This window comes from bacterium, assembly GCA_041649255.1.
GTDB lineage: Bacteria > Hydrothermota > UBA3073 > JACQXS01 > JAQTXJ01 > JAQTXJ01.
In genome coordinates this window covers 1-115,343 of record JBAZNK010000008.1, presented here as the reverse complement: position 1 = coordinate 115,343, position 115,343 = coordinate 1, and the positions used below count along the sequence as shown (strand labels likewise).

Here is a 115,343-nt window from a genome sequence, read left to right as displayed (position 1 = left end):
ATTGGAACTTCATTTACTTGAATAACTGAATAATTATATGATTCAATTCTTTTCTTATATTCTTCTAATTTATGGTGGTATTTCTGTGGATATCCTGCTAACGAAGTTAAACCACCATAAAGCAGTTCTCTTAACTTGATTATTTGGCTTTTCTCCTTATCATCAATTTCCGTAGTAACAATTTTTTCGTCTTCTTTTGCTTCCAAATCAATATAAAATTCAGAGAAATCCTCTTCTTTCCCATCCCCACGAACTACTTTTTCTCCTTTTAATGCAGTAAACAAGCTTGTTATTCTCTGTTGTCCGTCAAGAATGAAATTTACAAAATCTCCTTTTGGTGGTTCTGGCAAATCTAAATTGCCAATATTTTTTACAGTACGTAATCTTTCTTTAGTTTTCCAGAAAATAAATGTCCCAACCGGATAACCTTTGACAATACTATCTAATAAACTAGCACATTTTTTAATTTCCCAAATAAATTCTCTTTGAAATTGAGGTATTTTTAATCTACCTGAAGATATATCTTCTATTAAACTTGAAAATTGTTTAGATGATGGTTCAGGCAAGTTCATGTTTGTTATTATTTTTTATCGGTTTTTTGTTTACTCCTTTAATTTGCTAAACATTGAGAAATTTATCCCCGTTAAAATGAATCATATGGTCAGGATTGTCTGCCAGCCACACCTCGGTTTCCCAAGCGATGTTATCAATGTACTTCTTAAATTCATGGAAATCCGGAAATGCGCTTATATATATTTTCTTTGCTTTGCACTCTTTCAGCACTTCTTCCAATTCCATTTGGCGTTTAGGTGAAACAGGACCATGTGCCGTAACGGCCTCTATTAAGAAAAGCTGGTTTTTCTGGGAATCATAGAGAATTACGTCTGGCAGTTTATCGTGTTTTGTCATTGGAATTTTCAACTCTTCCAATAGGGCTTTTTCCACACGTAATTCCTTTATTGCGGTATCGCCAAGATAAACTAACTTAGCTCCTTTACAAAATCTTGTCTGAAATTGATTGATTATTTGAACTTGTAGTTCATTGTGTTTTCCCGGCGAAAGTTTGACGGAAGTTCCATCCGGTAACTCTAAAGGGATAAAAAGTTCCTTTCTTCTCTTCTCGTATTTTTCAGATAATTTGCCTTTGTTTTTCACGAATTTCTGTAAAGCACTTTGCCAATTAGATGTCCCATATTTGCCGATAGCTTCTAAAGCTTCGTCAGTAATAGTATATACTGTATTAGGGCTATTTGTAGGTCTGGATGAATCATCGGTGTTTCTTGCCACTATTCCCGCTTGCTCAAACTGGTGAAGTGTCTGGCGTCTTATTGTTTCTCTTGTATTTTCAGCATATTTTTTCCCATAGTTTTCTTGAATGAAAACTAAAATATCATGAATTCTTATAATTCGCTTTTTAGACTCCGACCAAGACACATTTTCCTTTAAATTTAACAAAGCCAATAATGTTAAAGAGGAACGCTCATTTTGTTGTGCTTTCGGGAGCCCTATTTCTTTTAAGATATCAATGGCGTCTTTTATTTTAGGCATTTTAAATTTTTCCTCCCATTCTTATTTTTTATAATTTTGGGACTAATATTCAATACTTCACCAACAATTCTGTCTAAATCGTGCTCATTTTGAGGTTTAATTTTACAAACCATTTTTCCAATTTTTATAATATCTTCAATGCTTGGCAAAGGCAAACTCCTAATGTCCGTGGCATTTACCTGAGTATTGCCGTTAAAAGTCCTAAAGAAACTATCAACAATATTTGTATTTAATATTGCTGCAATACCAAGAACCTCATAAACAGATAAAGTTCCGTTAGGTTTATGTATGTAGTTTACATGATTCTCAAGCCCGATAGTCTTGTAAGGGAATTCTGATTCTAACAATACAGCAGCATATAGCCGTTTTTTCTGCTCTTTCGAACTAAACCGTTTTAACAAGACATAATTCTTTAAGGGCAATAAAAGGGATTTTGTTTCATCACATATTCTAATTGCCTCTTGCTTGCCACTCTTCTTTAACGGGTATACGACCTTCGTATTCTGGAGATTATGCATCCATATAAGGGGAGCTTCCTGTTTTTCCGTAAGTTTGGATATCAGATGTTTTTCTGCACGAAAAGGAACAACCGGGCCTGTAGAGATTTCCAATCCTAATTCTTTTAATGTTTTAGGCCATGTATCAATAGTATGCAATATCTCTAAATCTAAAAGGGTAGTGGGTATTCTTATAAATGTATCTCCATTTTTATGGTATATTGCATTGTCATAAGGCACTGTAATTTTTTTTGTATTATCAAAAGATTTAGTTTCACTGCTTGTTACAGTTATCCTGTCATTTTTATCTGTTTTTTTTAGTTTTATTATTACGTTCTCCTGAAGCACATTATCCTTGTCAAACACATCCTTTCTGGATTCAAAGATGTGTATGTTTGTTACCTTGACGTTTTTTAAAATCCATTCTCTGAATTTCTTGTAATATAGTCCGGAACAAAAACTTCTTGGTGTGATGAAAACCATCTCTCCGCCGGTATCTAACATATGCGCAGATAATGCCATAAAAAGGGCATAAATATTAGGTTGTCCTGAAACTATTTCTGACATTGCGATAGATTGGGATGAACTCTTGTTTAATTTGTAATAAGGGGGATTACATATTACAAAATCGTATAAAACGTTATTATTCTTGCTATTTGCCCAGAATAAATTAGGTTTTTCTAAATATCTTTCATTATACAAAATAAAGTCTTCTTGATAAATATTGTATTGAAATTCATTCCCTGCATTTATTAACCTTTTCTTGCAGTCTTCCAAAACATCTTTTAACACAGATAAAACACCAGAGTCGTTTTCATAGGCATCTACAGTTAAATATATATTTTTAACCCCAAGGTTTAATAGATTCTCACAAAAAGCAGCTATTAGCATTCCTGTCCCTGCACCAGGGTCCAAAAGCCGGATGGTGTCCTGTTTAATCTCAAATAAGTTTGCCATAAATCTGCTGACTTTATCAGGAGTGAAAAACTGGCCTTTTATTTTTCTAAGGTTAATATCACAAATAGTAGTATATTGCTCTGATAATTGTCCTGTATGTTCTAGTACACCTCCTGCTTTTACATTCTCTAAGACATTAATCTGACTGTTTGCCATCGTAATCCTCTTTTAATTAATAGTATAAATATTTTATCAATTCTATTCTTTTTAAATTTTCTTATTCCTAATTTTATTACGTTTTATTCCATAACCCGACAATGTCAATGTTTTTTCAATAAACTTGTTAATCTGTCAAATACAAGCCTGTCCTACAGGAAGGACATTGTAATGTTTTAATAAAAGTATTCGTAAAAAGATTAAAAACAATTCCACAGTTAGCGCATTTTAATTGATAGGGAGCTTTTAATTGCTCTGAAGAAGGAGAAGAAGAAACTAATGAGCCAAATATTCCTCCCAAAATAGAACCAATTAATGCTCCCGCAAGTTTATCTTTTTTTGATACTAATGCTCCCGCAGTAGCTCCTATCAGTAAACCAACCAATGGCGCATTGGATTTCAAACTTTCCTTGATTTTATTAGCAAGTTTTTGTAACAGCTTCCAATCCTCCACTTTTGTCGGGTCATACAAGATATAATTACTAAGTTTCGGTATCGGAAAATGAACAAGATTATTAACATCTTCGATAACAAATGTCGGTTTTTGTAAATCATGAGCTTTTGTTATTTCATAATTAATCCAGTTTTGAGTATAATCAGTGATTTTTGCATTTTGTGTCAAAAACACAAAAACGGCTGAAGAGCTTGCAATATCTCTATCAATCTTCTCGTATGGCGGAGAACTTTCAGGACTATATTCCTCTAAGATTGGGGTAACGTCTATTTGCCTGAAATTATAACCTATAACGCCAATTAACTCTTGATCTCTTTTACTATGAGATATAAAAATTGTTGTTGTAGCCATAAAACTAAAATGTTTTACCAATATATATAATTTTCTACGAAAGTCAACCTAAAAAATCCCAAAAGTATGTAAGAATTTCAATCTATCTCAAATCTTCTCCCGCAGGAACTGAAAAACAGCATAATTCCACATATAACTAAAATAGGCAGCAAAACCATTATAATGGCAAAAGAGACGATAAGACACCCGATAAGAATCAATATATCTCTCATCTTTTTGTGGTTTTTCTATTCCTGTTTATAGTGAGTTTTTTTGTCAGTTTTGTCAATAGGAGAATCACTGTATATGTGAAAAAGCCCTCCTCAACTACGAGAAGGGCTTTTTATGTTCAAGTCTTATTGAAGAACAATTGCTTTTTTTGTAACTGTCTTGCCTTTAACCTTGAGTGCATAAAAATAATTGCCTGATGGTGCCTTTTTGCCTTCAATAGTTTTTCCATCCCAAATAGTCGTATGGTTACCTTCTTTAACTTCTCCATTGTAAAGTGTTTTTACTAATTGACCTGTTTCATTATAAATTTCTAAACATACGTAGCTTTTCTTAGGAATGTTGTATTCGATAGAGGTAGTTGAAAGAACAGGATTTGGTTTGTTTTGTTGTAATGAAACACTCTTTGAAACCTCTGCTTTCTCTTCTTCTTTCCCGTAGGTACCTTGCGGGCCCAACCATACCTGCTCCACTACGGCATCTTTGGTCAAGTTATTGTTGATAAAGGCTATATAGTATTGATCAGAGGGATTCGAAGAAATCCAGCTCTCGATATCGAAAGAAACTAACTCGCCTGCTCCATCCACTACTGCTTGCCCTACATAATGGTCAAAATTAGCATTGTCTCCATTCCACCAGTGTGAGTGATGGTAAGGTGAGTTTTGCACATCAATAACCATTTGTTGGCTAGTGCTGATATAAATACCTACCGTAACAGTACCACTGTTTTGACTATAATGAATGTTGGCGTTCAGGTATGTCGGGTGAGTCAGGGATTGTGTGTAGATAGTCACCACTCGGGTTTCTGCATATTCTTTTTCTTTATGAGTGCCTGGTTGCCATGTATCGCTTCCCCAAGCAAAATACCCGCCGGAAGTAGAAGAATTTTCAAGGTATTTTGGTGTATCTGCGGCAATATTGACAATGGAACATTCCAATAGAATGCATGCTAACCCTACCACTCCTACCATTTTTATTGTTTTCATATCTTCTCCTTTCCAGCCATTAAAGGCTCGATTCTGAATTGTTTAACATTATACGATTTTAATTTTTTCACCTCCCGTGGTAAAAATAATGCAAATAAAGGGAATAGCAAAGGTCTTTGCGAAAAGACCTTTGCTTATAATTTGTGGTATTCTTTCATATATTTCTTGTAATAATCAGGATGGTTTTTTCGCCATAGCTTGTCATAGGCAATCTTGTATCTTTTTCTGCGTTCAAGCTGGCAACCTTGAGTACTGCATATCTTTTGATGAGGATGAAATTTATCCGGAACAAAATATTGACTACAGATTTTACACTTTTTTTGCATTTAATCATTTTTGCCCCGCAAATAAAAAGGGGCAGTCTAATTGCTCAGCCACGACCGAAGTCGTGACTACCTGACACGGACTAGGAGCAACAGACCACCCCCAATATAGCTTTCGCCATTGGGGTAACTTACTCGGCCGTGTCAGGCTTCTAAAACAAGCAAGTTACGAATTAGGTATCAAAGAACTATGTTTATATTTTAAGATAAATAAATTTTAATGGATGTCAACAGTTTTTGCACAATGTAGCAAATCTATACAATTCTTATTGTTAAAGTTTTTAACTAATCTTTCTTTTCAATAGCATCTTTTAGAGTTTCGTTTAATTTTTTTATCAGTTCATTAGAAAGCGGTAACTCTATTTCTGTAATAGTTTCTTCTTCCTCAAACTCAGTTTTAATCATACGACATTGGACAATTTTTAACCTTCCAATTCGCTTGTGTTTTTCATTTTGAATAGCTTTTACAAGATTAATTATCAAATTAATAGCTCCTATCCCAAGTCCGAGGTAACTAATGATTTCCGGGCCGCTTTCATGACATTCTAAAACAAATTTTTCATCATTTTTCTCTATTAACACATCTCCTTCGTCTTCTAAATGCATAGGATATATCTGTTCATTTATAGTATCCCAAGCATCTGGCAAACAATGAAAACAGCAACATTGGTGGGGAACGGGAATTATTTTTATAGATATGTATTTGTCGTATTCACAAGGAGTATTAAGTAAAATAACGGCTCTATCTATACTACTTTTTATGTTTTTCATAATCTTCTCCTATTTTTTTAGTTAAATCCAGTGCCTTCTTAATTTTCTGTAAATCCTTTTCTTTCAACTTCGTATCCGCATTGCAAGAAGAACATTTATGCAAGGGACAATCCTGCGGATTCTTTATATGGTCTTTTATCCAATCTATGTGATTGCCGATTTTCTGGTCTTCGCAATTTTTGCATTGGATTATGACTATTCTGTTCTCTTCGTGCATCCCTTTCTTTACGTCTATTAGGGTGATGTGGTTGATGAGCATAAGAGAATATTAATTTTAAGTTTATTGCTTTGCAAGAGAATTTTTTAAAACCCCGAAAAACATTGTTAAGAATTTTCGAAGAAGTGTGCTCTGAATTGTTCTTTTGTCCATATAAAATCTTCTGGCTTCTCGCCTTCTTTATATTCTGCTTCATCGGGACCACTTCCCTTACCACAGATGAATAGCTTCTTACATTGGGGACAAACAGAGGGAACTCCTTCAAACATCTCGTAACCGGCATACGCGGATTTCATTTGTGCACCACAAGAAGGACAAGACTCGTCCGACAATCTTTTATATCCATGTTCAACAATTGCATCATATATCACTGAAGGTGTGTCCCCTTTATCCATCTCTTTAATATCCCAGAAAAGTTTTGGCAAATTAGAAATCGTTTCCATTTTTTCTTGGTTTGTAACTAATTCTTTCAGCAATTTTATGTCCTTTTTCTCAACAGCATTTGAAAATTCTTGCCATACCTTTTTCATTTTTTCAAAGTAATCTTCCATTGATTGCCTCCTATTGCTACTTAAAAATCACTGTAGTTTGTTAAAAGGCTTTGTCAATATTTTTCACTACGGTCCACACACCTCGCACGGTTCTTTTAATCATACCTCAAATAACTTATATCTATTTGTAGTTTTGTCATAGAGTTTTTAGTTACAGTCGAAGACAATATGTTACCTGCACTATCAATTCCATTGGCATAAAATAGAGAATCCTCTTTTACAAAGAAACTGTATTTCCCGGGAGGCAACTCTATTTGGAAAAAACCTGTACTATCTGATTTTGTCTTTGCAATTAATTTTGTATAGATTTTTGAATAGAATGCTCCATAACCAACTTGACGTACAAAATTGCTATTATGTGGTGTAAGACTGTATACATAAATTTCTCTTACAACTGGGGTAACTGTTCCACTCCTGCTGGATTTTTGACCAGGAGTAATTATTTCTGGCATAAAATCACCTTTATAGAATAACACATACCCCAAAACACCTTGGTTAATACTTCGCTTTGCTCCTTCCCATCTATTAATGTCAGCGTGTGATTCTACCACTCTTTCCACCGAATCCGGCAACGCAGCAAAGAAATCAATCCCAGTCAAGTGTTCTACGGAATCAATCGTAACCGCATATTGCGTTAATGGCTTAGTTGACGATTTATTTGGTAAAACAAATCCGATGCCTTTGAACTCAGGCTCTTCATAATCAAGGATGACTTTGTAGTAGTATTTTGGCACAGCAATTTTATCTTTCCCTATTGTTGCAAGATTGCCTGATAAAATTGGTCCTGTAACAACATAAATTACATCATCTTCTACTGCCCACTCTCTTACTTGCTCTTCTAATTTTTTCCATATTCCCCTGTTGAATCCCGGCTTCTGTGGACTCATGTTTGACATATAAAAAGATTCTGACATTGCAGTTGAATCACACGCCATATCTCCCGCAGGGCACAGATGTCCTTTGTCATATCCTGATTTTGCGTAATCTGACGGTTTTGCAGAGCCTGTTCTTACTGCTGGGTCTGGTCTAAACTTATTAGTTCTCTTGTATTTACTCTCCTGAACCATTCCAGCAGTTAATTTGTATGCTACCCAATCTGCCTGTTCGTATTTTTCGTCGTATTTGAGGGTATATGCGGTGTGGGAGACGATTTCGGCGGTGTGGTCGTGGGAGGGGAGGTAGTTGAAATTACTAGAAGCAGAGGTAGTTAATACTATGAACAGTAATGTATTCGTTGCTATTTATTCTTTAATAATATCTTGCAATATTTTTGATTCTATTCCTTTAATAACAAGTCCTAATTCTTCATTAATTTTTTTAATATCTTTTGCATGGGATATTAACGATTCTCCTTTAGTAGTTCTACGATGCTCTAAGGCTACGTATTCCCGATGTGTTTCACATTTTTCCAAAAATTCTTCCTGTTTTGGAATTTTATTTTCTCTTATAGCCAAATATCTAGTAACAGAAATATCATCTGAATGACTATTTTCTAAATGGATATCCTTTAAGTAATTTTTTATATTATTTAGCAAAGTTTGTGTTTTTTTTATTTGCAAATTTAATTTTTTATATGTATCTGTTGAAATTTTTTTCGTCCTTTGTTCAAGAAATACTAATAATTCATTCATTATTTTAATTAGAGTTTCTTGCCCAATAAAAGAATAACCTGTTTCGCTAGTTTTATGCAAATTAAAATGTATGTTAATCCTAGAATCATTTTCTCCAAGGTAACTATTAAACCCGATTTGAATTTTCTCAATAAATATTTTTTTCAGTAGAGAAAAAAACTTCGTGTAGTATCCCTGCCAACCTTCTTTTTGTAAAATAAGAGAAATTAAGTACATCTTAAAAAATAAACTAATGCTAAGTTCTTCACTCCTTTCAAAATCTGCCGAGCTGATTTTTTCTTTTAAAATAAGGTCTGCTTGTTCTATATACTCTGCACTGAGAGAAGAATCAAGGCAATGTATCCAACTAATGTTTTTATCATTCTCTTTTTCTCCTTTTTGACAAAAAGACATATAGTTCACCGCATTTTTTAGGTCTTTTAAGCAATAATTTCTTAAATGTGGTAATATTTCTTCAAATATATAAGGTAGACATATTACTCTCCCTTTTAGAGAAGAGTCTATCAAATTATCATAACTCTTTAATTTTTCTAAATAAATACTATAAGCATTAGGAGCAACAAGAATAACTTTTAGATTCTTATTTTTCGCGGCTACATCCCATAACATTTGCCTTATGGGGTTATCCCTAAAGGAATATCCGGCAACAACAAGAAATTCTAATGTTTCTGATTCAAGTAAATGTTTTACTCTTGTTAGCAACTCAAAAAAAGGCTCTTCAATAAATTCCCATTTCTGTGCAGGGTAAAGCATTAAGTTTTCTATTGTTTCCCCTGTCATAAGTTGACTTTTAATATCCTTTTCCATAACAGATGATTTAACATAACCACCTTTATCGCTTTTGTACCACATTACAGAACCATGTAGTTTATATAACCTGATATCTGTGTTTTCATCAAAAACTTTTGGGTTCCAATGAGTATCGAAACCATCTTGGTATTTCACGTTATAGGAATTGCATAGCAGTTCTATGCAAGTATCATAATTAACAGAAATAATATCTAAAGGGAAATCGAAATCTAAAAGAGTTTGCAAATATTTAACTTTTTCTTCGGACGAAACTATTGTTTTTAACTTTATGAACTTTTTTAAGTCCCATATTATAGGTCTTTTATCTGAATAATTTTCAAGGAGAAATTTGCCATTTTCGTAAAACTTAGTTAATAATTCATGGTCTTTCGTGGCTAGTTTCGTTAGAAGTTCTAAAAGTAATTCGATGTCTATTTCTGAATCTTTTCTATATTTTTTTACAATTTCAATTATTTTCTCGAGGGTTTCCCATTTTTGTACATCTTCTGCTCTTAACCAATCCCGAAATTGTTTTGTAAAAGTATAAGTGTCCGGGACACCCGCTTTAACAGATGCACCTGCACCTAAAAAGAACATAATAGAATTGTTTTTATTACTATCCATTTATTTCCCACTTAAATTGTTTCTGCCTAGTCATCCAAACAATTTAATAATCTTGAATATTTTGTCAAGTTTTTTACTATGTCTTTTAGAATCCGAGTTTGGGTGTCCCAAATCCGAAATTTGTTTCTACAGTGGCGATTAATGTCCCCTTACCAGTTTTATCCATATCGTAATTTCTGCCAAAAGAAGTAGTGAGATACAAGTTTTCAGTAAGGCAATACTCAAATGTCCCTACTAAACGATAAAAAATATCATTTTGACCTAAAGTATTTTCTCCCAGTCGTCCTACAAGTTCTGCAGATAATTCAAAACGATTAGATTGCCACAAGATACGGCTACCCAAATCAAAAACATTCTTATTTTCTTTTTCCCGATCAAAGATATATCGAGCAACGAAAATAGCATCTATAGTGGGTTTTTCCCAATTATAAGCCCATGTAATCCACGTACCTAGTTTAGTAATTTCTTCCTTGTCAAAATTATTTTCAGGGAAGTCGGCTACAAGAGCTCCTGCAAGTTCTACAGTATTTCCAACACGATTTTTATTTTCCTTTTGGATTTCTAAGGCAATCCGTTGAGCTTCTTTCCCAAGGCTTTTCTCCTCGTTTTCAATATCAGTATTTACAATATTTTCTTGTATTTTCTTAAGTGAATCAACATATGAAGATAATCTTTTGCTAGCTTTCCCCGCCAAGATGTCAGTTCGGAAGCCAAAACCTAAGCTTGTTCCAATAGAATCATCCATTTCAACTCTCAATTTTGATGTTGCCAGAGAAAGAGATGTCGTTTGGAGTATTCTTTGCTTTAAGTTGGCGTTGTAGTAATCTTCAAAAGTTAAAGTCGGATGAGAACTCAACCAGTAAGGTGCTACTTCAACAGCGTAACTCTGTGGTATAAAACCCGCATCCATAGATGAAGATATGAGATTCAATGCGAAAGTTTTTAGATTATTAGGAGATTCAACGGAAGTTGGTTCAACGCCAAGTAGGACAAATGCTGGAGAAGAAGGGGCTTTTAGATTGTTTAAATCAATACTTTCTGCCATCACACATAAGGGAATGAAAGCAACAATACCCCACATAAAAAATGTCAATTTGAGAAAATTTCTAAATATTTTAATCATAGTCCCTCCCTATTATTTTTAGGCTTCTAAATTAAATTTCGCACGATAGATAACTGATGCTCCATCTTCCAAAGCAAGTTCTTCCAGATTGTATTTTTTATCTACTTTCCCACCCTTTAATTCATAGTAAACGTTGGTAAGATTTGTTTTGTCGTTTACATCAGTTACAACTGTTTTAATTGACAGTATTTTTCCTGAGATTTCTGGTCCCTTTCCGATTAGTAACCCGGAAATGTCACCAGTATGTAATAATGTGTCATTTAACTTTACAGAAGAAGTCCCAATTTGTGCGTTGCCAATAATTATTGTCAACCTTACTTCTCCCTCGCTTACTTCGTAACTGTCTTCGAGATTTTTTGCCATTTTACACCTCCTAATTTATTTTAATTATTTTTTATCCAATATAGAACTGACGATTTTACCATCTGACGCAAGAACTACTTTATAATTGTTTTTGCTATCACTAAATTCTACTAAAAATCGGGCTTCTATATATCTATATTCTTCATATAAGAAATCGCAAATTTCAACTGCTCGAGCGATTTCTACATTTTCTGCAATAGTTTTATCTAGAGTTGCTCTCGCTAATAAAACAGCAGTGTCTAAATCAATATCTACCCGTTCTTTTTTATCAACAAGTTTTTTGAGAGTATTGATTAACATTTTACCTATTTCCCACAATGCTATAGATGCAAGGTTCCCTGTAATAGGAATGAGATATGTATGCCACAGCCCTGCTAAGTTGCCGACTACAGCTGGGACATAACGTTGATAGCACTCTATACTGCATATTTCTCCAGAACTATATCCATCTGTTAGAAAACTGTCCCATATTTCATGTACATTTTCCAAATCTTCAACCTTTAGAATGGTTATGCTACAATTGTTTTTCCCTCCATTTTCTACTATCCTTTTCGCATATTCTATCCTTTTTTGCATTTCAGAGCTTTTGGGTAATGGCAATTTAGATATAATTTCTCTCAGTTTCTTAGGATTTGTTTTAAGAAGGGCAGAAATAGCAACTCCGGCAATTTGTTCATCTTTGTGTTCAATATAAGGATATATGATACTAGCCACCTTTGAATTATGGGTTTCACCAAGTGCCCAAATAACACGTTTAACTAAGTCAAAGTCAACAGAATCCCATTTTTGAAGCCAAAGAATAGCTTGCTCAGGGGTAATAACAGTCCTAAGTAAATTTGCATAGTAAGTTCTATCCTTTTCTTCAGAAGTCTTTTCTAACGCAAGAAAAACTTCTTCTTCTTTTAATTGTAAAAAATCTTTTATTTTTAGTTCCATATATTTCTCCTTAACATAACAATTTAATCCTACTGTCATTTATTACAAGGTAAGTAGAAATGTCATCTTCGGTTAATGGATACCATTTACTTCAAGACACATACCTCCCTTTTTAAAAAATCAGAAATCAACTTCTGATAATATAAGTTATCCAAACTTGTTATTTTATCAAAATTAATTTTTGAGTTTCTTTATGAGTGCCTGCTGATAGATTTACAAAATAGATACCATTGGTTTTTATATGTGAGGTAAAGGTATACGTGCCTTCATTAAGAATTCCTGCATAAACAACCTCTTTCATCCTCCCACATAAATCATATAGTTTTATATTTGCTTCCATCGTATTCGGAACATCCAGATAAATCTTATTTTTTCTTATTTCCATATTTGATATTTGATTTTTAATATTTAATTTTTCTTCTACCTTCATACATCCACAGTTAGTGGAATTACTTATATCATCGAGTGCCCAAACAGCATTGCCTCCGTAAGTTCCGACTACCAACTCCACACATCCATCGTTATCAATATCTGCAATTGTTATGTCATGAATGTCGTCATATAAACTTTTTTGCCATAAGACTGCCCCGTTCAGTCCGCTAAGACAAACTACCTTAAAATTAGCCATATCCGGTATAACAACTTCCAGCGTATTATCCATATTCAAATCTGCCACTGATATTCCCCTATGAATTTCTCCTGCTGTCGGCTTTTGGTAATACCATTTTACTCTTCCTGTTATTCCATTAAAACATAAAACCTTTCCTTTCTGGTTTCCGAACAAGACCTCAAGCGTATCATCCCCATCCAGATCCGCTATCGCAGGCGATGACTTTACTGCATCCCCGGTTTGATAACTCCATTTTATTGCTCCCGTTGCCCCGTTAAAGCAGCAAGCATAAAAACCGATTCCCACTGCCACTTCCACAGTATCATCTTTGTTAAGATCTGCTATTGCGGGTGATGATGATACGTATGACGCCGGATAGCTCCATCTTAACCTGCCGTTTGTCCCGTTCAGGCAGTAAAGATTATTACTCCCGATAAAGACTAATATCGTATCGTTTCCCTTAACGTCTATTTCCACTGCCGGGGATGATTCAATGGATGCGCACCCCGTAGCATAGCTCCATTTCACCTGTCCGGTCAAAGCGTTCAGAGAATAAATTTTGCCGCCATAACTTCCGATTATAACTTCCATAGTATCATCTTTATCAATATCAGATACCAACGGTGAGCTCCTTATTTCACCACTTGTTGCATATATCCATTCAGGTTTCCCGGTTGCTCCGTTCACGCAATAAACCGAGGAATCCCGGCTTGCAAATACTACTTCCATAGTATCGTCTTTATCCACATCCGCTAACGCTGACGAAGAATATATCTCCTTTCTTGTTTTGTAACTCCATTTAATTCTCTTTGTTGTTCCGTTTATGCAATAGAACGAACTGTCACAGCTTCCTATAAATACTTCCATTGAGTCATCTTTATCAACATCCGCAACTGTTGCGCCGAAAGATTCTATCCCGTTTCTTGTCGTATCACACCATTTTACATCCGGTGCGCTGAACATAGCGCCTCTCATAGCCTGCAAATGGGTATTTCCAAGGGTTGCACCATACTGAGTCCAAATTCCTGCAGCATAAGTCTGCTGGAAAAGAAATAAAGTTAATATTGATATCATATAATTCTATGCTTTTAATTTCATTTTAACAATACCAATTTCTTTGCTTCCTTATACCCGCCGGATATCAGTTTTACAAAATAAATTCCCGTTCTTAATTCTTTTTCGTTAATAGTTGCTGTATAATTTCCTGCGGACTTTTGTTCATTTACAAGGGTTTTTACTATCCTTCCCGTAATATCGCAAATTATTAATGAAACATGGTTTTTCTTAGATAGCTGGTATTTAATAACTGCTTTTTGAAAGAACGGGTTCGGAGATATTTTAATTTGTGGAAAAGCAAAATCTTTACCCCCAGTCTCTTCAATAGGAACTTCCGCACCAGTTTTCATCAATAAAACATCAGATACTCCATTAGGATTAGTATATCCACAAAGAATATATCCATTATCTTTAGTTTGTTGTACCGCCATCCATTCGCTTTCAGCCGTATCGTTGAAAGCCTTTGCCCATTGCATAATACCTGCACTATCGGTTTTTACTAAATACGCATCAAAACCATTGACACCACAGGTTATATACCCTCCATCTTTAGTTTGTTGAACTGAATTAGCATAGCTGCCAGCTAAAGTATCAGACCATTGCTCATTTCCAGAACTATCTATTTTTATAAGCCCGATATTATTATTCAAACCTCCACAAATTATGTACCCGCCGTCTGTGGTTTTTTGCATATTATAACCTGTTCCAGAAAAAATTCTTGTCCATAACGTATCTCCTGAAACATTTGTTCTTACAATCCAAATATTATTAGCAGTTCCGCTACAAACTATATACCCATTATTCATAGTTTGAAATACTGAGTAACCATAATTAGTCCCAGCGTTAACATAAGTTCTTGTCCATAACGTATCTCCGTTAGAATCTGTTTTTATAAGAACTACATCTGAATTAGCCGTATTAGTGTTACTACAAATTATATATCCCCCGTCCATTGTTTGCTTAGCATCTCCAATAGTTCCCCCACCGCTTAAGTATGTCTTATTCCATTGTTCATTCCCGGAAGAATCTGTTTTTATCAATCCTATGGAAGATGAGTTATAATAACAGAGTATATATCCGTTGTCCATAGTAGGTTTTACAGAATAACCAGTTTCGTGAGAAGTTGCCCCATAAGTTTTTATCCACAATGTATCTCCGATAGAATCCGTTTTTATAAGCAAGACATCCTTGTACCCTGAGACATTAAAAGAGCAACTGTATCCACAAATTATGTACCCGCCGTCTGCAATCTGCAAAACTGCTCTTCCCTTATCTCTATATTGCCCGCCATAAGTTTTTGTCCATAATACATCTGGTGTATTTGTCGCAAATATATTCTGAGCTCCTAAAATCATAAAAACAGCCAAAAAACTTTTCATACTATCCTCCTCTATTATTTATTCAAAGAATATATACTTTGAATGCTCTTTAATGTCAACTATAAAAACAAAAGCCCTCCCCATTACTGAGAAGGGCTCTGTTCTTAATCGTCTATTCTTAGTGTATTAATATCAATTTCTTTGTAGACTTAAATCCTTCAGTCTCGAACCTCACAAGATATATTCCTGTTTTTAATCCCTTTGAATTAAGAGTTACGCTGTAAGTGCCTGCTTTTACTTTCTCATTGCATATTCTTTTCGCTACTCTTCCGCTTACTTCATACAGGGTAAGCTTCACATAACTCTCCGCAGGAATAGAGTATTTAAGAACCGTCTGATTAGTCAGTGGATTCTTGCCTTTTATCTCAAAAACATACTCTTTATTCCCCAAAATAGTTTTTTTATTTCCCATTGAATAGCTTAGAAGAGATGAATACGTAAACTCATATATATGTGGTAATAGTTCAGGTGATGCAGTCCAATCGCAAGCTCCGTAAACTTCATTCCCCGTGAAATTGGGGTCTGCATTTCCTAATGCAATTGAAAAATACCCACGATTCGTTGACGGACTTACTTCTACCTTATCCCATGAACTGCCATTCCATTTAAACTGGAAAACATATCCTACTTCGTCCGTTCCTATTGCTCTTGATACTCCAAAAACTTCATTGTCGGCATCGTTGTTGCCATCGCCAACTACTACCTGAAACATATTAGCCGCAGTTCCAGTTTGTCCTGTTCCGATGTCCGTTTTTACCCACGAACCGTTTGTTTTTCTAAATTGGTAAATATGCACGTCTTCACAGGCAACATATACTTCACCCGTACCGTCATTATTCCCATCTCCAACCGAAATCCAATTTATATGGCTACCCAAATCTGCGATTGTAGTTTTTGTCCAGGTTCCACTAGTATATGTAATTTCATACAGTCTGCCATCGGTAGAAGTTCCATCTTTAGTTCCTGCATACACTTCATTCCCCGTGAAAGTAGAATCTGCATCTCCGACTGCTACTGCATACATATCGTCACCACAGTCACCGGTTAAATCGGTAGTCGTCCAGGAACTTCCGTTTTTCTTTAACTGGTATGCGTGATTATTAAGGGACGCACAATAAACTTCACTTATTCCGTCATTATTTCCGTCGCCAATACTAACCTGTTTTATGTTGTCTCCAAGAGTTGTGACAACAGTTGTGCTCCAACTTGAGCCAGTCCATTTAATTTGTTGTAATCTGGCATCATCTCCACCAACGTATATTTCATTCCCTGCGAATGAAGTATCAACATCGCCTACTGCAATTCCGTTCATATCGTCACCGATATCGCCGGTAAGGTCTGTCGTCACCCATGTGCCATTCGTTTTTTTGCTCTGGTAAACTCTATCTATACCTCCAGCCCCGTATAGTTCGTTAACTCCATCATTATTCCCGTCACCGATTGCAAGAGCTCGGCAATAATCGCTAAGCGTAGTACCGGTATAGACATTGGCATGTTCCCATTCATAAGCAGATTTGTAAACAAGCTCAAGATGTTTATAGTTGCATTCGTTTCTAATTACAACTATATTATAATTATCTATGTGGTTAACTGTATAATCGTATTTTTCTTGTAGAGAAATCGTATCAGAATCCGTATATGCAGTAAGGGTATTTACCATCAGATTACAAGGCAAAACAAAATAGCAATGCCAATCACAAAGTTCAGAAGTTGATATATCTACTGACATTGAGGAATTATATGTGGAATGTGTAAAATTCTGGTAAGAGTTTTGCCCTCTGTAGATTTCACTCCCTATAGCAAAAGAGAAAGGAGTTAAGTCAGATTTCTTTGAAAGGCATAGACTAAACACCACAGAATGTAGTTCATTTAATTCAACAAGTAAAGGATAAGAGAGGAAAGGATATTCACTATCTCCTTCTGCTATTTTCAAAACATAACTCCCAGGAACAACTGCGAATTGCGGATATAAGAATTCCGGGGTACAAGATGTACCATTTTCAGATTCTAATGTATAAGAAAATGGAAGTAAAACAAACTCTTTTTCCCTGACATCCCTAACTCCTAAAGGAAATTTATTCGTGTCTAACTTTGCAAACGTACACTGAACAGTATTGCCGTCTTTTCCAAAAAAGAAATGAACTCCACCGCTTATCTTACCATTATGATCACAACATGAAACTACATGATCGTTCCACCATCTCTTGAGATTTATAGAGTAGGTATGAAAACTATTGGTGTCTATCACTGTATCATTATATACTACTTGCCGTATAGCATAATCAGGTAAAATAGAAAAAGCACTATCAAATCTTATCTCCACCAATGCCCCGCCAGATGATGTTTCTTGTGCACTCAATACTTTTGTTACGCTATCATATGTCCATACAGATGATACATTACTTCCTGTTTCTTTTCCTGTAAACTCAAATCTGTTTTCCTTTAATGTTTCAGGAGGCAGGGCAAAAAAGTCCCATTCTTTATAAGAACCTGGCTCAAAGATAAAATTTCTTTGTATCACGGAGTAGTGTGAAGCATTTTCATACCATGCACTAAAGGTAAAGTAAGTAGGAATTTCTCTAAGGAAGTAAGTCACACTATCAAGCTCTTGTACCCAATTTCCGTCAGACATAGTAACATCAAATGGCCAAGGAATTGAATCCAAAGTCATAAAGTGAGCCTTAAATATTGGTCTTGGTGCAAATACGTATAAATATCCAGTTAATCCTGTTCCACCATAAATTAAGTTATCTTTTCCTACTGTTAAGGAATGTGAACTTGTTTCTCCCGATATTATATTTCCATAACTTCTTGGATTATTTGTATCAGAAGTTCCATAATTCCAAGTAACTCGTGGATCATAAGAATAAAAATTATTAATTCCACTGATATATAACCTTCCATTATTACCAGCCGTTATTTTTTCCGAATTATACGTAAATGATTCATCTTTTTTATAGGGATTGTTAGTTGGTGTAGCCCCTGGAATCCAACTACTATCGGGGTTATACTTAAATAAAAAGTCCTCTGTAATTCCATAAACCTGTCTATCTATTCCCATCACCATATCTGTGACCCCAGATTCTACCCCCATAGATTCAAGAATAATTATTGAATCTACTACAGGATCATACACAAAGAAACTTGCTGCACTCGGGGATCCTCTATATAATCCGCCACATATCTTACCGGTATATGTAGCTGCTAAACAGGAAATTTCATATCTGTCGGACGGAATTTGGCAAATATGGGTTACTACTTGTGTAAAAGGATTATATTTATACAAACGAGGATGATAGTAATATGCTGTTGCTATTATTCCTGTCCCAATATATATCATACTATCTTTCCCGCAAGTTAACGATTGAACTGCATTAATGCTGTCCAGCAAAGGAACTTTAATCCTTAAAGGATTTGTTCCCGGGTTCCAACTGTTATTTGGATTATATACGAATATATAGGGTGAATCGTTTTTTGCCCCTCCACCATAAATCAAACTGTCATTTCCCGTTATTATGGCATTTACATTCATTCCTACATATCCTAACTCCTGAATTCCCGAAGCAGAATCATAAACAAAAATGTTCCCTGACTCAGTAGAACCATAAATTCTACCGTTCAGTGCCGTTGTAAGCGCAGAAATAGTCCCGCCGCTGTCCAACTGCCCAATATTCGTAATGGCATCTTGCTGCCAAGCATTTACTGTGGCTCCCATCAAAAAAAGGCTCACCACCCCAATAATTTTCCTAAACATCCGCACCTCCTTTTAAAAATTTATACTTTATAAAAAATAATATATTTCATCTATAATATTACCTTATCTACTTTGCAAGAAAAAAGGCTTTGCAAATATCTATATTTATGGACATTTATCTATGTTTTTGGACAAATATCTATGTGGAGAATTTTTGAGCGTGGAAATTTCTGTATTTAAGTGGAGAGATTCCCATTTTTGCTTTGAAAACCCGATTGAAATTGTGGAAGTCAAATCCTACGCTATGAGCTATTTGAGATGTGTAAGTTGTTGTTTCTAAAAGCAGTTTTTTTGCGTTTGTTGTTCTAATGTCATTTATAAAATCGGGTAAGCTAACTTTTGTTGTCGTGTTCCATAAAAAAGAAAAACGTTTAGGATTTAGATTTACCGAAAAAGCAATTTCTTTTAAACCTAAGTCCGGATTTGCATAATTCTTTTTTATGTATTTAACTGCTTTCCTAACCTTGAGGGGTAAGTTTTGGGGAAGCGCAATCTCCTGTGTATTTGATTCTCCTGTATTCAACGAAGTTTTATTTTGTTCTTCAATTAGTTCATGAGTTTTTATCAGTAGTTCTTCTATTTTGAAAGGCTTTTCAAAATAATAGGATGCCCCATTGTTTAAGGCATGGAGAATATTCTCTTTAGTAGAGTACCCTGTCATCATTACTATTTTTATATCAGGATGTATTTTCTTAAAAACAGGAATCAACGTTGTCCCTTTGATGTCTGGCAATTTAATATCAAGCAAAGCAACGTTGAATTTTTTCCACTCAAGTTTTTCTATCGCTTCTTTTCCTGTCAGCACATAACTTACTTCATACCGTTCTTTTTCGAAGAGCATTTTTAGTGTTTTACAAGTTCCTGGGTCATCATCCACCACAAGAACGCTATTTTTTCTCGTTTCCATATTAGTCAATTGCAACTCCTGAATACTGCTCCAAAAATCATCAAGGCAGGTATAGAAAACATAAACAGTCCTGATATTATCTCTCCAATTGCGTCTCTCATTTTTTCACCTAACTAAACTAAACATTTTGTAAAATTCAATATTTTATTATAGATAGCAATTTTCGTGCCAAAATAACCCCATCCTACAGTAATTCTATGTAAACAAATAGATTGTAGGAATTTTTCGGAAAGACAAAAATTAAACACGATTTTTAAAATGGGAATTTCTCTTCCCATTTTCCTGTTTGGAAATTCACCGAACTCCTTTAATGGAAACAGAAATGCGAATAATGGGAACTTTAGTTCCCGTTCTTGAGAATCGCTTTTCCCATTAATACGTTAGTTCAAACTAAGATTTATGCTTTTTTATATTCACTGGAGATTATATTTTATTCTTTCTCTGAGTGGCGGGATATGCATTTCCAAATCTCGCTAAATGCCAACATATATACTTTAATATATTTTTGTCAACTTTGTTGGCGCATTCTTTGTGGCGCGTCATTAAACAACGAATTGTAGGCAATGTCAACTTTATTGACAAGACAACTTTGTTGACTTGTTTTATGTATTTCAGTCTTCTTTGAAATTCAAAGTCGGAGTGTTAGTGGTCAGGGACAATTAAAAAAATAGGGAGGATGTTGATTTTTTTAATCTCTGTCTAAATCTCGGGGCAAAAGTTAGATTGTTGTAAATTAGCAACTGAACGGAACCCATGCGTTTTTCAATTTCTGATAAGTATATTATGTTTGAAGATAATCTTAATCTTTTATGCTAATTAATCAAAAATAATAAGTTTTTTCATATAACCTTTATTTAAACCCGAAAACTTCCCCAACAATAATGGTAATATAATTTCCCCTTCCTGTATAAGTCGTCCATCTCGGATACTGTGCATTTAGTGTTTCCACAATAAAAAGACAAACATTATTAGCTTTAGTCTGTTCATTTTTCTCCCTTTTACTTTTTATCTCTTCAAATCTCTTTAATCCCTGTCAATTTCAAATTCTTGTAAGGGGTCTTATTCCCGCTTAAATACTTCACTCTTCCCAATAATCACCCTATCTCCTAAACCTGCAATATCCTTAGCTTGCTCTAATAAATGTAAGAAAAGATTTGAGTTCTCTTTCTTCTTTACTTGTTCTATCTCTCCTCGTGTATAGCTCACTATATCATTTAAGTTTTCAGTCAGTACAGGTTTCAGCATAGTTTTTACTACAACATAATAAGTTTTGCTATTATTCAATACTTTAACCGGGCAAATACTTATATCATTCTGGATACATACTTTATTCAAAACAGCCTCAAAGTCATTGACACTCGTAACCTCTCCGTAAATATCCCTTACTTTGTATTCCCTGGTCCACAAATCATAACTTATATAAAAACCGAACTTTTTTCTTTGGACTAACTGTTTAAGCCATAAAACTTTATCACACCATATATCTACACTATACTCCACATACGAAGTGAACCCCCTATTTATACCTTCAATAATATCATTCGTAAATAATCCATTTACTCTTGTATTAACAAGAACTTCTTTTTCGTTGCGGGTAACACTAACAGCTGTAGATAACTTTTGGGTATCACTAACAGAAAGATTTATTTGCAGGAAAACAAAACTATAAATAATTGTATACCACACTTTTTATCCCTTTAAAAAACTTGTGACTAAAAACTTTTACCGAGCGTCAAATATGTTATCCAAGGAGCATTGTTCATATCCAGTCTTCTATGGATACTGAGTTTTAATCCCCCGCCAAAAGTCTGAGTTCCTAGGCCAATGCTTGGTTTCAATTCTGTTAGGTTAAAGCCTTTTCTATCTTCCCAGCAATTACCTGCATCAAATAGAATGTCCAGCTGAGGAGTCTTGCTTCCCAATCTATATACCAGATTACTGAGCATCATAATATTACCTGAAAATTCCTTGTACCCGTAGCCCATCAAACTGCCTAGTCCTCCGAGACGGAATCGCTCCTGTGCCGGCAGTGTTTCACCGGAATAACCTCCCCTAATTCGGAAGTCAAAAAAATGTGAAGGCGAAAGTTCATTATTGCTTGTTACATTTATTAAATATCTGTTGAATTCAAAGTCTCCGCCTAATCCTGCTTTTTCAATTTCTATACTGGAGTTTAGTTCACAAGCTTTATTATGCAACTTAGATATATACCCTATTGTAATACTATTCATCTGTCCATTGTTAATAGGAGGATTTTTACGCCATGGCTCGTTGTTATTGAAAAGAGACCATACATTTTTTTCTTCAATACTTCCATACTTATCTGCATTATATTCAATTTTTACTGTATTACCCGGAGTAATGACTTGCGATACCCATCCTCCGAAACCCTTCCGTGTATAGTAATCTATGTAACCTCTATGTAATAAAAAAGAGGAGATACTTTCTTCAGTTCCAATATTAATCCATCCATCTTGCGTATCTACTATATTCTTCCATTCACCTCCAATAGTAAAGCTATGCGGATAGAAAAAACCTTTCTCTGCATTTGCCTTGTATTCCAACAATTTTGCAGAAAAATCGTATTTGCCTAAGATTTGAGCCTTTAAATCATTCGGCATAAGAGCCTTTCTTGTCAATGTGCCCGTTAATGCCAGCCCTTGTACCCGGTTGTATCCCTCGGAACCTATACAAAAGTCCCCAATTGCCTGTTCTTTAACAGAAATTTTCAGGACGTTTTTATCATTTTCTTTAATAGGTAAAAATGATGTGTATTCTTCTTTAGTCTCTGTTTTCTGCAATGTTCCCCAACCAATTGCAAGAGCTTTATTTGTTTTTATTTCCTTTTTGGGGTTCCCCATTACGTCCGCTTTCAATGGTAGTTTGTCCTCTAACCTTTTCAAGCCTTCTTTTATTTTATTTTTATTGTATAAGTCCCCTTCTTTTATACCAAGTGTGTCCAAAATTATTTTAGTAGGTATGTGGTTGTTCCCTGTTACCTTTATACTATCAATCCGTCCTTCATCAATCTTAAAAGTAAGCGTACTATCCTGATAAATTGGCGTCACATGGACTAAAACATATCCCATATTATAATACATTTCCTCCACAATATCCTTTTTCCCTTCAGTAGTCCCCTCTAATACTTTTCCGGAAATTATAGATAATTCTTTAATAATCCTATCCGTAGAGAAAATTGTATTTCCTTCTATTTTTACTTTTTGAACAAGTGGATTCTCTTTGACCTCAACTGTTACAATAGCTTTCCCTTCTCCTGACCGCCCTAAAGTAATTTCCACCTCTTCAAAACACTTCAGACTTTCTATATTCTTTTTATCTTTCATAATAGTGAGAAGTTGTAATTTCTGTCCTGTCTTTGTTTGCATAGTGTCAAGAATCAGACGCTCCGGGACATTTACAGTACCGGTTACTTTTATATTCACTATTTCTTCACCCTCACTATCTATATTAATCCCATTTATTATTTTCTCCATCTCCTTCTTTGTAGTATCTCCTTTCACAGTATCGTCTTTTTCCCCTATCCCTTTAACTGCCTGACAATATACATTAGCAGAAACAAAAACAAAGATTATTGTACTTATTATCCCTAAAGCTTTGCTTAACTTTTTCATCCTGGTTACCCTCCTTGAGTATAAAGTATTACTTTATCAACCCGTCTAATATTAAAACTTAAATAACTATCAAAAGGGAGCAGTAAAGAAACTGTTTCTTCAAAAATTCTCACTCTTTCAAAAATTTTTCTCATTTCCCTCACCTTCTTGGATTATGATAAAAGCAATATGTATGACAATTTGAAAAGAAAGCTCGGAATCCCTTGTATAATTGCAGTTTTATATGATTTGTTTAATTTACGGCAACCTCTAATTAGTGTCAATTTGACACAGACAGTGTTATAATTTGACACTATTCTTCTAACAATCCATACTTTCTGATTTTACGATAGAGGTTTGGGCGGTCAGTCTTAAGTAATTCCGCCGCCTTTGTAACATTCCAGTTTGCTTTTATAAGCGACTGCTCTATCAATGTTTTCTCGAAATCATCCATTTTTTGCTGGAATGAGAGATTTTTACCCGTCTTCTGAACCGATATTGGCAAAAACGACTCTACATTTTTTACGGTAATTGTATTTGAAGGAACCATAATAACAAGTCTCTCTATATAATTCTTTAATTCCCTTACATTTCCGGGCCAGGTATATTCCTTAAGTCTTTTAACGGCATCCTGTTCTATAATTTTTACCTTCTTCCCATTTTCTTCACAAAATACTTTTAGAAAATGTTCTGCAAGGATATCTATATCCTCAGTCCGTTTCCTGAGGGGTGGAACGAAAATAGGGATTACATTTATTCTAAATAAAAGGTCTTGTCTGAAATTTCCTTTGTCTACCTCATTTCTAAGATTTTTATTAGTAGCGGATATAACTCTTACATCCACTTTTGTAGGATTTTTTCCTCCTAATGGTTCTATTTCTCCCTCTTCCAATGCTCGGAGTAACTTCGCCTGAGTTTCCAAACTCATATCACCAATTTCATCCAAAAACAATGTTCCATTATTTGCCAGAAGAAATTTGCCTTCTTTCCTTGATACAGCTCCCGTAAATGCTCCTTTTTCATATCCGAAAAGTTCGCTTTCTATAAGTTCCTTTGGCAGAGCAGCACAATTTACGGCAATGAAAGGATGCAAATTTCTTGAGCTGTGCTGATGGATGGAATGCGCTACAAGTTCTTTCCCCACCCCGCTTTCCCCTTGGATAAGAATCCGTGCATTTGATGGGGCAGATTTTTCAATCTCCTCGCAAAGATTTTCCATCGCAGGGCTTTTGCCAATCATAATATATCGTCTGGCAGATTGCCTTTTAAATTCTTCATTCTCAATAAGATGTGCTATAAGAAGAAGTAATTTGTCTCCCATTATTGGCTTCTCTATGAAATCATAAGCGCCAAGTTTTGTAGCCTGGATAGCATTATCAATTGTAGCTTGTCCCGAGACTATAATTACGGGAACTCGTGGCTTGTCCTGCCTGATTTTTTCGAGTGCTTGCAGTCCATCCATCCCCGGCAGCACAATATCAAGCAGTATAATATCAAAATCGCTTTTTTTCACCAAAGAAATCGCTTCTTCACCGGTAGAAACCGTTTCTACAAAATACCCTTTGTCTTCAAGAAATCCTTTTATAGACTTCCTTATATTATTGTCATCATCTACAACTAAAATACGTGTTTCCATATTATAATGATAATGGTAATTTAATTACTGCTGCTGTACCTTTACTTTCTTCTGAACTTATTTCTATTTGACCTTTGTGGTCAAGAATTATCTTTTTTGCTATAGGCAATCCCAATCCCGTACCTTTGCTTTTTGTAGTTATATAAGGTTCAAATATTTTAGGTAATATATTATCGGGAATTCCCTTACCTGTGTCACAGACTTTTACAACCGCCCACTCTTTATCCATTGATGTGCTGATTTTTATTTCTCCGCCCGCTTCTATGCTGTTATTTATCAGGTTTATTAGTACCTGCCTTATGCTATTTTTATCCATAAGAATCTCAGGTAACTTCTCATAATAATCTGTTTTTATTTTTTCTTCATTGCTGTGAAGCTCTGCCACACTTTTTACAACTTCATTTAAATTACAAGGTGCAAACTTCAGTTCCGGTAAACGAGCAAACTCCGCAAACTCACTTGCAAGATGCTTCAAGTTGCCTATCTCCTCTTTTATTATGCTCAGGCATTCTTTATCTCTTTCTTCTTTTATATTTTGGCTTAATCTATCTATGGAAATCCCGATAGAAGTCAAAGGATTTTTTATTTCGTGTGATACTCTCCTTGCTATTTCTTGATACGCTTTTAATCGTTCTATATCTTTGAGAGTTTCTCTCTGGGTGCTAAGTTCCTTGCTCATTTTGTTAAAGGATTTGATTAGAGTTCCTATTTCATCTTCGCCCTCCCCAATGATTTGATGTCCAAAGTCTCCCTGTGTAATTTTGTTTGTTCCTTGAACTAAATTGTAAATAGGACGCTCAATTTTTTTACTTAATGTTCTGGCAATCGAAGTTCCTGTGATAGCTAAAACAAATATTCCGCCTAAAAATAAAATCCAGATAGCTGTTTTGATAGGCTTTTTTAACATCTGTAGTTGCTTTATATATTGAAGAACAGAAGTTATATTTTGTGTTCTGGTTGTAGCTGTAGAATCCATTTCTCTCTTAATGCTCTGTGATAGGGTAAATGAATCTTCCAACGCTTTCTCTATTCTTTTGTTTGACCACATATCAATATTATTTGTAAGTAAATTTATAGTGATAAAAGCAAGTGGTATACTCGGAACCAATAAAAAACCAATAAAAAGAAGTGCTAACTTCTCTCTGAATTTCAGAGTATATTTTCGTAGAATAAAGGCAAATATAAGTGCAATCAATACAGCAATCCCAACTCCTAAAATAATATATACCATATCTTTATGAAAATAGTGTACTCCCCCTTTTTTTAGGCGGGATATAGGTTTTCCTGCTTGTCATGAATCCACTCTTTACTTTAATCAAAGGCTGGGAAAATGTCAATAAATTAAAACCTGTTAGGCAATTTCTTACTTAAAAATTCAATATTAGTCAATCAAAAGAACTGGGATTATTCTAAAAAAGGTTGAGCAGAATCAAATATTTTTTTGTAGAAAAAGGCAAGGGAAATTACTAAAGAGCAAACCCTCAAAATTTCTTTCTCAGTCTAAATCTCAAAGCAAAAGTTAGGTTGTTGTAAAGTATGACCCTCACAAGCATTTATGCGTTGTGAATTTTACCCCATTTTTTCCAATTGTTGCTGACTTTCAACACTAAGTTAAAATATCCCTACATTTATATAATCTCCTGATTATACAATGTGAATTAAAACTTTCAAATTAAAGTATTTTATTGATTTTCACACAAAAGCCGTTTTCCCCGGAAGCAAAAAGAATATTGTTTAATTTAAAAATATCTTTTATAATTACATTTTTATCTTCGAATTCAAATTTATTCCATTGAACCCCACCATCAACAGAGTAGAAAAATTTCCCTTTTTTATTGAGAATGTAGCCATTGTGCGAATCAAGGAAAATAATTTTATTGGCTCCAATTACTTCCTGATTTTCAATAGTTTCCCAGTTTTGTCTATTATATTTCAATATTTTTCTGGATTGAGTAATTATCCAAATTGTTCCATCCTGTAACATATCAAGTGAAATAACAATTTCTTTTCCCTGTATATCAATAACTTTACAGTTTTTTGCTTTTGTATCAAAAATATCAAAAAGTATAATTTCTCCTTTTGTGCCCTTAAGTTCATCTGTTTTACCTGTTATCATAACTGTTCTATCTGTCCCATAGGCAACAACTTGATTTTTATCAATACTTTCTCTTATTCCTGTCAATCCTCTATACACACCCAAAAGCATCGCTTGAAGAGTATCCTCTCTTACAAGCCAAATATCTCCATCCTCGTGGCTTTTACTTGCGAATGACGATATAAGATAATTGTTGTTGACACAAGCAATGTCTGTAAGTTCAAAATTAGTTTTAATATCAAAAACGCTCCACTTATTTCCACCGTCTGTAGTAATGGCAGCTTTTGAATTATATTCTGTTTTTCCAAGGAAAACATGCTGACCATAATTAAAAGACAATTCTTCTTTCGTAATTGAATTTCTATGCCAGATGCAATACGCCATTAATACAACTAAAGGAATAGTAGCATAAAGTATTTTCCATCGCCATTTTGTAAAAGATTTATAAACACCAAAAATTATACCCCCAAATATGATTATAATGATTCCAAATATGATTACAGATGTTGTCAAATCTTCATGTTGTTCACTCCTTTGAGATGCAGTTAATTCGTTCACAATTGATTTTGGAATTCCAACCACAATCCCCTCTTTTTCATTTTTAAAAAAGAATTTTTTTATTTGAATTTCATCCGGAGTATTTATTAATTGGTTGTTACCTTGATAAACTCTATAAAATTTGGCTTCATTGGTCAAAACGAATCCAATGTCTTTATCAGGGAATTGACATTTTATAATGTTCTTATCCTCAGGAAAATTAAGTTTTTGGACTTGGTAATTGTTCCCAAACATTTTAAAAGGATACACGCCATAAAACAGGAATATAAAGATAAAAAGATTTTTTAACATTTTTGCCTTTCTCATTATTTCTAATACTAATTTCTTACAAAAAAATAAAAGAGTCAAGGTAAATCTCCCAATAAGAAAATTACTAAAGAGTAAACCCTCAAAATTCCTTTCTCTGTCTAAATCTCGGGGCAAAAGTTAGGTTGTTGTAAATTAGCAACTGAACGGACATTCATACGGGGGCAAACTTACAATGGTATAAATCTTACTCTGAAACGCACAACAGTTCTTGTAAATTGTTTTTTTGCTTATGGGAAAATAGTTGTTGCCCCAAATTTGTCAAAAGGAGGAAAAAATACTACATTAAAATCAATTAACTTGTTCTCCCAATTTTCTTACCGCCCGCTCTATCTCTTTTTTAAGATCACTGTTAGTACAATCCTTTAATACCTTTCTTAGCTCCGGAATTACTGACTTATTTCCTATTTGCTCTAATGCTAAAACTACGTTCCGTTTAACTCCTACGTCACTATCTGTTAATCTCTCTATTAGCACTGGAATTACTGACTTGCCATTTCCTATTCCTCCTAATATCCAAATTATCGTACGTCTAACTTCTGCATCGGTATCTTTTAATGCCTCTGTTAGTTCCGAAATTATTGACTCAGCTCCTATTTGCCCTAATGCCAAAACTACCATATGTCTAATTACCGGGTCAGTATCTGTTTTTAATGTTTCTATTAGTTCCGGAATTGCTAACTTGTCTTCTATTTGCCCTAATGCCGAAACTGCATTCCGTTTTACTCCTACGTCACTATCTTTTAATGCCTTTTTTAACAATTGAATTACTGAGTCATCTCCTCTTTGCCCTAATCGCCCTAATGTCCAAACTACCGTACTTTTAACTTCTACATTGGGATCTTGGAATACCTTTACTAGTTCCGGAATTACTGACCTATTTCTCATCTTCTCTAACGCGACAACTATATTCTTTCTAACTACTGCATCTGGATCTTTTAATGCCTCTATTAATTCCGGAATTACTGACGCATCTCTCATAGAGCCCAATGACTGGGCAGCCTTACGTCTATCATGGACATCGCCATCCTTTAATACTTTTTTTAATTCTCTTATTTCCTCAATATTTCTGACTATTTCATTCTTCAATTCCTCTGGGTATAAAACTTCAAGATATTTGCCTATTTCTTTTGGATTCTCAAAATATAAGTTATTAGGTGATTTAGTTAGAGACGGATATTCTAAAATTTTTTTTATTCTATCCCACTGTTCTTGCGTAATGTCTTTATATTTTTCTTTTAATGTATTCAATGAAGTTTGGGTTTCCTGCAGCATTTCCCCTTTTTTTCTTAATTCGCCGGTATTGACTTTTTTGGGGGAGTATTTAGCATTTTTGTATCCTTTTTGTAATTCAAATAAGTCTTTTTTAGAAAGACTTAAGTTTTCATTAATGAAGTAAATAAGTCCCAGTTTTATTGCCTTAGCAATCTTAAAATCATTGAAACTACCTTTTGATTCATTTTCTAATGCTTCTGCAATATTTTTTTGTAATATTATACTACTTACAAATCTTTTTACTGTTCGCGGTATAGGGTCTATACCTATTTTTATGATCTCTATGCATTCTTTTTTTTCATCGGTACTAAATAATTTTACCTTTTCACAAATTTCCTCCAAAAGTGTTTCTACTCCGTTTTCTCCCATATCAGGTAAATTATAAGGGAGTTGAATAAGCTTATCCAGGTAATCTTTTCCCGAAAAACTTCCCTCTTTTAGCGCTCTATAATGATAAAGAATTGCATTTTGAATCATTCCCTTTTCCACACCTAAAACAAAAACGCAACTTTTTACACTAAGATATATTTTTATTGCTTCCAAAATCTTTAAAGCATATTCAGGCAAACATCGGTCAAGGTCGTCAATAAATATAACTATTTTCTTTTCGTCATTATCTTGTTGACACCCTGCTAACTCGTTAATTGCCGATTCAAAAAGTCTTTTTATCGTCTCTTCTCCTGTAAGATAGGATAAATTTTCTGTATTTTCCTTTTCTTTTAAATCGTCATAATCCCTAAGTGCAGTTACCAAACTACTTGATTTAACAAGTCCTATCTTTTCTGACACCACATATGATGCCATAAAAAGAACTTTTTCAAATTTCCTCAAAAAAGAAGATATTTTCCCTTTATCCCATTGAGAGTCAAGAATTTTTCCTCTTATAGTATGTAATAATGGGACAATAGGGCGCTCATCAAATTGATATTCCCACGGGTCATAAAAAACCGTTATTATATTATTTTTGACATCTTTTTCTAAATTTTCTGCTATAAGTCTCATTGTAGATGTTTTTCCTTTTCCCCATGGTCCATGTAATCCTATTGTAAAAGGAGTCTCGCATTCAAGAATCGTTTTTGTTAGGGCATTTATATAAGGAGTATAATGTATGGTATCTCTTATAGCTCTTTCATCTGATAGAGCTGGAAGTTTAAACTTTTTACCCATAATTATATTAGACTAGAAGAGACAATAATATAATCAATATTCTCAAAATTTACCTTTGTCAACCTTTAATGCTAACTTTTTTCATTCCAAAAAATTGAGGGTAGGAATCCTATGTCAACTTTGGAAAAAAACTACCAAATAGGGGAGACTACACTCTTACTATCTCTTTCTCCATCTCAAACTCAATAAATGGTGAATTGCGTCTCCAACTTCAAAATGTCTCCATTAATTTTTACCTTCTTTTTTCCAATTGTTGCTGTCTGCTGACACCATAACCTAAACTCTTTTTTAGAGCATCTAGTTTCTCAAGTGCTCTATCTTTTTCGTTAGTGTCCCGTATATTGGTGCAAACGGACTCAAGTCTTATCAGATATTTCTGACTCTCTTCCCTTCGTGCTGTTTCTACAAGACTACAGAGTACATTACATTGATCATCTATTTTCCCAAGTCTTACATAAATAGCATATGCTTCCTTGTATTTTTCAGCAGCCTCATCTAACATAGTATTTTTCATCCCCTCATTGAACTGAGATAGAACGCGTAATTTACCTGCTTCTATTCGCAGTCTTTTTGCGTATTCTTCATTTTTTTTACTGAATGGCCACATAAATTACCCTCCATTTTAATTGTTTATATTTGTTTAGTGTTTATTCCTATTATATATTGTCATGGTTCTAATATGTGATGTGGTTACAAAATCACATGTCAAACCCTCTTCTTTTATAAATCATATTTCTCAAATAATACGGTTCCTTATTTCTGTCAACTCTTTTTTGCTGAGGTAGATACAAGGTACTATCCATTTCTCTATGTAACGCTACTTAAACAAAATGGTCGGATGTAAAAATCCTGTACCAGCTTAAAAACAAAATCGAAAAAAACGAGCAAAAAGTGCTGGAAAGCTAAAAACAAAAGGTAATTCCGCTGAATTACCACTTTTATCTGAATCCCCGAAATTTGCTCAAAAGAAATTTCCTAAAATAGTTGTCTGTTGTTGGGTTTCGGGGCAAAAGTTAGGTTGTTGTAAATTAGCAACTGCACGGACACGGGTTCATAGCAGCGACCATCATAAAACGAGCCGGAAAGGTTAAAGTAGTCGCTACTCTCGATATCGTTACTTCTCCATCTTCCATCGGCTGCCTCATTACTTCTAATCCTTTTTTGTTAAATTCCGGAAGCTCATCAAGAAATAATATTCCATTGTGAGATAAGGATATTTCCCCCGGTTTCGGATAAGTCCCTCCGCCAATTAACCCTGCATCCGACACCGTATGATGCGGTAATCGAAATGGCCGTGTTCCTATAATCCCTTTGCCTGTCGGGATAAGCCCGGCTACCGAATGAATTTTTGTCGTCTCAAGCGCTTCTTCTAATGTAAGTTCGGGAAGTATCGTTACCATTCTTCTCGAAAGCATCGTTTTTCCTGCTCCCGGTGGTCCAATCATCAAAACATTGTGCGAACCAGCGGCAGCTATTTCAAGCGCTCTTTTGGCGCTTTCCTGCCCGTTTACTTCGGAAAAATCCACATCATATACGGATTCATTTCTAAATAAGTTTTCCATATCTACTTTATATGGCTGGATTTCGCATTTTCCGTTTAAGAATTCTACCGTTTGGAGAAGCGTGCTGACAGGATATACTTCAATGTTTTGCATAACTCCGGCTTCATTTTTATTATCTTCAGGAATTATTATTTTTTTGAATCCAAGTTTGTGACAATTAAGAGCTATCGGAAGCACTCCTTTTACTCCTCTGATGTTACCATCCAATGAGAGCTCGCCAAGAATAAGATACTCTTTTAGACTCTCTACCGGAATAACATTTTCTTGAGCGGCTAATACGCCGATAGCGATTGGCAAATCAAAATTGGAGCCTTCTTTTTTTATGTCTGCGGGAGCTAAGTTGACTATGATTCTTTTTGCAGGAAAATCAAACCCCGAATTTTTAATCGCCGCTTCGACTCTTTCTTTGGATTCTTTAACGGCAGAATCCGGTAGTCCGACAGTTGCGGAATATCGTGGCAATCCAAGCGCAAGGTTAACTTCTACTTCCAGCCGGTAAGCTTCAACTCCGAGCACCGCTGCCGAATGAACTTTCGCTACCATATAAATCTATCTTACAGTATTTTTTAAAACTGTCAAACTTTTTTATGGGATGATAAGCTACAACTATTTAAATAAACACACTAAAAATCGTGGGTGTTTTTGAATCCTTGCTGAAAGCTAACAATGAGAATAATCACTAATATAAATGCTTAACGAATCCTAGAAAATATCCTTCTCCCTTTTCTACTATTTTCTTGTTGCCAATTTTTACGGTATGGGTTATCTCAACCTTTATAATTTTTCCATTGTAATCTTTCTCTCGTACACAAAGAATATATCCTGGACGAGTTAGTTTTTTTCCATTAGATTTAGAGAGGAAATTGGGATATTCATTAAACATTAAAATAGAAGCCTTTTTCATTCCAATAAATACCTTTACATTAGACTCTTCTATGTGAGGAAATGTATCTCCTATCACAGACATTGGGACAAAGTGAATATAAATATCAGGGAAAGAATTTCCTTTATATGATAGCCATGCACCAAGTTCATATACTTCTAATTTGTCAATCTTAACATTTAATTTTGTGTCCTTTTTAATGTCAACATCATAAAGCCAACATTCCAATGTTGTTTTGGAATAATTCTTCTCGAAAATTGGTATCTGGTCCTTTTTTCCACATAAGAAATATTCAAAATTTCCTTTCTCGTCGCCTACGGTAAACATCCAGTCTCCAACAATAGGATACGATACAGGAGTCCCGTCAAAATATGTAACTGTCCCATAGATGCGTTTCAATTCCACGGGAATTTTTTTGTGAAAATAGTCACCTACTTTTATCTCTATTTCTTTTGGATTTTGAAGAGGAGAAGCTAATTCTATTGTATTTACAAATTTACCTTTTATAATATCAATTTCTTTTTTTTCAATGAGATGCCCTCTAAATATAATGGTAATCGTATCTTTCCTGGTAGTACCAAAATTTGTCCCATTCACTGTAATGGAAGGGGTATTAGTTTGATCCCATTTTTCTCCATTTGCAATGTTCTCCAGTTCAGCACTACAATTAGGGTTATTATTCAAATAGATTCCTATTTGTGGACTCGAGGTGGTTAATTTTTCTTTTGCTTTATTTTTAGTTTGCATAAGTTACGATAATAACCCGGCAATATACCCTGTGCTCCAGGCGAATTGAAGATTATATCCCCCGGAAACACCATCAATATCGAGTATTTCACCTGCGAAATAAAGTCCTTTAACTTTCAACGATTCCATTGTCCTGGAATTGACTTCGTCCATCGCTATTCCACCGGCAGTTACCATTGATTCCGCAAAAGGACGGGTTTGTTTTATGTCTATATACCAGTGAATAAGCCTGTCGGCAATGGCGCATAATTCTTTTTTGGATAACTGATGAATATGTTTATCCTCTGTTACTCCTAATTCCCGCATTAATACATAACATAATTTCTTAGGCAAAACTCCGAACAAAGAGTTTAAAAAAGTCTTTTGTGGATATGCTTGCCCTCTTGAGATGAAAAATTGTGTTAATTTGTCAACAGTGAAATCAGGGAAAAAATTAATAAAAACTTTAGTTTCGGGTTTGGGTAAATAATCCGTTATCAGACGACTCATATCCATTACTATAGGTCCGGAAATGCCGTAATGCGTGAAAAGCAATTCTCCTTTTTCCGTTGCAATCGCTTTGTTCTTAGAGATAAGCGTTAACTCAACATCCGATTTTACTCCCTGTAATTTGTGAAACCAGTTGCCCGATAATTCAATAGGAACTAATGCCGGTTTTGGTTCAACGATTCTATGACCTAATTTACGCACAAATTCAAGTCCTTCACCGCTTGAACCCAACTGTGGATAACTCTTTCCACCCGTAGTAAGTATAATATATTTTGATTGGTAAGAGTCTTTGCTTGTGGTAATTTTCCATCCATGATTTATTGGTGTTATTTCATTAACCCGTTCAGTTGTTTTTATGTTTATTCTAAAATGAGTAATTTCCTCTATAAGCAAATCCAGAACGGTTATTGCCTGATTGGTAATCGGGAATACCCGGCCTTTGTCTTCCGTTTTTAGGATAATGCCAATTGATTCAAAAAACTCAACAGTATCTTTATGGGAAAAACGCCCGAAAATATTATTTAAGCATTTGGTATTTTCTCCGTAATACTTATCAAGTGTAATATTGGTATTGGTTAGATTGCATCTCCCGTTACCTGTAACGGTGATTTTACGTCCAAGAGTCGGGTTTTTCTCAATAATTAGAATGTTTTTTGGGTTTTTGCCGTGCCGTGCCGCAGAAATACCTGCTATTAGTCCGGAAGCCCCTCCGCCGATAATAATTACTTCATATTGTTCCATTTATTTAAGTATTAATAAAGTATTTACAAAAATCAAGAAAATTTAACGAAACTCTTTTTGTTTGAAAAATATAAGTATTAAGATTGTAGAGATTAAATATAAAGCGCCTGTGGTTAAAAATGGTATTGCATAAGAATATTTTTCTATTAATAGTCCTCCTATAGTTGCGCTTAATCCTCTTCCTATAGACCATGCAATTACAAGAAGCGCATTTGTTAGTGGCTGTTCCTCTTTTTTCACGCTTTCCATTGCAAAATTTGTGAATAAAGGTTGCGCCATATTCATCATAGCTGCCCTTATTAAAAAAGATACTACGGCCAAAGCAACATTATTTGTAATACCCAGAATGATTAAAAATGGTATGGAAAAAAGCTGGGAAAATATTACCGTTTTTATTTTCCCGATTTTTTCCGCTAAAAGCGGTGCAATTAGTAATCCGATAATCGTCATAACCTGAGAAAGACTGTAATAAACTCCTATAACTTTGGTCGACATTGAGAATATGTTTTTGAAATATAAGTTTATAAAAGGGATGCTTAATCCTGCTCCAAGCCCAACAAAAAAATTTGGTAAGAAAAGTTTTACGATAATTGAACGGTCAGGCTTAATTTGTGCAGATTCCGTCTCTTTTTGATAGGCGTTTTCTTTTATCATTAAATAAGGGATTAGAGCGATAATAATAAATATTCCGAATATGTATAGCGTATGCCTGTAAGCAAGATAATCTACAACGCCATATTTCTCCATAATTTCAGGGATAAATCCACCCATAATACTTCCTATGACACTTGCCACAAGCGTAAATGCAAAATTCATACTGAACAAATACGGCCTTTCTTTTGGAGCGCTATTCCTCATAAAGAAAGGTGCTGCGGTAATTTGGAAAAACACGGAAGAAATCCCGGAAAATAACCCGCCTATCATTATGATATAATAATTTGATATTGTTACCTGGATGAAATAAGACAATAATGCAATCGGTAAAGAAATGATAAGGATTTTCTTTATGGAAAAACGTTTAAGCGCAATTGAAGCCGGGATTGCCATAATTAATGTTCCGAGTGTTGTTACCGTGATGACGTTCCCGATTCTTCCTTCAAGCAGTCCGATTGATTTCAAGTAGAGATTGAACAGAAGCATAATACCGGAAAAACTTATTCCGATAAAGAATGTTCCAAGTAAAAAAAGCCATGCATTTCTTGAAAACAAATGCAGATTCTTTGTGTAAATATTTATTATCTTGCTTGTTTTTTGATATAGAAAGAATATAAAATCCATAATTATTTGTATACAATAGGATGTTTTTCTAAAAGGTCAATTTAAAACTGTAGGGACATAGCGTGCTATGTCCCTATTTCTGTTTTCTGTGCCTTTTTTGTCATTCTGAGCCGAAGGCGAAGAATCTCTTTGTTAATTACCTAATAACGACTTTTCCTCTGTGTCCTCTCTGTTTTTATCTCCACTCTGTCGTCTGTTCTCTGTGAACTCTGTGGTTGCATTTTTATTCGTGTCTATTCGCGGATAAAATTCTGTTTGCTGTTCTCTATGGTTAATCTTTTTGTTCTCTGCGTGCTCTGCGACTCTGCGGTGAAAATTCTTATTCGTTTTACTTTACCAGTATCAGCTTCTTCGTTTCCTTATAATTCCCTGCTATGAGTTTTATGAAATATATACCCGACGGGTATGCTTTGGCTGTCCAATTTGCGGTATAACATCCTTGTTTTTCATTTTTATTGACCAATGTTTTTACGAGTTTCCCGGTTATGTCATAAACTTCCAATAGAACTTTACTGTTAACCGGCAACGCATAAGTTATATTAGTTTCGGAAGCAAAGGGATTCCTGGAAATATTCAGGCTGTAATTTTTTAATTCTCTCTTTGGAGACTCTTCTACGTTAACTTGTAATTTTTCGGCAAGTATGCGGTAATCTTTATCAAATGTAATATTCAAAGGAGTTGAAGTTGTCTTAAGTACAAAATCCTGGCTTATAAGACTATCCCATACCGTATAAACCTCCGTACCACCTGTCGTTTCAACCGTCAATTCTATAGGCATTTTAAAAATAGGAGCATTAATTTGAATTTGTTCTGTGCGAAGATTAATATAGGTAGTGTCATTTGGGGTGTTGTATGACCAGCTCCAAGTATATTTTGGATGTCCCTGCCCGTAAATCCATTCATTAAAAAACCAATCAAGTTCCATGCCGGATGTAGATTCCGATATGTTTTTGAAATCTTCGGTGTTTGCATTCCCATACTTAAAAGCGGTATAATAGTTTTGTAATATGTTGTAGAAGACGGAATCTCCCGTTAAATATCTTAACATATGTAATACCCAGGAAGCTTTACGATAAACAATCCCGCCGTCAAAGAGATATTTGGGGTTGTATATGGGAAATCTTTCCGTTGAGTCGCGGTGAAAATAATAATACGCATTTAACGCCATTTCATCTTTGAAATCTTGTTCCCCGTATTTGTATTCCGTATATAATGCTTCGGAATAAGTAGCAAACCCTTCGTTTATCCATATATTCTTCCAGTCGGAACAGGTTATCATATCTCCCCACCACATATGTGCAAGCTCGTGAGCAATGCCTTGTTCTTCAACATCAGTAACCCAACTTCTGGCAATAGTAGTCATTGTTTGATGTTCCATCCCCCCGCCGAAATGGCTGACTGCTACCATTCCATATTTTGAAAAAGGATAGTCGCCAAATTTGCTTGAAAAAAATGTCATCATATCAACTACATTTTCAAAAGCAATATGTGCCTGAGCCGAATCTACCCTGTAAATATAATATTTTGATTCTATGCTGTCGCTTGACGGATGATACCAATCTGAAAAAGTAGCAAATTTTGAAGCAGTAGCTGCCATAAGGTATGTGGAAATAGGATGTGTTTCTTTCCAGTGGTAAGTAACTCTGTTGCCTGAGGTATCAACTCCAAGTAATAATCCATTAGAAGCTGCGACAAATCTTTTGGGCACGGTAATATTTATTTCGCAGCCATTATCTGCTTTATCCCACGGCTCATCAAAACAGGGAAACCAGTATCTTGACCCCCACGGTTCGGTTATGGTATAAGCTGTTGTTTCCGGGTAGTCGGAATAATAATAATAACCGTAAGTCGGAGAGCCTTTATAAAATACGTCTACGCCAAAAGAATCCCCGGTGTTAAAAGTCTGTCCGCATTTTATCCGGAGTTCTTCAGAGTCCGGTATTATCGAAAAGTTTACGGAAGAGTTATTTACTTTTACACTATCAATGATTAAGTTGTTGACGTCTAAACTCAGGCTATCAAGCCCATTTATCATACTTTTAGCGTCTATATGGCATAATCCTTCGAGGGTTCTGCTATTCATAGGAAAATATACGTCTAATTTATAAAGTAAAACATCAAACGTGTGTGTTGAGTCTGACTTGAAATTTGCATATTTGGTATTGAATTCCGATTTTGTATCTACATAAGATGGGGACGATGGTTTTAAAAAAGCGCATATTACAAAAAGTATATAATTCATAAATTCCTCCTGTTATTTATAATAGTATGTATTTCAACTTTATTTTTTGCAAGTTATTTTTACTCTTTCTTTGAGGCATTTATGACTCATTAGAAAGAGTTATCCTGAGGAGGGTACCGACGAAGGGCTACTGTATAGACACTTATGAATCATTAGAAATGGGGATATTTCTTGACAATAATAATTGTCTTATATACCATCTCGCATATTAATTTTTACCGAACAGTTAAAGGAAATTTCCGTGAGATTCGGAATACTGCCCCGCAACGGTAATTTTTGTATTTTGTGAATACAAAAGAGTCCGGTCTATTAACTGTTTTGGATAGTACTTTCGGGGGAGGGGAAAATGTTTTATTTAATTGCTTCTTTTATATTAACTTCAGATACAACACTTGTAGAAAAGTATCCTCTTTACAAGATGGAAGAAGTTGTCGTTACTGCTACAAGAATACGAAACTCTCTTTATAACTTACCCACAAATGTAACGCTTATTACCAGAGATATGATTGTTCACAGTAATGCGCGTACAGTTGCGGAAGCCATAGAATATGCTTTTGGTGTAACTGAAGTAGGTAATCAGGGAACTCGTGGGGCGGTGCGTAATGTTCGTATAAGGGGAGGTGCTACCAACCAGGTTTTGGTTATGATTGATGGACAATCATTAAATGATGTGGCTTTAGGAGTAGCTGACTTAGATGAAATCCCGACAGATTATGTAGAAAGAATTGAAATTATTCGGGGTCCCACTTCTGTTTTATACGGGGCTAATGCGTTGGGTGGAGTAGTAAATATTATTACTAAAAATACTGAATCTGCTGCCGATTTTCAAATCTCCGGCGGAAGTTTCTTTACACAAAAATATAGCGCAAATATTAGTATGAAGCAAAATAAACGACGTGCTCTATTTATTATAAGCAGAGATGTTTCTGATGGCTGGCGTAAAAACAGTGATTATGGGGGCAATGACTTTTTCGGAAAATTTGGAAATGACTTTGAACAATTTGGAAAATTAGGTTTCCGTTTTATATATCATAATAGTGAATTTGGTGTGCCTGGTCAAAATACCACTCCTATTTACGAATATGATGGTTCTCAAGAAAAAGAAGCACAATCACCCGATGCCCGCCAGACAAGACAAAATGAACAGGGGCAATTAGAATATGAGAATAATATTGGCAATACTGTTCTACAAGTCAAAACTTATAGTAATATCACTAACAAAAGATATGAATATCCTACAGGTTTTACGGATGCCCTTACTAAAACCCATATTTACGGAACGGAAGTCCAGATAAATACAGTTTATGATGTTATTTTGGGGGCTGGTGTGCACAGAGATGAATGTGCAAGAAAGGATTTAACTGTCTCGCCTGCTAAAATTGATATAGATGAAAGCACTACAAATCGTTCAGTGTTTCTGCAAAAGATTTCTTCAATAGGCAAAATAAGTACTATACTAGGTGTTCATTATGATAAACATTCAGTTTTTGGGGAAGAGACTAATCCTCATGCCTCTATTGTTTGTCATCTATTAGATAATTTAAAGTTTTCAGCTAATGTCGGCAGTGCTTTTAGATCCCCTACTTTTGAAGACCTTTACTCGCCTTATTCAAGTTGGTCTGCAGGTCCCACATGGATGGCAGGCGATACAAAAGGCAATACTGACCTTAAACCTGAAAAATCTTGGGGATATGACATAGGTCTTGAATTCAGAATCAGGAATATTATGTTAAGTCAGATTACACTTTTTAAAAATGATATAACTAATTTAATTCAATGGGCTGAAGTTGATCCTGCCCCCAATTATGAAAAATGGCGTCCTTCCAATGTAGGCAAAGCATATAATCAGGGAGTAGAACTTAAAATCACTCAATGGATTCTTCCTAATTTAGAGCATTCATTACAATACAATTGTCTGGAAAACAAGGGGAAGAAAGAAGGGCAGGATGATTACAAAACTTTGCCATATACTATACCTTTTAAGCTAAATTATATGGTTAATTATGCTAATAATGCGGGACTTGGCGTTAATATCAATACTAATTTCACTGAACAGGTAATATGGGAAGATGATTTTGGAGCAAAAGATACATTGAGGAGCTATACTCTGGTAGATACTCGTATTGGTCAGAAAGTACATATTAAAAATCAAAAATCTGACAACCGAATGCCGGAGTTCTTCTTTATAGTTAAAAATATTTTTGACATAAGGTATCAGACCAGAAAAGGTTATCCTCTCGCCGGTAGAAACTTTAGCATAGGAGCAACGGTTACTTTATAATATTACAGAGAAACAGGCGCTCCGCCAAGTTCAAGTGATTTTTGAGCCGATTCCAGTATTTTTACCACATTAAGCCCGTTTATTCCATCCGTAATGGGAGTAGTCCTATTTTGAATGCAGGATATAAAGTGTTCGCATTCAGCTTTAAGGCACTCTTTTGATGGAACATTAGGTATTGTAGTAGTCCCAACTCTGATAGGGAATGCTTCGCTAAAGGATTTAGTCGAAGACTCGTAATTTATACCCTTATCATACAATTTTATCCTGTCATTTGCCTCGGCATCATTAAAAGTCGCCATTTTCTTGTCGCCGATAACCGTAATTGTTCTGTTTTTGCTGGGGTCTAACCATGATAGGTGGATATGAGCAATGGTATTGTCCGCAAAATATAAATTGAGAAACACTACATCCGGAATACCAGGTTGTAAGTATGTCCCGGCAAAAGCTACGACTTTATTTGGCGTTTTATTCAATAGATATAATACTATGGAAATATCATGCGGCCCTAAACTCCATAACACATCTTCTGTTTGTCTAACTTTCCCAAGATTCAATCTTTGAGTGTATATATAATATATTTTTCCAAGCTCATTTGTGTCTACGTATTCTTTTAATTTCCTGACTTCAGGCTGGTAAAGAAGGATATGCCCTACCATAATAATACAATTTTTTTTCTTTGCTAATTCAACAAGTTCTTCTGCATCAGTTGTTTTTAACGTAAAAGGTTTTTCTACAAACACATCTTTGCCGGCATTAAGAGCTTTCTTTGCCAGTTCATAATGTGAAGCTACGTGTGTGGCAATGACTACCCCATCAGCTATAGCAATCGCTTCATCTGAATCTTTTGTTGTTACGACTCCTGAAAACTTATTTTTAATCATAGATAATCTTTTTTCATCTTTGTCGCAAACTGCGGCTAAACAACCGAGTTCATAAAAGTTTCGTATAATATTGGGTCCCCAATATCCTGCACCGATAACAGAAATTTTAGGCATCTTTTCCTCCCCTTATTTTTTCGTTAAAACTTTTTATTGTTTCTTGTAATCCGTTTGCTAAACTAGTTTTTGGTTCCCACCCAAGTAGTCTCTTTGCTTTGGCGTAATTTAGAAAACTTATTTCAATTTCTCCAGTTCTTTTAGGCATATAAACGGGAGATGTGGAATAATTACTGAATTTACCCATTAATTCAAATAATTCGTTTACTGATGTGGGAATGCCGGTTCCGATGTTTAAAGTCTCGTTTGCTTTCAATTTAACGGCCAATATATTTGCTTCTATAACATCTTTTACGTAGACATAGTCTCTCTTGAGCTTGCCTGATCCAAAAAGTGTGCAAGTTTTATTTTTAATCATATTCTGGGTAAAAATGGCGACTACTCCTGCTTCACCTTTTGGATCCTGGCGGGGACCATAAACATTAGCATATCTTAATATACAGTATTTCAAATCGAATTCATTGCCGAAGAATTTTATATATTGCTCACCTGTAAATTTCGATATTCCATAAGGAGAAGCGGGAGAGGGATAAACTTCTTCAGTTGCAGCAATAGCTGTATTCCCGTACAATGCACCGCCTGTTGTAGAAAAAACAATCTTTTTTACTTTATGTTTTATGCAGAGTTTTAATAAGTTTATTGTCCCAATTATATTTGCTTTTGCATCTAAATCAGGGTTGTTGGTAGAATTTACTACACTTGCTTGAGCTGCAAGATGGAATATAACTTCCGGGGATAGTTTTCTAAATACCTTTTCTATTTTGGTGCTTTCTATTTTTAATTTATAGAATTCTGCGGATTTGTTTATGTTTTTTGCTTTCCCGGAAGATAAGTCGTCAATTATTGCTACTTTATCCCCTTGTTGTATAAGCCTGTCAACTAAATGCGAACCAATAAATCCTGCCCCACCGGTAACTATGCAATTCATTTTAGTTAATACGCATTATCTCCTTTCATACTTGCGACAAACGTTTTTAATAGAATTTTTATGTCAAAATTAAAAGACCAATTTTCTATATAATATAAGTCGTATTTCACTCGTTCTTTTATAGATGTATTTCCTCTTAATCCATTTATTTGCGCCCAACCTGTAAGACCTGGTCTTAGTTTGTGACGTTCAAAATACCTGTTTATTTCCTCGCTAAATTTTTCTACAAACTCCGGGCGTTCGGGCCTTGGTCCTACAAGGCTCATATTACCTATAAACACATTTATAAATTGAGGCAACTCATCCAGACTCCATCTGCGGATATTCCGCCCTACTTTGGTTACTCGTGAATCCGTAGTTCCTGTCGCAAATATCGGACCGGTATTCTTTTCAGCATTTTGAACCATACTCCTGAATTTTATTATATCAAACAATTGTCCATCTTTCCCTACCCTTTTTTGTCTGTAAAATACGGGCCCCGGAGAGGATAGTTTTATTAATATGGCTATTATAAGACCTGGAGGCAAAAAAGCAAGGATAAAAAGACTGGATGCGATTATATCAAATACTCTTTTTAATAATATATCCCAGTAGTTTAACGGGAACTCTCTTATTCCAAGTAAAGCAAATCCATTCAAATCGTAATATCTGATTCGAGATGTCAATAATTCATACGGGTCAGGAACAAACCTTAATTCTACGGGGATGCCGCTACATCTCAGGATTATTTTTGCCGTTTCTTTATAATGAGATAATGGGAAAGTAATGAGTAACATATCTATTTTATTTTCCTGGATTATTGTTTGAACGTCAATGATGTTTCCAAGCATAGGTAATCCGGGGATCTCATCTTCCCCCTTTTTTATAATTTGTCCTACGAGTTTATATCTTATTACGGGATTCTTTTTGAATTTCTCTATAACCTCCATAGCTCTTTCCCCGCTTCCAACTATACATGTTTTCTTTATTCCTATTCCTTTACGAGCCAGGTGTATTTTAAGGCTGCGAATAAAAATCTTTCCGGTTATAATTAAGATTCCGCTAAATAAACACGCAAATAATATCGCTATACGGGAAAAAGTAAATCCTCTATAAAAGAAAATAGGCGCTAGTACAATCAAGGTGCCAAGAATTATGTCTTTTAATACTTCATAAATTTCATCAAAAATTGATGTAACTTGTTTTGTATTATAAATACCGGAGAGATAAAAGATAATTATCCACACACTGAGGGTAAATAAAGCGATTAAGAAGTATGGAGTAATTGATGGGATTCCTTTTTCAATAGGAAACAATGTAGAGTAAAATCTTAACCAATAAGATAAACAAAAGCTTATAAAAATGAATATTCCATCTGCAACAACCGGCAACAAAAAAAATATTATTTCGCTTTTTCTATACATTCCGTTCTAATTTATCCCATGCCGGATTTTTACCTCCCGAGTATCTTACAAATCCTATAAGCTGAGCCCAGCTTGTCAGGCAAAAGTAATAAGGAATATAAAAAACATTAGGCATAGTTTTTTTGTCTTGTCCTTTATACTCTAATATAAATCCTATGAATGTCAACCCATAAAATATTATTTGGAATATTAAGAGTGTGCGATAAAAAATTTCGGTAATAAAAATATTTGATATAAATAATGTAATCATAAATATTCCACTTATCCATCTTAGTATTTTATGTGAAAATAACTGAAATATAATTTTTTTTATCGGATAAACTTTTATTGATGTTAGGGCACCTCTTAATATACGAATTTTTCGTCTAAATTCTTCAAAACTTCCTTTTGATACCCCTTCATAAGAAATTGCTTCCGATTCAAAAACAACACGATAATTCTTGTTTATTACTCCAAGAGAAACTGCAAAATCGTCCATAATTATACGATCTGATGCCGGGAAAGGGTATATTTCTTTCTTTATAGCGTATATAGAGCCATCCACAAAAGTAGATCCCAATATGCTCTCTTTTTGTTTTATAAAATTTTCAAATTTCCAGTAAAGTCCTTCATTTATGCCAATGTTATCAGTGTTTGTCATTTGGTCTTTTGTTATTATACTTTTTGTTCCCCCTACGCAACCTATATTAGGATTTTTAAAATTACGAATAAGTTTTCTTATAGCATCAGACTTAAAAAAAGAATTTGCATCCGTAAGTATTATAAAATTGTTTTTTGCATAAGGTATAACGGAATTCAAAACTCCCATTTTCCCCTGTCTTTTAGAAAAACTTTTTAATATTATGTTGCGATTAGGGTAGGCTTTATTATCAAAATTGGCAACTATATCTTTTGTATGGTCTGATGAACAGTCGTCGGCAACTATTATTTCAATAGGTGCGGGATAATCAAGAGATAAAGTGTTTTTTAGCTTATCAGTAATTACTTTTTCTTCGTTATATGTCGGGATAATAAATGATACCGGTGGTGAAAAATTATCATCTGCTTTGTCCCATAATTTAGGGAACAATTTTGAAATTATTGCAAGTAGAAAAGGATATATAAAATATACATAAGATAAGGAAAAAACAGAAATCCAAAAAATTATTTTCATTTTATTAGATGGCGAATAAAAGTTTTAAGTGATTTAAATATTCTTTTCCCTTCAGTCGGATTCTTAATGCTTTGCAATAATTTAGTAGTAATGTAAGAACTTCTTAAATAGAAATTCTTACGGGCATAATTGCAGAATTTCACCATATCTTGATGAGAGAGATTTGGGAGATCAACAACACAGTTATGTAAGCCTTCGTCAGTCAGCCATTCCGAGTAATTTGACACTCTAAGATATCCGGAGCTTTTTACCCATTCATAAGCTTCTGTGCCGGGATATACCATTATGGGGAAAAACTGGGCGGTATCGGGGTTTAACTTTTTAGCGAAATTAAGCGTATTTTGGATTGTTAGTCTTGAATCTCCGGGATTACCTATCATAAAACATCCGTGAACGAGTATTTTGGCTTTACGTGCAGACTGCATAAAATCAAACATTTTTTCAAGTTTTACGCCTTTTTTCATATTTTTTAAGATTTGTTCATTCCCTGATTCAAAACCTACACACATAAGTCTGCAACCTGCAAGTTTCATAAGTTTTAACGTAGCATAATCTACATCAGCCCGAGAATTGCAAGACCATACAATTTTAAGATTACGGGATAATATTTCTTTGCAAAATTCTCTGCAACGAACGCGATTTACGGTAAGCGTATCGTCTTCAAACATTACCTCTTTTAAGTTTTTGAACTCTTTTACTATATACTCAAGTTCGTCCACTATGTTTTTTATACTCCTGTATCGTAATATTCTACCACTAAATGTCTGTGGATAAACGCAATATACACATCTATGAGGACAACCCCGTCCACCAATTATTGTTACTATTGGGTATTGAGAATGAGCATAAAAATATTGAGTATAGTCAAGATGTTTTTTATATACGGAAGAAACGAAAGGTAAGTTATCTAAATCTTCAATAAATGGTCTATGTGGGGTATGTGTAATATTGCCATTTTTTTGAAAACTTATTCCCGCTATCTCGTTAAAGGCTTCGTAAAGCTTTTTATGTGTATTATTTTGAATGGCGTCTGCGATATCTTTTAGTGTGTAATCATATTCTCCGTGACATATAATGTCTATTTTAGTGCTTAATTTGAGTGTCTCTTCGGCAGTAGCGGATACGTGAGGACCTACTAAAACTATGCTAGAATCAGGAAAGGCTTCTTTTAATGTTTCTCCTATTTTTACATCGTTGTAGATACTTGGCGTGCTTGTATCAAGGACTATTAGAGAAGGCTTAAAGGATTGGGCTATTTTTAGTACGTCATTTATTCCTAAAAGGTTTGCAGGCGCATCTATTAATTTAACATTATAACCGTTTTGTTCCAATATGCCGGTTGCGTAGGCAATCCACATAGGGTAATAAAAAGTCCCGGACTTAGTAATAGCAGGTGACCGTTGTTCCCTTGAAAACTTCCCCTTAAAAGGAGGGTTTAATATTAAGATATTCATAATTTTAACAGTTGATAACTGTATCTAAAACCAGGTTTATATTTTTTAAAAATGTCCGGATATCAAATTTTTCTATAGCAATTTTTTTACATTTTTTTTTCATATCACTATGTAACGGATAGTTATTAATAATTTGTAATATTTTTTCAGCTAAATCTTGTGAGTCATTTGACTTACAAATAAATCCTGTCTTCCCTTCTTCTATTAATTCGGGTATGCCTCCTAAGTTTGTGCCTATTACCGGCACTTCTGCACTATAAGCTTCAAGAATTGCCATCGGGCACCCTTCAAATAAAGTAGTAGAAGGAACGAGTAATATATCCAGGACATTAAAAACGTCGCTAACGTCTTCTTGATAAGGCAGGAATTCTACTCTCTCTATTTTTTCTTTCTTTATCATTTCTATCAATCTTTTTTTATATTCTTCTTCTTCAGGAGGAGTTTCTCCTGCTATTAAAAGTTTAATTTTAAGAGGAGTTGTATTTAAATGCTTCATTGCGCCTATACCAATATGTATTCCCTTATGAGGGATAATTCGAGCAAGTATCCCCAATATTTTTTCGTCTTCTTTTATTCCAAATCTTTTTTTTATGTTAAGTTTATTATCTTTATTGGAAGAGAATAGAGATGTATCTACTCCATTGTATACTACTGTTATTTTATTGCTAATAGATGGAAATTGTTTTTTAGTAGCTTCTGAGACAGCTATAAATTTCTTAAAGATAGATCTCTTTCCTATAATTTCAATTATTTTTATTGCCTTTTTGTCTTCAAGTATATGATGAATGTGTCCTATTAGCGGAGTTCTTGTAATTTTTCCTATTAAGAAAGCAAATGGTAACGATTTTACTCCATTAACGTATAAAAGAGAAGGTTTTTCAGTCCTTATTTTTTTAGTTCCTATAGCTAAGACATAAAAGGTATAAAAAAGATATTTACACAAGTCTTTTATGTTTTTATTGCCTTTTGTGTATGCGCCTGTTGGAAGTAGGATTATAGGAATTCCTCTCTTTGTAATTTCCTTTTCCAAAGGTCCCTTTGTAGGTACGATTACTTTAATTTGATACTTATCTCTTAAACTATCAATCAGAATTAAAAGAACCTTCTCGCTTCCTCCGATTAATGAGAATGCATTCCAGAAAATAATTTTAGGTTTTCTGTTATTCATTTTATTTTTATGAGCCGAACCCTGTTAAAATGTTCTAAATCCATATGGCAAAAACTATTGATTATCCCCATCATAGATTTCAACTTTATTGATGGAGTTCCCATTAATATTGCTTTAAATAAATTTTTTCTTGCTTGATTCCATTCTTTATTGATAAGGTTTATTCTTCCTTTGACCCAATATTTTCTAGATTCAATGGATTTATCTTTTATTCCCATAGATTTTTTAAAATCGGAGGGAAGTTTTGTACAAAACTCAAGGGCTATCTGAGTATGACTATCCCATTGTTCTTTATAGAGTTTTATAGTTGATTGGCAGGGATGGTATCGCCAATAACCCAATACTTCGTTAACAAAACTAAATTTCCCCTTTAAAGCTATTTCTAACCAGGTTGGGTAATCCGTATAAGGTACATAAGGGGGTTGTTTAAAGCCTCCAATTTCCAATAAAAATTTTTTTCTTACCAAGATTGTAGCAGTAGGAATCAAAAAATTTTCAAACAACAATTTATTAAGTGCTATTCCTACCGGGTCATTTAAGTAAGTCTTTTTATAACGGTAAAAATCTTTCGGCATTATATTGCTTATAATTTTACCCTCTTCATTAACTATTTCACCTTTTCCCCAGCATATGGCAACATTGTTATCGTAACAATAAGGCAATTGTATTTCTAATTTATTCTTGGGCCAAAAATCATCTCCTTCTAATATAGCAATAAACTCTCCTTTAGAATTATTAATTGCTTTATTGTAAGTTTTAGCCAAACCCCATATCCCCAAATGTTGTTGTTTAATATATTGAATTCGAGAATTTTTATATGATTTGATAATTTCTTCTGTTTTATCATTTGAACCATCATCTACGATAATTTGCTCCCAATTAGTATACGTTTGATATAGAACGCTTTCAATACAAGTTTTTATATATTTTTCGTGGTTATAAGAAGGCGTTATAATGGATACAAAAGGATTGTTTTTCATTGTAACTTTTTACTCTCTAAATATTCAGCGATAGTTTGTAACATTGTATCTATTCTTGATTCCCATGAATTAAGTTCCGCATATTTTTGTCGTTTAATTACTAAATCCTCTTTTTTTTCTTTTAAAGCTTTTTCAACACAATTAACAAAATCAGTATCGTTTTTAGCTATATAAATAAGGTTGTCTAATTTCCTAAGTTCTTCAATAGCACTAGCTATAACAGGTTTCCCGAGTGCAAGATATTCGTAAACTTTTAAGGGGTCAACAGCATGCCCTATATCGTTTATTTTAAAGGGTGCTATACATATATCAAATGAGTTTATATAAACAGGGATTTCGTTATAAGGTTTAGGTCCTAAAAAATAGATATTATTTAATTTTCTTACTTTTTGAGAAACTGGACCCACAAAAACGAAAGAACAATTATGTAGTTTTGTGGCTACATCGTAAATAAGTTCCATATCTATCCACCACCATATTAATCCAACAAATCCTATAATTGGCTTTGGTATTTTCTTTAATTCTTCAGGTATTTCCGAATTTTTTGCTCTTTGTATAAACCATTTATTGTCTACGGCATTGGGAAGGTAAACAAGATTTTTTGCTTTTTGAGGGTTTATAGAAATAATATCTTTTTTTATTTTTAAAGCACTAACAAAAATAATATTTGCTCGTTTAATCAAATCTATATGCCATTTATTATAAAGTTTAACTTTAGAAACACCTGAAAAAACACGAACGTCATCTATACAATCATAGCAAATAATTCCTTTTAGGCATTCAATTACAGAGTACCAGTATGGATTAGTAATTATAAAAATTGTATCTGTATTTTGATTTGTTATTTTATCCCCAAGACAACGAAGTAGTTTTCTTCTCATAATAGACGTATTTATTTTATGCGCTAAGTTAAGTCTACCAAATGGTAGAATAAGAGGAAATGATATAATATAAAGTTTTTGTTTGCGTGTGACGTTAGTAAAAAAGCGACTCAGAAGATTGCCAATATTAGTAACTGCTTTATCTTTAAAATACCCTACAATAGAAATAGGTGGTTCTACAAATGTGACAGGAATGTTCTTTTTAAGCAATTCTTCTACTATAGCCTTTGTCCGGCCTGAATGAATACTATTATAAGTAACGGATGATAGAATAATTATGTTCATATTGTATCTATTAAGACTTGAAAAGTATTTTATTGTAAGCGGCAAGCGTTTGAATAGCTGCCTGTTGCCATGTATATTCCCTCTTTATTAAATCTATAAGTTCGTGAGATGGGGTTGAATTCCATCCTTTAATTAATGCATCTCTGATTGACTCTATACTATCCGGGATACAGTAGAATACCGTGTCTTTAAAATACTCTTCTGTTGAACCGTATTTGGTGCTTACTATTACACATCCTGCGAGTGCAGCTTCAAGAGATGCCAATCCTGGGGTCTCTAACCAACTTGGTAATATGTGGACTTTTGCTGCTTTGTAGGCATTAGCAAGTTCTTTGCTATTAAGGGGGCCTATAAAAGTTACATTTGAGTCTGCCGATTTTTTACACAGAGTAAAATACGGTTCTTCTCCACGCCCAACAAGCACTAATGGTATATTGGTATTTTTTACAGCTTGTATAAGTTTGAGTTGATTTTTCCGTTGTTCTATACGTGCAACACACAAAGCAAACTCTTTGTCTATTTTATATTTAGACTTGAATGAATCTGGGTTTCCTGTTTGAAAATCAGAATTTACTCCATTTACAATTTTCATAAAATCTTTTTTTATGTTAAAATTCTTAAAAAGCAGTTCTATTTCTGTATAAGAATTTGGCAAAAGTATATCCGCATTTAACAATGCCATTTTTTTTAATGTTTTTATTCCTAATTTACTCGCGAGTCTAAAAAATTCCGGACATTTATATCTTTTGTCATTTTTGATTTTTGCATAAACACTTAACATATAAGGTAGGAACACTATATAATGCGCATTATTTTTTGCCCATTTTGTTAATTCCGAATATTTTTTTGGTTGTACGCTGGACATCATCTGTTTTTGTTTTTGTTCGTTTAATTCCCAATATATAACGGAGAAAGCAACAGGTTTATTATATTTTTTAGCATTTAATATTTGAAAATAAGAATATTCTATAGTCTCAAGATTAAAAACATGAATTATATCGTATTTACTAATATCGGGCATAAAGCTTGTGGATATATCTACATAGACGCCTAATTTTTTCAATTCTTTTGCAGTGTTCAGCATCTGAATTGTATCACCCCCTATCTTTGTAAAAGCATCATGCCTTATTTGCATTAACACTTTCATTCCTTGTTGTATTTTTGTCATTAAACGTGTATTAACATATTATATTGTTTTTTCATCTTTCTTAAATATGCATGCCAAAAGGTATGCTCCGAATAGTCGAACCCATAGACTTTTTGGAATCCATCCAAGTAGGTATCGAACAACTCTACTGGTACCTTTCATGATATATTGACTGAGAAAATTTATTTGTTCTTTGGCACAAATTGGATATTCATTAACCAGAGTTAACCCTGCTGATACTCCTTTTTTGTGTAACGATGTTACAGGTACTTCTATCCCGAACTCCCACTTGCCGGTTTTTTCAGCCCACCATTTCCCGATTCGGTAAAAAACTCCCTTGGAAAAGGGGACATAAACAATTATATATCCTCCCGGCTTTGTAACCATAGCCATCTCCTTGAGAGCTAAAATTTGGTCGTATCCTTGAAAATGCTCCAAAACTCCTGCATTCCAAGTCACGTCAAAAACTCCATCAGCAAATGGCATTTGAAATAAATCTCCACGAATAAGTAATTTTTCTGCTCCATACTTTAAAAGCGATTTTTTTGAAATTATCAATGCCTCTAATGAGATATCCAAGAGGGTTGTTTTTGTGTGTCTATCCTTTGCCAAAAGAGCGGATATAATACCAGTTCCACACCCTGCTTCTAACACCATTTTATGACCAGCGCAGGATTCTATCCATTTTGTCAAATCCTTTTTTAATTCGAGAACTATCGGACTATCTTCCGGTATAGTGTCCGGATACTGCTTCCAAATTTTATCCCATGTATCCTTTATTTGTGGTTTTTTTATGTTTTTTCCTATTTTTGTAGTTTCCAGATTGTGCATAGAAGCAAATCCTGTATATCCAAAAGTATTTTTATCTTTCATGTTTTTTACCTCTTAAAAAATAATGATATGCAAATCCAAAACTCCAAAGTCCATGAACGAAATAAGATATTACATATGCACCTGCCAATCCTTTTGCCCCATAATTTAAAAGTAACCATGTAGAAGATATAAGAGCTATTGCCCATCCTAAATTCATCAAGAATCCAATCCACATTTTTCCTGAAGCAGCTATTAAGTCACCCGTAGAAGTTTCTATTCCGAGCAAAAAAGCAACCACTAATAAAAAAATTAAGACAGCCCGACCTTCTATGAAACCATCTCCATATGCTTTCATTATCTGGGAGCTAAAAATAGCTATAGCAAAAATACCAATTAACAAAGCTACTGCATTTAGATAGGTAGTAGTTAAAAATACTTTTTTTGTAGCATAACTTTCATTTTTTCCAAGAGTATCGGACATTATTGAAATATTTACTCCACTCATAAGGCTGGGTAAAAAAAGTAAAGCATTTCGCCATTGATTTGCCGCATTAAATATTCCCATTTCTGCATATCCATTAGGCTGATTTACAAGCATTGCGTTACATATCCAAATAACGGGTCCACTCATGATACTTGATAGAAAAGCTGGAACAGTGAATTTCCATAATATAGGCAACTCATAATGATAGCCACTGAAATTTATGACAACACCTTTTTTTTTACATTCATTCTTCAAAAACGCATGATTTATGAGAAAATTGACGAATAGAGAGATAACAAGTCCAGTTATTACGCCTATCAATCCCCAATGCCAGACACCAATTATCGTTAATGGAACGGAAATTATCCCCCCAAGAAAATTTGTCCAGGCAATGGTCTTAAAAGCTCCAAATCCAGCTATTGCCCCAGTCTGGACACCATTCAAAGCACCGAAGAAAAGAAGACCAGCACTAATGCGTAAAAGGCTTGTTAAATGAGGAGCGGCAATCATATGGATTGCAAGGTAGGGCGCAATAATTATTAAAATAATAGCAGTTATGCCGCTAGTTGCAAAAGATACAATATAAGACAGTCCAATAATTCTTCCCGTTTTCTGTGGGTCTTTTTCCATGAATTCTGCTACATATTTTATTGCGGTCATTCCAAGCCCAAGTCCAGCGAAAGCACCAAACATCCCAAAAGTGCTTTGAATCATTCCAAGTTCACCAAATCCAATCTTTCCAAGAAAACGGGCAATGATAATTGAGGAAAAAAGAGTAAGTACACGAGCAATTACAGCTCCAGCAAGGCACCAGAAGGCACCTTTGGCAAAGCGAGTACGTAGAGAACCGGTAGGAAGATAGAATTGGTGAAGTTTTTTTAAAGTATTAATCATCTTAATCTTTTTTTACTATCTTAATCAGATCGTTGCGGTTTGTCATTGAACTTGTGGTTATATGTTGCTGGTTTGTACCCTTTTTTCTATTCTTTGTGCTTGTAACTCTATTATCCCCATCAATGCAGCCCATGCGAAATTGAACCTATATCCTACGAGAATTGCTGATAATACCCCAGTGAATAATAATCCAATAATTCCAGTTAAAATTCCTAAAGAACTCCATTTCTCAAAACCATATTTAGAGTTTTTGAAAACAAACCAGCATCTTTTTACAAATACAACATATAACCCCAAGAATGCGAGTAATCCAATTATTCCCATTTTCCATAGAACATTAAGGTAAGATACATCAAGCCATGCTACAACAGTTCTTGATTTAGGAATTCGAGTAACAAAGGGGGTGTTTTTACCGGATGAAGAATAAATCACGGCAGCACCTGCGGTTATAAGTTTGTAAAATACAGTGTCGCCTAAACCTGTTCCGATAATTGGGTTTTTTTTAATTCTTGGAAAGACATAAGAAGCAAGTTCCAGTCTGCCTAAAAAAGAAGGATCTATTGCTAAATGTTTTAGAGTAGCAGATCTTTCTTTTACCATATGAGGGAGAGAAATTTTGCCGGTTAACATATCCTTTACAGGCAATACCGTAAAACATAATATAACGCCAATAACCGTACACCCATATAAGAATTTTTTAGTGGAAAGTCCTTCCCGCAATAAATGTAAAAAATACAGAAGTAATACAGACCCCGGGATAATAACCCATAACATTCTTGTTAATGTTATGATTACTGCGAATCCCATAGGAATTAACAGTAGGGATAGAAATAACTTTGTAAGCTTATTTTTTTCATAAAGTAGCCAACTAACGATAAGTGGAATCCCTATATTTAGAAAATGTTGCTGGTCTGAAACGCAGCGTTGTTTTCCACCAGAACCAATATACATCCAGACATACTCGAGTGTTATTATAAAGGTTATTCCAATAATTGCATAAATAAATCTTTTAATCCACTTCTCTGATAAATCGCTTCTTATTACGAAGAAGAATAATGAATAAAATAAATACATAAACAAATCATTCCCTACAGAAATAAAAGATTGTCCGCGATATAGTCCTACAAATGCACTAGATACACAGATAGTAAGAAATACGGTAAGCCATAAACCAATTTTCCCAATTTTTGCGGTAGATTTATAACCTAATAAATTGTTTAGTGTAAATATTCCTATTACAAATAGGAATGGTATCTCTTCTATTCTAAATAACATTTTACGTGATGTTTGTAGCAAAATGCTGGAAATAATGATTGTCAAAAACATAGCTTTCGGTAATTGCTCATTTCCTCCGAATATATAAATTAGATAAGCGAATAATAGAATGAAAGCAAAGCCATATAGAGGAGATGAAAACATACAAAGTTGTAAAAGAAATAATTCTATAATTAAAAAAATTATCCAGGATATAATTAGGTAGTTATTAGTTGAAAAATTATATTTAATTGTTTTTTGCATGGAGGTTTACCTGCCTACTGGCAGGCAGGTAAAACTTCTTGAGGAACACATTCTCTTTTAAGAAGAGATCGTTCTCTATATATAGTCCAACTTATGTACTTTTGCCGTTTCACTAACAACCAAGTTTTATTATATTATCCCCTTTCAAACCTTTTGTAGCATTTCTTGTATCTACTATAAGTTTTGCATTGTTTACAAGACACTTATAGTCATAGTTACTATGATCGGTAACTATAAGGATACAATCTACTTTTTTTATTAACTGGATAGTGAGTGGAACAGAAGCATATTTGATATTGTTTACAGTAATATTCTTTATATAAGGGTCATTGTATAGCAACTTATTTACTTTTTGGGATAGTATTTCAATTACTTTCATTGCCGGTGAATCTCTTGTGTCATCAATATCTTTTTTAAATGCAACACCAAGAACAAGAACTGTTGCCTTCGAAGGGCACATTTTCTTTTCGCTTATAGATTCTATTGCCTTATTTACAACGAAATAAGGCATATCTTCGTTTATTTTGGCGGACAATTCTATAAATGATGTATGAAAATCATATTCTTTTGCTTTCCATGAAAGATAATACGGATCAATGGGAATACAATGTCCGCCTACTCCGGGACCGGGGTAAAAAGGCATAAACCCATAAGGTTTTGTAGATGCCGCATCTATTACTTCCCATATATCTATTTTCATTCGTTCACACAGTTGAGCAAGTTCATTTACAAGAGCGATATTTACATTTCTAAAAGTGTTTTCTAATAGTTTTGTCATTTCTGCAACGCGTGCGGAAGAAACGGCTACAACCTTACTCAATATGCTTTTATAAAATAGGTATGCAAGTTTTGTGCATTCGGGAGTAATTCCACCTACAACTGTGGGAGTATTTCCAACTGTAAATTGTGTATTGCCCGGGTCTATTCTTTCGGGAGAAAAAGCTAAGAAGAAATCTTTTCCAAGTTTAAGTCCGGATTTTTCAAGTATAGGTAAAACTACTTTTTCTGTAGTTTCAGGGAAAGTCGTACTTTTAAGTATTACTAATTGTCCTTTTCTTAAACGAGGCATAATTTCATTTGAAGTTGCAAGAATATAAGAAATATCAGGATCTTTGTTTAAATTAACGGGAGTTGGAACGCAGGTTTGTATTATATCACATTCAGTTAATCTATTATAATCAAGGGTAGCGCTTAATTTTTTTGATTTTACGACTTTTTGAAGTTCCGATTCAGGAGCATCTTTTATATAACTCTTACCTTGATTTACGAGATTTACTCGTTTTGATTGAATATCAAAGCCTAAGGTCTTAAATCCTTTTTGTGATGAAGATAAAGCAAGGGGTAATCCTACATAACCAAGCCCAATAATCCCTATTTTTGCTTCTTTAGAACGTATTTTTTTTTCTAAATCCATTTTAACTCCTTCTTTTTTGAATGTTTTTATTAAATACTTTTTTCCATTCGGTTTGTTCTGTTGCCGAAAGATTATTTATCCAATTTAAACAAAATGCAAAGAAAATAGCAGTGAAAAGGCTTAACATGAAAGCAATAATTATTATAACCGAGCGTTTTGGGTAACTCTTCCTTTCCGGTATTGTGGGGCGTTCAAGAATATTAATTGTCGGACTGTCCTTTATTTCTTGAGATTTTGCTAGTTCATATTGTTCTGTGAGTAAACCTAATACTTTTTCCTGTATTTTAATGTCTCTTGTTAATCTTAATAATTCTAATGATACTGTCGGTAAATTGTTAAGTGGAATAGAAAATCCTATACCAAAATGTGAATCATCTTTTTCGTATTCCATTTTATGTAATTTAACATTTAATTCTTTTAATTCCGAATTTATTCTAACAACTTCAGGATTTTCTTCTGTAGCATAATCACGAAGCATAGCTAGCGTTATTTCATCTGAAATAATCTTTGCTTTGATATCGGCAATTGCGATAAGTAGTGGTTGAAGTTCATCCTGCAGAGAGATTGTCTTATTTATTCCCTGAAATTCACACAAAGAATCCTCTGTTAATTTTAATTTATTTTTAACTTCTTCCAATCTTTTTTCAATAAAAATGCGGTTTCTTTTTCCAATACTCATTAATAAGTTTTTATTGATTAGATCAAGATTTTTTATATATGAATCAGTCATTAATTTTGCTAATTCCGGAGTATTTCCTGTAACAGATAATAGAATTATTCCTTCCGGAGTTACACTTACTATGGTAGATTTGCTAAGGATAGAGTATGTTCCTTTCATTGTTCTTGTTTTATAAACTTTCATTAATTGGCCATCTTTAATTACCCCATCCATTACAGGCTTAGATTTTAATATGGCGGCAAATAAATCTGAAGGTGTGTTTCCTGTTAAGCCGGATATACTACCAAGTCCTAACATACTTGTTCCAATATTTCCTAACATTTCTGTCCCGGATAATGGGGGTAACAAAGATGCTGAAGAAGTATATTTTTCCGGCATGATAAAAGATATAATTAATGCAAAAGCAGTAACAATAAATGTATTCCAAAAGATAAACTTACTATACTCTACCAGCACTCTTATATAATCTAACAGACCTATCTTTTTATCCATTTTATTACTGTTATTGTTTAAAGGATAGCCATACTAATACGGTTGTGTAAGCTATTGTAGTAAATGCAGATACTATACTAACGTAATCTTGCCACCATTTTAATGTTAAAAGACTGACTACAATAATATCATTTCTTTCTATTTTTGTATTGTTATTAAGAGGGATTTTAATATTGTTTTTAACTATATAACTTTTTTTGATATCTGCTCTTTCATTAAATCCACCTGCCAGTCCGATATATTCCATAGCGGGTTTATCGGGAAAAAATGGGTATGCTCCTGGAATTGCTACTGCGCCGTTTACATATACAACATCGTGAAAATTTACTATTGTCAGTGTTACATTAATGTTTTTAAAATATTTCTTAAATTCTTCCTGAGTTTGGGTCATTGCTTCTTGTAGTGTTAAATTAAACACCTTCAGAGTTCCTAATACCGTCCCTCCTGCAGGAACAATTGGCGTTTCTGTTTTTTCAGGAGTCTGAACCGGTCTTCCTCCGGATTGGATGAAGATAGTTCCTTGAGGAGAAATAATTTGTGTGTAAGTGAAGTTTATATGACCGGATATAGTTACTGCTATTTCATCACCTATTTGTAATTTATAATCGCTAGGAATGGGTGGTAATACTAATAAAGCAAATAATATTCCTATCATTTTACTCCTTTAACTTTCGAATTTTGTTTATTTTTTCGTAATTGTCCATACCATAGCGTTTCAAATTCTTTATATTCAGGTTTAGTTCTAATTTTTTGCCACCAGTCTTTATTTTTGACATACCAATTTATTGTTTGCTCCAACCCTTTATCAAATGGCATTTTGGGTTCCCAATTTAGTAAAGACTTTGCTTTTTTACGATTTGCAAAAAGTCTTGTTACATGTCCTGGTCTATCACCAATGAATTCTAAAAGCTTGTCAGGTTTTTTTAGAGTATTGAGAATGATTTTCGCAATATCAATTACGTTTACTTCCATTTGGGAACCGACATTTATCACTTCGCCATCTATATTTTTCTTTTCCAAGGAATTCCATATTCCTCTTACAGTATCTGTAACATAAGTCCAATCGCGAGTGTTTTTGCCGTCCCCATATATTAAAAGATTCTTATTTTCAAGAGCGTTTGTTATGAAAAATGGAATTAACTTTTCAGGATATTGATTTGGTCCATAAACATTGAAAGGTCTTATTATTGTAACCGGCAATTTGTAAGTTGCCCAATAAGAATATGCAAGTCTATCTGAACCTGCTTTAGCTCCTGCATAAGGCGATTGTGGAGCAATTGGATGGCTTTCATCCATAGGAACTTTTTGTGCACTGCCATATACCTCTGAAGTTGATATATGTATAAATTTTTCCACAGGATGTTTTTTTATTGCCTCAAGCAATACTTGAGTGCCTTTAAAATCTGTATCCATAAATGGGTCAGATAATGTAATTGAACGGTCTATATGAGTCCATGCTGCAAAGTGTACTACTTTATCTTGTTTTTTGATGAGGTTAAATACAAGTTTTTCATCAAGTATATTCCCATGACAGAACGAAAAATTTTTGTTTCTTAATATTTCCGGTGTAAAATTATCTATATTGCCACAATAAGTAAGGGCATCAAGAACGGTAATTTTTACATCGGGATGTTTTTCTGAAACGAATTTTACAAAATTGCTTCCTATGAAGCCGGCGCCACCTGTTATTAAAAGTTTCATTTTATTTATCCATCCTTACGGTTCCAATCATAAGGTATTTCTTTGCTATGAGGAGGAACCCTAAACTCATCAGGATTGTCGTAATTATAAGGCTCAGTTGGTATATTTATTACAATTGCTTCTGTTTCTGAAATACACTTAAATCCGTGATATACATAAGGAGGTATGTGTAACAAGATAGGATTATATTCACCTATGAAGAACTCGTTTATTTCGCCAAATGTTTTAGATTCTTTTCGTCCATCATATAATACAAACTTCATCATTCCCTTTATACAAGTCATATTGTCGTATTGTATTTTGTGAAAATGCCATCCTTTTACAACGCCCGGGTATGCTGTAGTCATATATGTTTGCCCAAATTTCTGAAAGAAATTATCATCGGCTCTTAGTATCTCACTAAGACGTCCCCTTTCATCAGGGATGACTTTTAGCTTTTTTGTTTTAACGCCTTCTATCATAAAAAAAATAGAGGTTCCGTTTTTATCTAAACGAACCTCTTGTAGTTAACATTTTAACTGATATTTTTTACTCACAAACCTTAAAAAACCATCTTGCCCTATACAGTTCAGAGCCAATACCTCCTTTTATACGCGTAACATTTATCAAAGAATAATTTATAAATGTAATTTTTTTTTATTATTTTGTCAACAAAAATTATAAGATATTAAACAAAACGGTTAACCATAGAAAAAATGTTATGAATGATATATTACGATATCAAAATGTGTTAATTAATAATATTTCTTTCTTGTCTATTTTGTAAAGAACTTAGAAAGTACAATAGTCTTTGTTTTAAAATCTATTATATTTACGCCTAACATTCCCTTTTCAAAATTAAGCATTGCGAAACTTGGAGCAGCGCCTCTTTTATCTTCAGGTTTTAAATGTCCGGGGTTAACATAAATTATACCTTTTACTCTTCCAATGTATGGAATATGAGTGTGTCCGTATAAAACAACATTTACATCTCCTGATTTTGTTGCTTCTTTAGGATTAATATCTCCTGACAAATCTTCTTTATTAGACTCCTTTGTATGAGTAATAAGGACGTTCCAATCACTAAATTCTAATATGAGACGGTTGGGAATATCAGGATTTTTGTAATGTTCTGTGTTTATTCCTGGAACCCTTATTATATCAGGCCATTTAACTACATCTTCCCATTCATCTCCCAGATGAATGATTTTTTCTACCTTTGTGGTTTGAAACCATTTAACTACTTCTTCTACCCACTCAATATTATTATGTGAATCGCTCATTAATCCTATTTTCATTGTGCCCCCCCTTTAGTTAAAAAATTATCAGCAAAATATTAAAAACAGAATGTATTATATTTATGATTATTTATTTTTGTCAACTTTTCATTTTTAATTTGCGGAATGGATATAGATATTGAATCTATGTTTATAGCAATTATGTATGGAAAGTGGAAAGTCAAATATGGAGTTGTTAAAATAAAACATTTAAAATCAGAGTATAGATTGTGTTTATTGAAAAATGTCTTGACTTTTAAAGTTTGTTAGGTTAAAGAAACTCACAGATATTATTTAAATTTGGGAAACAGGGATTTTTAGAATTGTCTGTTTTTATAAAAAATAGCAGAGTAATAAAAGAGTAAGGAATTATGAGTAAAATATTAATAATAGATAAAGACGAAAGTTTATGTAGTGAGTTTAGTAATTTTTTAACTCAAAAAGGCTATGAGGTGTCACTAGCGCATGACGGTAAAATTGGTTTTTCCCTGTTTAAGACATTTGTTCCTGATGTAGTGCTTTTAGCAATAGATTTACCCGGTATAGAGGGATTGCATCTTCTTGATTGGATGATAGCTGTCAATAATAACGCAAAAGTTATTATAATATCTGCGTTTGGAACATATACGAACGTTAAGCTTGCTTTTAAGAAGGGGGCGATAGATTTCTTTGTAAAGCCTCTTGATATGAAAAACATAGAATCAAAAATAAAAAATATTCTTTTAGGGTAGGCATAAATTGTGGCAACTTGGTAAATTTACTTGTATGTGTACAAAAAGAAAAAAGGAAAGATAGTTTTTTGTTTTTATAAAAGTTTGTTTTTTTATACTTCTTCATTTTAATCTTGACAAAAGAGTTATAAATGATATTTTGCAAAGAATGAAAGTAATAAAATCTGCCGTAAAAGCTGCAAGGCAAAGTCGTAAAAGGGAAAAGAGGAATAATGCAGTAAAGGCAAGCATTCGGGACGAGATAAGAAAACTTAGAAAAGTTCCAGATGCAAAAGCGCTGGAAAAGGTCTATTCTGCTATTGATAAAGCTGTAAAACATGGTGTTTTGCATAGAAATACAGCGGCAAGAAAAAAATCCAGATTTGCCAGATTAATCCCTAAGGCAAAGCCTTCTGCTAAAAAGAAATAAGTCCTCAATACAGTAGGCTTCCGGATAAATGGTAATATCGAAATTTCTAACTGCAAGCAAGGTGCTTGTTCTACATTAGAAAAATTGAAAAATCAAGCTTATAAAGTTTCGATAAACAGAAGAATCACAAAAGAAGTTAAGATAGGCGAAACTTTAATTGGTGGTCCAAACCCCATTTTAGTTCAATCGATGACAAAATCAAGCTCTATATCTGCTATTATAAAAGAAATAAACATTCTTGAATCAATAAAATGTGAAATAATAAGAATAGCCGTGCCGGATTTTAAGACTGCGAGAGCGATTAAAAAAATAAAAAAAGAAACTTCCATTCCTGTTGTAGCAGATATACATTTTAATTACAGGCTTGCAATTGAATCAATAGAAAATGGTGCGGATAAGATTCGCATAAATCCCGGAAATATTGGAGGAAAAGAGAAAGTAAAAGCGGTTATTAATTGCGCAAATGAACATAACATTCCAATAAGGGTAGGTATCAATTCCGGTTCACTCGAGAAACATTTGCTGACAAAATATGGGAGCCCTGTTGCAGATGCTCTTGTCGAGAGTGCAGAAATCTGGGTTAAAACAATTGAAGATATGGGGTTTGATAAAATAGTGCTTTCAATAAAATCCTCGGATACATTGGAAACAATTATGGCTTATCGTAAAATATCAAGCAAAATAGATTATCCACTTCACTTAGGTATTACCGCTGCTTCAGGAGGAGATATAGGTATTGTTCGTTCTTCGGTCGGAATTGGCACACTTTTAGCAGAAGGGATTGGAGACACAATAAGAGTGTCTTTAACGGGGACATCCGTTGAGGAAGTAAAAATAGGATATGAGATATTAAAAACGCTTAGTCTAAGAGAAAATAATATTCAGATTGTTGCATGTCCAACATGTGGAAGGTGTCAAATAGACGTATTGAAGTTAGTAAATAAGATAGAAAAGGAATTAAATAAGATAGGTTATAAACCTAAATCAGCTACAAAAATTGCAGTGATGGGATGTGTTGTAAATGGCCCAGGTGAGGCGAAAGATGCGGATTTTGGTATAACAGGGGGAAAAGGAGAGGGGATTATATTTAAAAAAGGTAAAATAATAAAAAAAGTCTTAGAAAAAAATATAGTTTCTGTACTTATGGAGGAAATATGCAAAGAATAATGTGCAAATCAAAAATATCCGGTTTAAAAATCACTCATAAGGGACTACAATACCAAGGTTCCATTGAATTGCCACCTGAAGTTCTTGAAGCTGCGGATATATATCCGGGGGAAATTATACTTGTAATAAATGAATATAACGGGGCAAGGTTTGAAACTTATGCAATAAAGGGAAAACCGGGACGTTGTGGATTGTTGGGCGGAGCAGCAAGACTTGGAGAGGTGGGGGACAGGTTGCTTGTTATATCATCGGCAATTATGGATTCAAAGGATGCAAGGTCAAACTCTATAAAAATCGTATTTGTGAACGAAGACAACAAAATCGTAAGCACTAAAAAGCATTAACACAATTTGCTCGTAAACATAAAGTTTCGATAATTTCTATTCTTTCTTTAAATGAAAAAAAATACACCCGAAAAAGAAGAAATTCTAAATAAAATAAAAGAAATTTATAAGGACAAGGGGAAATGTATACAAAATAGATTAAACGAGTTTAAAGAAATCTATAACAAGGGAAATAATAAAAAAATATTTACGGAACTTGCATTTTGTTTATTAACTCCGCAGTCAAAAGCTAAAAGCTGCTGGAAGGGGATAGAAAATCTTCTACAAAAAAAACATTTATTTGAGGGGAATGAAGAACAAGTTCTTGGCGAACTAAATAATGTGAGGTTTAAGTTTAAAAAAGCAAAATATATTATCAGGGCAAGAGAACAACTATCCGATGAAATAAAGTCAAAAATAGATGAATTCAAGGATTCATATGATACGCGTGAATGGTTAGTTCAAAATGTGAAAGGGATGGGGTACAAGGAAGCGAGTCACTTTTTGAGAAACATAGGATTGGGAGAAAAACTGGCAATCCTTGACAGGCATATATTAAAAAATTTGAAGTTATTGGGAGTAATAAAAGAAATACCCGTTTCTCTATCTAAAAAGGAATACCTTACGATAGAAAAAAAGTTGACAGAGTTTGCAAAAAAGGTAAACATAAGGATGGATTATTTGGATTTAATCTTGTGGTGTAAAGAAACGGGAGAAGTTTTCAAGTAGAGAGGTGGAAGAGTTTGGATTTTGGAGTTCGGATTGCGGAATTTAATAGGACAAGATTAGGGTTTACAGGATAAAAAGAAATGCTGAATTGCGGAAAGAAAAGGTAGTATATCAAGGAGTCAGATTAAAAAAGGGAGAAGAAAATGGATTTAAATGCTTTGTATAATATAGGTTATGGAATGTATATCGTTAGTTCTAAAAGCGGGGAAAAGTTTAATGGACAGATTGCAAATACCGTATTTCAGATTACTGCAGAACCGCCTACAATAGCTATTAGCATAAATAAACAAAACCTTACTCATAAGTTTATTGAAGAAAGCAAAATTTTTACTATTTCAATATTGTCAAAAGAGACTCCGATTAAGTTCGTAGGGGATTTTGGATTTAAGTCAGGTAAAGAAACAGATAAGTTTAAAAATGTAGAACATAAAATTAGTTCAAACGGAATGCCTATAGTGACGGAAAATACAATAGGTTATGTGGAAGCGAAAGTAGTAAACAGTCTTGATATGGGAACGCATACTATATTTGTCGGCATAATCGTAGATGCGGAGACAATAAAGAAAGAAGAACCTATGACGTATGCATATTACCATACGGTGAAACGAGGGACATCACCCAAAACAGCGCCTACCTATCAGCCTGTCGGCAAGGCAGGTATTAAACCTGAGATAGTTTCACAGACAAAAGAAATGGTTCAACTACGTTCACCACAAGTGGAGAAATATAAATGTAAAATTTGTGGGTATATATACGACCCGCAAAAAGGAGATGCCGAGTCAAATATTAAACCCGGGACTTCTTTTGATGAATTGCCAAAAGATTGGTTATGCCCGATATGTGGAGCAGACAAATCAGAGTTTGTAAAAGAGGAGGAAAAATGAATAAGGGATTAAAAGGAACGAAAACGGAGAAGAATTTGTTGAAAGCGTTTGCAGGGGAATCACAGGCAAGGAATCGTTATACGTATTTTTCATCAAAGGCAAAGAAAGAAGGATTTGAACAGATATCAGCTATTTTTACGGATACTGCGGACAACGAAAAGGAACATGCAAAAAGATTGTTTAAGTTTTTAGAAGGTGGGGATTTAGAGATTAGTGCGGCATTTCCTGCAGGAAAAATTGGAGAGACTACAGAGAACTTAAAAGCATCTGCCGAAGGTGAGAATCATGAATATACGACTATGTATCCTGAATTTGCGCAGATAGCAAAAGAAGAAGGGTTTAATGAAATCGCACAGGCATTTAGAGCAATAGGAGAGGCAGAAAAAGGACACGAAAAAAGATACCTAGATTTACTTGATAACATTAAGAAAAATAGAGTTTTTAAAAGGGAACAGACTGTTAAATGGAGATGCAGGAATTGCGGATATATTCATGAATGTGATGAAGCTCCTGAGAAATGTCCGGCATGTACACATCCAAAAGCATATTTTGAATTATTGAATGAGAATTATTAAAATAATAGTATGAAAAACACTATCAGCATTAATGCGGAACGTTCTATAGGAGTTATTATTCTTGCGGCAGGAGAAGGCAAGAGGATGCATTCGGATTTACCGAAAGTTTTACATCCTATATGTGGAAAGCCACTTTTATGGTATGTAAAAGAGACTGCAAAGAATATAAAATCTGCAAAAGTTGTCGCAGTGGTGAGTAAAAACAGAGAGAAGATAGAAAGTTGTATAGAAGATAAAACAATAGAGTTTGTCATACAATTTCCGCCTCGCGGAACAGGGGATGCAGTGCTTAAGGCAGAAGAAGCGCTTAAGGATTTTGATGGGTTGGTAATCGTACTTTGCGGCGACGTACCTTTGATAAAAGAAGAAACATTGAGAAAACTTATTGATTATCACTTATCTAAAAAGGCATCTGCTACGATACTTACTACAATTTTGCCTGATGCGGGAGCTTATGGAAGGATAGTTCGGAAAGGGGAAAGGGTAGTAAAAATAGTGGAGTCTGTGGATGCTAACGAAAAAGAGAAGAAAATAAACGAGATAAATAGCGGGATATATGTTTTTGATAAAGAAGAGTTATTTTCTGCGTTACATAAAATTAACCCGTCAAATGCCCAGAAAGAATATTATCTTACGGACACCATAGAAATTATACAAAAGAAAGGATTAGCAGTGTATGGTTTTGCCGCAAGTGACTGGCAGGAAGTGATGGGAATAAATAATAGAAAAGAACTTACGGAAAGGGAATTAATTCTTCAAAAGAGAATAATCGAAAAAATGCAGTTAAAAGGGGTAACGATTAAAAATCCATCTAATACTCGAATAGATTGGGATGTAGAGATAGGGGAGAACACAATAATTGAAACGGGAGTTGAGTTACTTGGACAAACTTTTATAGGCAAAAATTGTATACTCGGTCGTAATGCAAAAATTATAGATTCAAAAATTTCGGATGGCAGTGAAATAGGGGAAGACTCAAACATAGAAGATGCGGAACTTTTATAAAGTAGGAATATTTTTTTTAGTTTTATTAGGAATATTTTCTATATTTTATATTGTTTCTACTATAGAGAATTTTGTAAAATCCAACCGAATGGCAACAAGAGAAGAAGCAAGTAAAATCAGGGTAGAAGTATTGAACGGTAGTTCCAAAAGTGGTCTTGCGGAAAGAGTAGCGGAAAAGTTACGAGATAAAGGTTTTGATGTTTTAGAATTTGGAACGGCGAAAGATAAAGTCCCTGCAACGGTTATACTTGACAGGTCGGATGTAAATTTAGGAAATGCAAAGTTTGTAAGCAGGATTTTCAAGCAGGGAAAAATAACCTTTGAACCGCATCCATTTCAATTAGTGGACGTAACGGTTGTATTGGGAGAAGATTTCAAGGAGCAAAAAGAAAAAAACAAGTGAAACCAAAAACAATTGCTGCAAGGATAGCGGATGTTGCAAAAGATAAAAAAGCGGATGATGTTGTAATTATGAATATACAGAAAGTATCGGATATTGCGTATTATTTTGTAATTTGCACTGCGAATTCGGTTCCTCATGCAAAGGCTTTAGCGGAAGAAATAGAAAAGAAAGCAGGAAGCCCCGGGCATATAGAAGGATATTCTTATGCTAACTGGATTTTGCTGGATTATATAAATGTTGTGGTTCATATTTTTTTGAAGCCGGTAAGAGAGTATTATAAACTGGAAAATATATTTGGGGATGTGCCGATAGAAAAAGTAGAGTAAAATCTCAAGAAATTGAATTTATTGGATAAAATTATAAAATAGCATTTAATATTGACAACAGTATTGATTTATGTCATATATATAGTTCTTGCATGATAAATAATTTTTGGAGGGAAAATGAAAAATTTTAGTTTGTGTAAAATAATAGTTTCATTATCATTCTTTATTTGTTCTTCAAACGTTTACTCTAAATATTTACCCTGGCCGATGCTTATGAGCGATGCTCAAAGGACAGGAGAATTTCATCCTACAATCGGAGAACGAGGGACTATGGATACGGTAAGTATTAAATGGACAAGAGCCGTGTCTACGCTTGCATCTGCAACAATAGGTAACATAGATACTGATAATGGAGTAGAGGTAGTTGTGGGTGGAACGGATAGTAGATTATATGCACTTAGGGGAGCGGATGGGACTATAAAATGGAATCGTACGCTAAATGCATCTCTGTATAGCTCTACGCCAACATTAGGCGATATAGATGGGGATAGCGCAATAGAGATTGTAGTGGGAACATTAAGTGGGACAGTTTATGCGGTTAGCGGTAATTTAGGGACAATCAAATGGTCAAATACGGTAGCAAGCGAATTAGCTGCTTCTCCGGTTATCGGAGACGTTGATGGGAACGCAAGTACCGTGGAAATTGTAATATGTTCAAAAACTTCTACTTTCTGTCTTAACGGTGCAACTGGAAGTACGATATGGACAGCGACAACAGGGACTGCAGGTTGCAGTAACGAATATTGTTCACCGGCCATTGGTGATATAGATAACACCCCTGCAACTACGGAAGTTATTGTATCCTCAAATAATATGAATGTTTATGCATTAAATGGAGCTAATGGAAGTATAAAATGGACGTGCAGAACGGATAGCGGTGGTGCAATGGGTGGGACGCCTCCGTATGTACTTTTTATTCCAAGTATAAGAGATATTGACGGAGATGGGATAACAGAAGTTATGTCATATAAATATTTTGGCGTGTTTGTTATTAACGGATTAACCGGAGTAATTAAGTGGGGGTATGTTAATCCGGGGTGTCCCTCAAGTTTGGGAGCAAATGCGGGAGTAGCAACGGGAGATATAGATAATGACGGAAGATATGAAGTTTTGTTTCATTATCATGGAATAAATGCATTAGATGAAAATACCGGAGCTTCATTATGGTCGTATGCGTTTCCATCAGACCAAACCGTTCATTCCAATCCTATTTTAGTAGATTTAGATGGGGATGCCAGTCTTGAAGTTGTTGGCGCAAATCATAAGGGATATGTAGCTTGTTTAGAAGGAGATGGTTCATTGAAATGGGATTTAGTGGCATCAAGTAATGACATTCATCCCACACATGCCGTAGGTGATATAGATGGGGATGGTTGTTTGGAAATAGTAGGGTGTGTTAATAATGGTCCGGTATATGCAATTGAGTCGAACTGTCCGACACCTGTAGAGGAATCTCAATTAAGCGCTAAAGGAAATAAATTAACAGTTTTACAGAATAAAAATAATATATCAGTTTTATTGAGCACAGATAAGACTTGCGATGTGTCTATTTCTATTTTTGACATTAGTGGTAAAAAAGTAAGCAGTATGGATATGGGAAGGTTATTGAAAGCAGGGAGTTATTCGGCAAACCTTAATACAAATAAATTTAATAGTGGTATATATTTTGTTAGGGCAAACCTGGGTGAAAAATCATTAAGTCAAAAGATAGTAATTATAAAGTAAAGACGAATTCTAATCAATAGTAATTGGGTAATTAAGACATTAGATTATTTATAAATCAAGTCATCCCTGCCAGCAGGCCGGAAGCTTGAATTACAATCTTTCTGCTTTTAGTTTAAGTTTGTCTTTTTCCATAAGTTCTAATTGGAGAATTCCTTTCTCTGGATTAAAGACGCAATGAGTTGTATATTTGGGGGATGCGCGTTTTCCGAATAAAACACTGATTGTACTTTCTATGTGTATATCTCCATTTGCTTCGTGAGTAGTCGTATACTTGCCGATAAGTTCAGGCGGTGGAATTATAAAACTGAAAAAGTTTATAAATGATTTTTGGAAACGAGAAAATAGTAAGTTTATAGGAAGTTTTTTGCTCCAGTTAATTGCTTTTTCTTCAACGTACGGGAATCTTGAAAAAGCTAAGTTTAATATATAAAGCGCCGTATTGCGTGTCCCTCTGAAATTCAATAGGTTAAAAACGCCATTATAGATTGTGAAATTCGAGATGTTTTCTTTGTTTGAGGTGATAGAAAAATTTCCCCATAAATCTACTTTTATAGCCCATTTTTCATCAAAAGTTTTCCCATCTTTTCCCGAATAATCCGTCACTTTAAACATATAAGTATTATTTAAATTAAATTTTAGCATATCCTGTAATTTCAATTGTGGTTTCAGAGATACCACAGTGTTATCTTTCCCGGGTATTCCCGAGTGCATAAAATCGGAAGTATTTTTAATTATGAAATTAACGATATTTGCTTTAATCGTAGGAGAGCCCGGTTCAGAAGTAGTTTGTAGTTGCAGGTGCAAATGAGGGATAGCTGAACGTCCCGAATTTCCGCAGTGCGCTATTATTTCGCCTGTTTTTACGTATTGTCCGATTACTACTTTAGCACTTCCTTTTTTTAAGTGACACAGCAATACAAATATGTTTGGGGCATATTGAAGGACAATTAAGTTCCCCCAGTTGTCTTTAGTGTTTATGTGATTTATCGGGTTATCCTCTATAGTGTTTATTATTTTAACTACAGTGCCGTTTATGGGTGCAATAACAGGTTTATCAAAACAATAGAAGTCTTTTTGTTCCCCGCCTGAATTTTTGAATTTTGATTTATTTTCGTCCAGCACTTCAAAATCCCAGGCATAAGCCCACTGCAATTTGTGAGTCGGTTCATCGTTGTATCCCTGTGTAACCGTCCATTCTCCATTAAAGGGGAGATAAACCGGGTATAATCCTTCTTCAGATATTTTCGTGATTTTTGAATAATAATACTCAAGGCTTTCTTCAGGGGTATTGGAGAAAAAATCAATAAGATAAGGGTGTAAATTTTTAGTTCGCAGTCTGAATGCATAGATTATGGTAAGGACGATAAAATTGAAAGGAATAGCTAAAACCGGGATGCTAAAAACATCAAATGCATTCTCAAGGGAAAGTCCTATAAATGCGCCTGCGCAGCTTGTAATAGTGGCGATTAGAAAGGATGAAACAGAAGGGACAAAAAATACTCCGCCTATGGCTATTGCGGTCAAAATGAAATTGAATCCTGCCAGTATAATTGATAATTCGTTGAAAGAAGTATTAAGCAGAAATAAGTAACCAAATGCAAATCCTATTAAAGAAAGGAGAAAAGAGATTCTTGAGTGTAACAGAATTGCCAGTGCAACAAGTATTCCCCCTATAATATTCGGCTGGAAAAAGATGCCGCCTATACTTTTGAGATATATGGAAAACCAGTTTTGTAAAGCCGGGTTCCAGTCAATTAGAACACGATGTGTGTGATGTAATAGTGACCCTTGAATTTCATTGTAAAACAGGCAGGTTAAAACAGCCATAATGACAAAAGGAACACTTAAAGAAGGTAAAGCCAATTGTGAACGAAAGAACTGAGATAGAGATATGGATAACATAGTTGTGATAATTGAACTTAAGATAATAAAAAACAATAAAAACAGCCAACTTTCACTTGCTATGCCCGGGTAGAAATAGCCTATTCCTAAAGATACGAGCAAACTGTTGAAGCTATTGAACCCTGAATTATCATTCGGGGTAGTAAAATTCAATAATCTTGTGATAAGAATGGCTGTAATTGTACCTATTGCTCCGCAAAGGCCTACAATAGGAGTATTCAAAGTCGCCAGCAATAATATGAGTCCAATCCAGCGGTTATTTGAGAACAGGATAATAGAATAAGAATGCAGGAAAGAATTAGTAATAGGTAGTAATAAATGAAGTTTTAAACTATTATCATTTTTATCCATAGCTAATGTGATGTGATTTATTATAAATTCGGATACTATGACAGATTCAGGTGTTTAGGCAATTTTTCTTTATGGAGTATGTCTTTCAAGGTTTCTTTTTCGCGTATTATTTCAACATCGCCGTTTACGGTAATAAGTACAACATTCGGACGATAAGTGATAAACTGCATCCACTGGGTCACATTGTATGCGCCTACAGGTGATATGATAACTGCATCTCCTATTTTTAAGTCAGGGAATCTTATTCCCTGTCTCATAACGTCAATATTCATACATAAGGGTCCATAGATTACCGTATTTTCTATTGTTCCCGTGATTGGTTGTGCAGGAGTAAATTTATGTTTATACCAGTTAGATGTGTAAAGTATATTAACGCCTGCATCCAGTATTAGCGCTTTTTGCCCATCAACAAGAGTTTTTTTACCTATAACGGAAGATACTAAATAACCTGCTTCGTCTATTAATGCTCTTCCTGTTTCAAGGAATAGAGTCGGCTGGTTTTTTCTGCAGAAAGGTGATTCGTTGAAAGCTTTTCCAACGGCTTCAGCATATTGTTCTATGTTGGGTGAAGCTATGTCTCCGGGTAAATATTGTTCACATAAGGTATTATTTGAAGCGATTCCGCCTCCGAGGTCTATGAATTGTACGGTAATTCCGAAATCAGTTTCAATATAACCGGCTAAATTAAGTAGTTTTGCAGCGGCTATGTAATAAGCGTTTGGTTCTAATATAAAAGTTCCTATATGTGTGTGTAACCCTATGAGTTCAAGTTTGTTTCCGGTTACGATTCTCTGAACTGCCCTGTATGCTTCTCTGTTTTCGTAATTGAAGCCAAATCTGCTCCATTGCGGGTAAATTCCGGTATCCATATTTACGCGGACTCCGACACGAGGTTTTTTGCCAAGTTCTACGGATATTTCTTCAAGTAAGAATAATTCATCCAGATGGTCAATATTTATAGTTGCCTCTTCAGAAACTGCTTTTAGTAAGTCATTTTTAGTTTTACTTGGTCCGTTGAATATAATTTTTTTCCCGGGGATTCCGAGTAATCGTGCTCTTTCGTATTCCATCCCGCTAACTACTTCTGCCCATGCGCCTTCCTGATGGAACGTTGCACAAATTGCCTGAAGATAATTTGTTTTGTATGACCATCCGAATTTGACATTAGGATAATGAAGGCTAAATGCTCTTTGTGCTTCTTTAAATTTCCATCGGATAGATTTTTCCGAGAATACAAATAAAGGAGACCCGTAGTTTTCAATTAGCGCTTTTATTGGGATTTCATCTATATTATCCTGGTAGGAAGGGACGCTGGTTGCGAATTTCCCTGGCGCGCCTGCAACTTTTCTCTCAATAGTCGGTGCGTAATAAGATTTTTTAGCCATAATTAGCCTCCTTAATTATCCATAAATTTACTTTTTCTTTTAGTTACAGGTTTTGTTCTTAAATCGTGTAGTTCTCCAATAGAGGTTAGTTCCCCCATTGTAGCAATGTCCAATATTATATCCTCACTATGCCTGACAAATATTTTGCCTACAGTATATTTTTTTAGAGGGGTAATTTTTTCTCCAAGTGCAAGTTTTACAAGTATTTCAGGAATATTTTGGCCTGCTCCTATAGCGAGACCTATCCATGCAGGAAGACGTGGATTTATTTCCAGCAAGTAATATTGTTTATCTTTATTGGATTTTAATATTTCGAGTTCCAAAGGACCACGCCATTTAAGGCTTTTCATTATATTTTTTGTAAATTTGTCCAATGTGGCATCTTTAATAACAACGGCAGCAAATCCTTTGCCTTTTTCGGTTACAACGGTTTTTTTGATAGGAATACTGCATACAATGTTTCCTTTTCCGTCTCCGATTGCGGATACGTTATATTCTTCGCCTGCAAGAAATTCCTGGATTATAATGGGTAATCCCCATTTGGCTCTCAGGGAGTTAAAATATTTTGTGATTTCTTCCGTATTATGGGCTTTATAAGCTTCGTAGAATCGCCCTTTTACCATAACGGGCAGTGTCATTTTTTCCGGAATTTTATAAGCTTGTGCGGTGTCATTTATGAGCAATACTTTAGGAGTTAATATGGCGAATTTTTCGTTTAATTTGCCGAGTTCGGTTTTATCCCGCATCATAAATTGTTCTCTTGTGGGGAGGTACATTTTTATACCATAGGATTTCAGTTTATTTTCGATGCTGATATAAGGCAATAATTCGGAGTCAAGTGTTGGGACAAGAACATCTATTTTTGTATGTACGGTCATTATGTATTCAAGCCTTGCCATTATTGCATCAGCGCCTTCCGAAGGGTAAGGCATTTCATAGACTTCATCCGCCATATCCGGTGCATAAATTCCGGATTCAAAAGAATCATAAACGAGACCTATTATTTTGCCCGTAAATCCTGCTTTCCTGAGAGACCTGATAACAGGGACTCCGGGTTGAGGGTTTTCGCCTGCATTCAAACCGGTTACTGCAATTACAAGTTCTTTTGGGATAGTCATTTTATTTTTTAAATTTTTTGACTAATTCTTTATCGGTTTCTTCATATAAACTGTATTGTTTTAATTTAACGATAAAAGAGTTATAATCTCTTTTTATCTGGTCTTCTACGACATCATAATTATCCATAATATGTTTAATTATTCCCGGTTCATCCATTCCTTTTTTTAAACAGCTCAGGATTTCCATACTAACTTCATTAACTGTGTAGCTGTGTCCGGTTTGCGGGTCAAATAAAAACCCATTTTCGCTCATAGCGAGTCTTTTGAAATTGTCATTAGTGCCCATAAACCCTCCTTACATCATATCAAAAATTAAAAATCCCCCGCTGAAGCGGGATAACAAACTCTAATGGTTAATCACCAAAGAGCTTGTAAAAATATTAAATATTTTTGTGCGATTTTTTTATCATTTGGATTTAGTTTCTGTATTTTTAATAGTATTAAAATATCCTGTCTGGTAGAAAGTAGCATCTTCGAGATGGTACCCTCTTTGTTGACACCAGTAGCAATCTTGTATTGTGCAGTCTTTTTTCTCTACTTTTTTACCCCATAGCGCTATTTCGTAAGATGAGCCGTATTGGGATGCGAGCTTGTTGTCAATCGCAAAAGCTTCTATGAAATTACCCTTTTTGATTTCTCTTGTTATATGGTGGCCTTCTTTTGTTGCATCTGTGACTGTTGCTGGGTATAAAGAAACTCCCAACCATTCGTTTTTATCAACAACGCCTGATACTAATATGCTGGCAGGAATGCCTTCTTTGTATTCAATAGTTACTTTTACAGAATTCTGGGCATAGGTTACAAATGAAGTAAAAAGCAAACAGCAAACAGCAATAGATTTTCTTAACATATTTTCCCCCTTTTTCTAATTAGATAGATATTTTGTATAAAAAGTTCCATAAATATTAAATGTTAATTTTTAATCCTATTGAACAGTAGATTATATCGTATATTTCGAAAACATCTTTTCCGCCAATAGCTATTAATTGGATTCTTTTATTGAAGTCATATTTAATTTTTCCTGAGATTTTCATCTTTTCTATATCGGGGCGGTTATTAATTATTAAGAGCCTATCATCTACGTTGTAAAACCCTTTTCCATAAGCTGCGTTTATTTCCATATTGAATTTTGTCCAGAAACTTCCATCATATAGTATATTTGAAGATACGGTAAGAGGGAAAGAAAAATACTTTTCTTTTTCTGCAATCGTGTAAGAAATTCCCGGCATAATCCATATTTTTTTATGGAGTAAGAATCTGAGTTCAGGATTGATCCGGTGTACGGCATAAGATATTTTACCGTCCCAATATTGTCTTGCATAGCAGGAGAATGCATATCCAAGTGTGTAAATTGGATTATAACCGTAAAGCAGACGGGTGCTGAGAGTCGTAGAGGTATTTTCGTATGAGTCAAATATATGGAATCCGACAACTCTTATTCCCGTTAAATGTAGTATTTCTCTGCTGTACCCCAGGGAGAACATATCTTGCCTGAAAACTTCTGGTTGCCAGTTTTCCGAGTAATTATCATAAGCGAATGAGAAATAGTTTTTTTTATAATCCATTGTCCAGTAAGTAGAAATTGAGTTGCCCGAGATATTCATTGATGTGTCCGTGAGCGCGCGAATATTACTGTGAGTAAAATAAAACTGTGGAGAGAGTAAGGTTATTAAAAAGTGGATAAACATTAATGCAGAACTCTTACGGTAACCATTGAGTTTGCCCAATTGTTACTTTGGTCATAAGCTTTTGCCAGTATGGTGTAGGAGTTGTTGGGTAGAGGCATAGTATCCCATAAATATGTAAAAGGCTTGGTTGTGGATGTGGACACAGAATCTCCGTTGACATAAAATACAACTTTTGATACATCTTTATTGTCCGACGTCTCGGTTTTAACTTCGACCGTACCGGTTACGGTAGCTCCGGATGCGGGTGTGGTTATCGCAATCATAGGTGATTCGGTATCTGTGGTATCCAAAAGATAGACGGTAACTACATCGGAAAGTCCGTAGTTGTCTTCATTGTCGTAAGCTTTGGCGAAGATAGTATGGGAATTTGTATTGCTGCTTACAGAGCAGAGAGAGGAATAGGGGGTAGTTGTGTCCGTTGAGAAAAGTTCACCGTCTATATAAAATTCAACTTTTTTAATTTTTATATTATCAATCGCTTCTGCTTTTATTACGAGAGTGTCTTCTATATATGTATTATTGGGTGGATAGGTTATGATTACTTCAGGAGATTCAGTATCTCTGCTTTTACAGCCTGTTAATAATACGACAAAGAAAACAACGGGCGAAAGAAAATAATGTTTAAACATTAAAGTGTAAAATATAAGAAAAATGGTTGTTTGTCAAGAGGGGAATTTTTTCAGAAGATGTATGCATTAGTTAGTCTAAAATAATCATTTTCTTAGTAAGGGTAATATCGTCAACTTTTAACTTATAGAAATATATACCCGAGGGGACTCTTTTATTCTGCGTATTCATTCTGTTCCATATAGCTGTGTAACTGCCGGGAGTTAAACTCCCATTAACTACTGTTTTCACTAAAATTCCGGTTTTATCATAAATATACAGTGAGACATAACTTTCCTTCGGTATCGTATACTCAATAGAAACTCCATATTTTGTTGGGTTTGGGTAACTTTGTTGTAATACTATACTTTTCGACGTTTCGATTTTTCGTTCCTCTACGGCGGCTAGTACAAAAAAGGAATCGGTGTTCCCGATAGAAGGCATACTTGTGGAATCAGAGTACAAAAAAGCCACATTTGATGGAGGCGGTAAATAGCCAAGGGAATCAGCGATAGCTTTTATTTCCTGCTTCTGCGTGCTGTCCAGAGTTTCCCACACTTTAGTAAAATAAGTTGCATAATAATAACAAAGTGCTCCATCCAGCTCCCCATACTTTTCAGATAAGTTCAACACCGTATCACTGTCAGCTTTTCCTCCTGTCATAAATTTTCTTAATTCTATAGATATGTCACGTCTTCTATCAACAATATGGTACAAAAATGAATCAACTTTCTGGGTATCTACCAGTCCTGTTACCAGAGGAGCTTGCGAACCATTAAGAACTTCCAGGAAAGCCTGTCCTGCAGTTGCCGTCAATTGTTCGTTTATACTGTAATTAGGATTACCCATAGCAGGCCAGTCTTTTAAGTAGAATCCCCCAAAGCAATCTCCCTGTCGTTCCGGACAAAAATAAACGTCCGCATCAACAGAACCTGCGTACCAACTGTACATTTCAGTCGCATAGGTCATTAAGCCTTGACCCACTTCACGAGGAAGATGTAAAGTGTCTACAGGATTTATAAGAGTGCTATCCCAATTACCTATCCCGCCCAAAGTTTTTAAATTATCCAGTGCTGCTTTTTGTCCGATTGTCATAGAATTTAAGATTTCTCCAAACAATTTTTCACGGTTATAACTGATTTGTCCGTCAATGCGGTATAATTGCCCCGAATACTTCATAACCACACTTTTATTCAATCCTTTACTGCCCACAGGCACGTCTCCATCTAAAAGACGACGGAAAGCCTTCATCATAGGAAATCTGAAATATGCATAGTCATTAATAAGACTTGCCTGGTTCTGGGCGCTTGCTATCAGAGTATTAATCTGTTCTGCGGTTAGAATATGGAGAACATTATTGGAAATGATTGTTACAAATGCCGTGTTGTGCCCCATACTTGTAGGGTCGTTGTCGCGCAGGGACTGGAATCCGGAGAAATCCGCTACTTTCCCCGGAGGAAGAAAAGACTGCGAACCTAAGCTTCCGGTAAGAAAAGCCAAACCATCAAAAGCGATTGTGTTTCTCTGGGCTCCATCCGAGAGAGTTTTGTCCATATTATACCCGGAATCTTTTGGTGCTTTCGCTTTCCGCTGAGCCGATAATCGGTATTGGTTCCCTAAACCTATACTTGTCTTTGGATATGATAGCGCATCAGAAACCGACGGTAATATAGCAACAAGTATATTTATGATACAAAGGAGTATTGAAAAATTATGATATGTTTTATATTTCATGCTTTCCCCTTTTATATTTTAGATACGAACAATGTCAAAAAAGTTCCAAGTTTTTGTTTTTATGCGATATTGAGGTATATAGATTGAAAGTTTGGATGTTGAAAAATAGAAAACACAAAAAAATATCACAAAATGACATAGCCACTTGACAAATTGTTAAAAAAGTATCATAAGTATAATATATTATTAAAAAATAATGATGAATCCAGCTATGCTGGATAAGTTGGGCTTCCGATAGCGGGATAGGAATCCCTAATCCCGCCATGGCGGGAAAGAGATTGACTATAATGCTTCCGCCTCAGGCGGATTGTAAAGTCCAACTAAAAAACAGGGGGTATAATGCGTAAAATAATGTCTATTGCGTTTTTATTAGTGATTTGTCCTATATTAGTAAATGCAGGAAAGACTACGATACTTACTCCTGCGAGTGCATATAAGCCTATGAAATTTGGCGGTACCAAGGGTGCTATTGACACTTTGCATCCTCAATGGGATGCTTTTAAGGTAGGCTGGTCGTATAAATATAGAGTAGAGTATGAGGCAACACAACTTACACCTGCGGCGGCATGTTCTGTTTTTGCGATATGCCACGGTGTATCTTCAAGGTATACGAATTCGTCAAAACAGTGCAGTGTTTTTATTTGGAGTAATGTAGTGGAAGCTCCCGGAGCAGTACTTTACAAAGCAAGAGTTACGGCTACATCTACTACAGCACAGCAGGTAAGTTATAATTGGTATAGTATAAATCCCCCAATATATGTAACAGGACCATTCTGGGTGGGAAATTACGAAATGGATACGCTTTATCCTACATCATCAGTAGATAGTATTCTTACCGTTGCAGGAACGAGTGGGTACAGGTCTAAAGACAGCGTAAACTGGTATGGTGAGAATGCAGATTATTATCATGCGGCAGCCGTGAATTATCTATCAGGAGGAGAAATTAGTGTGTCTCCTATTTCTCTGGCGTTTCAAATAGATAGTAGCTCAGCGAAAGGAACAACTTTATTAACCTCGACCGTTTGCAAAGCAAACATAGAAGATGAGGCTTATTGGAAAGACATAGTGCCCGGTGAAGTAATAATTGGATATAAGAATACTGTTGATGTAAAGAAAGCAACCTTAAGTCAGCTTGGAATTGCAGAAAAGTGCATAACCGTAAAGAATAAAGAGATGGGTGATAATTTTATCCTTGTTAAGGTAAACGGCAGCATAGAAGATGAAAAAACTTTTATAAAGAGTATGTTAGCGAGACCGAATGTAATTAGTGCAGAACCGAATGGTAGAACCAAGTCTTTCAAGAATCCTAACGACCCGTATTTTGCTTCATATCAATGGGACAAACGGAGTTTGAAGGCACCTGAAGCTTGGGAATATGGATGGGGAAGCGATGCCATTTCTTTAGCAATAGTTGACCAGGGGTCGCAGTACACTCTTTCCGATTTAAGTCCCAGGTATGGTACCGTTAAAGGACGCGATACATGGAATGATGACAGTGACCCTAAACCGAATGACCTAACAAATGAATATCACGGGACACATTGTTCGGGTATTGCGATGGCTACAATTAATAATAGTATAGGTATTGCCGGGATGTCAAATTCAAGACTTTATGCTGTCAGGGTTCAGGAAGCAGGTGGCGGAGACATTGCTGCAGAAGGTGACGGGATACAGTGGTGTATAGATAATGGGATTAAGATACTATCTATGAGTATGGGGTCGACTACTCCATATACGTATATTCAAACGAAATGTATCAATGCATGGAATGCGGGATGTTTGCTTTTTGGAGCAAGTGGAAATGACGGACATGAACCTGTTTCGTATCCCGCAGGTTTTAATGGAGTGCAGGCTGTAGGCGAAATAAACTCCTCCGACCAGCTTGATGCGTTGAGTAACTATGGGACTGCTATGAAGTTTGTTGCTCCCGGAATAGGTATTGCGTCTTATTTTCCTGACGGAAGCATTAACCAATTATCCGGGACCTCTATGGCATGTCCACAGGTTGCGGGTGGGGCAGCGCTTGTGTGGTCGGCGAATCCATCGTTAACAAATGCGGAAGTAAGAGATATACTGATTGCTACGGCGACAGATCTTGGAACTACTGGATGGGATAAGTATTATGGGCACGGAAAGCCAAATCTTCAAAAAGCAGTTGAATTGGCAATGAGTGGTGGCAGTCCCGCAGATACAGGAATATTAACCGTTTACAATTCATCTTCTGCAACCGGGGCTTTATATGTTACGGATATTACATATAAAGCAAGCTGGATTAAGTCAGTGTCTCCGAAGATTTTTAATGTCGCGATTGGTAGTTCCAATGGAGTTACTGTTATAGTTCAGGCATCACTTCCCAAGGGAACATATTATGATACCTTATTTATAAGATCAACGGATGCGGATAAAGATCCGTTAGCCGTACCGGTTACTCTTACTGTTGCTAACCCTGGGATTGAAGAAACAAAAGCCTCTGAATTTAATTTCAGGGTTTTGAGCAATCCGACTACGAAGTTTGTAGGTATTAGTTTTAATATTCCTGATGCCAAGAATGTTACATTAAAAATGTATGATGCAACCGGAAGAGAGGTAAAGACTCTTATTAATGATTCTAAGATGAGTGGCAGTTATAATTCAAAAATTGACATTAGGGCTCTGAGTTCAGGGATATATTTTGCCGTGTTACAGGTTGGGGATAGTCGGATAAGTAAGAAGGTTACGTTGGTAAGGTGAGAGGATAAATTAAAAATCAAAAATTAAATATCAAATATACATATAAACAAGTAAACAAGATATACCAAACAGACCTGCAAAAAAAATCGGTAGTCGAGCGGGTAGACAGTCCGGATTGACAGGATTAGACAGAGACTCCAGAGAAGAGAAAAAGATAAAGATTAATATAGTAAGATAGTCTAGATGGTTTAGAAAGTGTAGAAAGTAAAAGAAAGAATGATATCCTTCACTACGTTCAGGATAGCCAGTGCTAAAGTCTAAGGTCTGGCAAATTTTTGGTTGACAATAGGGATATAATATATTAGACTACAAAATAATGGAACCACAGCAACCAATTGGGCAACAAATTCAAGTAGAGCTTAGTGAAGAGTCGGGTCAGGGGACATATTCAAATTTAGCAATTGTCTCACATTCTCCTTCGGAATTTATTATTGATTTTACGAGAATTTTACCGGGACTTAAAAAAGCTAAAGTTTATTCAAGGATTATACTCACTCCTTCGCATGCAAAAGCTCTTATGCATACCTTAAAGGATAACATAGAAAAGTATGAAAAACAGTTTGGCGAAATAAAAATTAATATAGATGAACATAAAGAAGTAGGATTCAGGGGATAAAATATGCAACTAAACGAACTTAAGAAACTTATAAAAATGCTTGAGGAAAGTAATGTAGAGGAAATCGAAATAAAAGGCTTTTTAGGGAGAACTGTTCGCGTTACAAAGAAAAGAGCAGATACCAAAGTTGTCCAGGGAAGAGTAGAGAAAGAAGCCAAAGTCCCGGAAATACCTCAAATTAGTGCGGTAATCCCTGAGCCATTAGAAAAGGTAGAGATAGAACCAGTTATGACTCCTACGGCGCAGCCTGCACCTCAAGCGTCCAAAACTGCGGAACCGCAAAAAAACCTAGTTTCCATAAATGCACCTATTATAGGTACATTTTACCGTGCTTCTTCGCCCGGAGCGAAACCTTATATAGAGGTCGGAGATAGAGTTACCACCGGCAAGGTAGTGTGTATTCTTGAAGCAATGAAAGTAATGAATGAAATAGAGGCTGAAGTGTCCGGTGTAGTACGTGAAATACTCGTAGAAAATGGAAAGCCAGTTGAATATGGACAACCTTTATTTATGTTAGAATGCTGAAAAAAATACTTATTGCCAACCGTGGTGAAATTGCTATCAGAATTATCCGGGCCTGTAAGGAATTGGGTATAAAAACTGTAGCGATTTACTCGGAGCGTGATTCAAATTCTCTTCATACAAAATTTGCAGATGAATCGGTATGTGTAGGTCCTTCTTCGTCTGCATTATCCTATTTATCCATTCCGAATATAATCAGTGTATGTGAGCTAACGGGTGTAGATGGAGTGCATCCCGGGTATGGATTTTTAGCTGAAAGTGCTCGATTTGCGGAAATTTGTGAAGAAAATGGGTTTAAGTTCATAGGCCCTTCGCCGGATGCGATTATGGCATCGGGGGATAAAGTCAACGCTAAGAGAGTTGCGAAGGAACTCGGTATACCTGTTATTCCCGGGACTGCTGATCCTGTAAAATCCATAGAAGAAGCTTTTGAAATCGCAAACAATACGGGTTATCCCATTATAATAAAAGCGGCACTTGGTGGCGGTGGCAGGGGAATGAGAGTTGTAACCAATAGTGATGACTTACAAAAATTATTTTTAATGGCGAAACAAGAAGCCAAATTAGCATTTGGAGATGACAAAATATATATTGAAAAATATCTTGAAAATCCAAGACACATTGAAGTGCAGATTCTTGCGGCGGATGGAGAAGCTATATGGCTTGGTGAAAGGGAATGTTCTATCCAGAGAAGACATCAAAAATTAATAGAGGAAGCGCCTTCGCCTGTAGTCAATGATGCAGATCGCGTAAAGTTGGGCGCATATGCCGTTAAATTAGCTAAAGCAATTAATTACAGTTCAGCCGGGACTCTTGAGTTTTTGCGTGATAAACAGGGGAATTTTTATTTTATGGAAATAAATGCAAGAATCCAGGTTGAGCATCCCGTTACCGAGATGGTAACCGGGATTGATATTGTGAAAGAGCAATTAAAAATTGCAATGGAAAATAAATTAACTCTTAAACAATCGGACGTTAAAATTAAAGGGCATGCCATAGAATGTAGAATTAACGCAGAAGACCCGTTAAACGGATTCAGACCTTGTCCCGGTAAAATTAAAGCGCTTTATATACCCGGTGGACCCGGTATTCGTATAGAAACCCACATATACAGTGGGTATGACATACCTCCGGATTATGATTCTTTAATTGCCAAGCTTATTGCTTATGATGAAACTCGTTTTCAGTGTATAAAGAGATTGGAACGAGCGTTAAGCGAGTTTTTAGTCGAAGGTATTTATACTACTGTTGCATTTCACCAGAATATAATAAAAGAAAAAGATTTCATTGATGGTAACTTTGATGTTAATTTCATAGAGGAGCATAAAGCTAACTGGGATACTGTAAAAACTTAGAGATGATCTATACATCGAAGAAAAATCCCTACGAGTCTTACATAACCGAACTACAAAAAGAGATAAAACCCGCTTACCTGATTACAGGGGACGACGGTTTTTCAAAAACAAAATTTGTAGAATATATAGAAAAGCAGCTTGTAAAACCTGATTTTCGTTCTATAGACAGACTTCTTACTTACGGGGACGAAATTAATGAGGATATGCTTTCGTGGTTATGGCTTATGCCTTTCGGTTCTAAAAAACGTTTACTAATAGTTAGGGGAGCCGAAGTAATGCTTGAAAAAGAATATGCAGGAATTACATCTAAGATTCAATCTTATCTTGATAAACCATCATTTTCCGGGGTTCTGGTAATAGTTGCCGAGCCGCTGCCTAAGAATAAATTAAAGTACAAACCTAAAAAAGAATTATCATTTAGTAACATTACAACTTGTGAATTTAAAAAATTAGGTGGAAGTGATATAGGGGATACGATTAAAAGGAAACTTAGAAACGAAAAAGTTACAATGGAAAAAGAAGGGATAGGGCTTCTACAGGAGATTTTTGGGAATGATTTGAATATGTTAAGAACGGAAATAGATAAAATTATTAGTTTTGTTGCGCCTTCAAAAGAGATAAAGCTAAATGATGTAGAAGCGATGCAATCGTATAGTCTAGAAGGCTCGATATATAACTTAACTCGTTTAATAGGCAAAAGAGAACGAACCAAAGCAATAGAGACATTGGAATTATTGCTTAATTTAAGGGAAAAATCAGGTGGGGAGAAAGCGAATGGCGTTTTATGGGAAATTTATAAATATTTTGAGAACCTGTTAAAACTAAAGATTCATCCTGAAGAATGTAAGGGTGGTAAATTCTATTATATAAAAGGGGAAGCTAGTTTATGGGAAGAAGAGAGTTTAGTTAATGCACTTGCAAAGATATTTGATGCTGAATTTGCAATTAAAACAGGTAAAGGAGATCCTGATCTTGTAGTAACAAAATTAATATATAATTTATGCTCATAATATATTTTGTCGTTCAGTTAATGGGGTATTTTAAGCAAACTGACTGGAGTGGGGATTCCGGGCAAACTCAATGGGGAGATACTTCATCGTATTTTGATTTTAATTTAATAGACGGAAGAACTACGAAAGGGAATTTAAAATTATATACACCTTCGGGGATATGGAAAGCTTCAAAAGAACTGCCTATTTACCAGGTAAATGCCATTCAAACCGGGGATAATGGAATAATATATTTAGGTTGTGGAGTGGATAGCACAAGAGTAATTAAATTAGGAAACTACGGGGACAGTATTATATTTAATAAAGTGATTCAATCCGGTGGGAATCCGGGACAAGTATTATCAATGATAAAACTGTCAAATGGAAATCTTGTTATTGGAACTGAACGAGGAGATATATTCTTATTTCAAGATACAGTTGTTATAGGACATTTCCAACCAGGTTATAGGATTCAGACGTTATGTAAGGACAGTTGGATATATGCCGGGATGGAAACTGGAAAAATATACTGGTCAACGACTAATGGCGTGTTATGGAATTTAGGGGATACAAGTAGAATACCGGGGACAAATAGTATATATAATATTAAACCGTTTAACGGTTTTCTTTATGCGTGTACACAATCTTCAAGCGGGCAGGGACAGTTATACAAATCAGTAAATAATGGCAGGGATTGGATGATAGTAAACACTTTTACCGGTGTTGAGGCTGTTTATTCAATGGCAGAGGATTATGAACATAATTTATATGTTAGCACAGGGTATAGTGGAAAGATATTTAAGTCTTCTAATTCCGGGACTTCCTGGCAAGAAATACCGTCACCCTGGCAGACAGCTGACTTTTATTCTATTTTATGTGACTCTATAGGGGGAGTTTATGTTGCAGGACAATGTTTAGGAATGTCAAAAAGCGTTAAAGGAATGGCGTTTAGCACTAAAAATGACGGTGTAAATTGGGATACGGTTTTGGAATATCCGACAGGCGCATTACCCACAAGAGTACTTGCGATGACTCAATCAAATGAAGGTTTTATGGTTATAGGTGGGGACACGACTGTTTGTTTTGTTTCGGGGTATGCAGATTCAGGCTGGATAGTTTCTTCTGTTTATGATGCGTTTGATACTTTACCCAGAATAAATAACAGTCTAAAATTTATAAATATTCACTATACTTGTAATGCCGGAGATAGTATAAAAGTAAAGGTTCGATCATCTAAATATCCTGATTCCCTTGGTATTTGGGGTAACAATGTTTCTAACGATTCTAACCCTACAAAATATGGTGGGGCTAAAAATGGCGATAGATATATTCAATACAAAGTAAACTTAAAAACTAATAATGGTTATAAAAGTCCGAATTTGTCAGAAATTTACATAAAATATAGTATAGACATAGAAGAACCGATTATAGATTCTATTATTCTAAGCGACTCTTCCGTAAAATGGAATAGTTATGTGCTTATTTATTTTAATAAATATATTGATCGGTTTTCGGTTAATTCTTCCAATGTTGACAGTATTTTCAGATTAAATAATAACCATTCATGGAGAAGTGATACTGGAAGAGGCATTATAAAAGCTCCTGGGGAATGGATGACCTCTTCATTGTTAAAAATTCCTTTATCTACGTTAAGAATTGGTAGTGGCGAAGGATATTGTCCAACAATTACTCTGGGAGATACTGTGTATCCTGATTCTTCCGTCGTTAAAGATACTCTTGGAAATCCTTGTTTGCAACCTACAATTGTTAGTATTAGCGTAAAACCGGCAATAAGTGAGAATAATGAAAAATTATATCCGGAATTATCTATAACTCCGAATCCTTTCAACCAGTTATCAACAATAAGGTATAGTGTTCCTTTCAAAAGTAATGTTTCCATAAAGATATATAATTGTGTTGGACGCTTGTCAAAAGTTTTGCTTAATGAAGAAAAAGAAAAAGGAACATATTTTATGAGATTAGAAAATAATAATTTGACTAGAGGAATATATTTTGTTAAGTTCATGATGAATGATAAGATTATGGGTACAAAGAAAGTGATTTTAGTTTTCCCGAAAGGGAAAAAAAATGAAATGTCCATATTGTAGTTCCGAAGAGGATTATGTTGGACTTTACGACGAAGGAGCATTAGTCCAACTTATCCATTTTTTATGGGGTCCCGTTTACGGGGGAAAAAATGAAATGTCCATATTGTAGCTCCGAAGAGGACAAGGTTATCGATTCCAGAACGGGCAAAGATGGAAGCTCGGTCAGGAGACGAAGAGAATGCCTTAAGTGCAGCAAAAGATATACAACTCATGAGTACATAGAGAAAATTCCTCTTACGGTAATAAAAAGAGACGGCAGAAGAGAACCTTTTGACCGTCAGAAATTGATTCAGGGGATAAGTATAGCATCAAGCAAAAGGCCTATTTCCGTAGATACATTGGAACAACTTATAGATGAAGTGATATTGGCAATTGAAGATTTGGGGAAAAAGGAAGTGGAGTCTAAAATTATAGGCGAAGAAGTAATGAAAAGGCTTAAAAAATTGGATGATATAACATATATAAGATTTGCCTCTGTATACCGCTCCTTTAAAGACACCAGCGAATTTCTTGAAGAAGTGAAACATTTATTGAAAAACAGGTAATCTTCTAATTGTTTTTTGATTTTTGGGGGATACGTATTTTAGAATACAATATTAAGAAGACCATAATTATGACACACAGCCAGGCAAACCAATCACCGAATTTGGCGTAAAAAGTAAGCCCTTCGCGTAAAGATATATCTTCTATAATTACGCGTTGAGTAAAAATAGCGGTTCTTTGTTTTAATTCTCCGGTTGGTGTCACGAAATAGGAAATGCCCGTATTAGCGCATCTTATGATGGGAATGCGGTATTCTACTGCTCTTAGTATTCCCTGCTGGGCGTGTTGATATGGAGCTACGGTTCTTCCGAACCAGCAGTCATTCGTTATGTTTACAAGGAATTTTGCTCCTTCACGGACAAACCTTCTAGATACTCTGGGAAAGATTGATTCAAAGCAAATCAAAACTGAAAATGGTGTTTTATCGGGGAGTTCAAATATTTTATATTCGTTGCCCGGAGCGTAGTCACCCTGTCCAAAACCTAATTTTCTTAAACGGGGAAAAACATTATCAAAAGGTAATCTTTCGCCAAAGGGAACTAGATATTGTTTGTCATAAAATCCATTAAGTCCTGCGGGAGTCATCAGGAAAGAGGAGTTGTATACGTTATTGGGGGTGAATCTTCCGCTTCCAAACACTACAGGGATATTTAGTGAAGATACAAGTTTAGTTACATCCGTTTCCGTATTATCCAGATTAAAATATCCCGGCACTGCCGATTCAGGCCAAACGAGCAAATCGCATTTTCCTGCGGTTTTACTTAGTTTGTAAAGCACATTCATCCGATAATAAAAATCTTCACTTTGTCTTAATTCAGGCATAAAATTCGGTTGGATAATGCCTACTCTTAATTTTGTAGGATAAAAAATTGTTTTCAAGGAAACAATGCCTTGTAAATATATGATTCCCATGACGGCAAGCGATAAATAAATATATTTAATTTTACGTTTACTTATAGCGTAGAACAAAAGTGCATTTATGAGTAATATGAAAAATGTTATTCCTGGTAAACCGGCGAATTCTGCAGATTGAATAAGCGGAAGGTAAGAAATAATCGTATAACCCATACTGCCCCAGGGGAATCCTACGTCGTTAGTTAATGAACGTAAAAATTCTATAGCTGTCCATACAATCGGAATGAGGAGTACGCCTCTTTTATTTAAATGGCTTATGAGCCAGAGAGTTACTCCGAAAACCAATCCAAAATATATAAAAAGCAAAAAAACGCCCAACCACAACCATGCTTTTATTGGAGCATCAAGAAACAATATCCAGTAAAGCAATCCTGATGCAAATACCCCGCCCGATATGAAACTATATTTAAAAGCATTTCTGTGAGATTGAGGTGCATAAAGGCAGGCAAAGAGTAACGGTATGAAACTTACGAAAATAACAAAAGGTGCAAGATAAAAAGAAAAAAGTAGTAAAAAAGAAGTAAGCAAGCTCAGAGCTATACGAATTTTATTCGTAAGAAAAGAATTATTTATCATTTGTTTTTTTAGCAGATATAACCAGAACAAAACTACCTTCTGTTTTGCTGATAATTTTTGAACTTATGTCAAATTCTTGTACGGGTAACAATTCTTTAAAGTCTTTGGGCGAATAAAGTCCTATTTGTGAACCCGTGATTTTTTTTAAGAGTAATTTATGTGGAACGCTGAAAGCTGCTTTGCCGCAGGTTACTATAATGCAACGACCTTTTTGGTTTATAATATGTTTGATTTTTTCAACACCTTCATTTAGAGGAAAGAAGCAAAAGCTATAAAAAGATACTACCAAATCGTGTTTGCCTTCATAAGCAAGGAAATCTGCTTGCTTGAACTTTGCTATTTGGTTATATTTTTTATGAGCAAAACCAATCATATCGTTGGATTTATCGATACCCAATATTTCAGCGCCGGGATATATTTTACTGAGTGTTTTAGTCAGAACTCCTGCTCCACAGCCAACATCTAATATTGTTTGTGGGTGATGTATATCCTTTAGTCCCGTAAGTGTTTTTATAAGCGCATTAAGACTCTTTTTCCGCCATAATAAAAGAGGTGGCAGCTTAAAAGCCAGTTCATACAAAGACGGAAAGCTATAATAATGCATTAATTGAATTTATATGGGAAAAAATAAAAATCAAGATAAAATAATTAAGGGGGAGGGAATTTTCCTGTATTCGTGCTTTTGGTGTAAGGATGATATTTTTTGGTCGGGGAGACAGGACTCGAACCTGCGACCCCATGGTCCCAAACCATGTGCGCTACCAACTGCGCTACTCCCCGACTTATTAATTTAACAACCTACCTGTCCCGCCAAGGCGGGATAATTTTCGAGATATTTTTTTGCCTTAACTATTGCCCTTCCACGATGCGAAATCTTATTTTTTTCTTCGGAACTCATTTCCGCCATAGTTTTCCCTATTTCCGGCACAAAGAATATCGCATCATAGCCAAACCCGGAATTTCCGCGTTCATCTTCCGTTATGTACCCATCAACGGTGCCTTCAAAAGTTTTTGTTTCTTTTTCTAACCCGGAAACCGCTATTATGCATCTGAATTTCGCTTTTCTTTCTTCTAATTTTTTACCGGTAAGTTCGTTTAATAATTTTTTTCTATTATCTTCATAACTTACATTTTCACCGGCAAATCTTGATGAATAGACACCCGGTGCTCCATTGAGTGCATCTACTTCAAGACCTGTGTCATCTGCAATCGTTAACATTTTTTTTATTTCAAACCCAAATTCTGATTTTTTAATTGCATTTTCTTCTATAGTTTTTCCGTCTTCTTCGGGTAAATCAATATTTCCAAGGCTTACAAATTCTACATTCAGGGAATCCAGTATTGCCGTAATTTCTTTGAACTTATCTTTATTATTGGTTGCTACAAGTAGTTTTTGTTTCTCCACTAAATTAATGCGTTATGAAGATAGTCGTGAATCCCTGGGAAATAAAAGTTTTCTTTGCAGCTTTTGCCGATTTTAGTGTAGTATAGTTTTGAGCTCCTACTTTCCAGTAAGAATTTATATTTTCCATATAAAAAATATCTCCATATTGTGTTTTTAAAAGGTTATATAATTTTTCTGCATTTTCTTTTATATTAAATGCGCCAAATTGTATTCTGATAGTTCCTGTCCGGGATACTTCTTGCGTTTTTACAGGTTCTTCTTTTACTACCGGTTGAGCTATCTCGGTTGCCGATGGAGTTATGTCTTTTACTACCGTAACGGTTTCAACGTTTGTTTTTGTTACTGCTACCGTTTCAACTTCAGCAGGCATATCCGTAATTAAGATGGTATCTATTGTTGTTGATGCCATTGTTAAACCCGTGGAAATACATATTGTAAAAAACGTTATTCCTATATTTTTATACATAGATTCCCCCTCTTTTATTAGCATACACTATAAAAAAACATTCTCTTATGTCAAGCAAAAAAGTAAATAAGTTTAGCTTTGGATTTGTTTAACTGTTATAGCCTAATTCAAAAGCCTTGAGGTTTATATCAATTATTTTTGGAGGAAAGTGTTCTTTGATAGTTTTAATCCAGCATTCTTTAGGGAAATCGAGTCTTTTTGCAAGCGCGCCAAGAAGGATGACATTTACTGTTTTGGAGTTCCCTATTTCCTTTGCCAGTTCCAATCCATTTATCAAGAACATTTCTTTTGAGTGTTTTTTTATTTCTTCGGGAATATTTTCGGGATATTTATCTATACCTGTTGATACGGAGAACGGGGGCAATTTATAATTATTTACAATGCATACTCCCGATTTTTTCAGGAATTTTATTTGCCGGAGGGTTTCCAATATTTCAAAAGAAAGTATAAAATCGGCTTCGTTTTCTCCTATAATGGGAGAGTAAATTTTTACCCCGAATCTGACTATAGAAACGACTGCACCTCCGCGTTGAGCCATACCGTGGACTTCACTTTTTTTCGCATCAAGTCCTGCTTCAATTGCTACTTTGCCGAGTAAATCAGAGGCAAGAAGTATTCCCTGCCCGCCTACTCCGCATATAAGAACGCTTGTTTCTTTCATATAAAGTATTGGGTCAAGTGACCCAATCTACCCTTTTATTCAAGTTTTAAGTTTATTATATAGAAATGAACACCGACAAATGGTCCAAAGTGTAATCCTCCTGTATCCCCGCATAGTCCTACACCAAGTGTTACGGATAAAGGAAATATATCGGATACCGGATAATATTCTATTTCCCCAAAGACTTCGGCTACCGGTTTCATAGTGCTGTCATTTTTTATGCCTGCGCCACCACCTAAAAGATAATTCACCTTAAATGTAGGCGAACCGGCATCTTCCGGTTTATAATTAGCTTCCGTGTTGGCTATCTTGAAAGAGGCGCTTACGCTTGCCGACAGTGTGCTTTCCATTTTAGGGAACTTTAACGACATATTTCCGGCTGTTGCCTGTAGAGCTACTTTTTGGGTAACATAAGTTCGAAATGTTATAAATCCCGTGGGATATGCTCCTAAACCGAGCGCAAGTTTGTCCGCGTTTATAAGTAAAAGTAGAATTAACATTTTGGTTCCTGTGAGATTGATTTTTTTACGCACACCTGTTGGCATAAACCGCAACCGGTGCATAGTATAGGGTCTATATAAGCTTTATTGTCTTTTAATGTTAATGCCGGGCATCCCAAATTTATACACAATTTACAGCCTGTGCAGACGTCGTTGTTTACTTTCATTACGAATTGTGGTTTTATTCTTAAAACGCAATCCCGTCTTGCTATGATAACCGAAGGTTCGGGAATGGCGATTTCTCTTTTTAGAATAGTTTTTAATTCATCTAAGTTATACGGGTCTACTATGAAAACCCTTTTTACGCCACAACCTTTAACGAGTTCTTCTATTGATACCTTTCTTGCGGGTTCTTCTCTTGCGGTTTGACCCGTTCCCGGGTGTTGTTGGTGCCCGGTCATTGCGGTGATAAGGTTGTCAAGGATCAAAACAGTAGTGCATCCGTTATTATAGACAAGATTTATAAGCGCAGGTACTCCCGTATGGAAGAAAGTAGAGTCTCCGATTACCGCAACAAGTTTGGTTTTATCTTCCGGGATAGATGCTCTTTCAATTCCGTAAGCATTGCTTATGGAAGCGCCCATACAGACACAGGTTTCCAGAGCGTTTAACGGCGGAAATGCGCCAAGAGTATAACATCCGATATCTCCCATAGCGTGAAGTTTTAATTTATTTATCGTGTAGAAAGCGCCTCTGTGTGGGCATCCGGGACAAAGCACCGGAGGTCTTTTAGGAATTTTTACCGTTAATTCGGTTGGTTTTGGAGTGCTTATATCAAAACTTTTTCTAAGCACAGCTTGAGTAAGTTCTCCGCAGATTGGGATTTTATCTTTTCCCGTTACCTGTATTCCTAATATTTTTATGTTATTTTCGAGAAACGGGTCATTTTCTTCTATTACGTATATTTTTTTCACTTTACCTGCAAATTCTTTTATAAGTTTGATTGGCAGGGGATATGTCATTGACAATTTAAGGAATGATGCATCCGGGAAAACTTCTTTAGCGTATTGATAAGATATGCCTGAAGTAATGATACCGATTGAGGTATCGTTTATTTCCATAAGATTTTTATTAAGTTGTTCGTTATAAGCCTGAAGTTTGAGAAGCCTGTTTTCTACGATAGGATGCCAGCGTCGGGCATTAGACGGCAGGCAAAGGAACTTTGAAACATTCGGCACATAGCCTTTTATTGGATGATTGATTTTATCTTCAAGTGTTACGGGTGTGCTTGAGTGACATATTCTTGTGGTCATTCTGAAGAGAAGAGGCGTGTCGAACTCTTCCGATATGTCAAACCCAAGTTTTATTAAATCTTTTGTTTCCTGTGAATCCGAAGGTTCGAGCATAGGTATTTTAGCCATAAGCGCATACCATCGGTTATCCTGTTCGTTCTGGGAAGACCACATACCCGGGTCATCTGCAGAAACGACTATAAATCCTCCGTTTACTCCTTCGTAGCTGACGGTAAAGAGTGGGTCAGCGGCAACGTTGAGTCCGACGTGCTTCATAGCGACGAGTGTTCTTGCACCGGCGAATGAAGCGCCTACTGCGACCTCAAAAGCAACTTTCTCGTTAGTGGCCCATTCAACATAAATGTCTTTGTATTTTCTAAGATTTTCAAGTATTTCGGTTGAAGGCGTGCCGGGGTATGCGGTGGCGATATTGCAACCTGCTTCGTATGCCCCGCGGGCGACAGCTTCGTTACCTGAAAGCAAAACTTTCATAATACTGGGAACTTATATTTATTTGTAAATCTGTCAAGCTTCTTTTTCAGGGTAATTAAAAAAAATGGAAAAAGTTAGTGTTAATAAAGTAATTTTTTAAACCTTAGTGCGTATATGGAACTACCTGCCAGTTATTTCCGTTGTTGAGATATTCAAACAAGTAAATTTTCCTATTGGTATATAGTTTTATGAGTTTAGCGTTATTTTTACTTTCCAAATCTTCCGCATACAGAATGTCGCTATTTTCAATTATGGCATCATTCCTGCAGATTACGGATAAATAATTATACCTTCTAAGCGTTACAGTTTTTTCATCGCTGCCCACAGGGTCTTTGATAAAAACTATTGCATTATGGATATTTCGGTTAGTTACTTCATTATAACAGTTATTGTTTGTGCCCCATACTTTGAACACTTTAGTCGCATTCGGTATATAAGAAAAAATACCTATTAAAAATAATAACGTAACCACTGCTCGTATGTTCGGTTTAGCTAAAGATTCAAGCTTTACGGCAGTAATAATTACTAACAAAGGTATGATTTCGTAATAATAATGAGGACCTGTCGGAGTGTTTCCGTGCGCCCAGAAAAATCCCATAAATATTATGGAAAGTCCGATTATGCCCATAAATATCCACTCAAAACCTGTCTTTTTACTTTTACATATCCATAAAGCTACAAATACAAGGGATAACAACGGCCAACCGAATAGATGTAACGAAATTGTAAAAACGTTATACATTAAATTTACGATAGCTTTTAGCAAAGAATGCCCTTCCATATTAACGGATAGAGAGCCAATATCCGTGCCAAAACCTGCAATATTTAATTTAGCGAATTCGCACAAAGAATAACCGTAATGTAGAGGGTGTCCGGTCAGGGTGAAATTATCATACAACTGGAAAACCAATAACGGCAGGAATCCCGTGACAAATAAAACAGCCATTCCCTTGTTTAATTGTTTTTTGTGTTCCATTATAATAATAAATATCAGCGAGGACAGGAAAAAAGCAAAAGGCAATGTTGGTCTTGATAAAAAAGCAATGCTTATGACGAATCCTGATAATAAAGCCAGATACCATTGGGACTTTTTATTAAAAAGTTTTATGATTAAAAACAATCCGAGTAATGAGAACAATGTGCTTGAGTTCTGGTTTAGGAATGATGCAGAGAAGAACAAAAATGCAGGGGATAAAAGCAGGAATACTGCTCCCGTGCGGGCGGTAAAAGGTGTATATAAGTTTTTAAGCAAGAAATATAAAACCAGTAATAAAAGAGCGCCTATTAAAGGGCAAATTATCCAGGGGGCTTTGATTAGAAATCCTAAAAGCAGAAGAAACGGGTGTCCCGGAGCGGGCATAGAAAAGAATCTGCCATTATTATTAATCATATTGAAACCGTCAAAAAATTCTGGATATACCTGAGAAGGTACCCATCTTTTACCCGTTAAGAATATTTGAGCCTGTTTATATACGGCGGTGTCATCTTCTTTTGGGTAGTGGTTATAACATTTCCAGGATATTAAATTTGCAGCCAATAGGGATAGCAAAACAATTCCGATAAGGAAATGAGGTTCTTTTATTTTCATAATGGGATTTTTGTAGTCCAGAATTTTTCTGAGAGGAGCAATAAAATAGAGAATAACGGCAACGGGAAGAAGCAGGATTATATGTTTTAGTTGTTCAAGATAAAAAGCAATTATTATATGATTTAAGAATGAGAATTTTTTTATTAAGATTGGAATAATTGTATATATGGAGAAAGAGATGAGTGTAACCAGTAGTATTACGAGTATGTTTTTGGATAGACTTTTTTTCATAATCTATCGGTAATAGTATTTTTTAAGTTAAGTTTGTCAAATTAAAAATACGTAGTACATAGGTAGTCAGGGATTGGCGTTACCGTTTTATATTATCAACTTAGACAAAAAGTGACCTTAAAAGGTCGCGCTACGTTCACTTTTATTTAGTCGGGGCAGTTGTCCAGCCCTGCAAAGCCGGATTAAAGCTCCGCTCTACCTTATTAATTATTATCTGTTTTTTATCTATTGAATTCTCTTTTAATCACTGTTAATTAAAATCTATGTAAATCTTTTCCAAATCTGCGTTCCCAAATTTTTTGTTTAGTGTAATTTTGTGTTTAGTTAGAGTTCGTGATCCGCCTCAGGCGGAACGTTACTCTAAATTATCCAGCTTTGCTGGGCTTAGTGCCTTTGTGGTAGAAAGTCCTTGGAGCTTTAGCCCTTAGGAATTTCTATCCTGAGCTTGCGAAGGGCAAGCCTTTTGTTTTTTTCTGTTCCATCCTTGTTAAGCAGTTTTTATAATAGATATAAAAAAAGGAATTGACTTTTGCAAATAAAGTATTAACATAACAAAATCAGGATAAAATAGCAGGGGGATAATAATGAGAAGAACGCATATGGAGAGAAGTCGCAGGCACAACAGAAGAACCTGGAGAAAGATAAGTACCAGACTGAAACCTTCAGCCAATGATTTAAAAACAGAGAAATTCCAGGGAGTTTTGAGAAAACTGCATGAAGCGGAAAAAGCAGAGAAAAAGAATTAAAGGCTCTCAATTTATAATAAGTACACTCACCAAGTAATAAAATTTCCCTAGTTTCTGTTAGAAAATGATTAATATCAAAAAAATAGGTATTTTGACGCGCGACTGCGCGGGAGTAAATGCGGCTATAAGAGCAATCGTAAGAACGGCATGCGCTTATGATATGGAAATCGTTGGTATAATGAGAGGGTATGAAGGTTTGATAAACAATGAGATTATACCTCTTTCCAGCCGTTCAGTTTCAGGTATAATTAATTTAGGCGGAACTATTTTGAAAACTTCCCGTTCCAAGACATTTTGCAGTAGCGAGGGTAGGTCGCAAGCGGCAAAAAATATAAGAGCCAATGGAATTGACGGTTTAATTGTCGTAGGCGGTAACGGTTCATTAACCGGGGCGCATTTATTAGCCGTTGAACATAATATTCCTGTAATAGGGGTGCCTACTACGATTGACAACGATATAAACGGTGTGGATAATGCAATTGGAGCGGATACTGCAATAAACGTAGCGATAGATGCATTGGATAAGATAAGGGATACGGCAGTTTCTCTGGAAAGGATATTTGTTGTAGAAGTTATGGGACGCAATTGCGGTTATATAGCTTCAAAAGTTGCGTTAGCGGGTGGGTGTGAGGAAGTTTTGTTGCCGGAAAGAGATTTCAATATGGACAATCTTTGTGAAGATATTGAAAAAGCAAGCAAAAAAGGGAAAGTAAGCTGGATAATTATAACGGCGGAAGGCAAAGCAAAAGCTCTGGATTTAGTGCGTACTATTAATGAAAAGACAGGGTTTGACATACGGGCGGTAGTTTTGGGGCATATCCAGAGAGGCGGTCATCCGACTGCTTTTGACAGGGTGCTTGCGGCATATTACGGGAATTTTGCAGTTGAACTTTTTAGAAAAGGCGAGATTAACAAATGTATGCGGTTAGAAAAGAATAATACTATGGTAAGTTTCCCCTTAGAAGAGGCAATTAAACCTAAGAACATTGAAGTAGAGAAGTGCTACGGTTTAATTAAAATCCTTGCAGGTTAATATTTTGTGTAAACGGGAATAAAAATGCAACATATTAAAATAATGAAAAAAATTTTGTTTTGCGGGATGTTGTTGAGTCCTTTGAATTTACTTGCTGCGGGCAATATTCTTTCAAAAATGGGAGATCTTATTGTGCCTTTTGGAATTATAACATACGGGTTAGTTCTTTTTACGGTTATTTCCGGGTTACGCGGATGGCAATTTAAGAAACATAAGTTAATTGCAATAATTGCAGTTAGTTTTGCGACTATCCACGCGGTAATTATTCTTTTGTTGAAGTTTGTTATACAATAAAAAAGGAGAAGAATGAATATATTAAAACCCTTAATGATTTAGTGGTTTGTTTTTTAGTATGGTTTTTACTCCGTTAAAAGCATTTGCGGATCCTCCTAAAAATATTATTATGGAATTTAATATCAACCCCATTACTGGTCAACCATACAATTCCCCAGACAGTCCAAAAATATTAAAAGTTAAAGTAGTTCATCCCGTGAAGCCAAACCAACAGAAACATTTTATATCTTATATAAAGGTTTTTCTGAATAAAGATTTAGTGGTGGAACAACATTTCAAAAGCCAATCCAGTGATTCAGCGCAAGAAGTATGTTATTCCTTGATAGATGCAAAAATCGGAGATAAAATACTAACAGAAGCTAAATGTAGTATTTATGGAACGGACAAGAAAGAACTTTTGATATCTGAGCCGAAGCAAGGTGAAAAGTAATATGGACGTTAAACAAGCAATATCGGAAAGAAGGGCGTATCGTTCGTTTGAGCCCGTGGAAATCACGGAAGAGTTAATTAATAAGTTTGCAGAAAGTGCAGGTTTGGCTCCTTCTTGTTTCAATAACCAGCCGTGGAGGTTTGTATTCGTTTATGAACCTGAATTATTGAAAAGTATGCATTCTGCTTTTTCCAAAGGGAATGAGTGGGCGCAATATGCATCTATGATAATAGTTGTTTTCAGCAAAAAGGAATCCGATTGTGACATAAAGGGAAGAGAGTATTTCTTGTTTGATACGGGTATGGCGGTTGGTTTTATGATGTTAACGGCGACCGAACTCGGTCTAGTAGCGCATCCTATTGCGGGTTATAATGAAGATAAGGTTAAGGAAATAGTCGGTATTCCTGCGGATATGAAAGTTATAACGCTTATACTGGTAGGGAAGCATTCGGAAACAATCAATCCTATTCTTTCGGAGAAGCAGGTCAAGGATGAGAAAAACAGACCGGATAGGATGCCATTAGATAAATTTGTTTATAAGAACAAGGTTGTTTGAGTAAGTATTTGGACGATTTTTCATCAATTTTAATCAATTTTTGGCAGAAATTTTCATTCTCAATTTCCTCGAAAATCACAGAAGAGATTTTCGCAAATCTTTATCCCCAAGTTATTAAAGGAATTCCCCCCTGTTTTCAAATTGTTTTTTTAGTTGACTTATTAAAGAATACGGTAATATTAATCTTTTAGTGTGGTATGAAATTTAAGAAAGGGAGGAAGATGAAAAAATATATAAAGTTATTTTTCACTTTTTTTGTTTTTACCGCAATCTCTTCTAATTGTTTTGCTCAGTACCCAAACTGGGAAAATTATGCGAGCGGGAAGTGGATTACCGCTTTTGTGAACAAAGGGAATAACATATGGATTGGCACGGATGGCGGAGGGTTGGTATGTATGGACACGGCTAACGGGGATATGGTATTTTATAACCACGCGAATTCAGGGTTGCCCTGCAATAATATCACTACGCTTGCGCTTGAGGATTCAAACATATGGATTGGGACTTATGGCGGCGGGTTAATAAAATTTAACGGAACGAGCTGGACTGTTTATAATAAGAATAATTCAGGGTTGCCGAATAATGTCATTAGTGCCATTGCAATAGAAGACAGCGTAAAATGGATTGGAACTTATGGCGGTGGGGTGGCAAGATTTGACGGAACGAACTGGACTGTTTATAACTACGGCAATACGGGAATATGGTGTGAGGAAGTCACTACTATTGCATTGCAAGACTCAATAAAATGGATAGGGACTTATAGCAGCGGGTTGGTAAGATTTGACGGAACGAACTGGACTTCTTATACCCACAGTAATTCCGATTTTCCGTGCTATGAGGTTGATGCTCTTGCAATAGAAGGGAGCGATGTCTGGATTGGCGCTTATGACCATTCAGGCGGCGGTCTTATAAAGTTTGACGGAACGAATTGGACGGTTTATACTACGAGCAATTCAGATTTGCCTTCCAATGACATTTTTTCTCTTGCATTAGAAGATACGGCTTTATGGATTGGCACAAGTTATGGAATAGCAAAGTTTGACGGTGTTAACTGGACGGTTTATGACAAGAACAATTCGGGGTTTCCCTCTTATTATGCTTGTGTCGTTTCAGTGGCGGGGAATACAAAATGGGTCGGGACGCGTGTTGACGGGGTGATAAAATTTGACGATGACACCGTATGGACGGTTTATAATCCGAGCAATTGCGGGTTATCCAGAAACTGTATTAGCGCTCTTGTGATGGAAGGGTCAACAAAGTGGATAGGAGTTTCCTATGGTTATAATGGATTAACAAAATATGACGGGATCAACTGGACGACTTATAATACGGGGAACTCGGGAATACCTAATGATGACGTTATGGCGATTGCTCTTGAAGGAAGCACGAAGTGGCTTGGAACTTATTATGGCGGGTTGGCAAGATTTGACGGGATTAACTGGACGGTTTATAACACGGGAAATTCGCAGTTGCCGTATGATTGGGTTCAGGCTGTTGCCGTGGAAGACAGCGTAAAATGGATTGGCACTTATGGTGGAGGGCTGGCAAAATTCGACGGAACGAACTGGACGATTTATGATACGGCAAATTCAATAATGCCTTCTGACTGGGTTGAGGCAATTGTTGTTGAAGACAGTATAAAATGGGTTGGGACGCACGGAGGGTTAGTAAAGATTGAAGACACGGTTTTGACCGTTTACAATGTAAGCAATTCGGAATTACCTTCGGACACTATTTTATGTATTGCGCTGGAGGGGAATGTAAAGTGGATTGGGACTTATTATGGCGGGTTAGCGAAGTTTGACGAGGTTAACTGGACGATTTATGACAAGAACAACTCGGGAGTAATCTGTAATAGTGTTTCTGCGATTGCGGTAGAAGGGAGCGCAAAATGGATTGGGATGGACGGCGGCGGATTAACAAGGTTTGACGGGACAAACTGGGTTTTTTATAATGTGGGAAATTCGGGATTGCCCAGCAATGTAGTTACTGAAATAGTATTTGAGGGTGGCAAAAAGTGGATTGGAACAAACAATGGATTGGCGACTTATACAACGACAGGGATACAAGAAATATCAAAAATCAAAAATCAAATATTAAATATAAAAATAGGACAAAACCCATTTGTACAATCAACAACTATTAATTATACTATTCCTCCGAATAACGATTATACGAATACAAGATTAACGATTTACGATTTAACAGGCAGTTGTGTAAAAACACTTGTGAATGAAGAAAAAGAAGCGGGGAGTTATGCTGTAAATTTGGATGCGAAGGGACTAAAAACAGGAGTTTATTTTGTGAGGCTAACAGCAGGGAATTATAAAGAGAGTAAGAAGCTGGTGTTGATGAGATGATAAATACAGAAATGGTAAAAAATGTCCAGCTGAGCTGCCACCGCCAAGGGCCGCTTCGCTCCAGATAAGAATCCCTAAGGGCTATTGCCTAAGGGCTTCTAAGGAGAAAGATGAAAACAGATATATTGCTTTTAATTCTTTGGGGGGTTATGGGGATGGCGCTTTTGGTATCTTTTATTTTTAACAAACCTATTTCCCATGAATCGCTAAACAGACCGGTAAAGTTATTATCGGGGATATCATTTTTGCTTCCGATTATACTTTATCGTGGGCATATTCAATATTCGCTTCTTGGATTATCTATGGGTTTGTTGATTTCTTTATCCTCCCTTTCCTGGAAAGAAGAAAAAAAGGACTACAGGACGGCGCACGGAATATTCGGGTTGATACTTATGGGATTTTATCTTATAGATGTAATATTTAAAAACTCGATAACAGCTTTGGTTATATGGATGGGGATGTTTGGATTATTGTTTTTAGTGTGCGGGATTTTAAACTGGGGAATAGTTTATAACGATAATAAGAGGGAAGAAAAAAGCAAATTCTTTCGAATGGCTGTCGGCATAATCGGGGGGATTTGCTGTGTGGAAACAATTGTAGTTCTGGTGTTGTTAGCCGGTGGTAAATAAATAGGCGAAAATGGAAAAAAATATTTTTTGTATATTTTGCGGTATAGTATTTGGAGTAGTAAATCTCAATGCCGGTTCTGTAAGATTGGATGGAATGGGCGGAGTAGATATTGCAGTAGAAGACATAGAAAGCGAGATGTCCGAAAACCCTGCTAAATGGCTGGATTTTAATAAACCGGCACTTATGTTTAACGGATTTTATAGTGAATGTGAGTACTTTGACGATTATAATAATCTTATTGATTGCTTCCATTATCGCAATTTTTTCACAAGAAAACTTGAAGGATACGCACTTTATCCTTTCAAAAAAGCAGTTTTTGGACTTGGATATACGGACAATTTAAATGGGTATAAATATTGGTCTCTCAGCCCTTACTGGCATTATAAAGAGGGAGAGTATGTAGAGGGTATTTGTACAAACACATCCTATCAGCGTAGTATTTCCCATTGTCCTATCTTCTGTGCAGGGATTAAAGTGAAAACAATAAATATCGGAGTTATGGCAAAGCTTTCTAACGCCCCTCCGTCAATATATAAATCAGAAACTACTTATAATTTTGACAGCTCATCCTATTGCTCAGATACATCCGATTATTCTGCCTCTAACTATTCTTATATTTTGGGAATTACGACCAGTGGTGTTCCCAAAACCTACATTTCGGGGAGTATTGAGTATAGTGAGTACAAACGGTTATACTCTAAGGCAAGCGATTTCGATCATAATTCCTACTCTACTAAGGTCAATTTATTGGTTCGGAGAAAAATTACAGATTGGTTGACTATTGGAACAAAAACATATTATAGATACTGGCATGACCACTCTGATACTCCCTTTGGAGCCTTTAATTATTTTTATTGGTACTATAATGGGATTCCATTAGGAATTGTTATTTCGCCGGATAGCCAGACAATAATCGGTATGGATGTATATGATTTAATTAAGATTAGCACTAATTTTGTCCGGATGAGTTATCCTCGCATAGTAATCGGCGCTGAAAGACTTGTGGGACAATTTGCACTTCGATGCGGGTTAGAAGCCTGTCAGGCATATGACGGTTGGAAAGATTACACCTTTGACCCGAAGGTTGGGATTGGGTACCATTTAACGAACAAATTAAACCTCGACCTGACGATGGAGCCAATGGATTGGTATCCATGGAAAATGGCTCTCCAATATAAATTCTAAACCAATTGAATTCCTGTTTTTATGACTTTTCTTGGGAGTAAATTATAAGGCAAGCTTGCGCTTGGTGTATTATATGTAACCCCGAATAAACCTATTTTTGAGGAGAGTTTACCCGTGCATGCAAACGTAAAAACACCTCTATATAAAAGAAAGATTGACTTTTCGAAATTATTAGGTTTAATAGAAGCAAGAGGAGGGTAATTAAATAGATACCCGGACAACAGTATTTAAATTTATTTAAAAAAATGATAAGAGTAATTTTGTTACTGGGTTGCTTAATAGGCCCCTGTTTATTAGTTGGAAAAGAGACAAGACCGGTAGTTCAAGATAAAGGCGACCGGGTGCTATATATTCAGGATTTAAAATATGCCGTTCCCCAAAAAAGATGGGAAGCTGCCGAAATACTTGGTAACGCCGGAGACATTTTTGCGGTCCCTTATTTGATAAATGCGTTAAAAGATGGGGTGGTCAAAGTTCGTGAAAACTCTTGCGAGGCACTTGGCAAACTTGGAGATAGAAGGGCGGTAACGCCACTTATAGAGAGATTAAAAGATTCTTATCCTTCCGTGCGGTATGCAGCAGGTGAAGCGCTTGCGAGATTGCATGACGGAAGCGGTGTTTCAATTATAGTCCAGGCAATAAGAGATACAACCGTTCCTTTTGAAAGAAGGGCAGGAATTGCAGAAGCGCTTGGAATTTTAGGTGAAAAACAGGCGATACCGGTTCTTGTTGCTGTGCTTAATGACCCGGCATCTCCGAAATTAAGAGAAAATGTTATTACTGCACTTGGTGTCCTTAAAGCAGAAGCGGCTGTAAGAGCACTTACGAATAGATTGAAGTCAGACGTAGAGAGTAGCCCTCAATGTCGTGTAGCAATAACGCAGTCATTGCTGGAAATAGGAGATAAACCCGGGTCAATAGGACCGTTGATAAGGGCATTAAAAGACCCTGATGTCGTAGTCAGAAAAGGGGCATCGGATGCACTTGGGAAGTTTATATATAAAGATAGGGCTACAATACCTATACTTATTGATTTCTTAGAGCCTGAAGATACTAGGGAATACGCAGCTATGATGCTGGATTCTTTCTTTAATAATCAGGATGAAATTGACCTCCTTGCAAAAGTAGTAGGTGCTACCGGAGATTCAAAGAAACCTGCTCGCTTATATGCTATACAGAGATTAGAAAAAATAAAAGACCCGGGAAGTGTAAGGTGTCTTATAGAAGCTCTTAATGACCCGGACTCAATTGTCAGGGCAAAAGCATCTACTGCCCTGGGAGTGATAAAAAGTCCACTAGCGATTCCACCTCTTATAAAGTTTGTTAATGACACAAGTTTAATAGTAGCGAGAGACGTGGTGGTAGCTCTTGGTGAGATAGGAGACCCTTTATGCGATACTACTTTATTCCAAATTATAAGTGATAAGAACAAGGATTGGGGACTTCGTACGTTAGCGGCTCAATCTATAGGAGAATTGCCCTTTAAAAAAGTATTTGACCGGTTATTAATGGGTCTGCGGGATAAGAATGCTGATATCCGCTATCTTTCGGTTGTCTCTCTTGATGAACTTGGCAGGAAAGAAGCCCTTTCTTCTCTGGATTACACGGCAAAAAATGATTCAGATAAAGAGACAAGAAATGCGGCACGACTTGCTGTGGGTAGACTCAGGGGAAAATCTTCTAATAGATCATATTAGTTTTTGTATATTGATTGCCGGACAGTAGTCACGGCAGGTGAAATTAAAAACCTATTTTGGAAAATTGTCTCTCCTCTATTTAGTAGTTTTATTCCCAAAAAGCACAAGATTTTCCCCCTCAATTTTTTGATTTTATAGTGAAATGAAAAAGATTGGGATTAAAGATTGACAAAGATAGGTTTTGAGAATATTGAGTATTTGTCGAGTATAAAGAATAATGTCAGAAATGGTAAAAAAGCATCCGAAATTTTTAATATGGCGAATGCCAAATAATATGAAAAAACATCTTATTATATTGCTATTATCTTTAATTAGTGCTTTTATAGTATGTAATTTTACTGAAGACATATCATATAAAATACTTGGGAATGTTTATTTTAAAAGTGTGGTTAGGATAAAAGTTGGGTATGATAGTTTAGGTATTCCCATTGTAGATTATGGATTTGGTAAGATAAGGAATCCGGTGACAGTTAGCCAACACGCAATGGAATTTTTCGAGTGTGAAAAAAGGAGAGAATTTATTAATTGTGCAAATTGGCTAGTAGATAATTCAAAATCTTTTGGAGAGTATTCTATTTTGGAGTATGCTTTTCCCTGGCCAATCTTTAATCTAACTTCCCCATGGCGTTCAGGAATGGCACAGGCTCAAGCAATACAAGTGCTAACCAGAGCTTACGATTTTACAAAAGATATTAAGTATTTAAATTGTGCAAAAGAATTGTTGAATGCTTTCTTTGTAGAAGTTAAAGATGGGGGTGTTACTTATAAAACAGTAAACAATGGATGGTGGTATGAAGAATATGCAGATGAAGGGCGTACAAAATCGATGGTTCTAAATGGCATGATGTTTACAGTTTTAGGGATATATGAATACTATGAATACACCCAGAATTCGGATGCCAAGTATCTTTTTGATCAAGGCATTATTAGTTTAAAAGAAAACCTTTATAGATATAATAAAAATGGGTACTCTTATTATGATATTCTTGAACATCCTGCAGGTGCCGGATATCACAATGTCTATATTCAATTACTAGATAGTTTATATAACATTACAAACGAAATAGTTTTCCAAGAGTACAGTAATATATGGGAAAAATATAAAAAAACTCCTCTTATATTGAGAATGATAGAAAAACCTACAAAGGCAGGAATAGCTATCTTTGTTTTTAATTTTTTTATTTTATTTGGATTGCTTGAAATTATAGTAAGTTTTAAAAAAAGAAAACATACAAACTAGAGGTTGAATTAATTAGTAACAGAAGTAGTTTTTTATCACCTAAGAAAATGATAGTGATAGAATTTTACAAAATTAAAATCGAAAAAGATTTGACAATTTTGTCTTTTTCCCTTTAGTATAGAAAAGTGGAGTTGGATGGAAAGAACTTAATATTTTGTTAATGGAGAGATGGCCGAGCGGCTTAAGGCAAACGATTGCTAAGCGGATCCGGGCATTTTCGTAACCCCCAGTAAATTCAAGCGAATCCCGTGATAATCCTAATGAAATCCCCCTTTTTTTTATGATTTTATTTTGATGGATTTTGATCAATTTTGACCAATTTATGTAAGAAATTTGGAAGAAATTTTTATCGCTCAATTTTCTCGAAAAATACAGGAGAGATTTTCGTAAATCTTTACCCCAAATTTGGCACAGGATTTTTCCCCTTAATTTTTTGACAAGACAGGCAAAAAAATCTTGACTTTCCATATATAAATAATTATCTTCTCTTTATGAAAGCTTTGATGTTGTTGATATTTTTGTTGCCAATTTCTGCTTTCGCAAGTTGGCCACAGATATATGTAAGAGGGATGGGGGGAGGCGTTACAATAGACTCCTATGATAATGTAATTATCGTAGGTTCTGCCCACATTGATTCTCTTTTGACTGCACATACTATTAAATACGACTCCAGCGGTGGTATTATCTGGTCAAGAGATTTTGAAGCTGGCACCATATATGGTGGAGGAGCAGGAGTTGTATGCGATAAAAGTAATAATATTATTATCGGGGGATGTGTATATTCGGCAGAAAGTCATTATGCCTACTGCACTCTAAAGTATAGCTCTGAAGGCACTTTATTGTGGAGTAGAATCTACAGGGTTGATTCACTGGATTTGGAAGCAGAAAATGATATTGCGGTAGATAAAAACAATAATGTAATTGTCACAGGGGAGAGTGGATTGGGGTATTGCACTATAAAATATGATTCTATGGGAACAGAACTATGGCGTAAATATTTTCCTATGGGGAATAAATGGTCAGGTCCTTTTTTAACTATAGATATTCACAATAATGTAATGATATCTCTTAATTACCTCAATAAATCTCTTATTGTGAAATACAGCCATAATGGAGATTCTCTATGGACAAAACAATTTGATGATAGCATTACCGGTCCACTTGTTATGGATAAAAACAATAACATAGTTATCGGAAGTACCTTACAACAAAATGATACAAGCTATATTGTTTCTATTACAAAAGTTGATTCTATGGGAACAACTATTTCAAGAAAAGAATATGCTTCCGATCAAGCAGGAACTCCTTATGACATTACTATTGATAATGATGGAAATATAATTACAGCAGGAGTTGCAAGGATAGATACTAATAATGGTGATTATAGTGGTGATTTTGGCATAACAAAATATACGCCTGGTGGGGATAGTATTTTATGGAACAGAACTTATCATAAAGAAAACTTTGAATGGGGAAAAGCGGTTGCTGTAAATTCAAAAAATGAAATTTTTGTTACGGGGACAATTGGACTTGGTGATACAATTATGGCATGGTTTACCTTGAAATATGACTCGGATGGCAATTTGATTGGGATATCAGAGGAACAATCTGCCCCGAAGAAACTAAACCATATAACTGTTTTCCCGAATCCTTTTACAAGCAAAACAACTCTTCGATACTCAATACCCAGATCTTCCAAGGTCTCGTTGAATATTTACGACATTTCAGGCAGTTGTGTTAAGACTTTCGTTAATGGAGAAAAACCGGCAGGGAGTTACACCACAACCCTGAATGCAAATGAACTAAAAACAGGGGTATATTTTGTGAGACTGACGGCAGGCACATTCAAAGAAACGAAGAAGTTGGTGTTGATGAGGTAAATTAAGAAATAGTCGGAGGACTGATTAATGAGAAGAATGTTTATTTTTGTCACCTTGTTTTTATGTGCTGCTATGAGTATGGGGAGTAAAGAGAAGTTTTCGGAGGGATTAGCTAATCTGCCTAAAGAAAAAGCTTTAGACAGTTTGAAAATTCTGATAACCATGAGACTGAAAGAACCGCCGAGACAGCCCTTTCTCATTACGAATGTTGATAGTATTGTAAAAGATATTTTTATTAAGTATAATGGAAAACGTTGGGAAAAACATTATCCTAAAAAAGTAGTAGATATCCTGAAACCCGTATTGAAAGAGTTTCACCATTTTTTCTATATTCAACGTTCTCATGTAAAAAAAGATAGTGGTAGAGGGACATATATCGAACTTGAACCCCGGGATTCTATTAATAAATTTCCTGAGAGCATATTAAAATACGGCAAAATATTACAACCCATTCTTTTTTATTGTCCGGTTGACAAAAATTTGGATAGTTATCGTATTCCCGTAACATTTAAAGATACGTTGGTATTACTCGGTTCTTTTTTAGCAGATTTGCATAGAAGCAATAGAATAAGCTACTTCTATGAGCCTATAGATTCTTATTTAGCCAGATTGGACCCCATAAAAGCGGATTCTATAATGTGTGATTCATTGTCTTCAAACGAAAAAATAGTATCTAAAAAACTTTTTGCGATGATACCGGATGTGTGGGGTTTTCTTGTAGAAAGGACTAGTGGAAAAAATATAGACAGCGTGATATATTTACTTCCTCCCGTTACTAAAAAAATATATAACATGGCTGATATTAAGGATTGGGATTCCGTTAGAGCCGATGTGTACCGAATGAGAAGTCAGGAGAATAAATAAATTCCCGGCAGAGAATTATAGTACAACAAAAAAATTGATATTGATGAAATAGGGAGAATTATGAAAAAATTAAATATCTTATTAATTTTTGCCGTCACACTCCTGAGCCAACCCGTATGGGCAAAGTTATCAGTGGTTGACAGCATCTTGTTCGGTCCGCCAGCAGGGAATGGAATGAACCCATCTGAAGTAGCTGTAAATCCAACAACGAATAAAATTTATGTAGCAAATCATGGTAATAATAGTGTTTCAGTAATTGATGGGACAAATGATTCCATTGTTGCTGTAATCGCTGTTGGTCCTGGCGGGACTAGAGATATATGTGTAAATCCGACAACAAATAAAATCTATGTTACGAATTATGCCAGCAATAATGTTTCAGTAATTAATGGAGCGAATAATATAGTAGTTGCTAACGTACATGTTGGGTCTCTTCCCGAAGGTATATGTGTAAATCCAGTAACAAATAAAATCTATGTAGCAAATAGCAGTAGTGATAATATTTCCGTAATTGATGGAGCAAATAATTCGGTAATTGGTATAGTGCCAGTAGGGTCTGTTCCCTTTCGCATATGTGTAAATCCGACAACAAATAAAATCTATGTAGGAAATGCCGGGAGTAATAGTAAGAATGTTTCAGTAATTGATGGCATAAATGATTCAATAGTGGATACAGTAAGCGTTGGAAATTGGCCTTATGACATAAGTGTAAATCCAATAACAAATAAAATTTATGTGACAAATTATGAGGACGATAGTGTTTCAGTAATTGATGGAACAAATAATTCAGTGATCGCTACAATAGCCGTCGGGTCTGCTCCCCGAGGTATATGTGTAAATTCAACAATAAATAAGATTTATGTAGTAAATGCTAGTAATAATGTTTCAGTAATTGATGGTATAAATAATTCTGTCATTACTGCCGTGTCCGTTGGAGGAAAGGGAACTCGATCTATATGCGTAAATCCTACTGTAAATAAACTCTATGTAACAAACTATGAGAGCAATAGCATTTCAGTAATTGATGGCATAAATAATTCAGTGGTAACTATAATAAACGTTGGAACTTCTTATCCTAAGGGTATATGCGTAAATCCAACAACAAATAAAATATATGTGGCAAATTATGAGAGAGATAATGTCTCAGTAATTGATGGGACAAAAGATTCAGTGGTTAGGATAGTACCCGTCGGGTCTTACCCTAAAGCTATATGCGTAAATCCAATAACAAATAAAATTTATGTGACAAATGAAAAAAACAACAATGTCTCTGTAATTGATGGAATTAATGATTCAGTGGTCACTACAGTAGCTGTGGGAGCTTCTCCCGAGGGTATATGCGTAAATCCAGTGACAAATAAAATCTATGTAACAAACTATTATATTAATAATATTTCAGTAATTGATGGAATAAACGATACCGTTATTGCTACGATACCAGCCGGTGTTTATCTTCAAGGAATATGCGTAAACCCAACAACAAATAGAATCTATGCGGCAAATACGGCTAGTAACAATGTTTCGGTAATTGATGGGATAACTAATTCAATGACTACTATCGTATCTGTTGGACTGTATCCTTATGGTATATGTGTAAATCCTACAACAAATAAAATTTATGTAGCAAATGCGGATAGCAATAATGTTTCAGTAATTGATGGGGGCAATGATTCAGTAGTTACTACAGTAGCTGTTGGGGCTCATCCATGGAGAATATGTGTAAACCCCAACATAAATAAAATCTACGTGGCAAATTTGAATAGTAGTAATGTTTCGGTAATTGATGGGACAAATGATTTAGCAACACAAACAATTTTGGTAGGAAACGGGTCAAGAGATATTGCAGTCAATCCGCAAGATAGTTTGGTATATGTAAGTTGTTGGTATGCAGGTGGGGTGTGGGTACTTAAGGATGATGGGTTAGCCATCGAAGAACCCTCAAACACCAATCCCCCTTCGACTACACTCAGGATAAGTCAAAACCCATTTTCTAAGTCAACAGTTATCAAGTATCAAATACCTGCCACAAGTAAAGTTTCGTTAGCCATTTACGATATTTCGGGTAGTTGTGTTAAAACTTTAGTTAACGGGGAGAAAGCGGCGGGGAGTTATACCACAACCCTGAACGCAAAAGAATTAAAAACAGGAATATATTTTGTGAGACTTACTACAAGCAATTATAAGGAGACGAGGAAATTGATTTTGATGAAATAGGGGGAAATATGAAAAATTTAAAGTATGGAATTATGTTTTTGTTCGTTTTTGCGGCGTTTCCTTGCCTTGGTCTTGATGACTGGGACATAGAAAGACAGTTGACCAACAACTCAATCCCGGACGTAGCGCCTGATGTATTTTTTGATATCTCCGGGTATTCAGGGAATCCCATAGTATGGATTTCGGGAGATTCCGTGATTTCCGCATCATATGCCGATACAGCTTATGTAAGCGCAATAAAAATTAACCCCGGCAATACAACAAATAACGCCAACCCGTCGATAGATGACGGTGGAATAGTATGGCAGGCACAGGACAGCGCCGGATTTTGCATTTACCGGTGGGGGAAAAAAATCGTTTCTTCCGCTGATTCTTTAGGATGTCCCCACATTTCATACAGTCAAGATATAATCGTTTGGGAAGGACGTGACGGCAATGATTGGGAAATATATTTTACTTCAAACGACGGAGATTCAATAACTAAAATTACTGACGACAATTATGATGACAGGTACCCTTCTATGGTAACGAGAAGCTGGTATGATACCGGTTCCGTAAGGCATGACAGCGCCTGGGTAGTATGGGAAAAGTTTGACGGCAATGATTATGAAATAATGTGCAGAGTGTTTAACGGGAAAACGTGGGGTTCCGTTACGGCAATTACAAACAATTCAACCAATGACAGGTTCCCCTGTGTCACAAAAGGAGTTTTGGAACATAGAGATGAGACAGTATGGCAGCAATGGGATGGGAATGATTGGGAAATAGCTATGAGTAGAGATGATTCGGGAATATGGAGTCCGGAAACACTGTTAACGGATAATAACGTTAACGATGAAAAACCCACGATAAGAAGCGGATGGGTGAGCAATGAAAATCATACTAAAAGCGTAACGGACATTATCGTATGGCAAAGATTTGACGGAAACGATTATGAAATTCTTTCCCTGACAAGGTCTCCGGGAAACGGATGGGATCCTGAAATACAGTTAAGCGAGGAAGATACTCTGGATGACATAAACCCACGTGTAGGCGTAAGCATAATCGTTGGTAAAAAATCGTGGTACGTTCCCGGAATATGTGTAGTATGGGAAGGAGAGGGCGAAAACAGCCAGGAAATATATTACAGAATCGGGCATCACCATTTTTATGGCATAGAAGAACCCTCCATTCCGAATTCCGCATTCCAAAATCCCAAATTAGAAATCTCCCAAAACCCATTTATTAAATCAACAATTATCAAGTATCAAATACCCGTTAGAACTCGAGTGATATTAAGTGTTTACGACATTTCAGGTAGTTGTGTGAAAACAGTAATTAACGAAGAAAAACCCGCCGGCACTTATACTACAACCCTAAATGCAAAAGAACTAAAAGCAGGGATATATTTTGTGAGACTAACGGCAGGTAACACGAAATTAACAAAAAAACTTATCTTAATGAAATAATAGTTGATATTTAATTTTTGATTTGATAACGGGAGGAAATATGAAAAAACTAAAAGTAATAATATTTGTTATATTTGTCGCAGCAACACTAAATGCAAAATACCCGGGCTGGAATGTGTACAATACAGACGATTCAGGTATTCATGCTATTGCCGGTGAAGGAAATAAACTATGGATTGGAACGAGGAGTGGATTGGTCTGTATGGATACGACTACAGGTGGTATGGAATTTTATAATTACGTAAATTCAGACTTGCCGGGGAATAGTGTTTCTTCAATAGCAGTAGAAGGAAACACTAAATGGATTGGGACTTACGGTGGCTTAGCGAAGTTTGACGGCACTAATTGGACTGTGTATAATACGAGTAATTCTGGTTTGCCGAATAATTATGTTACTTCAATAGCAATAGAAGGCACCACTAAATGGGTCGGTACATATAGTGGTGGCTTAGTAAAGTTTGACGGAACTAACTGGACTGTGTATGATACGAGTAATTCAGGCTTGCCGGATAACAAGGTTCTTGCAATAGCAATAGACGGCGCCACTAAATGGATCGGTACATACAATGAGTCCACAGGTGATGGTGGCTTAGCAAAATACGACGGCACTAATTGGACTGTTTATAATACAAGTAATTCAGGTTTGCCGGACAATCTTGTTTCTTCAATAGCAATAGAAGGAAGTAACATCTGGATTTGCATTGATTCTCATTATTCTTCTACTGGTGGACTTGCAAAGTTTGATGGCACTAACTGGACTGTGTATAACAAGAGTAATTCAGGTTTGCCGGATAATTATGTTACTTCAATAACAATAGAAGGAACAATAAAGTGGGTTGGAACAAGTTATGCAGGATTGGCAAAATTTGACGGGACTAATTGGACCGTTTATAATACAAGCAATTCGGGTTTGCCGGATAATGCTGCTTGTTCCATAACAATAGAAGGTGGTACAAAATGGATTGGGACTGGTTGGGGTGGTTTAGCAAAGTTTGACGGAACTAACTGGACTGTTTATAGAGTGTGCAATTCAGGCTTGCCGGGTTATGAAATTTCTTCAATAGCAATAGAAGGTAGCGCAAAATGGATCGGTACTAGTCGGTGTGGTTTAGCAAAATTTGATAACACTAATTGGACTGTGTATAATACGACTACTTCCGGTTTGCCAACCAATTATATTAATTCAATAGCAATAGAAGGAACTGGTGCAAAATGGTTTGGCACTTATAATGGTGGTTTAGCAAAGTTTGATAATACTAACTGGACTGTGTATGATACAAGTAATTCCGGCTTGCCGAATAATATTGTCCTCTCAATAGCAATAGAAGGCACCACAAAATGGATCGGTACTTATGGAGGCTTAGCAAAGTTTGACGGCACTAACTGGACTGTGTATAATATGAGTAACTCCGGCTTGCCGAATAATTCTGTTGCTTCAATAGCATTAGAAGGAAACACTATATGGATTGGTACTGGTGGTGGTGGCTTAGCGAAGTACGATGGGACTAACTGGACTGTGTATAATACGAGTAATTCAGGCTTGCCGAATAACTGGATTTGGTCAATAGCAATAGAAGGTTCAACAAAATGGATAGGTACCGGTTGGGGTGGTTTAGCAAAATTTGACGGGATAAATTGGACTGTGTTTAATATGAGTAACTCTGGCATACCGTATAATTATGTTACTTCAATAGCAATAGAAGGTAGCACTAAATGGATTGGGACTGGTGGTAGTGGCGTAGCAAAATACGACGATATTAACTGGACTGTGTATAATAAGAGTAACTCTGGCGTACCGGATGATTCTGTTACTTCAATAGCAATAGAAGGTGGTACAAAATGGATTGGGACTTGGTGTGGTTTAGCGAGTTATAAGGAAGTAGGGATAGAAGAAAATGCAAATCTCAAAATTCAAAATGCAAAATTGGAAGTAGGACAAAATCCATTCATTAAATCAACGGTTATTAAGTATTTCATACCCGTTAGAACTCGAGTGATATTAAGTGTTTACGATATTTCTGGGAGTTGTGCGAAGACTTTAATTGACGGGGAAAAAGAAGCGGGGAGTTATAGCGTTAACCTGAATGCAAAAGAACTGAAAACAGGTATTTACTTTGCTACTCTCGCTGCCGGTAAATATAAGGCAACCCAAAAACTTGTGTTTATGAAATAGCTCGTAAGAGAATATGAAACAATTTCTAAAAGTTCTATTGATTGGTTTAGGGTTTTGTGACTCGTTATTTGCAGATGATGGACTGCTTTTTGAATCAGGACACAACGTATATCCTATAAATAGCAAAACTATTGCTATGCAAGCGGAAACCGTAAACATAAAAGTAGCCCCCCCCTCAGATTCAACAAAAATATATGGTTGGGCTAAGAAAAAGATTCTCGTTGATTGTATCTTTACATTCGTAAATACAGGGGAAGCAGTCAAAAATGCTTTATTAGGATTCCCGGGAGTTGATGAAACTCAGCATTCCTTTTACGATTCTAATCTTAACAATTTCAATGTTTGGGTTGATAATAAACCCGTTCCGGTTAATATAAAAGAAGAAACAAAAAGAGGCGAAAATGAAATGACCGGGGAAAAAGACGTAGAGTTCCCGATAAGAAAATGGTACACGTGGAAAGTAGATTTCGCAAAAGGCGAAACAAAAACAATAAGAAATACATACTGGGTTTACCTTTCAACGCTAAGTGCCGGTATGTTTCATATTATAAGTTATGTATTAGAAACAGGCGCAGGTTGGAAAGGCCCAATAGGAAAAGCAGATATAACAATTGATTTAAATAAGTGTTACGAAAAAGGTGATATCTTTTCGATTGTTCCTGAAGATTATACGCTAACCAAAGATGGCAAAATTAAATGGGAACTAAAAAATTTCGAACCTGACGAAGATATACAAGTAACCATTCAACCGGGTGTTCAATCGGACGCCCCAAGTTTTCGAAACGAGCATGCCGAGAAATACATTAGCGCTGATTTGGTAACTATAGGAACCGTTCTCTCTTGCACAACGAAAGTCATTCAAGATGAGTCTTTATCTATTCCCGGAAGTGATACCGCAGATATTAGCCATTATATTACTGTTATGGATATTTATAAGATACAAGTTGATAGTGTGCTTAAAGGAGCTTTCACCGACTCTATAATTGTTATTCAAAGTCCCCCCTATAGAAACATTCTGCAATCTAAATTCACGGGACGTGATGCAAGAGGAAAACCTGTTTTTACGACTAAAACCGTCAAAGACTTTCTTAATATTGACAGAATAAATGGTCCGTGGCATGTCACAAGTAGGACAAAGCTTATTGCATTGCTCCAGAAAAAAGATACTGTTTGCATGTCTACACTTTTCAGAAGATATGACAAAGATATTATAGATTTCTATAAAGGATTAGATAAGAAAAAATAAATCTTTTGTAAGAAAAATGTTACATAGAAAAGTTGCGTTAATAGTTTTAGCGGTGATGTTTTTGGGTATAATTACCAGTTATAAACTATGGGGAGTAGACAGGGGTATAAAGTTAGAAAAAATTGTAGATAAAAAAGGAGATACTCTTGAAATAGAAACGACAGGAGGAATTATAAAAGGAGTATATGGGTTAAAGATAAACATTGAAAAAAAATATGGGGTGTCATTTTCTCATTTGAATAAGATGAGTACGAAAGAAATCGACAGGCTTGTTAAAAATTCTTTAGAAGATTATAAGGAATTTATAAACATAAATTTTGATGAATTGGTTTTAAGAAAATCATATAAAGACTCTTTCCATTATAAAGACGCAACATCATGGATGTTTTATTGGCATATTATTTACGACCAAATATATCGGGGAATACCAGTTGGAACTGATGGGCAGGCATTAGACATTCCTATTTGCCAAGATGGGATAATAAAAGGTTTTTGGATAGGTATTCATTCTAATGTCAATATTTCTGCCACTCCTTCTATTTCCAAAACACAAGCCTTTGAGGTAGCAAAGAAACATTTAATAGAGGATGTTCCCTATGATTATAGTGAAATTAACGATAATGGGGTGTTTATATTCCCTAAAATTGATGC

The 115,343-nt window shown here is 35.3% G+C and carries 102 protein-coding genes, 1 tRNA gene and 1 riboswitch (1 of these 104 running past the window's edge); of the genes, 37 read left to right on the top strand and 66 right to left on the bottom strand.

What is annotated here, in order from left to right:
* The 31 genes from WC614_07045 to WC614_06895 form a co-directional block, all read right to left on the bottom strand.
* Positions 1-572, bottom strand: partial view of a DUF262 domain-containing protein gene (locus tag WC614_07045; protein ID MFA5032758.1) — the start only. The gene continues 1,093 nt to the left of window position 1, outside the view; only the first 572 of its 1,665 coding nucleotides appear in the window; its start codon is at positions 570-572; its stop codon lies beyond the left edge, outside the window.
* Between the two features lie 46 nt (positions 573-618).
* Positions 619-1,548 carry a BsuBI/PstI family type II restriction endonuclease gene (locus tag WC614_07040; GenBank protein ID MFA5032757.1) on the bottom strand — a complete coding sequence of 310 codons (930 nt, stop codon included), beginning with the start codon at positions 1,546-1,548 and terminating at the stop codon, positions 619-621.
* Entirely contained in the window at positions 1,536-3,158 is a 1,623-nt protein-coding gene (locus WC614_07035) for an Eco57I restriction-modification methylase domain-containing protein (GenBank protein ID MFA5032756.1), read from the bottom strand. The genes WC614_07040 and WC614_07035 overlap by 13 nt, the downstream gene beginning before the upstream one ends.
* A gap of 127 nt (positions 3,159-3,285) precedes the next feature.
* Positions 3,286-3,963 (bottom strand): hypothetical protein, encoded by a 678-nt coding sequence (locus WC614_07030; GenBank protein MFA5032755.1) that lies wholly within the window; start codon positions 3,961-3,963, stop codon positions 3,286-3,288.
* 77 nt (positions 3,964-4,040) lie between these two features.
* Complete coding sequence (locus WC614_07025) at positions 4,041-4,175, bottom strand: hypothetical protein (protein ID MFA5032754.1); 135 nt, start codon at positions 4,173-4,175, stop codon at positions 4,041-4,043.
* Between the two features lie 123 nt (positions 4,176-4,298).
* The gene (locus tag WC614_07020; protein MFA5032753.1) at positions 4,299-5,141 is read right to left on the bottom strand and encodes a FlgD immunoglobulin-like domain containing protein; all 843 of its coding nucleotides are present in this window, start codon (positions 5,139-5,141) and stop codon (positions 4,299-4,301) included.
* A 169-nt stretch (positions 5,142-5,310) separates the two neighbouring features.
* Entirely contained in the window at positions 5,311-5,490 is a 180-nt protein-coding gene (locus tag WC614_07015; protein ID MFA5032752.1) for a hypothetical protein, read from the bottom strand.
* Positions 5,491-5,764: 274 nt separating this feature from the next.
* Entirely contained in the window at positions 5,765-6,250 is a 486-nt protein-coding gene (locus WC614_07010) for a hypothetical protein (protein ID MFA5032751.1), read from the bottom strand.
* Positions 6,231-6,509, bottom strand: a complete 279-nt coding sequence (locus WC614_07005) for a hypothetical protein (protein ID MFA5032750.1) — start codon at positions 6,507-6,509, stop codon at positions 6,231-6,233. Before WC614_07005 ends, WC614_07010 begins: the two co-directional genes overlap by 20 nt.
* A 65-nt stretch (positions 6,510-6,574) precedes the next feature.
* On the bottom strand, positions 6,575-7,018 hold the full coding sequence (locus WC614_07000) for a hypothetical protein (protein ID MFA5032749.1): 444 nt from the start codon (positions 7,016-7,018) through the stop codon (positions 6,575-6,577).
* Between the two features lie 95 nt (positions 7,019-7,113).
* Positions 7,114-8,169, bottom strand: coding sequence for a DNA/RNA non-specific endonuclease (locus tag WC614_06995; protein ID MFA5032748.1), 1,056 nt, complete (start codon positions 8,167-8,169; stop codon positions 7,114-7,116).
* 90 nt (positions 8,170-8,259) lie between these two features.
* Positions 8,260-10,062 carry an SIR2 family protein gene (locus WC614_06990; protein ID MFA5032747.1) on the bottom strand — a complete coding sequence of 601 codons (1,803 nt, stop codon included), beginning with the start codon at positions 10,060-10,062 and terminating at the stop codon, positions 8,260-8,262.
* Positions 10,063-10,147: 85 nt separating this feature from the next.
* A complete protein-coding gene (locus WC614_06985; protein ID MFA5032746.1) occupies positions 10,148-11,185 on the bottom strand; it encodes a hypothetical protein in 1,038 nt (345 codons plus the stop codon).
* A gap of 18 nt (positions 11,186-11,203) precedes the next feature.
* Positions 11,204-11,548: a hypothetical protein gene (locus WC614_06980; protein ID MFA5032745.1), complete on the bottom strand. Its 345-nt coding sequence runs from the start codon at positions 11,546-11,548 to the stop codon at positions 11,204-11,206.
* 24 nt (positions 11,549-11,572) lie between these two features.
* Positions 11,573-12,484, bottom strand: coding sequence for a hypothetical protein (locus WC614_06975; GenBank protein MFA5032744.1), 912 nt, complete (start codon positions 12,482-12,484; stop codon positions 11,573-11,575).
* 160 nt (positions 12,485-12,644) lie between these two features.
* Positions 12,645-14,168, bottom strand: coding sequence for a PQQ-binding-like beta-propeller repeat protein (locus tag WC614_06970; GenBank protein ID MFA5032743.1), 1,524 nt, complete (start codon positions 14,166-14,168; stop codon positions 12,645-12,647).
* A 20-nt stretch (positions 14,169-14,188) separates the two neighbouring features.
* A complete protein-coding gene (locus WC614_06965) occupies positions 14,189-15,529 on the bottom strand; it encodes a T9SS type A sorting domain-containing protein (GenBank protein ID MFA5032742.1) in 1,341 nt (446 codons plus the stop codon).
* A gap of 118 nt (positions 15,530-15,647) precedes the next feature.
* Positions 15,648-19,283: a T9SS type A sorting domain-containing protein gene (locus tag WC614_06960; protein ID MFA5032741.1), complete on the bottom strand. Its 3,636-nt coding sequence runs from the start codon at positions 19,281-19,283 to the stop codon at positions 15,648-15,650.
* Between the two features lie 139 nt (positions 19,284-19,422).
* Positions 19,423-20,190 carry a DNA-binding response regulator gene (locus WC614_06955; protein ID MFA5032740.1) on the bottom strand — a complete coding sequence of 256 codons (768 nt, stop codon included), beginning with the start codon at positions 20,188-20,190 and terminating at the stop codon, positions 19,423-19,425.
* 1,059 nt (positions 20,191-21,249) lie between these two features.
* On the bottom strand, positions 21,250-21,876 hold the full coding sequence (locus WC614_06950) for a DUF4390 domain-containing protein (protein ID MFA5032739.1): 627 nt from the start codon (positions 21,874-21,876) through the stop codon (positions 21,250-21,252).
* Between the two features lie 26 nt (positions 21,877-21,902).
* Positions 21,903-23,822, bottom strand: a complete 1,920-nt coding sequence (locus tag WC614_06945) for a POTRA domain-containing protein (GenBank protein MFA5032738.1) — start codon at positions 23,820-23,822, stop codon at positions 21,903-21,905.
* A 292-nt stretch (positions 23,823-24,114) separates the two neighbouring features.
* The gene (locus WC614_06940; GenBank protein MFA5032737.1) at positions 24,115-25,437 is read right to left on the bottom strand and encodes a sigma-54 dependent transcriptional regulator; all 1,323 of its coding nucleotides are present in this window, start codon (positions 25,435-25,437) and stop codon (positions 24,115-24,117) included.
* Position 25,438: 1 nt separating this feature from the next.
* A complete protein-coding gene (locus WC614_06935; protein MFA5032736.1) occupies positions 25,439-26,668 on the bottom strand; it encodes an ATP-binding protein in 1,230 nt (409 codons plus the stop codon).
* Between the two features lie 441 nt (positions 26,669-27,109).
* Complete coding sequence (locus WC614_06930; protein MFA5032735.1) at positions 27,110-28,381, bottom strand: hypothetical protein; 1,272 nt, start codon at positions 28,379-28,381, stop codon at positions 27,110-27,112.
* A gap of 306 nt (positions 28,382-28,687) precedes the next feature.
* On the bottom strand, positions 28,688-30,838 hold the full coding sequence (locus WC614_06925) for a HEAT repeat domain-containing protein (GenBank protein MFA5032734.1): 2,151 nt from the start codon (positions 30,836-30,838) through the stop codon (positions 28,688-28,690).
* Between the two features lie 232 nt (positions 30,839-31,070).
* A complete protein-coding gene (locus WC614_06920; protein ID MFA5032733.1) occupies positions 31,071-31,445 on the bottom strand; it encodes a hypothetical protein in 375 nt (124 codons plus the stop codon).
* Between the two features lie 421 nt (positions 31,446-31,866).
* Positions 31,867-32,943, bottom strand: coding sequence for a YifB family Mg chelatase-like AAA ATPase (locus WC614_06915; protein ID MFA5032732.1), 1,077 nt, complete (start codon positions 32,941-32,943; stop codon positions 31,867-31,869).
* A gap of 136 nt (positions 32,944-33,079) precedes the next feature.
* Positions 33,080-34,030 carry a hypothetical protein gene (locus WC614_06910; GenBank protein MFA5032731.1) on the bottom strand — a complete coding sequence of 317 codons (951 nt, stop codon included), beginning with the start codon at positions 34,028-34,030 and terminating at the stop codon, positions 33,080-33,082.
* 3 nt (positions 34,031-34,033) lie between these two features.
* Positions 34,034-35,260, bottom strand: coding sequence for an NAD(P)/FAD-dependent oxidoreductase (locus tag WC614_06905; GenBank protein MFA5032730.1), 1,227 nt, complete (start codon positions 35,258-35,260; stop codon positions 34,034-34,036).
* 42 nt (positions 35,261-35,302) lie between these two features.
* On the bottom strand, positions 35,303-36,538 hold the full coding sequence (locus WC614_06900) for an MFS transporter (protein MFA5032729.1): 1,236 nt from the start codon (positions 36,536-36,538) through the stop codon (positions 35,303-35,305).
* Positions 36,539-36,866: 328 nt separating this feature from the next.
* Entirely contained in the window at positions 36,867-38,780 is a 1,914-nt protein-coding gene (locus WC614_06895; GenBank protein ID MFA5032728.1) for a M1 family aminopeptidase, read from the bottom strand.
* A 192-nt stretch (positions 38,781-38,972) separates the two neighbouring features.
* Positions 38,973-39,109, top strand: a riboswitch (cobalamin riboswitch).
* Positions 39,110-39,126: 17 nt separating this feature from the next.
* Between WC614_06895 and WC614_06890 the strand changes: the two genes are divergently transcribed.
* The gene (locus tag WC614_06890; GenBank protein ID MFA5032727.1) at positions 39,127-41,061 is read left to right on the top strand and encodes a TonB-dependent receptor; all 1,935 of its coding nucleotides are present in this window, start codon (positions 39,127-39,129) and stop codon (positions 41,059-41,061) included.
* A 2-nt stretch (positions 41,062-41,063) separates the two neighbouring features.
* Here the strand turns inward: WC614_06890 and WC614_06885 are convergent, their stop codons facing one another.
* The 18 genes from WC614_06885 to WC614_06800 form a co-directional block, all read right to left on the bottom strand.
* Positions 41,064-42,056, bottom strand: coding sequence for a Gfo/Idh/MocA family oxidoreductase (locus tag WC614_06885; protein ID MFA5032726.1), 993 nt, complete (start codon positions 42,054-42,056; stop codon positions 41,064-41,066).
* Positions 42,049-42,984 (bottom strand): NAD-dependent epimerase/dehydratase family protein, encoded by a 936-nt coding sequence (locus WC614_06880; GenBank protein MFA5032725.1) that lies wholly within the window; start codon positions 42,982-42,984, stop codon positions 42,049-42,051. The genes WC614_06885 and WC614_06880 overlap by 8 nt, the downstream gene beginning before the upstream one ends.
* Before the next feature lie 5 nt (positions 42,985-42,989).
* Positions 42,990-44,387 (bottom strand): undecaprenyl-phosphate glucose phosphotransferase, encoded by a 1,398-nt coding sequence (locus WC614_06875; GenBank protein MFA5032724.1) that lies wholly within the window; start codon positions 44,385-44,387, stop codon positions 42,990-42,992.
* Complete coding sequence (locus tag WC614_06870) at positions 44,380-45,540, bottom strand: glycosyltransferase family 2 protein (GenBank protein ID MFA5032723.1); 1,161 nt, start codon at positions 45,538-45,540, stop codon at positions 44,380-44,382. Before WC614_06870 ends, WC614_06875 begins: the two co-directional genes overlap by 8 nt.
* Positions 45,537-46,994: a radical SAM protein gene (locus WC614_06865; GenBank protein MFA5032722.1), complete on the bottom strand. Its 1,458-nt coding sequence runs from the start codon at positions 46,992-46,994 to the stop codon at positions 45,537-45,539. The genes WC614_06870 and WC614_06865 overlap by 4 nt, the downstream gene beginning before the upstream one ends.
* A 4-nt stretch (positions 46,995-46,998) precedes the next feature.
* Positions 46,999-48,162: a glycosyltransferase family 4 protein gene (locus tag WC614_06860; GenBank protein MFA5032721.1), complete on the bottom strand. Its 1,164-nt coding sequence runs from the start codon at positions 48,160-48,162 to the stop codon at positions 46,999-47,001.
* Entirely contained in the window at positions 48,159-49,142 is a 984-nt protein-coding gene (locus WC614_06855; protein MFA5032720.1) for a glycosyltransferase, read from the bottom strand. The genes WC614_06860 and WC614_06855 overlap by 4 nt, the downstream gene beginning before the upstream one ends.
* A complete protein-coding gene (locus WC614_06850) occupies positions 49,139-50,308 on the bottom strand; it encodes a glycosyltransferase (GenBank protein MFA5032719.1) in 1,170 nt (389 codons plus the stop codon). Before WC614_06850 ends, WC614_06855 begins: the two co-directional genes overlap by 4 nt.
* Before the next feature lie 10 nt (positions 50,309-50,318).
* Complete coding sequence (locus WC614_06845) at positions 50,319-51,476, bottom strand: glycosyltransferase (GenBank protein MFA5032718.1); 1,158 nt, start codon at positions 51,474-51,476, stop codon at positions 50,319-50,321.
* 18 nt (positions 51,477-51,494) lie between these two features.
* Positions 51,495-52,328, bottom strand: a complete 834-nt coding sequence (locus tag WC614_06840) for a class I SAM-dependent methyltransferase (GenBank protein ID MFA5032717.1) — start codon at positions 52,326-52,328, stop codon at positions 51,495-51,497.
* Complete coding sequence (locus WC614_06835; GenBank protein ID MFA5032716.1) at positions 52,318-53,646, bottom strand: oligosaccharide flippase family protein; 1,329 nt, start codon at positions 53,644-53,646, stop codon at positions 52,318-52,320. Before WC614_06835 ends, WC614_06840 begins: the two co-directional genes overlap by 11 nt.
* A gap of 57 nt (positions 53,647-53,703) precedes the next feature.
* Positions 53,704-55,164 (bottom strand): O-antigen ligase family protein, encoded by a 1,461-nt coding sequence (locus WC614_06830; protein ID MFA5032715.1) that lies wholly within the window; start codon positions 55,162-55,164, stop codon positions 53,704-53,706.
* Between the two features lie 112 nt (positions 55,165-55,276).
* A complete protein-coding gene (locus WC614_06825; protein MFA5032714.1) occupies positions 55,277-56,578 on the bottom strand; it encodes a nucleotide sugar dehydrogenase in 1,302 nt (433 codons plus the stop codon).
* A gap of 1 nt (position 56,579) precedes the next feature.
* On the bottom strand, positions 56,580-57,749 hold the full coding sequence (locus WC614_06820; GenBank protein MFA5032713.1) for a Wzz/FepE/Etk N-terminal domain-containing protein: 1,170 nt from the start codon (positions 57,747-57,749) through the stop codon (positions 56,580-56,582).
* 10 nt (positions 57,750-57,759) lie between these two features.
* Positions 57,760-58,404: an SLBB domain-containing protein gene (locus tag WC614_06815; GenBank protein MFA5032712.1), complete on the bottom strand. Its 645-nt coding sequence runs from the start codon at positions 58,402-58,404 to the stop codon at positions 57,760-57,762.
* The gene (locus WC614_06810; protein MFA5032711.1) at positions 58,401-59,450 is read right to left on the bottom strand and encodes a dTDP-glucose 4,6-dehydratase; all 1,050 of its coding nucleotides are present in this window, start codon (positions 59,448-59,450) and stop codon (positions 58,401-58,403) included. Before WC614_06810 ends, WC614_06815 begins: the two co-directional genes overlap by 4 nt.
* Before the next feature lie 5 nt (positions 59,451-59,455).
* Positions 59,456-59,911, bottom strand: a complete 456-nt coding sequence (locus WC614_06805; GenBank protein MFA5032710.1) for a dTDP-4-dehydrorhamnose 3,5-epimerase family protein — start codon at positions 59,909-59,911, stop codon at positions 59,456-59,458.
* Positions 59,912-60,205: 294 nt separating this feature from the next.
* On the bottom strand, positions 60,206-60,727 hold the full coding sequence (locus tag WC614_06800; protein ID MFA5032709.1) for a metallophosphoesterase family protein: 522 nt from the start codon (positions 60,725-60,727) through the stop codon (positions 60,206-60,208).
* Positions 60,728-61,077: 350 nt separating this feature from the next.
* Here WC614_06800 and WC614_06795 point away from each other — a divergent pair, with 350 nt between their 5' ends.
* The 11 genes from WC614_06795 (at position 61,078) to WC614_06745 (ending at position 68,983) form a co-directional block, all read left to right on the top strand.
* Complete coding sequence (locus WC614_06795; protein ID MFA5032708.1) at positions 61,078-61,437, top strand: response regulator; 360 nt, start codon at positions 61,078-61,080, stop codon at positions 61,435-61,437.
* Positions 61,438-61,585: 148 nt separating this feature from the next.
* The gene (gene rpsT / locus WC614_06790; protein MFA5032707.1) at positions 61,586-61,846 is read left to right on the top strand and encodes a 30S ribosomal protein S20; all 261 of its coding nucleotides are present in this window, start codon (positions 61,586-61,588) and stop codon (positions 61,844-61,846) included.
* An 84-nt stretch (positions 61,847-61,930) separates the two neighbouring features.
* Positions 61,931-63,013 (top strand): flavodoxin-dependent (E)-4-hydroxy-3-methylbut-2-enyl-diphosphate synthase, encoded by a 1,083-nt coding sequence (ispG, locus tag WC614_06785; GenBank protein MFA5032706.1) that lies wholly within the window; start codon positions 61,931-61,933, stop codon positions 63,011-63,013.
* Complete coding sequence (locus WC614_06780) at positions 63,001-63,357, top strand: aspartate 1-decarboxylase (protein ID MFA5032705.1); 357 nt, start codon at positions 63,001-63,003, stop codon at positions 63,355-63,357. The genes ispG and WC614_06780 overlap by 13 nt, the downstream gene beginning before the upstream one ends.
* 51 nt (positions 63,358-63,408) lie before the next feature.
* Complete coding sequence (locus tag WC614_06775; protein MFA5032704.1) at positions 63,409-64,065, top strand: N-glycosylase/DNA lyase; 657 nt, start codon at positions 63,409-63,411, stop codon at positions 64,063-64,065.
* A 143-nt stretch (positions 64,066-64,208) separates the two neighbouring features.
* The gene (locus tag WC614_06770) at positions 64,209-64,949 is read left to right on the top strand and encodes a flavin reductase (GenBank protein MFA5032703.1); all 741 of its coding nucleotides are present in this window, start codon (positions 64,209-64,211) and stop codon (positions 64,947-64,949) included.
* Positions 64,946-65,524, top strand: a complete 579-nt coding sequence (locus tag WC614_06765; protein ID MFA5032702.1) for a rubrerythrin family protein — start codon at positions 64,946-64,948, stop codon at positions 65,522-65,524. The genes WC614_06770 and WC614_06765 overlap by 4 nt, the downstream gene beginning before the upstream one ends.
* A gap of 9 nt (positions 65,525-65,533) precedes the next feature.
* The gene (locus tag WC614_06760; protein MFA5032701.1) at positions 65,534-66,529 is read left to right on the top strand and encodes a sugar phosphate nucleotidyltransferase; all 996 of its coding nucleotides are present in this window, start codon (positions 65,534-65,536) and stop codon (positions 66,527-66,529) included.
* Complete coding sequence (locus WC614_06755) at positions 66,513-66,932, top strand: LytR C-terminal domain-containing protein (protein MFA5032700.1); 420 nt, start codon at positions 66,513-66,515, stop codon at positions 66,930-66,932. The genes WC614_06760 and WC614_06755 overlap by 17 nt, the downstream gene beginning before the upstream one ends.
* Positions 66,929-67,258, top strand: a complete 330-nt coding sequence (rsfS, locus tag WC614_06750) for a ribosome silencing factor (GenBank protein ID MFA5032699.1) — start codon at positions 66,929-66,931, stop codon at positions 67,256-67,258. Before WC614_06755 ends, rsfS begins: the two co-directional genes overlap by 4 nt.
* 117 nt (positions 67,259-67,375) lie before the next feature.
* Positions 67,376-68,983 carry an FG-GAP-like repeat-containing protein gene (locus WC614_06745; protein ID MFA5032698.1) on the top strand — a complete coding sequence of 536 codons (1,608 nt, stop codon included), beginning with the start codon at positions 67,376-67,378 and terminating at the stop codon, positions 68,981-68,983.
* Positions 68,984-69,073: 90 nt separating this feature from the next.
* On the opposite strand, the gene WC614_06740 is transcribed toward WC614_06745, so the two are convergent.
* The 8 genes from WC614_06740 to WC614_06705 form a co-directional block, all read right to left on the bottom strand.
* Positions 69,074-71,236 (bottom strand): urea transporter, encoded by a 2,163-nt coding sequence (locus tag WC614_06740; GenBank protein ID MFA5032697.1) that lies wholly within the window; start codon positions 71,234-71,236, stop codon positions 69,074-69,076.
* Between the two features lie 35 nt (positions 71,237-71,271).
* Complete coding sequence (locus WC614_06735) at positions 71,272-72,621, bottom strand: alanine racemase (GenBank protein MFA5032696.1); 1,350 nt, start codon at positions 72,619-72,621, stop codon at positions 71,272-71,274.
* Between the two features lie 11 nt (positions 72,622-72,632).
* Entirely contained in the window at positions 72,633-73,739 is a 1,107-nt protein-coding gene (locus tag WC614_06730) for an ATP-grasp domain-containing protein (protein MFA5032695.1), read from the bottom strand.
* Between the two features lies 1 nt (position 73,740).
* Positions 73,741-74,025, bottom strand: coding sequence for a PqqD family protein (locus WC614_06725; protein ID MFA5032694.1), 285 nt, complete (start codon positions 74,023-74,025; stop codon positions 73,741-73,743).
* Between the two features lie 120 nt (positions 74,026-74,145).
* Positions 74,146-74,589 (bottom strand): hypothetical protein, encoded by a 444-nt coding sequence (locus tag WC614_06720; GenBank protein ID MFA5032693.1) that lies wholly within the window; start codon positions 74,587-74,589, stop codon positions 74,146-74,148.
* Between the two features lie 55 nt (positions 74,590-74,644).
* A complete protein-coding gene (locus tag WC614_06715; GenBank protein MFA5032692.1) occupies positions 74,645-75,427 on the bottom strand; it encodes a hypothetical protein in 783 nt (260 codons plus the stop codon).
* Complete coding sequence (locus WC614_06710; GenBank protein ID MFA5032691.1) at positions 75,427-76,056, bottom strand: Ig-like domain-containing protein; 630 nt, start codon at positions 76,054-76,056, stop codon at positions 75,427-75,429. Before WC614_06710 ends, WC614_06715 begins: the two co-directional genes overlap by 1 nt.
* A gap of 70 nt (positions 76,057-76,126) precedes the next feature.
* On the bottom strand, positions 76,127-77,767 hold the full coding sequence (locus WC614_06705; GenBank protein ID MFA5032690.1) for a T9SS type A sorting domain-containing protein: 1,641 nt from the start codon (positions 77,765-77,767) through the stop codon (positions 76,127-76,129).
* Positions 77,768-78,106: 339 nt separating this feature from the next.
* Here WC614_06705 and WC614_06700 point away from each other — a divergent pair, with 339 nt between their 5' ends.
* The 8 genes from WC614_06700 to nrdR all read left to right on the top strand — a co-directional run bounded on the left by WC614_06700 (position 78,107) and on the right by nrdR (position 86,632).
* Positions 78,107-80,497 carry a S8/S53 family peptidase gene (locus tag WC614_06700; GenBank protein MFA5032689.1) on the top strand — a complete coding sequence of 797 codons (2,391 nt, stop codon included), beginning with the start codon at positions 78,107-78,109 and terminating at the stop codon, positions 80,495-80,497.
* A 316-nt stretch (positions 80,498-80,813) separates the two neighbouring features.
* Positions 80,814-81,113: a DUF3467 domain-containing protein gene (locus tag WC614_06695; GenBank protein MFA5032688.1), complete on the top strand. Its 300-nt coding sequence runs from the start codon at positions 80,814-80,816 to the stop codon at positions 81,111-81,113.
* A 3-nt stretch (positions 81,114-81,116) separates the two neighbouring features.
* Positions 81,117-81,638 (top strand): acetyl-CoA carboxylase biotin carboxyl carrier protein, encoded by a 522-nt coding sequence (gene accB / locus WC614_06690; GenBank protein MFA5032687.1) that lies wholly within the window; start codon positions 81,117-81,119, stop codon positions 81,636-81,638.
* Positions 81,632-82,990, top strand: coding sequence for an acetyl-CoA carboxylase biotin carboxylase subunit (gene accC, locus WC614_06685; protein ID MFA5032686.1), 1,359 nt, complete (start codon positions 81,632-81,634; stop codon positions 82,988-82,990). Before accB ends, accC begins: the two co-directional genes overlap by 7 nt.
* Before the next feature lie 2 nt (positions 82,991-82,992).
* Positions 82,993-84,000: a DNA polymerase III subunit delta gene (gene holA / locus WC614_06680; protein MFA5032685.1), complete on the top strand. Its 1,008-nt coding sequence runs from the start codon at positions 82,993-82,995 to the stop codon at positions 83,998-84,000.
* The gene (locus WC614_06675) at positions 83,991-86,087 is read left to right on the top strand and encodes a T9SS type A sorting domain-containing protein (protein ID MFA5032684.1); all 2,097 of its coding nucleotides are present in this window, start codon (positions 83,991-83,993) and stop codon (positions 86,085-86,087) included. The genes holA and WC614_06675 overlap by 10 nt, the downstream gene beginning before the upstream one ends.
* The gene (locus WC614_06670) at positions 86,068-86,196 is read left to right on the top strand and encodes a hypothetical protein (GenBank protein ID MFA5032683.1); all 129 of its coding nucleotides are present in this window, start codon (positions 86,068-86,070) and stop codon (positions 86,194-86,196) included. Before WC614_06675 ends, WC614_06670 begins: the two co-directional genes overlap by 20 nt.
* A complete protein-coding gene (gene nrdR / locus WC614_06665) occupies positions 86,177-86,632 on the top strand; it encodes a transcriptional regulator NrdR (protein MFA5032682.1) in 456 nt (151 codons plus the stop codon). Before WC614_06670 ends, nrdR begins: the two co-directional genes overlap by 20 nt.
* A 4-nt stretch (positions 86,633-86,636) precedes the next feature.
* On the opposite strand, the gene lnt is transcribed toward nrdR, so the two are convergent.
* The 9 genes from lnt to WC614_06620 form a co-directional block, all read right to left on the bottom strand.
* A complete protein-coding gene (gene lnt, locus WC614_06660) occupies positions 86,637-88,121 on the bottom strand; it encodes an apolipoprotein N-acyltransferase (GenBank protein ID MFA5032681.1) in 1,485 nt (494 codons plus the stop codon).
* Positions 88,111-88,725 (bottom strand): methyltransferase domain-containing protein, encoded by a 615-nt coding sequence (locus tag WC614_06655; GenBank protein MFA5032680.1) that lies wholly within the window; start codon positions 88,723-88,725, stop codon positions 88,111-88,113. Before WC614_06655 ends, lnt begins: the two co-directional genes overlap by 11 nt.
* A gap of 100 nt (positions 88,726-88,825) precedes the next feature.
* A tRNA-Pro gene (locus WC614_06650) sits at positions 88,826-88,901 on the bottom strand.
* Between the two features lie 10 nt (positions 88,902-88,911).
* A complete protein-coding gene (locus WC614_06645) occupies positions 88,912-89,526 on the bottom strand; it encodes an XTP/dITP diphosphatase (protein MFA5032679.1) in 615 nt (204 codons plus the stop codon).
* Between the two features lie 4 nt (positions 89,527-89,530).
* Positions 89,531-89,992: an SPOR domain-containing protein gene (locus WC614_06640; GenBank protein MFA5032678.1), complete on the bottom strand. Its 462-nt coding sequence runs from the start codon at positions 89,990-89,992 to the stop codon at positions 89,531-89,533.
* 88 nt (positions 89,993-90,080) lie between these two features.
* The gene (locus WC614_06635; protein ID MFA5032677.1) at positions 90,081-90,653 is read right to left on the bottom strand and encodes an indolepyruvate oxidoreductase subunit beta; all 573 of its coding nucleotides are present in this window, start codon (positions 90,651-90,653) and stop codon (positions 90,081-90,083) included.
* 35 nt (positions 90,654-90,688) lie between these two features.
* The gene (locus WC614_06630) at positions 90,689-91,153 is read right to left on the bottom strand and encodes a hypothetical protein (protein ID MFA5032676.1); all 465 of its coding nucleotides are present in this window, start codon (positions 91,151-91,153) and stop codon (positions 90,689-90,691) included.
* Positions 91,147-92,877, bottom strand: coding sequence for an indolepyruvate ferredoxin oxidoreductase subunit alpha (gene iorA / locus WC614_06625; GenBank protein ID MFA5032675.1), 1,731 nt, complete (start codon positions 92,875-92,877; stop codon positions 91,147-91,149). Before iorA ends, WC614_06630 begins: the two co-directional genes overlap by 7 nt.
* A 103-nt stretch (positions 92,878-92,980) precedes the next feature.
* Positions 92,981-94,696 (bottom strand): glycosyltransferase family 39 protein, encoded by a 1,716-nt coding sequence (locus WC614_06620; GenBank protein ID MFA5032674.1) that lies wholly within the window; start codon positions 94,694-94,696, stop codon positions 92,981-92,983.
* Positions 94,697-95,280: 584 nt separating this feature from the next.
* Here WC614_06620 and WC614_06615 point away from each other — a divergent pair.
* From WC614_06615 to WC614_06535, 17 genes are all read left to right on the top strand, one after another.
* On the top strand, positions 95,281-95,442 hold the full coding sequence (locus WC614_06615) for a hypothetical protein (protein ID MFA5032673.1): 162 nt from the start codon (positions 95,281-95,283) through the stop codon (positions 95,440-95,442).
* Positions 95,443-95,506: 64 nt separating this feature from the next.
* Complete coding sequence (locus WC614_06610; protein ID MFA5032672.1) at positions 95,507-96,475, top strand: ATP-dependent 6-phosphofructokinase; 969 nt, start codon at positions 95,507-95,509, stop codon at positions 96,473-96,475.
* A 42-nt stretch (positions 96,476-96,517) separates the two neighbouring features.
* Positions 96,518-96,769 (top strand): hypothetical protein, encoded by a 252-nt coding sequence (locus WC614_06605; GenBank protein ID MFA5032671.1) that lies wholly within the window; start codon positions 96,518-96,520, stop codon positions 96,767-96,769.
* Positions 96,770-96,878: 109 nt separating this feature from the next.
* On the top strand, positions 96,879-97,199 hold the full coding sequence (locus WC614_06600; GenBank protein ID MFA5032670.1) for a desulfoferrodoxin family protein: 321 nt from the start codon (positions 96,879-96,881) through the stop codon (positions 97,197-97,199).
* A gap of 1 nt (position 97,200) precedes the next feature.
* Positions 97,201-97,755, top strand: a complete 555-nt coding sequence (locus WC614_06595) for a nitroreductase family protein (GenBank protein MFA5032669.1) — start codon at positions 97,201-97,203, stop codon at positions 97,753-97,755.
* A gap of 221 nt (positions 97,756-97,976) precedes the next feature.
* Positions 97,977-100,115 carry a T9SS type A sorting domain-containing protein gene (locus WC614_06590; protein MFA5032668.1) on the top strand — a complete coding sequence of 713 codons (2,139 nt, stop codon included), beginning with the start codon at positions 97,977-97,979 and terminating at the stop codon, positions 100,113-100,115.
* A 110-nt stretch (positions 100,116-100,225) separates the two neighbouring features.
* Positions 100,226-100,744 (top strand): hypothetical protein, encoded by a 519-nt coding sequence (locus WC614_06585; protein MFA5032667.1) that lies wholly within the window; start codon positions 100,226-100,228, stop codon positions 100,742-100,744.
* 10 nt (positions 100,745-100,754) lie between these two features.
* Entirely contained in the window at positions 100,755-101,930 is a 1,176-nt protein-coding gene (locus WC614_06580) for a hypothetical protein (protein ID MFA5032666.1), read from the top strand.
* Positions 101,931-102,175: 245 nt separating this feature from the next.
* Complete coding sequence (locus WC614_06575) at positions 102,176-103,627, top strand: HEAT repeat domain-containing protein (GenBank protein ID MFA5032665.1); 1,452 nt, start codon at positions 102,176-102,178, stop codon at positions 103,625-103,627.
* A gap of 226 nt (positions 103,628-103,853) precedes the next feature.
* Entirely contained in the window at positions 103,854-104,867 is a 1,014-nt protein-coding gene (locus WC614_06570) for a D-glucuronyl C5-epimerase family protein (GenBank protein MFA5032664.1), read from the top strand.
* A gap of 491 nt (positions 104,868-105,358) precedes the next feature.
* Positions 105,359-106,747: a T9SS type A sorting domain-containing protein gene (locus tag WC614_06565; GenBank protein MFA5032663.1), complete on the top strand. Its 1,389-nt coding sequence runs from the start codon at positions 105,359-105,361 to the stop codon at positions 106,745-106,747.
* A gap of 27 nt (positions 106,748-106,774) precedes the next feature.
* Positions 106,775-107,611, top strand: a complete 837-nt coding sequence (locus WC614_06560; protein ID MFA5032662.1) for a hypothetical protein — start codon at positions 106,775-106,777, stop codon at positions 107,609-107,611.
* A gap of 60 nt (positions 107,612-107,671) precedes the next feature.
* Positions 107,672-109,825: a T9SS type A sorting domain-containing protein gene (locus WC614_06555; protein MFA5032661.1), complete on the top strand. Its 2,154-nt coding sequence runs from the start codon at positions 107,672-107,674 to the stop codon at positions 109,823-109,825.
* A gap of 8 nt (positions 109,826-109,833) precedes the next feature.
* On the top strand, positions 109,834-111,273 hold the full coding sequence (locus WC614_06550) for a T9SS type A sorting domain-containing protein (GenBank protein MFA5032660.1): 1,440 nt from the start codon (positions 109,834-109,836) through the stop codon (positions 111,271-111,273).
* A gap of 40 nt (positions 111,274-111,313) precedes the next feature.
* Positions 111,314-113,446: a T9SS type A sorting domain-containing protein gene (locus WC614_06545; GenBank protein ID MFA5032659.1), complete on the top strand. Its 2,133-nt coding sequence runs from the start codon at positions 111,314-111,316 to the stop codon at positions 113,444-113,446.
* A 13-nt stretch (positions 113,447-113,459) separates the two neighbouring features.
* The gene (locus WC614_06540; GenBank protein MFA5032658.1) at positions 113,460-114,692 is read left to right on the top strand and encodes a DUF4424 family protein; all 1,233 of its coding nucleotides are present in this window, start codon (positions 113,460-113,462) and stop codon (positions 114,690-114,692) included.
* Between the two features lie 16 nt (positions 114,693-114,708).
* The coding region (locus WC614_06535) for a hypothetical protein (GenBank protein ID MFA5032657.1) at positions 114,709-115,343 on the top strand (635 nt) is incomplete at its 3' end.

What these genes read in the sequence shown, in the direction of transcription:
- WC614_06595 (MFA5032669.1), top strand. Translation starts at nt 97,201, where the DNA reads ATGGACGTTAAACAAGCAATATCGGAAAGAAGGGCGTATCGTTCGTTT.
- WC614_06755 (MFA5032700.1), top strand. Translation starts at nt 66,513, where the DNA reads ATGCGGAACTTTTATAAAGTAGGAATATTTTTTTTAGTTTTATTAGGA.
- WC614_06980 (MFA5032745.1), bottom strand. Translation starts at nt 11,548, where the DNA reads ATGGCAAAAAATCTCGAAGACAGTTACGAAGTAAGCGAGGGAGAAGTA.
- WC614_06970 (MFA5032743.1), bottom strand. Translation starts at nt 14,168, where the DNA reads ATGATATCAATATTAACTTTATTTCTTTTCCAGCAGACTTATGCTGCA.
- WC614_06835 (MFA5032716.1), bottom strand. Translation starts at nt 53,646, where the DNA reads ATGATTAATACTTTAAAAAAACTTCACCAATTCTATCTTCCTACCGGT.
- WC614_07040 (MFA5032757.1), bottom strand. Translation starts at nt 1,548, where the DNA reads ATGCCTAAAATAAAAGACGCCATTGATATCTTAAAAGAAATAGGGCTC.
- WC614_06565 (MFA5032663.1), top strand. Translation starts at nt 105,359, where the DNA reads ATGAAAGCTTTGATGTTGTTGATATTTTTGTTGCCAATTTCTGCTTTC.
- WC614_06635 (MFA5032677.1), bottom strand. Translation starts at nt 90,653, where the DNA reads ATGAAAGAAACAAGCGTTCTTATATGCGGAGTAGGCGGGCAGGGAATA.
- WC614_06670 (MFA5032683.1), top strand. Translation starts at nt 86,068, where the DNA reads ATGAAATGTCCATATTGTAGTTCCGAAGAGGATTATGTTGGACTTTAC.
- WC614_06765 (MFA5032702.1), top strand. Translation starts at nt 64,946, where the DNA reads ATGAATAAGGGATTAAAAGGAACGAAAACGGAGAAGAATTTGTTGAAA.
- WC614_06675 (MFA5032684.1), top strand. Translation starts at nt 83,991, where the DNA reads ATGCTCATAATATATTTTGTCGTTCAGTTAATGGGGTATTTTAAGCAA.
- holA (MFA5032685.1), top strand. Translation starts at nt 82,993, where the DNA reads ATGATCTATACATCGAAGAAAAATCCCTACGAGTCTTACATAACCGAA.
- WC614_06715 (MFA5032692.1), bottom strand. Translation starts at nt 75,427, where the DNA reads ATGTTTATCCACTTTTTAATAACCTTACTCTCTCCACAGTTTTATTTT.
- WC614_06840 (MFA5032717.1), bottom strand. Translation starts at nt 52,328, where the DNA reads ATGAAAGATAAAAATACTTTTGGATATACAGGATTTGCTTCTATGCAC.
- WC614_06880 (MFA5032725.1), bottom strand. Translation starts at nt 42,984, where the DNA reads ATGAATTGCATAGTTACCGGTGGGGCAGGATTTATTGGTTCGCATTTA.
- WC614_06870 (MFA5032723.1), bottom strand. Translation starts at nt 45,540, where the DNA reads ATGAAAATAATTTTTTGGATTTCTGTTTTTTCCTTATCTTATGTATAT.
- WC614_06725 (MFA5032694.1), bottom strand. Translation starts at nt 74,025, where the DNA reads ATGGGCACTAATGACAATTTCAAAAGACTCGCTATGAGCGAAAATGGG.
- WC614_06780 (MFA5032705.1), top strand. Translation starts at nt 63,001, where the DNA reads ATGCAAAGAATAATGTGCAAATCAAAAATATCCGGTTTAAAAATCACT.
- WC614_06550 (MFA5032660.1), top strand. Translation starts at nt 109,834, where the DNA reads ATGAAAAATTTAAAGTATGGAATTATGTTTTTGTTCGTTTTTGCGGCG.
- WC614_06965 (MFA5032742.1), bottom strand. Translation starts at nt 15,529, where the DNA reads ATGAAAAGTTTTTTGGCTGTTTTTATGATTTTAGGAGCTCAGAATATA.
- WC614_06610 (MFA5032672.1), top strand. Translation starts at nt 95,507, where the DNA reads ATGATTAATATCAAAAAAATAGGTATTTTGACGCGCGACTGCGCGGGA.
- WC614_06775 (MFA5032704.1), top strand. Translation starts at nt 63,409, where the DNA reads ATGAAAAAAAATACACCCGAAAAAGAAGAAATTCTAAATAAAATAAAA.
- WC614_06940 (MFA5032737.1), bottom strand. Translation starts at nt 25,437, where the DNA reads ATGGAAACACGTATTTTAGTTGTAGATGATGACAATAATATAAGGAAG.
- WC614_06720 (MFA5032693.1), bottom strand. Translation starts at nt 74,589, where the DNA reads ATGTTAAGAAAATCTATTGCTGTTTGCTGTTTGCTTTTTACTTCATTT.
- WC614_06695 (MFA5032688.1), top strand. Translation starts at nt 80,814, where the DNA reads ATGGAACCACAGCAACCAATTGGGCAACAAATTCAAGTAGAGCTTAGT.
- WC614_06975 (MFA5032744.1), bottom strand. Translation starts at nt 12,484, where the DNA reads ATGGAACTAAAAATAAAAGATTTTTTACAATTAAAAGAAGAAGAAGTT.
- WC614_06855 (MFA5032720.1), bottom strand. Translation starts at nt 49,142, where the DNA reads ATGAAAAACAATCCTTTTGTATCCATTATAACGCCTTCTTATAACCAC.
- WC614_06655 (MFA5032680.1), bottom strand. Translation starts at nt 88,725, where the DNA reads ATGCATTATTATAGCTTTCCGTCTTTGTATGAACTGGCTTTTAAGCTG.
- WC614_06885 (MFA5032726.1), bottom strand. Translation starts at nt 42,056, where the DNA reads ATGCCTAAAATTTCTGTTATCGGTGCAGGATATTGGGGACCCAATATT.
- WC614_06640 (MFA5032678.1), bottom strand. Translation starts at nt 89,992, where the DNA reads ATGTATAAAAATATAGGAATAACGTTTTTTACAATATGTATTTCCACG.
- WC614_06930 (MFA5032735.1), bottom strand. Translation starts at nt 28,381, where the DNA reads ATGTTAAAAAATCTTTTTATCTTTATATTCCTGTTTTATGGCGTGTAT.
- WC614_06760 (MFA5032701.1), top strand. Translation starts at nt 65,534, where the DNA reads ATGAAAAACACTATCAGCATTAATGCGGAACGTTCTATAGGAGTTATT.
- WC614_06845 (MFA5032718.1), bottom strand. Translation starts at nt 51,476, where the DNA reads ATGACAAAAATACAACAAGGAATGAAAGTGTTAATGCAAATAAGGCAT.
- WC614_06620 (MFA5032674.1), bottom strand. Translation starts at nt 94,696, where the DNA reads ATGAAAAAAAGTCTATCCAAAAACATACTCGTAATACTACTGGTTACA.
- WC614_07035 (MFA5032756.1), bottom strand. Translation starts at nt 3,158, where the DNA reads ATGGCAAACAGTCAGATTAATGTCTTAGAGAATGTAAAAGCAGGAGGT.
- WC614_06540 (MFA5032658.1), top strand. Translation starts at nt 113,460, where the DNA reads ATGAAACAATTTCTAAAAGTTCTATTGATTGGTTTAGGGTTTTGTGAC.
- WC614_07030 (MFA5032755.1), bottom strand. Translation starts at nt 3,963, where the DNA reads ATGGCTACAACAACAATTTTTATATCTCATAGTAAAAGAGATCAAGAG.
- WC614_06910 (MFA5032731.1), bottom strand. Translation starts at nt 34,030, where the DNA reads ATGCAAACTAAAAATAAAGCAAAAGAAAAATTAACCACCTCGAGTCCA.
- WC614_06960 (MFA5032741.1), bottom strand. Translation starts at nt 19,283, where the DNA reads ATGTTTAGGAAAATTATTGGGGTGGTGAGCCTTTTTTTGATGGGAGCC.
- WC614_06920 (MFA5032733.1), bottom strand. Translation starts at nt 31,445, where the DNA reads ATGTGGCCATTCAGTAAAAAAAATGAAGAATACGCAAAAAGACTGCGA.
- WC614_06735 (MFA5032696.1), bottom strand. Translation starts at nt 72,621, where the DNA reads ATGGCTAAAAAATCTTATTACGCACCGACTATTGAGAGAAAAGTTGCA.
- accC (MFA5032686.1), top strand. Translation starts at nt 81,632, where the DNA reads ATGCTGAAAAAAATACTTATTGCCAACCGTGGTGAAATTGCTATCAGA.
- WC614_06830 (MFA5032715.1), bottom strand. Translation starts at nt 55,164, where the DNA reads ATGCAAAAAACAATTAAATATAATTTTTCAACTAATAACTACCTAATT.
- WC614_06905 (MFA5032730.1), bottom strand. Translation starts at nt 35,260, where the DNA reads ATGGAACAATATGAAGTAATTATTATCGGCGGAGGGGCTTCCGGACTA.
- WC614_06580 (MFA5032666.1), top strand. Translation starts at nt 100,755, where the DNA reads ATGGAAAAAAATATTTTTTGTATATTTTGCGGTATAGTATTTGGAGTA.
- WC614_06575 (MFA5032665.1), top strand. Translation starts at nt 102,176, where the DNA reads ATGATAAGAGTAATTTTGTTACTGGGTTGCTTAATAGGCCCCTGTTTA.
- WC614_06600 (MFA5032670.1), top strand. Translation starts at nt 96,879, where the DNA reads ATGGAATTTAATATCAACCCCATTACTGGTCAACCATACAATTCCCCA.
- WC614_06890 (MFA5032727.1), top strand. Translation starts at nt 39,127, where the DNA reads ATGTTTTATTTAATTGCTTCTTTTATATTAACTTCAGATACAACACTT.
- WC614_06545 (MFA5032659.1), top strand. Translation starts at nt 111,314, where the DNA reads ATGAAAAAACTAAAAGTAATAATATTTGTTATATTTGTCGCAGCAACA.
- WC614_06820 (MFA5032713.1), bottom strand. Translation starts at nt 57,749, where the DNA reads ATGGATAAAAAGATAGGTCTGTTAGATTATATAAGAGTGCTGGTAGAG.
- lnt (MFA5032681.1), bottom strand. Translation starts at nt 88,121, where the DNA reads ATGATAAATAATTCTTTTCTTACGAATAAAATTCGTATAGCTCTGAGC.
- WC614_07005 (MFA5032750.1), bottom strand. Translation starts at nt 6,509, where the DNA reads ATGCTCATCAACCACATCACCCTAATAGACGTAAAGAAAGGGATGCAC.
- WC614_06770 (MFA5032703.1), top strand. Translation starts at nt 64,209, where the DNA reads ATGGATTTAAATGCTTTGTATAATATAGGTTATGGAATGTATATCGTT.
- WC614_06850 (MFA5032719.1), bottom strand. Translation starts at nt 50,308, where the DNA reads ATGAACATAATTATTCTATCATCCGTTACTTATAATAGTATTCATTCA.
- WC614_07015 (MFA5032752.1), bottom strand. Translation starts at nt 5,490, where the DNA reads ATGATTAAATGCAAAAAAAGTGTAAAATCTGTAGTCAATATTTTGTTC.
- WC614_06810 (MFA5032711.1), bottom strand. Translation starts at nt 59,450, where the DNA reads ATGAAACTTTTAATAACAGGTGGCGCCGGCTTCATAGGAAGCAATTTT.
- WC614_07010 (MFA5032751.1), bottom strand. Translation starts at nt 6,250, where the DNA reads ATGAAAAACATAAAAAGTAGTATAGATAGAGCCGTTATTTTACTTAAT.
- iorA (MFA5032675.1), bottom strand. Translation starts at nt 92,877, where the DNA reads ATGAAAGTTTTGCTTTCAGGTAACGAAGCTGTCGCCCGCGGGGCATAC.
- WC614_06825 (MFA5032714.1), bottom strand. Translation starts at nt 56,578, where the DNA reads ATGGATTTAGAAAAAAAAATACGTTCTAAAGAAGCAAAAATAGGGATT.
- WC614_07020 (MFA5032753.1), bottom strand. Translation starts at nt 5,141, where the DNA reads ATGGTAGGAGTGGTAGGGTTAGCATGCATTCTATTGGAATGTTCCATT.
- WC614_06605 (MFA5032671.1), top strand. Translation starts at nt 96,518, where the DNA reads ATGAAAAAAATTTTGTTTTGCGGGATGTTGTTGAGTCCTTTGAATTTA.
- WC614_07000 (MFA5032749.1), bottom strand. Translation starts at nt 7,018, where the DNA reads ATGGAAGATTACTTTGAAAAAATGAAAAAGGTATGGCAAGAATTTTCA.
- WC614_06560 (MFA5032662.1), top strand. Translation starts at nt 106,775, where the DNA reads ATGAGAAGAATGTTTATTTTTGTCACCTTGTTTTTATGTGCTGCTATG.
- WC614_06915 (MFA5032732.1), bottom strand. Translation starts at nt 32,943, where the DNA reads ATGGTAGCGAAAGTTCATTCGGCAGCGGTGCTCGGAGTTGAAGCTTAC.
- WC614_06615 (MFA5032673.1), top strand. Translation starts at nt 95,281, where the DNA reads ATGAGAAGAACGCATATGGAGAGAAGTCGCAGGCACAACAGAAGAACC.
- WC614_06745 (MFA5032698.1), top strand. Translation starts at nt 67,376, where the DNA reads ATGAAAAATTTTAGTTTGTGTAAAATAATAGTTTCATTATCATTCTTT.
- nrdR (MFA5032682.1), top strand. Translation starts at nt 86,177, where the DNA reads ATGAAATGTCCATATTGTAGCTCCGAAGAGGACAAGGTTATCGATTCC.
- WC614_06730 (MFA5032695.1), bottom strand. Translation starts at nt 73,739, where the DNA reads ATGACTATCCCAAAAGAACTTGTAATTGCAGTAACCGGTTTGAATGCA.
- WC614_06935 (MFA5032736.1), bottom strand. Translation starts at nt 26,668, where the DNA reads ATGGTATATATTATTTTAGGAGTTGGGATTGCTGTATTGATTGCACTT.
- WC614_06860 (MFA5032721.1), bottom strand. Translation starts at nt 48,162, where the DNA reads ATGAATAACAGAAAACCTAAAATTATTTTCTGGAATGCATTCTCATTA.
- WC614_06740 (MFA5032697.1), bottom strand. Translation starts at nt 71,236, where the DNA reads ATGGATAAAAATGATAATAGTTTAAAACTTCATTTATTACTACCTATT.
- WC614_06710 (MFA5032691.1), bottom strand. Translation starts at nt 76,056, where the DNA reads ATGTTTAAACATTATTTTCTTTCGCCCGTTGTTTTCTTTGTCGTATTA.
- WC614_06985 (MFA5032746.1), bottom strand. Translation starts at nt 11,185, where the DNA reads ATGATTAAAATATTTAGAAATTTTCTCAAATTGACATTTTTTATGTGG.
- WC614_06925 (MFA5032734.1), bottom strand. Translation starts at nt 30,838, where the DNA reads ATGGGTAAAAAGTTTAAACTTCCAGCTCTATCAGATGAAAGAGCTATA.
- WC614_06795 (MFA5032708.1), top strand. Translation starts at nt 61,078, where the DNA reads ATGAGTAAAATATTAATAATAGATAAAGACGAAAGTTTATGTAGTGAG.
- WC614_06630 (MFA5032676.1), bottom strand. Translation starts at nt 91,153, where the DNA reads ATGTTAATTCTACTTTTACTTATAAACGCGGACAAACTTGCGCTCGGT.
- WC614_06815 (MFA5032712.1), bottom strand. Translation starts at nt 58,404, where the DNA reads ATGATAGGAATATTATTTGCTTTATTAGTATTACCACCCATTCCTAGC.
- WC614_06945 (MFA5032738.1), bottom strand. Translation starts at nt 23,822, where the DNA reads ATGAAAAAGTTAAGCAAAGCTTTAGGGATAATAAGTACAATAATCTTT.
- WC614_06705 (MFA5032690.1), bottom strand. Translation starts at nt 77,767, where the DNA reads ATGAAATATAAAACATATCATAATTTTTCAATACTCCTTTGTATCATA.
- WC614_06555 (MFA5032661.1), top strand. Translation starts at nt 107,672, where the DNA reads ATGAAAAAATTAAATATCTTATTAATTTTTGCCGTCACACTCCTGAGC.
- WC614_06805 (MFA5032710.1), bottom strand. Translation starts at nt 59,911, where the DNA reads ATGATAGAAGGCGTTAAAACAAAAAAGCTAAAAGTCATCCCTGATGAA.
- WC614_07025 (MFA5032754.1), bottom strand. Translation starts at nt 4,175, where the DNA reads ATGAGAGATATATTGATTCTTATCGGGTGTCTTATCGTCTCTTTTGCC.
- WC614_06895 (MFA5032728.1), bottom strand. Translation starts at nt 38,780, where the DNA reads ATGAATTATATACTTTTTGTAATATGCGCTTTTTTAAAACCATCGTCC.
- WC614_06900 (MFA5032729.1), bottom strand. Translation starts at nt 36,538, where the DNA reads ATGGATTTTATATTCTTTCTATATCAAAAAACAAGCAAGATAATAAAT.
- WC614_06800 (MFA5032709.1), bottom strand. Translation starts at nt 60,727, where the DNA reads ATGAAAATAGGATTAATGAGCGATTCACATAATAATATTGAGTGGGTA.
- WC614_06700 (MFA5032689.1), top strand. Translation starts at nt 78,107, where the DNA reads ATGCGTAAAATAATGTCTATTGCGTTTTTATTAGTGATTTGTCCTATA.
- WC614_06590 (MFA5032668.1), top strand. Translation starts at nt 97,977, where the DNA reads ATGAAAAAATATATAAAGTTATTTTTCACTTTTTTTGTTTTTACCGCA.
- WC614_06990 (MFA5032747.1), bottom strand. Translation starts at nt 10,062, where the DNA reads ATGGATAGTAATAAAAACAATTCTATTATGTTCTTTTTAGGTGCAGGT.
- WC614_06875 (MFA5032724.1), bottom strand. Translation starts at nt 44,387, where the DNA reads ATGTATAGAAAAAGCGAAATAATATTTTTTTTGTTGCCGGTTGTTGCA.
- WC614_06585 (MFA5032667.1), top strand. Translation starts at nt 100,226, where the DNA reads ATGAAAACAGATATATTGCTTTTAATTCTTTGGGGGGTTATGGGGATG.
- WC614_06570 (MFA5032664.1), top strand. Translation starts at nt 103,854, where the DNA reads ATGGTAAAAAAGCATCCGAAATTTTTAATATGGCGAATGCCAAATAAT.
- WC614_06955 (MFA5032740.1), bottom strand. Translation starts at nt 20,190, where the DNA reads ATGGAAACGAGAAAAAATAGCGTTCTTGTGGTGGATGATGACCCAGGA.
- rpsT (MFA5032707.1), top strand. Translation starts at nt 61,586, where the DNA reads ATGAAAGTAATAAAATCTGCCGTAAAAGCTGCAAGGCAAAGTCGTAAA.
- WC614_06865 (MFA5032722.1), bottom strand. Translation starts at nt 46,994, where the DNA reads ATGAATATCTTAATATTAAACCCTCCTTTTAAGGGGAAGTTTTCAAGG.
- accB (MFA5032687.1), top strand. Translation starts at nt 81,117, where the DNA reads ATGCAACTAAACGAACTTAAGAAACTTATAAAAATGCTTGAGGAAAGT.